This is a genomic window from Stenotrophomonas geniculata (genome assembly GCF_034508895.1).
Lineage (GTDB): Bacteria > Pseudomonadota > Gammaproteobacteria > Xanthomonadales > Xanthomonadaceae > Stenotrophomonas > Stenotrophomonas geniculata.
Genome location: NZ_CP140571.1, coordinates 57,672 through 169,527, shown reverse-complemented (window position 1 = coordinate 169,527; position 111,856 = coordinate 57,672). Strand labels below are relative to the sequence as shown.

102 protein-coding genes and 1 other RNA gene (2 of these 103 only partly in view) are annotated in these 111,856 nt (G+C 66.1%); 54 read left to right on the top strand and 49 right to left on the bottom strand.

The window, feature by feature from the left end; all coding sequences use genetic code 11:
- The 4 genes from RI032_RS00780 to RI032_RS00765 all read left to right on the top strand — a co-directional run.
- Positions 1–314 carry the 3' portion of an efflux RND transporter periplasmic adaptor subunit gene (locus tag RI032_RS00780; RefSeq protein ID WP_032128263.1) on the top strand. It extends 913 nt beyond the left edge of the window, so 314 of the gene's 1,227 nt are visible here — the last part of the coding sequence; the start codon falls outside the window, past its left edge; the stop codon is at positions 312–314.
- 112 nt (positions 315–426) lie between these two features.
- Complete coding sequence (locus RI032_RS00775) at positions 427–3,597, top strand: efflux RND transporter permease subunit (RefSeq protein ID WP_054171484.1); 3,171 nt, start codon at positions 427–429, stop codon at positions 3,595–3,597.
- A gap of 64 nt (positions 3,598–3,661) precedes the next feature.
- Positions 3,662–4,399, top strand: coding sequence for an SDR family oxidoreductase (locus tag RI032_RS00770; RefSeq protein WP_043399260.1), 738 nt, complete (start codon positions 3,662–3,664; stop codon positions 4,397–4,399).
- The gene (locus RI032_RS00765; protein WP_049411599.1) at positions 4,393–5,814 is read left to right on the top strand and encodes an efflux transporter outer membrane subunit; all 1,422 of its coding nucleotides are present in this window, start codon (positions 4,393–4,395) and stop codon (positions 5,812–5,814) included. Before RI032_RS00770 ends, RI032_RS00765 begins: the two co-directional genes overlap by 7 nt.
- Positions 5,815–5,855: 41 nt before the next feature.
- Here the strand turns inward: RI032_RS00765 and RI032_RS00760 are convergent, their stop codons facing one another.
- Positions 5,856–6,233, bottom strand: a complete 378-nt coding sequence (locus RI032_RS00760) for a VOC family protein (RefSeq protein ID WP_054171485.1) — start codon at positions 6,231–6,233, stop codon at positions 5,856–5,858.
- A gap of 139 nt (positions 6,234–6,372) precedes the next feature.
- On the opposite strand from RI032_RS00760, the gene RI032_RS00755 reads away from it, so the two are divergent.
- Positions 6,373–6,636, top strand: a complete 264-nt coding sequence (locus tag RI032_RS00755) for a hypothetical protein (RefSeq protein ID WP_322547707.1) — start codon at positions 6,373–6,375, stop codon at positions 6,634–6,636.
- A gap of 19 nt (positions 6,637–6,655) precedes the next feature.
- On the opposite strand, the gene RI032_RS00750 is transcribed toward RI032_RS00755, so the two are convergent.
- From RI032_RS00750 to RI032_RS00725, 6 genes are all read right to left on the bottom strand, one after another.
- Positions 6,656–7,510 (bottom strand): endonuclease/exonuclease/phosphatase family protein, encoded by an 855-nt coding sequence (locus RI032_RS00750; protein WP_049434920.1) that lies wholly within the window; start codon positions 7,508–7,510, stop codon positions 6,656–6,658.
- A gap of 138 nt (positions 7,511–7,648) precedes the next feature.
- The gene (locus RI032_RS00745) at positions 7,649–7,894 is read right to left on the bottom strand and encodes a hypothetical protein (protein ID WP_010484419.1); all 246 of its coding nucleotides are present in this window, start codon (positions 7,892–7,894) and stop codon (positions 7,649–7,651) included.
- A 26-nt stretch (positions 7,895–7,920) separates the two neighbouring features.
- On the bottom strand, positions 7,921–8,160 hold the full coding sequence (locus tag RI032_RS00740; protein WP_322547706.1) for a hypothetical protein: 240 nt from the start codon (positions 8,158–8,160) through the stop codon (positions 7,921–7,923).
- Between the two features lie 87 nt (positions 8,161–8,247).
- Positions 8,248–8,952 (bottom strand): PA1136 family autoinducer-binding transcriptional regulator, encoded by a 705-nt coding sequence (locus tag RI032_RS00735; RefSeq protein ID WP_010484423.1) that lies wholly within the window; start codon positions 8,950–8,952, stop codon positions 8,248–8,250.
- Between the two features lie 5 nt (positions 8,953–8,957).
- Complete coding sequence (gene hchA, locus RI032_RS00730; RefSeq protein WP_010484425.1) at positions 8,958–9,830, bottom strand: glyoxalase III HchA; 873 nt, start codon at positions 9,828–9,830, stop codon at positions 8,958–8,960.
- A 70-nt stretch (positions 9,831–9,900) separates the two neighbouring features.
- Positions 9,901–10,833: an AraC family transcriptional regulator gene (locus tag RI032_RS00725; protein WP_322547705.1), complete on the bottom strand. Its 933-nt coding sequence runs from the start codon at positions 10,831–10,833 to the stop codon at positions 9,901–9,903.
- A gap of 98 nt (positions 10,834–10,931) precedes the next feature.
- Here RI032_RS00725 and RI032_RS00720 point away from each other — a divergent pair, with 98 nt between their 5' ends.
- Positions 10,932–11,624: an alpha/beta hydrolase gene (locus RI032_RS00720; RefSeq protein ID WP_322547704.1), complete on the top strand. Its 693-nt coding sequence runs from the start codon at positions 10,932–10,934 to the stop codon at positions 11,622–11,624.
- A 75-nt stretch (positions 11,625–11,699) separates the two neighbouring features.
- Here RI032_RS00720 and RI032_RS00715 read toward each other — a convergent pair whose 3' ends face one another.
- Entirely contained in the window at positions 11,700–13,721 is a 2,022-nt protein-coding gene (locus tag RI032_RS00715) for an esterase/lipase family protein (protein WP_260364389.1), read from the bottom strand.
- Between the two features lie 153 nt (positions 13,722–13,874).
- Between RI032_RS00715 and RI032_RS00710 the strand changes: the two genes are divergently transcribed.
- Entirely contained in the window at positions 13,875–14,333 is a 459-nt protein-coding gene (locus RI032_RS00710; RefSeq protein WP_322547703.1) for a methyltransferase family protein, read from the top strand.
- A gap of 14 nt (positions 14,334–14,347) precedes the next feature.
- On the opposite strand, the gene RI032_RS00705 is transcribed toward RI032_RS00710, so the two are convergent.
- The 4 genes from RI032_RS00705 to RI032_RS00690 all read right to left on the bottom strand — a co-directional run bounded on the left by RI032_RS00705 (position 14,348) and on the right by RI032_RS00690 (position 18,537).
- Positions 14,348–14,833 carry a hypothetical protein gene (locus RI032_RS00705; protein WP_322547702.1) on the bottom strand — a complete coding sequence of 162 codons (486 nt, stop codon included), beginning with the start codon at positions 14,831–14,833 and terminating at the stop codon, positions 14,348–14,350.
- A 143-nt stretch (positions 14,834–14,976) separates the two neighbouring features.
- Positions 14,977–16,476: a S8 family serine peptidase gene (locus tag RI032_RS00700; RefSeq protein WP_228355232.1), complete on the bottom strand. Its 1,500-nt coding sequence runs from the start codon at positions 16,474–16,476 to the stop codon at positions 14,977–14,979.
- Between the two features lie 342 nt (positions 16,477–16,818).
- Positions 16,819–17,211: a transfer-messenger RNA gene (gene ssrA / locus RI032_RS00695) on the bottom strand.
- A 264-nt stretch (positions 17,212–17,475) separates the two neighbouring features.
- Positions 17,476–18,537: a substrate-binding domain-containing protein gene (locus tag RI032_RS00690; RefSeq protein WP_322547701.1), complete on the bottom strand. Its 1,062-nt coding sequence runs from the start codon at positions 18,535–18,537 to the stop codon at positions 17,476–17,478.
- A 319-nt stretch (positions 18,538–18,856) separates the two neighbouring features.
- On the opposite strand from RI032_RS00690, the gene RI032_RS00685 reads away from it, so the two are divergent.
- Positions 18,857–19,045 (top strand): hypothetical protein, encoded by a 189-nt coding sequence (locus tag RI032_RS00685; RefSeq protein WP_049454717.1) that lies wholly within the window; start codon positions 18,857–18,859, stop codon positions 19,043–19,045.
- A gap of 139 nt (positions 19,046–19,184) precedes the next feature.
- Here the strand turns inward: RI032_RS00685 and RI032_RS00680 are convergent, their stop codons facing one another.
- Positions 19,185–21,173: an XVIPCD domain-containing protein gene (locus RI032_RS00680; protein WP_134958172.1), complete on the bottom strand. Its 1,989-nt coding sequence runs from the start codon at positions 21,171–21,173 to the stop codon at positions 19,185–19,187.
- A gap of 161 nt (positions 21,174–21,334) precedes the next feature.
- Here RI032_RS00680 and RI032_RS00675 point away from each other — a divergent pair, with 161 nt between their 5' ends.
- Complete coding sequence (locus RI032_RS00675; RefSeq protein ID WP_322547700.1) at positions 21,335–21,766, top strand: GNAT family N-acetyltransferase; 432 nt, start codon at positions 21,335–21,337, stop codon at positions 21,764–21,766.
- Between the two features lie 141 nt (positions 21,767–21,907).
- Positions 21,908–22,480, top strand: coding sequence for a hypothetical protein (locus RI032_RS00670; RefSeq protein ID WP_010484444.1), 573 nt, complete (start codon positions 21,908–21,910; stop codon positions 22,478–22,480).
- A gap of 126 nt (positions 22,481–22,606) precedes the next feature.
- Here RI032_RS00670 and smpB read toward each other — a convergent pair whose 3' ends face one another.
- Positions 22,607–23,110, bottom strand: a complete 504-nt coding sequence (smpB, locus tag RI032_RS00665) for an SsrA-binding protein SmpB (protein WP_010484447.1) — start codon at positions 23,108–23,110, stop codon at positions 22,607–22,609.
- Between the two features lie 57 nt (positions 23,111–23,167).
- On the opposite strand from smpB, the gene RI032_RS00660 reads away from it, so the two are divergent.
- Together RI032_RS00660 and RI032_RS00655 are read left to right on the top strand one after the other, a co-directional pair.
- Positions 23,168–23,593: a type II toxin-antitoxin system RatA family toxin gene (locus RI032_RS00660; protein WP_010484449.1), complete on the top strand. Its 426-nt coding sequence runs from the start codon at positions 23,168–23,170 to the stop codon at positions 23,591–23,593.
- Positions 23,594–23,596: 3 nt separating this feature from the next.
- Entirely contained in the window at positions 23,597–23,854 is a 258-nt protein-coding gene (locus tag RI032_RS00655) for an RnfH family protein (RefSeq protein ID WP_010484451.1), read from the top strand.
- Positions 23,855–23,890: 36 nt separating this feature from the next.
- Here RI032_RS00655 and RI032_RS00650 read toward each other — a convergent pair whose 3' ends face one another.
- The gene (locus RI032_RS00650) at positions 23,891–24,283 is read right to left on the bottom strand and encodes an outer membrane protein assembly factor BamE (protein WP_010484453.1); all 393 of its coding nucleotides are present in this window, start codon (positions 24,281–24,283) and stop codon (positions 23,891–23,893) included.
- Between the two features lie 103 nt (positions 24,284–24,386).
- Between RI032_RS00650 and fur the strand changes: the two genes are divergently transcribed.
- On the top strand, positions 24,387–24,794 hold the full coding sequence (gene fur, locus RI032_RS00645; protein WP_005409235.1) for a ferric iron uptake transcriptional regulator: 408 nt from the start codon (positions 24,387–24,389) through the stop codon (positions 24,792–24,794).
- Positions 24,795–24,853: 59 nt separating this feature from the next.
- On the opposite strand, the gene RI032_RS00640 is transcribed toward fur, so the two are convergent.
- On the bottom strand, positions 24,854–26,098 hold the full coding sequence (locus tag RI032_RS00640; RefSeq protein WP_322547699.1) for an SGNH/GDSL hydrolase family protein: 1,245 nt from the start codon (positions 26,096–26,098) through the stop codon (positions 24,854–24,856).
- Between the two features lie 97 nt (positions 26,099–26,195).
- Here RI032_RS00640 and RI032_RS00635 point away from each other — a divergent pair, with 97 nt between their 5' ends.
- Positions 26,196–27,113 carry a LysR family transcriptional regulator gene (locus RI032_RS00635; protein WP_010484459.1) on the top strand — a complete coding sequence of 306 codons (918 nt, stop codon included), beginning with the start codon at positions 26,196–26,198 and terminating at the stop codon, positions 27,111–27,113.
- A 100-nt stretch (positions 27,114–27,213) separates the two neighbouring features.
- On the opposite strand, the gene recN is transcribed toward RI032_RS00635, so the two are convergent.
- Entirely contained in the window at positions 27,214–28,875 is a 1,662-nt protein-coding gene (recN, locus tag RI032_RS00630; RefSeq protein ID WP_322547698.1) for a DNA repair protein RecN, read from the bottom strand.
- Positions 28,876–28,990: 115 nt separating this feature from the next.
- On the opposite strand from recN, the gene hrcA reads away from it, so the two are divergent.
- The 4 genes from hrcA (at position 28,991) to dnaJ (ending at position 34,018) form a co-directional block, all read left to right on the top strand.
- Positions 28,991–30,055 carry a heat-inducible transcriptional repressor HrcA gene (gene hrcA, locus RI032_RS00625; RefSeq protein ID WP_010484463.1) on the top strand — a complete coding sequence of 355 codons (1,065 nt, stop codon included), beginning with the start codon at positions 28,991–28,993 and terminating at the stop codon, positions 30,053–30,055.
- A gap of 63 nt (positions 30,056–30,118) precedes the next feature.
- Complete coding sequence (grpE, locus tag RI032_RS00620) at positions 30,119–30,634, top strand: nucleotide exchange factor GrpE (protein WP_322547697.1); 516 nt, start codon at positions 30,119–30,121, stop codon at positions 30,632–30,634.
- A 182-nt stretch (positions 30,635–30,816) separates the two neighbouring features.
- Positions 30,817–32,742 (top strand): molecular chaperone DnaK, encoded by a 1,926-nt coding sequence (gene dnaK / locus RI032_RS00615; protein WP_010484469.1) that lies wholly within the window; start codon positions 30,817–30,819, stop codon positions 32,740–32,742.
- A 154-nt stretch (positions 32,743–32,896) separates the two neighbouring features.
- A complete protein-coding gene (gene dnaJ, locus RI032_RS00610) occupies positions 32,897–34,018 on the top strand; it encodes a molecular chaperone DnaJ (protein WP_312250762.1) in 1,122 nt (373 codons plus the stop codon).
- Between the two features lie 59 nt (positions 34,019–34,077).
- Here dnaJ and RI032_RS00605 read toward each other — a convergent pair whose 3' ends face one another.
- Positions 34,078–34,875 (bottom strand): AraC family transcriptional regulator, encoded by a 798-nt coding sequence (locus RI032_RS00605; RefSeq protein ID WP_043399327.1) that lies wholly within the window; start codon positions 34,873–34,875, stop codon positions 34,078–34,080.
- A gap of 72 nt (positions 34,876–34,947) precedes the next feature.
- Between RI032_RS00605 and RI032_RS00600 the strand changes: the two genes are divergently transcribed.
- The 3 genes from RI032_RS00600 (at position 34,948) to RI032_RS00590 (ending at position 38,759) form a co-directional block, all read left to right on the top strand.
- Complete coding sequence (locus RI032_RS00600) at positions 34,948–36,147, top strand: MFS transporter (RefSeq protein WP_057503775.1); 1,200 nt, start codon at positions 34,948–34,950, stop codon at positions 36,145–36,147.
- Positions 36,148–36,729: 582 nt separating this feature from the next.
- Entirely contained in the window at positions 36,730–37,638 is a 909-nt protein-coding gene (gene pdxY, locus RI032_RS00595; protein WP_312250943.1) for a pyridoxal kinase, read from the top strand.
- Positions 37,635–38,759: a prephenate dehydrogenase gene (locus tag RI032_RS00590; RefSeq protein WP_257472415.1), complete on the top strand. Its 1,125-nt coding sequence runs from the start codon at positions 37,635–37,637 to the stop codon at positions 38,757–38,759. The genes pdxY and RI032_RS00590 overlap by 4 nt, the downstream gene beginning before the upstream one ends.
- Positions 38,760–38,986: 227 nt before the next feature.
- On the opposite strand, the gene RI032_RS00585 is transcribed toward RI032_RS00590, so the two are convergent.
- From RI032_RS00585 to RI032_RS00565, 5 genes are all read right to left on the bottom strand, one after another.
- Entirely contained in the window at positions 38,987–39,181 is a 195-nt protein-coding gene (locus RI032_RS00585) for a hypothetical protein (RefSeq protein WP_005409247.1), read from the bottom strand.
- A 70-nt stretch (positions 39,182–39,251) separates the two neighbouring features.
- Positions 39,252–41,024, bottom strand: a complete 1,773-nt coding sequence (locus RI032_RS00580) for an ABC transporter transmembrane domain-containing protein (RefSeq protein WP_322547696.1) — start codon at positions 41,022–41,024, stop codon at positions 39,252–39,254.
- Complete coding sequence (locus tag RI032_RS00575; RefSeq protein ID WP_126561084.1) at positions 41,017–41,613, bottom strand: IMPACT family protein; 597 nt, start codon at positions 41,611–41,613, stop codon at positions 41,017–41,019. Before RI032_RS00575 ends, RI032_RS00580 begins: the two co-directional genes overlap by 8 nt.
- A gap of 40 nt (positions 41,614–41,653) precedes the next feature.
- A complete protein-coding gene (locus tag RI032_RS00570; protein ID WP_322547695.1) occupies positions 41,654–42,667 on the bottom strand; it encodes a hypothetical protein in 1,014 nt (337 codons plus the stop codon).
- Positions 42,664–43,182, bottom strand: coding sequence for an RNA polymerase sigma factor (locus tag RI032_RS00565; protein ID WP_229301621.1), 519 nt, complete (start codon positions 43,180–43,182; stop codon positions 42,664–42,666). The genes RI032_RS00570 and RI032_RS00565 overlap by 4 nt, the downstream gene beginning before the upstream one ends.
- 247 nt (positions 43,183–43,429) lie before the next feature.
- Between RI032_RS00565 and RI032_RS00560 the strand changes: the two genes are divergently transcribed.
- Positions 43,430–46,270: an EAL domain-containing protein gene (locus RI032_RS00560; RefSeq protein WP_019338811.1), complete on the top strand. Its 2,841-nt coding sequence runs from the start codon at positions 43,430–43,432 to the stop codon at positions 46,268–46,270.
- 19 nt (positions 46,271–46,289) lie between these two features.
- Here the strand turns inward: RI032_RS00560 and RI032_RS00555 are convergent, their stop codons facing one another.
- Entirely contained in the window at positions 46,290–46,883 is a 594-nt protein-coding gene (locus RI032_RS00555) for an LOG family protein (RefSeq protein WP_010484495.1), read from the bottom strand.
- A gap of 264 nt (positions 46,884–47,147) precedes the next feature.
- Positions 47,148–48,644 carry an aminotransferase class III-fold pyridoxal phosphate-dependent enzyme gene (locus RI032_RS00550; protein ID WP_322547694.1) on the bottom strand — a complete coding sequence of 499 codons (1,497 nt, stop codon included), beginning with the start codon at positions 48,642–48,644 and terminating at the stop codon, positions 47,148–47,150.
- A 210-nt stretch (positions 48,645–48,854) separates the two neighbouring features.
- Here RI032_RS00550 and queA point away from each other — a divergent pair, with 210 nt between their 5' ends.
- Complete coding sequence (queA, locus tag RI032_RS00545; RefSeq protein WP_010484499.1) at positions 48,855–49,922, top strand: tRNA preQ1(34) S-adenosylmethionine ribosyltransferase-isomerase QueA; 1,068 nt, start codon at positions 48,855–48,857, stop codon at positions 49,920–49,922.
- Between the two features lie 159 nt (positions 49,923–50,081).
- Here the strand turns inward: queA and RI032_RS00540 are convergent, their stop codons facing one another.
- Entirely contained in the window at positions 50,082–50,492 is a 411-nt protein-coding gene (locus tag RI032_RS00540; RefSeq protein WP_197632475.1) for a hypothetical protein, read from the bottom strand.
- 188 nt (positions 50,493–50,680) lie between these two features.
- Here RI032_RS00540 and tgt point away from each other — a divergent pair, with 188 nt between their 5' ends.
- The 5 genes from tgt to fabV all read left to right on the top strand — a co-directional run bounded on the left by tgt (position 50,681) and on the right by fabV (position 57,252).
- Positions 50,681–51,811: a tRNA guanosine(34) transglycosylase Tgt gene (tgt, locus tag RI032_RS00535; RefSeq protein ID WP_029379947.1), complete on the top strand. Its 1,131-nt coding sequence runs from the start codon at positions 50,681–50,683 to the stop codon at positions 51,809–51,811.
- Between the two features lie 134 nt (positions 51,812–51,945).
- Complete coding sequence (gene yajC, locus RI032_RS00530) at positions 51,946–52,290, top strand: preprotein translocase subunit YajC (protein ID WP_005409257.1); 345 nt, start codon at positions 51,946–51,948, stop codon at positions 52,288–52,290.
- A gap of 61 nt (positions 52,291–52,351) precedes the next feature.
- The gene (gene secD, locus RI032_RS00525) at positions 52,352–54,208 is read left to right on the top strand and encodes a protein translocase subunit SecD (RefSeq protein ID WP_010484504.1); all 1,857 of its coding nucleotides are present in this window, start codon (positions 52,352–52,354) and stop codon (positions 54,206–54,208) included.
- A gap of 16 nt (positions 54,209–54,224) precedes the next feature.
- Entirely contained in the window at positions 54,225–55,205 is a 981-nt protein-coding gene (gene secF / locus RI032_RS00520) for a protein translocase subunit SecF (RefSeq protein WP_010484505.1), read from the top strand.
- Positions 55,206–55,992: 787 nt separating this feature from the next.
- Positions 55,993–57,252: an enoyl-ACP reductase FabV gene (fabV, locus tag RI032_RS00515; protein WP_191863933.1), complete on the top strand. Its 1,260-nt coding sequence runs from the start codon at positions 55,993–55,995 to the stop codon at positions 57,250–57,252.
- Positions 57,253–57,365: 113 nt separating this feature from the next.
- Here the strand turns inward: fabV and RI032_RS00510 are convergent, their stop codons facing one another.
- The 3 genes from RI032_RS00510 to RI032_RS00500 all read right to left on the bottom strand — a co-directional run bounded on the left by RI032_RS00510 (position 57,366) and on the right by RI032_RS00500 (position 61,256).
- Positions 57,366–59,435 (bottom strand): EAL domain-containing response regulator, encoded by a 2,070-nt coding sequence (locus tag RI032_RS00510; protein ID WP_134958932.1) that lies wholly within the window; start codon positions 59,433–59,435, stop codon positions 57,366–57,368.
- 91 nt (positions 59,436–59,526) lie between these two features.
- Complete coding sequence (locus RI032_RS00505; RefSeq protein WP_010484512.1) at positions 59,527–60,711, bottom strand: BaiN/RdsA family NAD(P)/FAD-dependent oxidoreductase; 1,185 nt, start codon at positions 60,709–60,711, stop codon at positions 59,527–59,529.
- Positions 60,708–61,256: a YaeQ family protein gene (locus RI032_RS00500; RefSeq protein WP_100448367.1), complete on the bottom strand. Its 549-nt coding sequence runs from the start codon at positions 61,254–61,256 to the stop codon at positions 60,708–60,710. The genes RI032_RS00505 and RI032_RS00500 overlap by 4 nt, the downstream gene beginning before the upstream one ends.
- Positions 61,257–61,379: 123 nt before the next feature.
- Here RI032_RS00500 and RI032_RS00495 point away from each other — a divergent pair, with 123 nt between their 5' ends.
- Complete coding sequence (locus RI032_RS00495) at positions 61,380–62,258, top strand: pseudouridine synthase (protein WP_322547693.1); 879 nt, start codon at positions 61,380–61,382, stop codon at positions 62,256–62,258.
- 6 nt (positions 62,259–62,264) lie between these two features.
- On the opposite strand, the gene RI032_RS00490 is transcribed toward RI032_RS00495, so the two are convergent.
- The gene (locus RI032_RS00490) at positions 62,265–62,753 is read right to left on the bottom strand and encodes a YaiI/YqxD family protein (RefSeq protein WP_109813868.1); all 489 of its coding nucleotides are present in this window, start codon (positions 62,751–62,753) and stop codon (positions 62,265–62,267) included.
- Positions 62,754–63,055: 302 nt separating this feature from the next.
- Between RI032_RS00490 and RI032_RS00485 the strand changes: the two genes are divergently transcribed.
- The 4 genes from RI032_RS00485 to RI032_RS00470 all read left to right on the top strand — a co-directional run bounded on the left by RI032_RS00485 (position 63,056) and on the right by RI032_RS00470 (position 66,900).
- The gene (locus tag RI032_RS00485; RefSeq protein WP_004153307.1) at positions 63,056–63,265 is read left to right on the top strand and encodes a cold-shock protein; all 210 of its coding nucleotides are present in this window, start codon (positions 63,056–63,058) and stop codon (positions 63,263–63,265) included.
- Between the two features lie 185 nt (positions 63,266–63,450).
- A complete protein-coding gene (locus RI032_RS00480) occupies positions 63,451–64,140 on the top strand; it encodes a glutathione S-transferase family protein (protein ID WP_010484523.1) in 690 nt (229 codons plus the stop codon).
- A gap of 32 nt (positions 64,141–64,172) precedes the next feature.
- The gene (locus RI032_RS00475; protein ID WP_322547692.1) at positions 64,173–65,738 is read left to right on the top strand and encodes a protein adenylyltransferase SelO; all 1,566 of its coding nucleotides are present in this window, start codon (positions 64,173–64,175) and stop codon (positions 65,736–65,738) included.
- A gap of 625 nt (positions 65,739–66,363) precedes the next feature.
- Positions 66,364–66,900 (top strand): adenine phosphoribosyltransferase, encoded by a 537-nt coding sequence (locus tag RI032_RS00470; RefSeq protein ID WP_005413028.1) that lies wholly within the window; start codon positions 66,364–66,366, stop codon positions 66,898–66,900.
- Positions 66,901–67,040: 140 nt separating this feature from the next.
- Here the strand turns inward: RI032_RS00470 and dbpA are convergent, their stop codons facing one another.
- Positions 67,041–68,417: an ATP-dependent RNA helicase DbpA gene (gene dbpA, locus RI032_RS00465; RefSeq protein WP_010484543.1), complete on the bottom strand. Its 1,377-nt coding sequence runs from the start codon at positions 68,415–68,417 to the stop codon at positions 67,041–67,043.
- A gap of 85 nt (positions 68,418–68,502) precedes the next feature.
- Positions 68,503–69,582: a YeiH family protein gene (locus tag RI032_RS00460; RefSeq protein ID WP_322547691.1), complete on the bottom strand. Its 1,080-nt coding sequence runs from the start codon at positions 69,580–69,582 to the stop codon at positions 68,503–68,505.
- 102 nt (positions 69,583–69,684) lie between these two features.
- Here RI032_RS00460 and RI032_RS00455 point away from each other — a divergent pair, with 102 nt between their 5' ends.
- Together RI032_RS00455 and RI032_RS00450 are read left to right on the top strand one after the other, a co-directional pair.
- Complete coding sequence (locus RI032_RS00455) at positions 69,685–70,560, top strand: LysR family transcriptional regulator (RefSeq protein ID WP_257472776.1); 876 nt, start codon at positions 69,685–69,687, stop codon at positions 70,558–70,560.
- Positions 70,561–70,919: 359 nt separating this feature from the next.
- Positions 70,920–72,803, top strand: coding sequence for an ATP-binding cassette domain-containing protein (locus RI032_RS00450; RefSeq protein ID WP_322547690.1), 1,884 nt, complete (start codon positions 70,920–70,922; stop codon positions 72,801–72,803).
- Between the two features lie 144 nt (positions 72,804–72,947).
- On the opposite strand, the gene RI032_RS00445 is transcribed toward RI032_RS00450, so the two are convergent.
- Both RI032_RS00445 and RI032_RS00440 read right to left on the bottom strand, forming a co-directional pair.
- The gene (locus RI032_RS00445; RefSeq protein WP_322547689.1) at positions 72,948–73,409 is read right to left on the bottom strand and encodes a c-type cytochrome; all 462 of its coding nucleotides are present in this window, start codon (positions 73,407–73,409) and stop codon (positions 72,948–72,950) included.
- A 9-nt stretch (positions 73,410–73,418) separates the two neighbouring features.
- A complete protein-coding gene (locus RI032_RS00440; RefSeq protein ID WP_224329225.1) occupies positions 73,419–73,814 on the bottom strand; it encodes a c-type cytochrome in 396 nt (131 codons plus the stop codon).
- A gap of 206 nt (positions 73,815–74,020) precedes the next feature.
- Between RI032_RS00440 and RI032_RS00435 the strand changes: the two genes are divergently transcribed.
- Genes RI032_RS00435 through RI032_RS00425 form a run of 3 tightly spaced genes read left to right on the top strand, consistent with a single transcriptional unit; the run spans position 74,021 to position 81,767 of the window.
- Positions 74,021–75,172, top strand: a complete 1,152-nt coding sequence (locus tag RI032_RS00435; protein WP_322547688.1) for an efflux RND transporter periplasmic adaptor subunit — start codon at positions 74,021–74,023, stop codon at positions 75,170–75,172.
- Positions 75,169–78,690 carry an efflux RND transporter permease subunit gene (locus RI032_RS00430; RefSeq protein WP_010484554.1) on the top strand — a complete coding sequence of 1,174 codons (3,522 nt, stop codon included), beginning with the start codon at positions 75,169–75,171 and terminating at the stop codon, positions 78,688–78,690. Before RI032_RS00435 ends, RI032_RS00430 begins: the two co-directional genes overlap by 4 nt.
- Complete coding sequence (locus RI032_RS00425; protein ID WP_322547687.1) at positions 78,687–81,767, top strand: efflux RND transporter permease subunit; 3,081 nt, start codon at positions 78,687–78,689, stop codon at positions 81,765–81,767. The genes RI032_RS00430 and RI032_RS00425 overlap by 4 nt, the downstream gene beginning before the upstream one ends.
- Positions 81,768–81,967: 200 nt before the next feature.
- On the opposite strand, the gene RI032_RS00420 is transcribed toward RI032_RS00425, so the two are convergent.
- The 6 genes from RI032_RS00420 to ykgO all read right to left on the bottom strand — a co-directional run bounded on the left by RI032_RS00420 (position 81,968) and on the right by ykgO (position 86,468).
- Positions 81,968–83,188 (bottom strand): TraB/GumN family protein, encoded by a 1,221-nt coding sequence (locus tag RI032_RS00420; protein ID WP_425603817.1) that lies wholly within the window; start codon positions 83,186–83,188, stop codon positions 81,968–81,970.
- Positions 83,189–83,192: 4 nt separating this feature from the next.
- Complete coding sequence (locus RI032_RS00415; RefSeq protein ID WP_322547685.1) at positions 83,193–83,723, bottom strand: GNAT family N-acetyltransferase; 531 nt, start codon at positions 83,721–83,723, stop codon at positions 83,193–83,195.
- Between the two features lie 14 nt (positions 83,724–83,737).
- Positions 83,738–84,625, bottom strand: coding sequence for a carbon-nitrogen hydrolase (locus RI032_RS00410; protein ID WP_005409280.1), 888 nt, complete (start codon positions 84,623–84,625; stop codon positions 83,738–83,740).
- A gap of 165 nt (positions 84,626–84,790) precedes the next feature.
- Positions 84,791–85,828, bottom strand: a complete 1,038-nt coding sequence (locus RI032_RS00405) for an agmatine deiminase family protein (protein WP_019336280.1) — start codon at positions 85,826–85,828, stop codon at positions 84,791–84,793.
- A gap of 39 nt (positions 85,829–85,867) precedes the next feature.
- Positions 85,868–86,167: a hypothetical protein gene (locus tag RI032_RS00400; protein ID WP_425603865.1), complete on the bottom strand. Its 300-nt coding sequence runs from the start codon at positions 86,165–86,167 to the stop codon at positions 85,868–85,870.
- A gap of 175 nt (positions 86,168–86,342) precedes the next feature.
- Positions 86,343–86,468 (bottom strand): type B 50S ribosomal protein L36, encoded by a 126-nt coding sequence (ykgO, locus tag RI032_RS00395; RefSeq protein WP_005409283.1) that lies wholly within the window; start codon positions 86,466–86,468, stop codon positions 86,343–86,345.
- 197 nt (positions 86,469–86,665) lie between these two features.
- Between ykgO and cmk the strand changes: the two genes are divergently transcribed.
- The 8 genes from cmk to galU all read left to right on the top strand — a co-directional run bounded on the left by cmk (position 86,666) and on the right by galU (position 94,952).
- Positions 86,666–87,343 (top strand): (d)CMP kinase, encoded by a 678-nt coding sequence (gene cmk / locus RI032_RS00390; protein WP_010484566.1) that lies wholly within the window; start codon positions 86,666–86,668, stop codon positions 87,341–87,343.
- 198 nt (positions 87,344–87,541) lie between these two features.
- Positions 87,542–89,227: a 30S ribosomal protein S1 gene (gene rpsA, locus RI032_RS00385; protein ID WP_005416230.1), complete on the top strand. Its 1,686-nt coding sequence runs from the start codon at positions 87,542–87,544 to the stop codon at positions 89,225–89,227.
- Positions 89,228–89,314: 87 nt separating this feature from the next.
- Entirely contained in the window at positions 89,315–89,620 is a 306-nt protein-coding gene (locus RI032_RS00380; RefSeq protein WP_005409286.1) for an integration host factor subunit beta, read from the top strand.
- 77 nt (positions 89,621–89,697) lie between these two features.
- Positions 89,698–89,982 carry a LapA family protein gene (locus tag RI032_RS00375; RefSeq protein WP_010484569.1) on the top strand — a complete coding sequence of 95 codons (285 nt, stop codon included), beginning with the start codon at positions 89,698–89,700 and terminating at the stop codon, positions 89,980–89,982.
- Positions 89,983–89,988: 6 nt separating this feature from the next.
- Entirely contained in the window at positions 89,989–91,167 is a 1,179-nt protein-coding gene (gene lapB, locus RI032_RS00370; protein WP_005416232.1) for a lipopolysaccharide assembly protein LapB, read from the top strand.
- Positions 91,168–91,170: 3 nt separating this feature from the next.
- Positions 91,171–92,160, top strand: coding sequence for an MraY family glycosyltransferase (locus RI032_RS00365; protein ID WP_134958372.1), 990 nt, complete (start codon positions 91,171–91,173; stop codon positions 92,158–92,160).
- 3 nt (positions 92,161–92,163) lie between these two features.
- Positions 92,164–94,077: a polysaccharide biosynthesis protein gene (locus tag RI032_RS00360; protein ID WP_043397011.1), complete on the top strand. Its 1,914-nt coding sequence runs from the start codon at positions 92,164–92,166 to the stop codon at positions 94,075–94,077.
- Positions 94,074–94,952, top strand: a complete 879-nt coding sequence (galU, locus tag RI032_RS00355) for a UTP--glucose-1-phosphate uridylyltransferase GalU (RefSeq protein WP_057504262.1) — start codon at positions 94,074–94,076, stop codon at positions 94,950–94,952. The genes RI032_RS00360 and galU overlap by 4 nt, the downstream gene beginning before the upstream one ends.
- Positions 94,953–95,406: 454 nt before the next feature.
- On the opposite strand, the gene RI032_RS00350 is transcribed toward galU, so the two are convergent.
- The 5 genes from RI032_RS00350 to RI032_RS00335 form a co-directional block, all read right to left on the bottom strand.
- On the bottom strand, positions 95,407–96,240 hold the full coding sequence (locus RI032_RS00350) for an IS3 family transposase (protein ID WP_043397638.1): 834 nt from the start codon (positions 96,238–96,240) through the stop codon (positions 95,407–95,409).
- A complete protein-coding gene (locus RI032_RS20635; RefSeq protein ID WP_019338990.1) occupies positions 96,237–96,530 on the bottom strand; it encodes a transposase in 294 nt (97 codons plus the stop codon). Before RI032_RS20635 ends, RI032_RS00350 begins: the two co-directional genes overlap by 4 nt.
- Positions 96,531–96,666: 136 nt before the next feature.
- On the bottom strand, positions 96,667–97,875 hold the full coding sequence (locus RI032_RS00345) for an acetyl-CoA C-acyltransferase (protein ID WP_005409292.1): 1,209 nt from the start codon (positions 97,873–97,875) through the stop codon (positions 96,667–96,669).
- Between the two features lie 109 nt (positions 97,876–97,984).
- On the bottom strand, positions 97,985–100,357 hold the full coding sequence (locus RI032_RS00340; RefSeq protein WP_111174251.1) for a 3-hydroxyacyl-CoA dehydrogenase/enoyl-CoA hydratase family protein: 2,373 nt from the start codon (positions 100,355–100,357) through the stop codon (positions 97,985–97,987).
- A 39-nt stretch (positions 100,358–100,396) separates the two neighbouring features.
- Positions 100,397–101,050: a TetR/AcrR family transcriptional regulator gene (locus RI032_RS00335; RefSeq protein ID WP_322547684.1), complete on the bottom strand. Its 654-nt coding sequence runs from the start codon at positions 101,048–101,050 to the stop codon at positions 100,397–100,399.
- Positions 101,051–101,396: 346 nt separating this feature from the next.
- Between RI032_RS00335 and ndk the strand changes: the two genes are divergently transcribed.
- From ndk to der, 7 genes are all read left to right on the top strand, one after another.
- A complete protein-coding gene (ndk, locus tag RI032_RS00330; protein ID WP_008265389.1) occupies positions 101,397–101,822 on the top strand; it encodes a nucleoside-diphosphate kinase in 426 nt (141 codons plus the stop codon).
- 10 nt (positions 101,823–101,832) lie between these two features.
- Entirely contained in the window at positions 101,833–103,038 is a 1,206-nt protein-coding gene (gene rlmN, locus RI032_RS00325) for a dual-specificity RNA methyltransferase RlmN (RefSeq protein ID WP_005409296.1), read from the top strand.
- Positions 103,025–103,810, top strand: a complete 786-nt coding sequence (pilW, locus tag RI032_RS00320; protein ID WP_322547683.1) for a type IV pilus biogenesis/stability protein PilW — start codon at positions 103,025–103,027, stop codon at positions 103,808–103,810. Before rlmN ends, pilW begins: the two co-directional genes overlap by 14 nt.
- A gap of 18 nt (positions 103,811–103,828) precedes the next feature.
- On the top strand, positions 103,829–104,701 hold the full coding sequence (locus tag RI032_RS00315; protein ID WP_019338408.1) for a RodZ domain-containing protein: 873 nt from the start codon (positions 103,829–103,831) through the stop codon (positions 104,699–104,701).
- Positions 104,702–104,766: 65 nt separating this feature from the next.
- Positions 104,767–105,405, top strand: a complete 639-nt coding sequence (locus RI032_RS00310) for a YfgM family protein (protein WP_019338409.1) — start codon at positions 104,767–104,769, stop codon at positions 105,403–105,405.
- On the top strand, positions 105,405–106,613 hold the full coding sequence (gene bamB, locus RI032_RS00305; protein ID WP_010484593.1) for an outer membrane protein assembly factor BamB: 1,209 nt from the start codon (positions 105,405–105,407) through the stop codon (positions 106,611–106,613). Before RI032_RS00310 ends, bamB begins: the two co-directional genes overlap by 1 nt.
- Before the next feature lie 17 nt (positions 106,614–106,630).
- Positions 106,631–108,028 carry a ribosome biogenesis GTPase Der gene (gene der, locus RI032_RS00300; protein ID WP_010484595.1) on the top strand — a complete coding sequence of 466 codons (1,398 nt, stop codon included), beginning with the start codon at positions 106,631–106,633 and terminating at the stop codon, positions 108,026–108,028.
- Positions 108,029–108,106: 78 nt separating this feature from the next.
- On the opposite strand, the gene RI032_RS00295 is transcribed toward der, so the two are convergent.
- The 4 genes from RI032_RS00295 to RI032_RS00280 form a co-directional block, all read right to left on the bottom strand.
- Positions 108,107–109,069, bottom strand: a complete 963-nt coding sequence (locus RI032_RS00295; protein ID WP_019336818.1) for an IS110 family transposase — start codon at positions 109,067–109,069, stop codon at positions 108,107–108,109.
- Between the two features lie 291 nt (positions 109,070–109,360).
- Positions 109,361–110,122, bottom strand: a complete 762-nt coding sequence (locus RI032_RS00290; protein WP_322547682.1) for a lysine transporter LysE — start codon at positions 110,120–110,122, stop codon at positions 109,361–109,363.
- A gap of 94 nt (positions 110,123–110,216) precedes the next feature.
- Entirely contained in the window at positions 110,217–110,852 is a 636-nt protein-coding gene (locus tag RI032_RS00285) for a LysE family translocator (RefSeq protein ID WP_100448379.1), read from the bottom strand.
- A 74-nt stretch (positions 110,853–110,926) separates the two neighbouring features.
- Positions 110,927–111,742, bottom strand: coding sequence for an AraC family transcriptional regulator (locus tag RI032_RS00280; RefSeq protein ID WP_099559760.1), 816 nt, complete (start codon positions 111,740–111,742; stop codon positions 110,927–110,929).
- A gap of 89 nt (positions 111,743–111,831) precedes the next feature.
- On the opposite strand from RI032_RS00280, the gene moeB reads away from it, so the two are divergent.
- Positions 111,832–111,856, top strand: the beginning of a protein-coding gene (gene moeB / locus RI032_RS00275) for a molybdopterin-synthase adenylyltransferase MoeB (protein WP_322547681.1). 1,112 nt of this gene lie beyond the right edge of the window; the window shows 25 of its 1,137 coding nt (coding positions 1–25); it begins with the start codon at positions 111,832–111,834; its stop codon lies beyond the right edge, outside the window.

The window sequence follows — 111,856 nt, the reverse complement described above, 5'->3', positions numbered from 1 at the left end:
AGCTGCTCGGCAGCGGCCAGTTCCAGGCCCTGCTGATCGACGAGAAGGCTGTTCTGACCGACCAGGATCGCAAGTACGTGTACGTGGTCGACAAGGATGGCAAGGCCCAGCGCCGTGACATCCAGCTCGGCCGCACCGCCGATGGCCTGCGCATTGTCGAGCACGGCCTGGCCGCCGGCGACAAGGTGATCATCGACGGCGTGCAGAAGGTCTTCATGCCGGGCATGCCGGTGCAGGCCAAGGCGGTGGCGATGCAGCCGCAGGCCGCGCCGCCGGCACCGGGCCGCGATGCGACTGCCGCACTGAACCACTGATCCGCGTCCCCGCTTAGCTGCCGGCGCCAGCGGCAGCCGTTCCTGCCTTCGTCAAAGTGACGAGGGGCAGGCCGGCTGTTGCCCGCCGAACGCCTTTCCCAGGAATTCCTCCATGGACTTTTCCCGTTTCTTCATCGACAGGCCGATCTTCGCGGCGGTGCTGTCGATCGTGATCTTCGCCGCAGGCCTGATCACGATTCCGATCCTGCCGATCAGCGAGTACCCGGAAGTGGTGCCGCCGTCGGTGGTCGTGCGCACGGTGTATCCGGGCGCCAACCCCAAGGTCATTGCCGAGACCGTCGCCACGCCGCTTGAAGAGGCCATCAACGGCGTCGAAGGCATGATGTACCTGAAGTCGGTGGCCGGCTCGGACGGCGTGCTGCAGATGACCGTCACCTTCCGCCCGGGCACCGACCCGGACGCGGCGGCGGTGAAGGTGCAGAACCGCGTGGCGCAGGCGCAGGCGCGTCTGCCTGAAGACGTGCGCCGCCAGGGCGTGACCACGCAGAAGCAGTCGCCGACCTTCCTGATGGTGGTGCACCTGACCTCGCCGCAAGGCAAGTACGACACCCTGTACCTGCGCAACTACGCACGCCTGCACGTCAAGGATGCGCTGGCGCGTATTCCGGGCGTGGGTGACGCGCAGATCTTCGGTGGCGGCGACTACGCCATGCGCGCCTGGCTGGACCCGGACAAGGTGGCCTCGCGCGGCCTGACTGCCAGTGACGTGGTGCGCGCCATGCGCGAGCAGAACGTGCAGGTCTCGGCCGGCCAGCTCGGTGCCGAACCGCTGCCGAACAGCCAGTTCCTGACCCTGATCAATGCCCAGGGCCGCCTGAAGACCGAAAAGGAATTCGGCGACATCGTGCTCAAGAGCGGTGTGGACGGTGAGATCGTACGCCTGGCCGATGTGGCCCGCCTGGAACTGGGTGCCGGTGACTACACCCTGCGCTCGCAGCTGGATGGCAAGAACGCCGTCGGTATCGGTATCTTCCAGTCGCCGGGTGCGAATGCACTGGAGATCCGTGACCAGGTCATCTCGACGATGGACGAGATGCAGAAGGCCATGCCGGCCGATGTGAAGTACGAAGCGGTGTATGACACCACCATCTTCGTGCGCGACTCGATCAAGGCCGTGGTCTCCACGTTGCTGGAAGCCATCGCGCTGGTGGTGCTGGTGGTGATCCTGTTCCTGCAGACCTGGCGTGCCTCGATCATCCCGTTGATCGCGGTGCCGGTGTCGGTGGTCGGTACCTTCGCCGCGCTGTACCTGCTGGGCTTCTCGATCAACACGCTGAGCCTGTTCGGCCTGGTACTGGCGATCGGCATCGTGGTCGACGACGCGATCGTGGTGGTGGAAAACGTCGAACGCAACATCGAGGAAGGGCTGTCGCCCACCGCGGCGGCCCACCAGGCCATGCGCGAGGTCTCCGGCCCGATCGTGGCGATCGCGCTGGTGCTGTGTGCCGTGTTCGTGCCGATGGCCTTCCTGTCCGGTGTCACCGGCCAGTTCTACAAGCAGTTCGCGGTCACCATCGCCATTTCCACGGTGATCTCGGCGATCAACTCGCTGACCCTGTCGCCGGCCCTGGCCGCGCGCCTGCTGAAGGCCCACGGTGCCCCGAAGGACGGCCCGAGCCGTCTGATCGACCGCCTGTTCGGCTGGGTGTTCCGCCCGTTCAACCGCTTCTTCAAGTCCAGCTCGGAGAAGTACGAGCGTGGCGTGGCCCGCATCCTCGGCCGCCGCGGCGCGGTGTTCGTGGTCTACGCGATCCTGCTGGTCGGTACCGGCGTGATCTTCAAGCTGGTGCCGCCGGGCTTCATCCCGACCCAGGACAAGCTGTACCTGATCGCGGGTGTGAAGCTGCCGGAAGGCTCGTCGATCGCGCGTACCGATGAAATGCTGCGCAAGGTCGCCAAGATCGCCCAGGAAACCGATGGCGTCGCCCACACCATCTCGTTCCCGGGTCTGAACGCGCTGCAGTTCACCAATACGCCGAACACCGGTGTGGCGTTCATTCCGCTCAAACCGTTCGCCGAGCGCCATGGTCGTACCGCCGCGCAGATCAACGCCGAGATCAACCAGAAGATCGCTGGCCTGCAGGAGGGCTTTGCCTTCGCGATGATGCCGCCGCCGATTCTCGGCCTGGGCAACGGCAACGGCTACCAGATGTTCATCGAGGACCGTGGCAACCTGGGTTACGGCGCGCTGCAGAATGCCGTGCAGGCGATGCAGGGTACCGTTGCGCAGACGCCGGGCATGGCCTTCCCGATTTCCAGCTACCAGGCCAATGTGCCGCAGCTGGATGCCGAGGTCGACCGCGTCAAGGCCAAGGCACAGGGCGTGCAGCTCACCGAACTGTTCGACACCCTGCAGACCTACCTCGGCTCGGCCTACGTCAACGACTTCAACCAGTTCGGCCGTACCTGGCAGGTGATCGCCCAGGCCGACGGTCCGTACCGCGAGACGGTCGAGGACATCGGCAAGCTGCGCACCCGCAACGACCGCGGCGAGATGGTGCCGATCGGTTCGATGGTCACCATCAAGCAGACCTTCGGCCCGGACCCGGTGCTGCGCTTCAATGGCTATCCGGCGGCTGACCTGGCCGGTGAAGCCGACCCGCGCCTGCTGTCCTCCGCCGAGGCGATGAACAAGCTGACCGAGATCGCCGGCAAGGTGCTGCCGGTAGGCATGACCACCGAATGGACCGACCTGAGCTATCAGCAGGCGACCCAGGGCAAGGCGGCCTTCATTGTCTTCCCGGTGGCGATCATGCTGGCCTTCCTGGTGCTGGCTGCGCTGTACGAGAGCTGGTCGCTGCCGCTGGCGGTGATCCTGATCGTGCCGATGACCCTGCTGTCCGCGCTGTTCGGCGTGTGGTTGACCGGTGGTGACAACAACGTGTTCGTGCAGGTTGGCCTGGTGGTGCTGATGGGCCTGGCGTGCAAGAACGCGATCCTGATCGTCGAGTTCGCCAGAGAGCTGGAAATGGGCGGCAAGGGCATCGTTGAATCGGCACTGGAAGCCTGCCGCCTGCGTCTGCGCCCGATCGTGATGACCTCCATCGCCTTCATTGCCGGCACCGTGCCGCTGGTGCTGTCGCATGGTGCAGGTGCCGAGGTGCGCTCGGTGACTGGTATCACCGTGTTCGCCGGCATGCTGGGCGTGACCCTGTTCGGCCTGTTCCTGACCCCGGTGTTCTACGTGGCCCTGCGCAAGTTCGTCACCCGCAACGGTGGTGGCCAGCTGGTGCAGCACGGCGAGCCGACCATCCACCACTGACATGGAACCCCGTCGCCGCCGGTCACTGGCCGGCGGCGGCTTCCCCCTCACAAGGCAAGAATCCATGAACACCCATCAGAACAAGATCGCGCTGGTCACCGGCGCAACCCGCGGCATCGGCCTGGAAACCGTGCGCCAGCTGGCGCAGGCCGGCGTGCACACGCTGCTGGCCGGGCGCAAGCGCGAGACCGCCGTCGAACTGGCACTGAAGCTGCAGGCCGAGGGCCTGCCGGTGGAAGCCATCCAGCTGGACGTGACCGATGCAGCCAGCATCGCCGAAGCGGTCGAACAGGTACGCCAGCGCCATGGGCGCCTCGACATCCTGGTCAACAACGCCGGCATCATGATCGAAAACCCGGCGCAGGCGCCGTCGGAGCAGTCGCTGGATACCTGGAAGCGCACCTTCGACACCAACGTGTATGCACTGGTGGCGGTCACCCAGGCGTTCCTGCCGCTGGTCAAGCAGGCCAAGTCCGGGCGTATCGTCAACGTGTCGAGCATGCTCGGCTCGCAGACCCTGCACGCCGACCCGGCGTCGGGCATCTACGATTTCAAGGTGCCGGCCTACAACGCCTCCAAGGCAGCGGTGAACAGCTGGACCCTGAGCCTGGCCTACGAACTGCGCAACACCCCGATCAAGGTCAACACCGTGCATCCGGGTTACGTGAAGACCGACATGAACGGCGGCAACGGCGAAATCGAAATCAGCGAAGGCGCACGTTCCAGCGTGGAAATGGCGTTGATCGGTGAATCCGGCGCCAGCGGCAGCTTCACCTACCTGGGCGAGGTGCTGCCATGGTGATCCGCACGTTGGCGATGGCCGTCTCCAGCCTGGTGCTGGCAGGCTGTGTCAGCGTCGGCCCCAACTACAAGGCGCCGGTACAGGAGCCTGTGGTGCTGCAGGGTGCGCAGCAGCCGGTGTTCAGCACCACCTCGCCGGTGGCCAGCTGGTGGGCGCAGTTCGATGATCCGGTGCTGGAACAGCTGGTGCATGGCGCACTGTCGGACAACCTGGATCTTCGCGTGGCCGTGGCCCGCGTCAGCCAGGCCCGCGCGGTGTTCGTCGAAAGCCGTTTCGACCAGGCCCCGCACATCACCGCAGGCGGCAGCTACGACCGCCGCAAGCAACCCGATCCGCAGCTGGGTGGGCAGCGGGTGTTCAGTGAAAGCTACCAGCTCGGCTTCGACGCCGGCTGGGAGCTGGATCTGTTCGGCCGCAAGCGCCGTGCTGCAGAAGCCGCGCGCGCCGACCTCGACGCCGAGCAGGCCAACCTGGCCGATGCGCAGGTGCTGGTCGCCGCCGAAGTGGCGCGCAACTACTTCGAGCTGCGCGGTACGCAGAAGCGCATCGCCGTGGCCCAGCACACGCTGGTCAACCTGCGCGATACGCAGAAGCTGACCGAGGCGCGCTGGGAGCTGGGCGCCGGCAGTGAGCTGGACGTGCAGAGCAGCCGTGCACGGCTGAAGGCGATCGAGGCCGACATTCCGCTTCTGGAAGTGGCCGAGACGCAGTCGCGTAACCGGCTGGCGGTGCTGCTGGGCCAGCGCCCGGAAACGCTGACCGCCATGCTGGCACCACATGACGTGCCGGCATTCGCCAAGGCACTGCCGCTGGGCGATACCCGCGAGCTGCTGCGCCAACGCGCCGACGTGCGCGTGGCCGAGCGTCGCCTGGCCGCTGCTACCGCACGCGTGGGCGTGGCTACTGCGGACCTGTTCCCGCGGCTGTCGCTGTCCGGTTTCGTCGGCTTCCTCGGCGGCGATGCAAGTGGCCTGGTCAATGGCAACAACAAGGCCTGGTCGCTGACCCCGTCGCTGAGCTGGGCAGCATTCGACTTCGGCACCGTGCGTGCACGCCTGCGTGCCAGCAAGGCTGAAGCCGAGGGTGTGGCTGCGCAGTATGAGCAGGCCGTGCTATTGGCACTGGAAGACACCGAGAACGCGCTGACCCGCTATTCCAAGCAGCAGGCGCGGCTGGCGATCGTGGTCGAGCAGGCGCAGGCGGCACGCCGCGCTGAGTCGCTGGCGCAGATCCGCTACCGCGAGGGCTCGGAGGACTTCCTGACCCTGCTGGATGCGCAGCGCACGCAGCTGGCGGCCGATGATGCGTTGGCGGCCGCCGAGTCCGAGGTCAACGTCAGCGTGGTGGGCGTGTACAAGGCGCTGGGGGGGTGGGGTCAATCACCGCAGCCGCCGAGTGTGGCGCAGGTGCAGTAACCGCAGGGGACGGAAGCAGTGGCTTCCGTCCCTTTCTTTTTTCAGGGCCAGTGATTGGCAGGCACCTCGCGCTCGCGCATGCGCACGATGCAGAAGCGATGGCCGGTCGGTGCTTCCATTACCCACCAGCGTTTGACGAAGCCGATCCGGCGCGCGCCGAGTTTTTCCAGTCGATCTGCCTCGGCATCGATGTCGTCGCTCTCGATGTCCAGGTGCACCCGCGATGGGTGAGCGACCCGCTGTACTTCCACGTTCAGGCCTGCGGGCGCGCCCTGCAGGTCGGCGTACTCGGCGCCATCTTCGGCATACGATGGCTGCGCCTGCAGGCCGAGTGCGGCCGCCCAGAAGCGTGCGCCTTCGTCAGCGGGCGTGTCCTGGCAGTCGATGATGAATCCGGCCAGACGGCTCTGGTGCGCCATGACGTCCTCCGCAGATTGGGAATGGAGGAAGGGTAGCGCGTCGCGTGCTGTGGACGTTGTCACAGTCATGACGTTTCTGACTCTGCCAGAACCGGGGCCTGCGGTGTAACTAGTGGGGCAGAGTCCAGGAGGGAAGGCGATGAGCGATGACAAACGCGATACCCAGCGCATGCTGTTTGGTGATCCGGGACCGCCTGGCGCAGGGCTGTCGATGGCGGTCGTAGTGCTGATGGTATTGGCGACGATGGCCGCTGCCATCGGTTTCCTGCGGCTGCCCGATCCGATGCTGGGGCTCGGGCTGATCGGCGTTGCCGTGTTCCTTGCCGTCGGCGCCCGCATCTGCCAGGCGCGCAACCAGCACCAGGCGTTGTACCGGCTGTTGTCGCGGCAGCCGCCGCCGTAGCCACGGCTGCCGCAGAGAATCAGTGCTTCGGCCAGTCCAGCTCGACCACCAACGGGAAGTGGTCCGACGGCAGCACGCCATCGATGCGACGATCATCGGTAAGGAAGCTGCGCGCATGGAAGCCGCGCACCAGCACCCAGTCCAGCTGCACGGTGGCCTTGCCGGTGAAGTCGTGGAAGGTCAGGCGCGGACCCTGCGGAGCCTTCACCTGGGTACGGGTGTCCTGCAGGAGGCGGGTGAACGCCTTGTAGGTGTCACCGCCTGGCTCGCTGTTGAAGTCACCGGTTAACACCACCGGCAGGTCGGCGGGCAGGGCTTCCAGGCGCTTGCTGATCAGCTCGGCACCCTTCACCCGGCGAGGTTCGTCCTCGTTGCGGTAGGGCAGGTGGGTATTCATGAAGTAGAAGCGACGGCCGTCGTCCAGGCGCCGGAACAGGGCCCAGGTGACCATGCGCGGGTACAGGTTGCCCCAGGTGATGCTGCCGGGAACATCGGGCGTATCGGACAACCAGAAGTTGCCGGATTCCTCGATGGCCAGCACTTTGCTGTCGTAGAACACGCCCATGTGTTCATCGCCGCTGCCACCGCGGCGGCCTTCACCGAACCAGCGGTAGCCGGGCAGGTGCCCTGACAGGTAGTCGGCCTGTTCCTTCACCAGCTCCTGCGTGCCGATCACCGCCGGATGCGCGTCGAGGATCACCTTGACCATGGCATCGCGACGGTCGGGCCAGCGCTTGCCCGGTTCGGTATCGGCCGGAGTGCGGACATTGAACGACATTACTTTCAGCGGCGCCGGTGCAGCAGCCCAGGCGACGGCAGGCAGAGCAAGCGCCAGCAGCGCAGACAGCGCAGGGCGACGGAAACGCGACAACATCGTGGAATCCCTCCATTCCATGAAAACGGTTTCACGAAGCATGCCACGGAAGGCGAGGGCAGCGGTATGCCGGGATGGGCGGCTGGGAGATGCCGGGCGGGCGGTGAAGGCGCCGCCCGGCGCATCGCGCGGGCGCGATCAGGGGTCGTAGATCATCCCGTTTTCGTCGCGGTTGTAATGGCCGGTGACTTCGCGGGTGCCGTCGTCGTAGATCACGTACGACGTGCAGCGCTGGTGGAATACGTTGCCAGCGATGCGGAAGGGCACGCATTCCTCCTGGACCTCGACGACTTCGGCCGCCATCGTGGTGCCGACCGGAGCCAGTGCGGCCACGGCCAGCACGGCGGCAAACGCACATGCCGGAAAACCTTGATGCAGTCTCATCCTTACGTTCCTTGTCGATGGGGGGCTTACATCAGATAGGGATTGCCGTACTCGTCGATCCAGTACTCGCTGAGGAAGATCTCACCGTCCACGTCGGGCATGGTCACGATGCAATGCTGGTGGAAGCGATAACGCTCCACTTCAAACGGTTCGCAGCGGGTTATGCTGCCGGGCGGGGTCGGCACCCCCGCGCTCGCCGTGCCGGACGACAACATTCCAGCGAACGTCACAATCAGTGCCGCCATCGAAGCCAGTTGCAGTTTCATAAGCATCATCCTTGCTTTCTGCAATCGCGCACATGCGCATGGCGTGTGTAACACGCGAACCAGGCCGCCGGAAGTGTCTCGCCCGGATCAGTCCTCGATCTCGCCGCGCCGACTGGCAGCGCGTACCGCCTGCGCGGTGGTTGCCACTCCCAGACGCTGGCGCGCGCGACGCAGGTGATTTTCCACTGTACGAGCGGAAAGCCCCAGCGTGGCCGCGATCTCCGCCTGGCGACGGCCGGCGGCGACCCAGCGCAGCACCTCGCGTTCGCGCGTGCTCAACGTCCGTCCGGAAAGTTCGCTGGGTGTCTCTGCAAGCCGGCGTGCGGCACGGAATGCTGCAGCTGCAGCAGCATCCAGCAGCAGCCGCGCGCTGGCCGATGCATCGATCGCTGTCCCGGCAAAACTGATCGCGCCTTCCAGGCCGGTGGTGCCGAACACCGGCACCTGCAGGCCGTGCAGGCCTTCACCACGAGGCTGCTTCACCACCTGATAGCGTTCGCCGCGAACGCCCTGGCGCTTGCTCCAGAAGAACGGCGCGTCACTGTCCAGCACGTGGCGATTGACCGGACAGGCGTGCAGGTAGCGCGCGAGGTCGGTACTGCTGCCGTCGCCGAACCAGTCGCCCTCGATCCAGTACACGCGCTGGGTACCGCGCTCCAACCCCGTGCCGGTGGCGAACACCAGCACGCGATCGTAGCCGAGTGGTGCAGAGATGCTGCGCAGTACCGCGCCCACCGAACTCAGTGAGCGAGCGCGTTCCAGTTCCAGCAACGCCTGCACCAGATCGCCCATCCCGATCAGCGCCCGGCCAGTGCGTCGAGCAGCGTGCGCGCGGCCAGCTTGCCCAGCGCATTGCCGGCCAGCGGGCTGTCACCGGTCAGCAGCAGGCGGTCCTGCAGCACGCTGCCATCGATGCCGTCATTGACGATCTGCACGCCCTGCTGCGCCAGGCGTTCACCGAAGAACCACGGCAGCTGCCCGGGCATGTAGCCGATCTCCGGCGTCTGCCGGTCCATCGCATCGGGGAAGGCACAGATGCGGTAGCCGCGGAACAACGAACCACCGTCGGCCTCGTCGACGCCTGCGGCCAGCAACGCGGCCGGGCCGTGGCAGAGGGTGATGATGTGGCGTTGCTCGGCCATCGCCCAGTGCAGGGCTGCCTTTACCGCGCGACTCTGCGGCAGTCCGATAAGGGCGCCATGGCCACCGGGAATGAACACGGCTGCATAATCCGATGCGGCATCGAGGCCTGCCACCACCTCAGCCAACGGCAGTGGCTGGCGGAAGCGGGCTTCGTAGCGGTCGTACAGTCCGCCGATCTCCTTGTCCTCGCGCGGGAACGCCCACCACTCGAACTTTGCGGCGTTGCCGGACAGCGTGGCCACATCGATGTCGAAGCCGGCCTTGTCCAGGTGGTACATCGGCAGCAGGGTTTCCACCGGATGGTTGCCGGTGGAGAACAGGTGGCCGTTGGCAGTAGGCAGATAGCGTTCGTCCGCAGCGATCATCAGCACCTTCCAGCGGCCATCACGGCGCGCGTCGGGATAGTCGGCACCGGACAGGTCGCTCTTCGCCGACGTGAACTGTGACAGCGAGTACGGAGACGGGAAGAAGGCGTCGCGCTCGGCCGGGTCGGGGCTGGGATGGCGGCTGGGCTCTTGCGTGTTCATGCGGACCTCCAGTGGGGTAGTGGAGCCAGCATAGAAGGGCTGATGCGTACGTGCGATGAGGGTTTTCCCCTCATTCGCGCGACGCTGCCATCTGTTGGCGCCAGGCATTCGGGCTCATGCCGAAAGCACGGCGGAACGCACGGCTGAATGCTGGTTCGGAGAGATACCCGACGTCTCCGGCGATCTGCGAAACCCGCCGGTTTCCGCTGCGCAGCAGCTCCGCGGCCAGCTGCAATCGCGATCCAGCGAGATAACGCATCGGTGACATGCCGGTGGCCAGGCTGAACCGCTGCGCGAAGTTCGAGCGGGACTGATTCAGGCTTGCCGCCAGAGACTCGACCGTCCATGCCTGTGCGGGGTGTGCCTGCATCAACGCCAGTGCCCGCCCGATCAATGGGTCCGCCAGTGCGTGCAGACGCTGGCAGTTGTGAGGGCTGGAGGTTCCCAGCCAGTAGCGCAGCGTCCAGACAAACAACAGGTCGAGCAGGCGTGACAGCATCAGCCCACTACCCAGCGTGGGCCGGGCCGCTTCAACCTGGATTGCGCCCAGGGTTACCGCCACCCAATCGGCTGAGCTGGCGGGAAATCCGTTCGGCATCCGGTCAACCCCGGGAACATGCAGCCAGCCGGGCAGGGCATCAAGCAGCAGCTGGCTGCCTCGGCCATCAAATCCAAAGGACGCCGTGGTCAGATGGGCAGGTTGCGAGGCGTCGCCGGCGCAGTCGATGCGATGTGTCCGGCCATGCGGCATCAACAGCAGCTCGCCGGTCTGCAGGGGCACCACCGCGGCATCCGCATGCAGGCGTGCCGTGCCCTGTTCGATGAAATGGAAGCAGCCGCGCCCCTCGGCAATGATGCGGGCCCCACCGGGCTGCACGACGTGGCGGGTGATGTCGCCGCCGTGCATGCGCGAGGACTGGAAGATCGCAAACAAGGCGTCGGAGCCGGCCTGAAGCGATTCGGTGGTGTGGAGCCTTGGCATGGTTTTCAGGAGTCCGTGCATCGCCGCTGGCAGGGGCGATCCGTAGTCTGGTCGGGTGGCTTCAGGCAGCGCTGATGGCTGTCGGGCAACGATCCCATCCAAGTGAGGAGTTCTGCAAGATGAGCAAGCCAAGCATCATTCTGGTTCATGGTTTCTGGGGCGGCGCCGCGCATTGGGCCAAGGTGATCCTGGAGCTCGATCGCCGGGGCTTCCACGATCTGCATGCCGTGGAACTGCCGTTGACGTCGCTGGCCGACGACGCAGAGCGGACCCGGCGCATGATCCGCCAGGTTGCGGGGCCGGTGCTGCTGGTCGGCCATTCGTATGGTGGCGCGGTGATCTCCGAAGCCGGAAACGAACCCAACGTGACCGGCCTGGTCTTCATCGCCGCGTTCGCGCCGGATGCGGGTGAGAGCCCTGGCGGCATCACCCAGCAACAGCTGCCGCAGGCGGCGGCCAATCTGGCGCCGGACAGCGACGGCTACCTGTGGCTGCAGCCCGGCAAATTCCACGAGAGTTTCTGCCAGGACCTGCAGGCCGACGAGGCGCGGGTGATGGCGGTCACCCAGAAGGCGCCGCTGGCGAGCACGTTCGGTGATGCCGTCAGTGTTCCGGCGTGGCGGCATAAGCCGAGCTGGTACCAGGTCTCCAGCGCTGACCACATGATTCACCCTGATAACCAGCGGCGCATGGCGGCGCGCATGCAGCCACGTGCCAGCATCACGCTGGATGCCAGTCATGCATCGCTGGCATCGCAGCCGGTAGCGGTGGCCGGACTGATCACCGAAGCTGCGTCCGACGGACAAGGCTGAGTTTCCCGGTCTTGCCGCGGTGGTGGTGTCCCGGCCGGCCAGAGCACCGCTGCCGTGATGCTGCCACGCCCAGCGTTACTTGTACTGCCGGTCGTGTTCCTGCATGTCTTCATGCAGGATCCGCCGCAGTTCGACGATGGCCGGCGTGGCTTCCTGCACGCTGTGCCCGGACACGATCACCTTCTCCGAATCCGCGTGCGGCAGGTGCGAGCTCCAGTAGGGCACCAGCCCGTCGTCGGTCTTTTCCAGCGGACCATCGGCCTTGGCCCGCGCGATGATCGAGTGGTAGTGCACCTTCGGCGACATCGGCAGGTCCGCCACGGCGCGGACGAAGGGATCGTCCTTGTCCAGATTCTGGATGCTGTTCATCTGGTAGCCGTGCTTGCCGTCGTTGCGATCGATCTGGCCGTCGTTGGCGATGGTGGCGACGTCTTCCAGCACGGTCAGCGGCAACCGCACCAGGCGACCGATCCAGCGGCCCAGGCGGGTGCCCGCCACATCGGTGCCGCGGTGTGGCGTGGCGATGAATACCACGCGCGATACTTCCGGCTCCGGCAGGAAGGTCAGTACCGGTGCGCCCTTGGTACGCAGCAGTTCACGCTGTGCCGGCGTCATCTGCGCAGTCTCCAGCAGGGTGTCGACCAGATGATCGCCGGAAGAGGAGATCATCAGCCGCGCGATCACGCCACCCATGCTGTGCCCGACCAGCACCATGTCATGCGAAGCCTGCGCCTTGCCGCTGGGGTCGAAATGCTTGAACACCTCATCCAGTGTGTGGCGCATCGAATCGTGGCTCATCGCGATGGGCATGTTGGTGGGGTAGTAGAACTGCCAGACCTGGAAATCCTGGCGGATCTCGTCGTCGCGCATCAGCTCGTTGGCGACGTTGACCCAGGCTTCCGGACTGCTGGCCAGGCCATGGATCATCAGCAGCACGCGGCGGTTCGGATCGTAGGGCTGCATCATGTACAGATGCGGCGTGTCGATGCCGCCTTTGCCACCGAACAGCGAACGCAGTGATTGGTGGCTGAAGTTGGAGCGCGCCAGCCACAATGCGTAGCCTGCGGTGAAGTTCGCGGCCAATGGCACCTGCTGCCCATGCAGGGTGACTTCCGTGACCTGGTAGGGATCGTGGATCTCCAGTTCCGGCTCGTCGTCGTGCAGCACTTCCCACAGGTTCTTTCCGGAGAAGCGCAGCAGTACCGTCATCGATGGCGACGGCATCTCGCTCCAGCTCTGCGTGACCGGTGTGGCGGCCTGCGCGGCGGGTGTTGTGGCCGGCGGCGTGGTGGCCGTGGCGGCGGCCGGATCCTCCATCACGGCCACCAGTTCGGCACCGAAGCCATCGCGGCGATGCACGCTGCGCAGCGTGCCCGTGAACGACAGCGAGGCCGCCGGCACCAGTTCGGTGGGGGTGCGCGTATCCAGCGGCGATGCCTCACCTGAAGGTGCCAGCACGAAGGTCCAGCGGCCCAGCTGGAAATGGCTGGCCTGGCTGTGCACGCGCCCGGTGGCATAGGCGTTGTACAACTGCACCGAGGCTTCCTGCACGGCCAGGTTGTAGTAGTCGCGCACCTGGGTCTGGCGGTCCTCGAAACCGCGCTGGTTGGCCGTTCGCTCGGTGAAGAACAGGTAGGCGTAGGCCTGCCGCGCGACCTGCATCCACGCGTCCAGGCGCGGCTGGAAGTCGGCATCCAGCTCGGTGATCGCGCTCTTGGCACGGCCGGACGTGGAGTACTCACGCTTGGGCGCGGGCAGGGTCATCGCATGCTGCAGCCACAGCTCGGCCAGGCTTGAGCGCTTGTCCTCCTCGCGCACCACGATGCTGCCTTCCATGGCCTCGATGCAGGGCAGGCCGGGCTTGGCGCAGACGCCTTCGTCGAGACCGGCCACGCGCAGGGTTTCCATGGTGGCCGAACTGAGCTTGCCGGTGGTCAGGATGTCGCCGCGCTTCAGGGCGATGTACTGGCCGGGGGTGACCGAGGCCACCTGCACCGACGGCCCGAACTGGCGCAACGTGGCGCAGCCGCCAAGGGTGAGCAGCACGGTGATGATGAGGGTCGTGCGGCCGATGAAGCCCAAGCCCGTGGTTGCCATACGATCCTCCTGCGCGGTGGCGCCACTCTAGCGGTCGGCATGTCAAAGCGGAAGATACCGGGCGGTCGGTTTGGAGTGCGGAAGTGCCGCCAACCGGGCGATTCAGGCATTTCCGTGTGACACTGGGGTGAACAGGATGAATGCAGGGCTGCGATGCGCTGGCTTGAGACTGTTCCTCCGCCTCTTGCGATGCTGTTGTGCGCCGCCATCGGTTATATGGGCAGCCGATGGCAGCCGGGCGGGGCGTTGCAGCTACCGATGCCTGAGTTGTTTGCGGGTCTGGTGATGGTCTTCGGCGTGGTCTTGAACCTGCTGCCGAAGCTGGCCTTTCGTCGCGTGGGCACCACGGTCAATCCCCTGCGGCCGGCGGCGTCGAGCGTGCTGGTCACGCACGGAGTGTACCGCTACACACGCAACCCGATGTATCTGGGGCAGGCCACTGTCTTGGCAGGTGCCATGCTGTACCTGCAGAACCTGGCCGCACTGCTGGCTGTGCCGCTGTTCGTGCTGTACATCAACCGGTGGCAGATCGTGCCGGAAGAGCGGGCACTGTCGGCCCGCTTTCCTGAGGCATACGCAGCCTTCCGCCAGCGAGTACGACGCTGGCTGTAGCGCGGGTCAGGCCGTTACGGCGCGATCTGGCACTTCACGGCGGCGGAATAACCTTCGTAATCGTCACCGGCAATCACGTGCAGGGTGTGGCGCTTGTCGATGCGCTTCACGTACGAGGGCTCTTCGGTGTTGGCGTATTCGTTGACCGTGGTCACCGACCAGGTCTTGGCGAGGCGCTTCGGATCGACACCGTTCAAGTAGACGAAGACGCTCTTCTCGCCCTCGGCGACAGTCACATCGGCATGGGTGACGGTACCGCCGAACAGGGCGACTGGCGTGGTTTCCGGCTCGAACGTGCCGCCAGGCTTCCTGGCCAGGCCGGCTGCCTGCAGGGCATCGATGGCCTCGACTTCGCTGAAGTTCGAACCTGCCTTGCAGGCCAGCAGGGCCTCCAGCGTTGCGGTGCCGGCGGGGGCGATGGCAGGCGGGGCTGCGTGGGTAGCCGAGCTCGCGGCCAGAGCGGTCATGACCACGGCGAACGCGGTGTTTCTGGTTCTCATTGCAGGTCCTTCTGTACGTGACGGAGCAGCGCGCCCGGCACCGGGCGCGGAACCGGATTATGGGCCTGCGGATGTTGCCTGCGTGTACAGATCGGATGCGCGACGAAGGCGCAGCGACCTTGCCGGGCCGCTGCGCCATGCCATCAGTTGCTGGCCGCCTTCACCGCTTCTGCGGCGTCGACAATGCCTGGCCCGCAACCCCCCGGGCAGTTTGCTGCCGCGATCGGGCGCGCAGTGCGACGCAGGATGTCCTTGACCTGGTCGGTGGTCTTGGGCACCGGCGCCACCGCCTGCATCAGCGCGACGATGCCGGCGACGTGCGGCGCCGCCATCGAGGTGCCGGACATGAAGTCGAAGGCGTTGTTGCCCACGGTGGACAGGATGCCCTGTGCCGGATGCTGGCGGGTCGGTGCGCAGTTGGTCTGGTTCGGCGGCGTGGCCAGCGGCAGGAACTCGCCGACGGACGCGCGGCAGGACCAGGTTTCACCACCGGGTGCGGTGATGTGGATGCCTGCGCCGTAGTTGGAGTAGAACGCACGACGACCGCCCTGATCGTTGGCGGCAACCGCAATCACGCCCTTGCAGTTCGCCGGAGCAAACTCGGACACATCCAGATTGCTGTTGCCGGCGGCGACCACCACGATCGTGCCCTGCGCGGTGATGTCGTCGATTGCATCCTGCTCGGCCGGCGAGCAGGCCCGGCGGCCGCCGAGGCTGAGATTGATGACTTCAGCCGGGTTGGCATTGGCCGGGACGTTGGGCACGTTGATACCCGCACTCCAGAGCATGCCGTCGATGATGTCGGCGGAACCGCCATTGCCCTGGTTGCCGAGTACGCGCACCGGCACGACCTTCGCGTTGTAGGCCACGCCGGCGACGCCGATCTGGTTGTTGGTCACCGCTGCGACCGTCCCAGCGACGTGGGTGCCGTGAGCGATGCCCGAGGCATCGAAGGCATCGGCGTCGCGTCCGTCACCATCGTCGGAGCCACCACAGCCGGGATTGAGTCCGCCGATGATGCACTGCCAATCACTGAACGGGCGGGTGGACGAGATCATGTCGTAACCCGGCAACAGGTTCGCCTGCAGGTCGTTGTTGTTCAGATACCCCGAATCGACCACAGCCACCACCACACCCTGGCCGGTGGAGCGGTCCCACGCGGCCGGCAGGCGCGCACCACTGGTCGGATTGCTGTAGTGCCACTGCTCGCCGTAGCGCGGATCGTTCGGTGTGGCGAACGCGCTCATCATGTAGTTCGGCTGCACATACTCGACGTCCGGATCGTCGGCGATGCGCTGCATCAGGATCTGCGCTTCCGGAAGATCCAGTGCCTTGTCCGTGGTGACAACGTCGGCGCCACCGCCCATGCGGCGCTGGTGGGTCACGGCTGGGGCCGGCGCAGCGCCGATCGAGCGCTTGCTGCGTTGCTGGATGCCGAGGCGCTTCTTCAGCGCATCCTGTGCGGTGGTAGCCGAAACGCGCTTGCTGCTGCCGTCCCGGTACTTGACGATGAAACTGCTGTACTGCTCGTTGCTGGCCATGCCTCGCGTCCATACCCGTTCGGTGGGTTGGGCGAAGGCGGGGGCGCTGACCAGAACCAGGGTGATGGCGCTGGCAAGGGAAACCCGAAGCGACGTACGCATGGATACAGTTCCTTTGTGAAAGATGTGTCGAACAGGCCGTGCCCCTCGGGCGCGGCTTCATGTGAAGGGTGCGGGTGCTCCGTGGTCTCCTCTTGATGGCGACCAGGGACGAACGGCTTCGCGGACACATCCCCCCCAATGGGAGGCTGGGAAAATTCTGAAGTGATTTAGTGATGTCGAAGGTGAGAGAAGATGCGTGGTGTCGACATTGCTTGACGGCCTCGAATCGCGACTGCGCCTGGGCGGTGAACTCCGCGGCGAGGCGAGGCGGGCAATAAAAAAGCCCGGAAACCCACGTTGGTGGAATTTCCGGGCTTCTCCGGTCCTTGACGAACCGTTCGTTGGTGGAGGTGGGCGGAATTGAACCGCCGTCCGAAGGCACTCCATCCCCAGCACTACATGCTTAGCTCACCGTTGAATCTCATCCCCGAGCAGCACGGTGTGCAAAGCGCACCCGGGAACCAGCCTGTTGTGTTCTAGTGCCGGACTGACAGGCAGCCGCCCAGCGCGATTCCATGATAATGACTCTACGCTGCGAGCATGGACACAAGCAGTTTCGAGGCTCCGCCTAAGTCGGCAGAAGGTCACGCACCGCAGTTTTTAGGCTGCGAGAGCGACCGGAGCGTAGTTGTCGTCGTTGGCAACTAGAGTTTTGCAGCTGGATTTACGAGGAAAGCTACCCCCTCGGCATGCGCCAGGCGACTTCACAACCCCCGTCGAAACCAATGCACCCCCGGTTTCTTCAAGTGCTGCAAGGCTTTGGGGCCAATGCCGTCATAAACGCTGACACTGACCCTGCCCAACGAAACGGATCTTACGGCAATCTTCCTGAACAGTCACGCGCGGTCAGGGCCGACGCTGAAATCGTTCAGCCGCCGCTGCTGTCCAGAGGCGGGCAGCGGGGCAGGGGCCGGCATGACAGCCGGCCCCTGTTTTCCAACGTCGTGATGTCGCATCCCTGCTAGGGGCGCCCCATTCCATTGCAGGCGTCCGGGTTGTTCAGTCCGGTCGAACTACTTGCAAGAGCGAATCGTGTCTGGATCGCCTCACGCCAACTCCTATCCAGTGGGTAGAACCAGTGCGCCCGTAATGACGCGTCATTAGGCCCTTGATCCTGGCTGGAATCACCTGCGCTTCCGTAGTGATTGAAAAGGAATGAACGAATGGCGCTTGCAACACGCTTGTGGGCGGACTAACGGCACCGATCGTTGCGGGGATGCTCACATATTTGGGCGAGAACCCAATCACGCGGGCCACTTTCGTGGCATCGTCCGGGTTGACCATCAAGTCTGGGCCAGTGTATCCAATGCGGCCATTACCAGAATTGACGGTATCAAGCAGCGAGGTGTCTCCCGTTGCCACGGCAGGGAGAAAGTTTGAGGGCGCCATGTTGTTTGAGAACAAGCCGGCGAAGCTCGTCTGGATCGAGAAGCCCGGCGCCGATCCACTCCAGTTGCTTTGCTGTTTGAGACTAGTCCCGAACAAATCAACCGACTTGCATGCCGCAGACAGAAAACGCGTGAGAACTTCAGTGCTACCGCTGCTCTCCGAGCGGTAAACCACAGTGATCGGGCAACTCTGACCCGACGACAAACCCGATGATAGTTGAGACCAGTCCGCTATCTTGCTTGAGAAGACACCACAGATATCGTTGATGGACAGGTCAAGCTTCGCGCCGGGCTTGTTGAAGGGGATCACGACTGGTACGAGCGCCGTGGGAATCTGGATGAGCGCTCCATATTTTTGGTTGGTTGTGGGTACGTTGTAGGCGTTGGTGTAGTCGGACAACTCGGTCGCCGTAAGAACGGAATCGCCTGCCGCAAAATGTACTGTGCCGATGTTCCCGAAGAGACTGGGATCATTGCTTAGAAACGCTTTCTTCTCTTTGCCGGAGCCCGTTACGGCGTAGCTGAAGCTGTTTGGAAGAATGCTGTCTGCTGATCCCTTGTAGAGGTTTGCCGGCACCGAGGCGCCGCCGCCTTGCACTGGGGACTGGGCGTAAGCCAAGTGGAACGGACTGGACAACGAGATAACGAGCAAAGCGGTCCTGATCGATTTCACGTTTACCTCTTGGCGGGCTGCTTTTGCAGAGGGGCGTCAAGGGAGGTTGCACAACGGTTGCTCGAACCCTCCAAGCCCCCCTATCCCTGAAGGACGATTCGATGTTCGATTGAATCAATGACATGCCGCTTAGAAATCCTGTGGAAGATCAAACGGTCATCCTTCTGTGAAGCCATCACGCTGAGAACCGGCGGCCATTGGAGGAGAAGGGCCAGTCCATGGATGGTGGTGCTGCTTTTCTTTTCCCTGCAACAGGCTTGGAGGCGGGTCCAAGGCATGCAGAGGGCGGCACTCTCGCCGCCAGACGCTGGAGAAGGACATGGAAGATGAGCGCCATAAGGCTCAGGTGGTCTCGATGGAGGCCTTCAAGGCAGCCCGGATGGGAAAGATCCCACCGGAGCTGTTGGATATGTATGACGAGCTGACGCGCGATCAGGATGCGTTGGCGCAGATCTCGATCATTCTAGTGGCGGCGCTGCGGAGACGATTGGGCCTGCCGGACCTGTAAGGTCCAAGGGGCCGCCGCGGCGGCCCCTTCAGGAACTGGCGCCGCTGGAAGCGGCATGATTCAGCTATGGCCAGGCATACGCCAGTGGCAGTTCATCGGCGACGCTGGACAGCACAAGCCCTGCTGACCCGGAGACAGGTCATAGTCCTCGCGCCGCCATCAGTCGCGTCTCATGCTCGTGCTCTTGAGTACGCAGATCGCTCTGTGCACGCGATTCAGAGGCCACCTCCAATCTGGAGAAACTGTCCTCGATCGGTGTATTCAACGCCGTCTGATAGTCGAAACCCGCCCGTAGATGCGCCGGGGAGTCGAGTGCCCCCTGCACGACAAAAGCTTGGCCACGATTTCCGACCACAAGGTGATCCACCTGACTCAACCCAGCCCGCTGGGCTGCGATGGTTCCGGCCATCGCCAAACGCTCAACTGCCTGATCCGGCAATCCGCCCTGGGTGCATGCCAGTCTTTCTGCCGCTTGGAAATTCTGCTTGTAGATGGCATTTGCCTCGTGGTCCGAATGGCGCGGATCGAGGGTGGCGGTGCGGCCAGCCGGTGAAAGGGGGGCCGGAGCCTGCTGCTGCGATTGAATCGGCGCATTGAGCAGCGTGCCGTCTGAGCGCGTGAGTTGCGCATTGATCGGGTGGACAGGCCCACGCGGGTCACCGTCCTGCGCCACACGCTGTAGATGCTTGCCGAACTGATCGGCATTACCCTGCAGGCTACGGGCTATCCCGATTGCGAACTCAAGACCATCGCGCTGCGGCTGGTCGCCATAGCCAGCGCGAGCGATACCTGCCAATGGATCGAGATGTCCGAGGGGGCGCTCGACCATCTTCTGGGTTCGCTGCATGAATTCCTGCATCTGCGCTTCGCTGAAGCTGACCGAGACTTTTTCACCGGGACGGATCTGTCCCGGGCCCTCGGTCGATCCAGTTAAAGCCAGGTTCAACCCGGTGGCGATGTTGCGCTCCTCAACGGCTTCGTTTCGGCCACCAACCACCTTGTCCATAAAGCCGGGGGTCGGCACATCCGTGTCGACAAGGAACTGATACCTGCGCGCATCCACGTCCTCGCGGAGCGTTTCTCCGTCACGGATGAAGGCGCGCACAATCGTCAGCTTCACGTTGTCGTCATAGCTCAATTGCTGGGTGACTGTGACCTTGCCGTCGGGAGCCGTGCTCTGGATCGCCGTGCCAGTATTGCGGCGCCCCGCGATATCGGCACTCACCAGGTCATTGACCAGTCCCACTTGCAGCCGCTGCTGGGAGCTGTAGTCCAACCGCTCCAGCTGAGCCACGTTGCTCACGCCCGGCGTCTGATCGGCCACCTGGCCTGTTGCGAGCATTCGGATGTAGGCCGCACGCGCATCCGGGTCGCGCAGGTCAAAGTCGGCGGTCTGCAGTTTGGACTGTCCAAGCGCATCCTGGCGACCGGCCATCACGCGCGCAATGCCTAGATCGACGCCCACGCCCTGCAGGGATTCGATCGCCTTGTTGGGCCCCGTAACGACCCGGACATGGTGTTCGTCCAAACGGCTGATCGCGACACCGACCCCCTCCGCTTCAGTGAGCTGGTTCACCGTTGCGATGTGGCGGAACGCAACTTTCAACTCACTCTGCTGGAATTGCTGGCTATCCAGCAACACCCGGCCACCAATCGGCAGCGTGGTCGGGTTGAAGGGGTTCACTCTGGCAGCTTGCTCAGCCGTTGCAGGAGTGGATTTTCCGGTTTCAGATGCGGTGGTGTCAGGCAGGGAGACGCGATAGCGCACACGGGCACCCACCTGCGATCCGGCTTCAAGCTCGATACCAGCCAGACGCTCTTTGCCTTTGACTTCGGCGCGTGCGCCAACTGCAACCGACGCCTCAAGGCTGAACTGGGTGATGCGTTCGCGCTCGATACGGTTCTCGCCTGCCGTACCCGTTACCTCTGTCACCTTCTTCAACGTGGCGCCTGCAAGAGCCACCTCTGCCTGAGTCTTCTCGATACTACGTCCGGCAACCTTTACAGCGCCGTCTGCGGTCCGGGTAATCGAAGCGCGGTCACCCGGCAGTTTTGCACTGTGCTCAGTGCTAGAGCCGGAGTAGGTGGGGTCAATCGAATCGTCAGGATTGGAGGCCGTCGCAGCCATGCGAACTTCCTATGAAGAGGCGAGCCAGCCCAGAGTATAGACACCCTTCGGTTGATGGGGGGGCGGGACGGTTGGCCGTGGCCGTTCTGCCTGACCCCAGCAGCAAAATATTGGGGTTGATAGCATCCAGACTCTCGATCTGCAGCCAATGGAAGGACGCCATGTCGCTTGAAGTCGCCGTAACCGATGATCCCAGCGACGAGGCGCTGGACCTAATTGGCAGTGGCCTGGACCAGTTCAATCTGAACGCAGCGGGTTACGCCGATCGGCGCACACTCGCGGTGCTGGTCACCGATCCGGCCAGTGGCGAGGTGGTGGGGGGGCTTACCGGGCGAACTTCACTGGGCCTGTGGTTCGTGGATCTGTTCCATCTGCCAGCGGCCTATCGCGGCAACGGGCTGGGATCGCGCGTGCTGAAGGCTGCAGAGGATGAAGCACGGCGTCGTGGTTGCCGTTCCGGCGTGCTGTACACCCTCAGCTTCCAGGCGCCCGACTTCTATGTGAAGCATGGATGGGTCGTGTTCGGCCGGGTGCCATGCGATCCGGTCGGCACATTCAGGGTGTTCCTCAGCAAGGATCTGTCGGCGGGGTGAGTGCTGCGGGCGAGTCGCGCGTCCTGTCAATCCGCAACTTGTTGTAGAGCGTCTGTCATAGCGGATTGCTAACTTCGTGGGCACGAATTTGCGACACACTGGCGACGACCATCCAGGCCAGGACAGACACGGAGACGGTGGGTGACCGATGCAAGCCAACAACGCAGCCTGCGGCAGCTGATCGGACCGGTCGGTGCCGATTACCAGCGACGCGCGTTGCCGCCGGGCTGGGTATGGGCGGTGCTGGCGGTGCTGCTGGCGGCCACCTGGGTGACCGAGTTGCCGGCCACGGCCGCTGCGGCACTGGTCGCCAGCGCGGTGGTGGTGCACTGGTCGCAGCGTGGTCGCATCCATTGGCTGGGGTGGCGCCTGCCGGGCCTGGCGGTGCTGGCGGCCTTGTTGTGGGGGCCGGAAGTGCTGTCGCAGTGGTTCGAGCACGGGTTGGCCGTGGTGCTGATGTCGCTGGCCAGCCTGAGCATTGGTGTGCACGTGTGGCAGTCGCGACAGATGGCCCGCCGGCTGCAGGGTGCGGCCGACGCGCTGGACGATGCGCAGCTGCTGGCGTTGCTGCCGGCTGATGCCGCACAGCTGGCCCAGCAGTGGCGCTCGGGCGATGATCGTTACGCGCCGGAGCTGGCAGTGGTGATGCATCTGGCGGTGATGCACGCGGCACTGGCGCCGCGGGTGCGCAGGCAGGGCATGCTGGCGGGGTGACCAGCGTCTTGTAGAGCTGAGCCTGCGCTCGGCTGCTCTTCTTGCCGAAGCCGAGCGTGGCTCGGCTTTACAGACAGCCAAAGCAGTCGAGCATGGCTTGACTCTACAGGGTGATGCGCAACCGCCTTATGCGTCGCGGTTGCCGCGACGCATGACACGCTGCTTCTCGATCGCCCAGTCGCGGTCCTTGGCGGCATCGCGCTTGTCGTGGGTCTGCTTGCCCTTGGCCAGCGCGACTTCGAGCTTGATCTTGTTCTTGCTCCAGTACATCGCGGTGGGCACGATCGTGTAGCCATCGCGCTCGACCTTGCCAACCAGCTTGTCGATCTCGCTCCGGTGCAGCAGCAGCTTGCGATCGCGCCGGTCGTTGGCCACGACATGGGTCGAGGCCTGGATCAACGGCGTGATCTGCGCGCCGATCAGGAAGATCTCACCATCCTTCACGTAGGCGTAGGCGTCGACGATGTTGCCGCGGCCAGCACGGATCGATTTCACCTCCCAGCCCTGCAGGGCCAGGCCGGCTTCGAAGCGGTCTTCGATGTGGTACTCGTGGCGGGCACGCTTGTTCAACGCGATGGTTTTGTTGGCCGTCGCGCTCTTTGCTTTATCCTTGCCGCTGTTCTTGCTCATTTCCGTATTGTCTCCGATTCGGGCCCGCCCGGTCGATTGCCGAAACGTCCTGTATTCATGCCTACTATCCGCCGCAGCGCCCTGGTCGAACATTCGGCCGCGCGCATGTTCGACCTGGTCAATGATGTCCAGGCCTATCCGCGCCGTTTCCGCTGGTGTTCGGCTGCCCAGATCCTGGAGCAGGGCGAGGACCGACTGGTAGCGCGCCTGGACCTGGGCCTGGGCTCGTTCAGCACCTGGTTCCAGACTGAAAACACCCTGCAGCGCCCGCACAGCATCGACATGCAGCTGCGCGATGGCCCGTTCAAGCAGCTGCATGGCCGCTGGGAGTTCCATGCGCTGGCCGAAGATGCCTGCAAAGTCACCCTGACCCTGGACTTCGAGCCCAGTTCGCGCCTGCTGGGGCCGGCGCTGGCGTTGGGCTTCCAGAGCCTGGCCGACCGCATGGTCAACGACTTCATCCGCGTTGCCGACGAGGCCTGAGCAATGATCGAGGTCGAGGTGGTGCTGGCCTGGCCGCAGCGGGTGCTCTCGCGCCGGTTGCAGCTGGACGAGGGCGCGACCGTGGCCGAGGCCATTGCCGCTGCTGCGCTGGAAGGCAGTGCAGGCTGCCCGGCGGCGGCCGTGCATGGGGTACTGGCGCGCCCGCAGCAGGTACTGCTGGATGGCGACCGCATCGAGCTGCTACGCCCGTTGCAGGCCGACCCCAAGGACAACCGCCGGCGTCGCGCGCTCGGCGGTTGATTCCTGCCGCCCGTCCGTGCGGACGGGCAGGGGGCGTCAGCGACCCTTCTTCTTCTTGTCCTTCGGCAGATTGCGGCCGAACTGGCGCACGGTCTGCTGGGCCAGGGCCTTGTCGTTACCCGGGAAGTAATCGCCTTCCCAGCGGGTCACGTTGTCATTGTCGAAGAACACGGTGAAGTTCTTCACCTCGGTGCGGCCCAGGCGGTTCACGCGCTGGCTGGAGGTGTAGTCCCAGCGCTGGGCGTGGAACGGGTCCGGAATGGACGGGGTGCCCAGCAGCGCAGTGACCTGCTGCTTGCTCTGCCCGACCTGCAGCTTGGCCACGGCATCTTCCCGGATCAGGTTGCCCTGATAGATGGGTTGCTTGTAGATGATGCCGCACCCGGTGGTGGACAGGGCGACGGCGGCGACCAACAGGAGATTGCGCATCGGGACTGGCGGTTGGGGAAATCAAACCGATGATACACTCCCGGCGTGCCACCGCGACCCAATCCGAGGCAGCTGGCGCTAAATCGCCAATGAACGGAGACCTATGGAAACCCACGACCTGCGAAAAGTCGGCCTGAAGGTGACCCATCCACGGATGCGGATCCTGGCGCTGCTTGAACAGCGCAATGCCCAGCACCACATGACCGCCGAAGATATCTACCGCCAGCTGCTTGAGCATGGCGACGAGATCGGCCTGGCGACGGTCTACCGGGTGTTGACCCAGTTCGAGGCCGCCGGTCTCGTGCTCAAGCACAATTTCGAAGGCGGCCAGGCCGTCTACGAGCTGGACCGTGGCGGCCACCATGACCACATGGTCGACGTGGACAGCGGCAAGATCATCGAGTTCGAGAGCCACGAGATCGAGGAGCTGCAGCGCAAGATCGCTGCCGACCACGGCTACGAGCTGGAAGAGCACTCGCTGGTGCTGTACGTGCGCAAAAAGCGCAAGTAAGCCGTTCCGGCCAGCCGTAGTGCGACGAAACCCCGGGCTTGCCCGGGGTTTTTCGTTGCTTACGGTAGATCCACGCCATGCGTGGATGGCCCCATGAGCACCTCAAGATCGACCGCCTCGGCCATGGCCCGGTTACCCGCATCGCCCGGATGCAGGTGGTCACCGGAGTCGTAGGCGGCCGCCATCTGTGACGGATCGGCCGGGTCCCGCAGCGCGGCGTCCAGGTCGATCACCGCGTCAAAAGGGCTGTCCGTGCGCAGCCACGCATTGAGCTGCCGGCGCAGGACATCCTTGTCCGGGTGGTAGTAGTCATCCAGCGGCGTGCCGGGCAGGGCGCCGGCGAACGGTGTCAGGGTGGCGCCTACGATCCGGATACCTCGGCCTCGGGCCTGCTCGGCCAGCGCGCGATACCCCGCCTGTAGTTCCGCCAGCGCGGGCCGGGCCTGGTTGCGGGCGAACGCGGTGCCAGGCCAGCTGATGTCGTTGATGCCGATCAGCACGATCACACTGGCCACGCCGGGCTGATCCAGTGCATCGCGCTGCAAGCGGGCCAGAACCGACTCACCCATGCCGTCGCGCAGCAGCCGCCCCCCGGATATACCGGCGTTGACCACGGCGATGCCCCGCGGTGCCAGACGCGCGGCCAGGTGGTCGGTCCAGCGCTGGTCCTGGTCGAGGCTGGCGGTGGCGCCGTCGGTGATCGAGTCGCCGATCACCACCACGCTACGTGCGCGGGCGGCGGCCTCGACCTCGATGCCGGCCAGGAACAGGCGGGCAGTGGTGCTGCTGGCCGCGCTCAGAGCCTGGGCCCTGCTCTGGTCGCCGGGCGCAGTCCAACTGGTCTGGCGGCCTTCCCAATGGAACGTCTGCACCGGCGTCGGCCCCGGCACGAAGACACTGACCTGCAGTGCCTGCCGGTCATCCGTGACCAGTGGCAGCGGGTCGCTCAGCCGTTCCTGCCCGGGGGAGATCAGCACCCCGGGCTGGCCGTCGAAACTGAGCGGCTGCGGTGTGTCCCCCGCCCGGGCAGCCACGCTCGCTGCCCCGATCCGCAGCGGCTGGGTGCCGTAAGCATTGCTCAGCCGCACCCGCAGCCGAGGCCCGCCCAGGCTGATGCGCGCGGTCTGGCGGAAGGTCTGGTCATGCAACGTGGCCGGGACCAGGGTCGGGAACAGAAAATCCGCGCCCCAGACCGGTTGCGGGCTGGCCTGCCAGCTGGCAACCCAGTGCGGGGCGGATGCGGCACTGGCGACGCCGGACAGGGCGAGCAGGGTGGTGGCGGTAAGGTGGCTCAGGCGGTTCATCGGGCGGTCCCGGATGGAGGGAACACCATGGTGATTCCGTGGTTATCTGTGAACTAGACTGCGCATGGATAATCATCTGTGAACTGGATTCATTGCCATGGCGCGACCAGACATCAACCGATCCGGCGAGCTGGAAGTGTTCGTGCGGGTGATCGAGACCGGTGGCTTCTCCGCCGCCGCCCGCACCCTGGACATGACGCCCTCGGCGGTGAGCAAGCTGGTGGCCCGGCTGGAACAGCGGCTGGGCACGCGCCTGCTGCAACGCTCCACCCGCCAGCTACAGCTGACCCCGGAAGGCTGCGCGTTCTATGAACGTGGCCTGCGCGTGCTGGCCGACCTGGAGGAGGCCGAACGCTGCGCCAGCGCACATGCCGAGCCGCGCGGACGGCTGCGGGTCAATTCCAACGTGCCGTTTGGCCAGCACTTCCTGTTGCCGCTGCTGCCGGCGTTCCTGGAGCGCAACCCGCAGGTGGGCGTGGACCTGACCCTCAACGACGAGGTGATCGACCTGCTGGAGCAGCGCACCGATGTGGCGGTGCGGGCCGGGCCGCTGAAGAGCTCCAGCCTGGTGGCGCGGCGGCTGGGCGCGACGCGGATGATGATCGTGGCCGCGCCGGCCTACGCGCAGCGGCATGGGCTGCCGCGCGACGCTGAGGAGCTGCAGTCGCACAATCGGCTGGACATCGGCCATGCCCGGGCGATGCAGGGCTGGCCATTGCTGCAGGACGGACGCGAGCGGATGGTGCTGCCCAGTGGCAATGCCCGCGCCAGCAACGGTGATGCACTGCGGCAGCTGGTGCTGGGTGGTCTGGGCATGGCACGGCTGGCAGCGTTCCAGGTGCAGGCCGACATCGCTGCCGGACGCCTGCTGCCGGTGCTGGAGGAAGCCAATCCCGGTGACCTGGAAGAGGTGCACGCGGTGTTCCTGGGGCAGGGCGGCTACCTGCCGCTGCGGGTGCGCGCGTTCCTGGATTACTTGGTGGAAACGGTGGACCTGGCACGGCCCTTGGGGTGAGAGCGCCGGCGGACAGAACCCGAGCATGGGCTCGGCTCTACATGTCGGTTTCGTTCGGGACGTTCCTGTAGAGCCGAGCCCATGCTCGGCCCGGTCGGCGTTACACCTGCAGCAGCTTGCGCGCAGCGGCGCGCGCTTCCTTGCTCACTTCCACGCCGCCGAGCATGCGCGCCAGCTCTTCCTCGCGTGCCTTGCTGTCCAGTTTTTCCACTGCGCTCTGGGTCATGCCTTCCACTGGCGCCTTGCTGACCCGGTAATGCGCGTGGCCCTTGGAGGCGACCTGTGGCAGGTGGGTCACGCACAGCACCTGGCGCTTCTCGCCGAGGGCGCGCAGCTTCTGGCCGACAATGTCGGCCACGGCGCCGCCGATGCCGGAGTCGACCTCGTCGAACACCATGGTCGGCACCGCATCCAGGTCTAGCGCGGCCACTTCGATGGCCAGCGAAATGCGCGACAGTTCACCGCCTGAGGCCACCTTGCGCAGTGCGCGCGGCGGCTGGCCGGCATTGGCCGCGACCAGGAACTCCACGCGCTCGGCACCCTGCGGATCGGGCTTGCCGGCATCCTGCGGCTCCAGCTCGATCAGGAACTGGCCACCGCCCATGCCGAGCTCGGCGATGATGCCGGTGGTGGTGGCCGACAGTTCGGCAGCAGCGCTGCGACGGCTGGCGGTCAGCACTTCAGCCTGCACACGCCAGGCGGCGGCGGCCTTGTCGATCTCGCCGGCCAGGCGCTGCAGGCGTTCGTCGGCGCCGCGCAGCTGCTCCACTTCGGCGTGCATGCGCTCGCGCTGCGCGCCCAGCTCGTCCATCGGCACGCGGTGCTTGCGGGCCAGGTCGTGCAGGCGGCCGAGACGGCGCTCGTTCTCTTCGAACTGCTCCGGGTCGGCATCGAGGTCATCGTGCACCCGGTCCAGCAGCGACAGGGCTTCGTGCAGCTGGATCGAGGCGTTCTCGATCAGGCCGTCCACCTCGCCCAAGCGCGGGTCGTGTTCGACCAGGCGCGACAGCTCGTGGCGCACCTGCTGCAGCAGGTCCAGCGCGGAGCTGCCGTCATCGCCGTTGATCTGGTTGCTGGCGGCCTGGCAGGCGCTCAGCAGGGCGCTGGCGTGGGCCTGGCGGCGATGGCTGGCACCGAGCGCCACGATCGACTCCGGCTCCAGGTCTTCGCGGTCCAGTTCGCGCAGCTGATGTTCCAGGAAGCCGATCCGGTCACTCACGTCGCCCTGTTGCGACAGCGCCAGCGATTCATCGACCAGTGCCTGCCATGCGGCCGCGGCGCGGCGCACCTGGCGGCGCTCGTTCTCGTTGCCGGCATAGGCATCCAGCAGGGCCAGCTGCGACGGGCGCGCCAGCAGGGCCTGCTGTTCGTGCTGGCCGTGGATCTCCACCAGCAACGAGGCCAGGTCGCCCAGCTGGGCCAAGGTCACCGGGCGGCCATTGATCCACGCCCGCGAACCGCCGTCTGCACGGATCACGCGGCGCAGCTGGCATTGTTCTTCGTCGTCCAGCTCGTTGTCGGCCAGCCACTGGCGCGCGGCCTGCAGCTGGTCCAGCGTGAACTCGGCCGAAAGCTCGGCGCGCGCGGCGCCGTGGCGGACCACGCCGCTGTCGGCGCGCAGGCCGGACAGGAAGCCCAGCGCGTCGACCATCAGCGACTTGCCGGCGCCGGTCTCGCCTGAAACCACGGTCATGCCTGGCCCGAACTCCAGTTCGGTGGCGCGGACGACGGCAAAATCCTTGATCGAAAGATGTCTGAGCATGGGTAAGGGGGTATCAGCAGCCGCGCAACGCTAGCACGTGGGCGAGGGAGGTCCAATGACTTGCCAAGGTGATGCACCGCCATTATCTAGTGTCCGTGTCTCACAGGTTGATTCCATGCACGGTTCTCCCGACCAGCTTGCCCCGCGTGCGCGCCATCTGCTGCGCACGCTGATCGCGCGTTACATCCAGGACGGTGAGCCGGTCGGCTCGCAGACGTTGGCGCGCGTGGCCGGCCTGGAGGTCAGCCCGGCCACCATCCGCAACATCCTCGGCGACCTGGAGGACCTGGGGCTGCTGGCCTCGCCGCACACCTCGGCCGGGCGCGTCCCGACCGCACACGGCTACCGTGTGTTCGTCGACAGCCTGCTGCAGATGCAGCCGCCGGGCGAGGGCGAGCTGGCCCGGTTGCGTCAGGAACTGGCTGGCGGCGGCAGCACCCAGGCCCTGCTCGGCAGCGCCTCGGAGCTGCTGTCGGCCATGAGCCACTTCGTCGGCGTGGTCAGCGCGCCGCGGCGCGAGCAGTTCGCCTTCCGCCAGATCGATTTCGTGGCGCTGGACGGGCGCCGCGTACTGGCGATCCTGGTGTTCGCCGACAACGAGGTGCAGAACCGGGTCATCGAGACCCGGCAGGAGTTCGCGCCAGGCCAGCTGGAGCAGGTCGCCAACTACCTCAATGCCCATTTCGCCGGCCTGCCGATGGCCGAGATCCGCACCCGCCTGCTGCTGGAACTGCGCGACGCCCGCTCCGAGCTGGAACAGCTGCTGGCGCACAGCATCGAGCTGGCCGAGCAGGCCCTGCAGCCAGCGGCCGACGACATGCTGGTGGCCGGCCAGACCCGCCTGATGGGGGTGCAGGACCTGTCCGACCTGGAGCGCCTGCGTGAACTGTTCGAGCTGTTCTCCAGCAAGCGCGAGATCCTGCAGCTGCTGGAGCGGACCATCCAGGCGCCGGGCGTGCGCATCTTCATCGGCGAGGAGACCGGGATGATGCCGCTGCAGGGCGTCTCGCTGGTCACCGCCCCGTACACCGCCAACGGCCAGGTGCTGGGCGTGCTGGGCGTGATCGGCCCCAAGCGGATGGCCTACGACCGCATGATCCCGCTGGTGCAGGCCACCGCCGATGTGCTCGGCGCGGCCTTTTCACCCGCCGGGCGCACTCCCGGAACATCCGACGCTTGAAACGCAGCATCCCGCCCACACTAGGGTGGGTGGAGGCGGAGAGTGACCGCCAGGGACCCAGACATGAACCACGAACAGCCAGATATCGAATCCCAGCAGAGTGCCGCTGATGCGGCTGCCGCCGCCGGCGTCAACGACGAAGTGGAGCGCCTGCGCGCCGAAGTCGAGCAGATCAAGGCCGATGCGCTGCGTGAGCGCGCCGACCTGGAGAACCAGCGCAAGCGCGTGGCCCGTGACATCGAGCAGGCCCGCAAGTTCGCCAACGAGAAGCTGCTCGGCGAGCTGCTGCCGGTGTTCGACAGCCTGGATGCCGGCCTGAAGGCCGCCGGCGACGACCCGCACCCGCTGCGCGAAGGCCTGGAGCTGACCTACAAGCAGCTGCTGAAGGTTGCCGCCGACAACGGTCTGGTCCTGCTGGACCCGACTGGCCAGCCGTTCAACCCGGAACACCACCAGGCCATCAGCCAGGTGCCGGCCCCGGGCGCGGCCCCCGGCAGCGTGGTGACCGTGTTCCAGAAGGGCTACCTGCTCAACGAGCGCCTGCTGCGGCCGGCGCTGGTGGTGGTGGCCGCCGAGTGATTGACTGGGCCGGGTGATGCCCGGCCCCGATCGTGCCAGGCCATGCCTGGCAAGGTTTTCCAGGCGCTGAACACAGCGTTCGGGAGATGGCTTGAATGTTCCACGAGCCTCCCCCACATCGTATTCATCCACCGGCCGAACGGCCGGACTGACCCCAACAAGCATCCTCAGGAGTCTCCCCCATGGGCAAGATCATTGGTATCGACCTCGGCACCACCAACTCGTGCGTGGCGATCATGGACGGCGGCAAGGCCCGCGTCATCGAGAATTCGGAAGGCGATCGCACCACCCCGTCGATCGTCGCCTACACCAAGGACGGCGAAGTCCTGGTCGGCGCCTCGGCCAAGCGCCAGGCCGTGACCAACCCGAAGAACACCTTCTACGCGGTGAAGCGCCTGATCGGCCGCAAGTTCACCGACGCCGAAGTGCAGAAGGACATCGCGCACGTCCCCTACAGCATCCTCGCCCATGACAATGGCGATGCCTGGGTGGCCACCAGCGACGGCAAGAAGATGGCGCCGCAGGAAATCTCGGCCAAGGTGCTGGAAAAGATGAAGAAGACCGCCGAGGACTTCCTCGGTGAGAAGGTCACCGAAGCGGTCATCACCGTGCCGGCCTACTTCAACGACAGCCAGCGCCAGGCGACCAAGGACGCCGGCCGCATCGCCGGCCTGGACGTCAAGCGCATCATCAACGAGCCGACCGCGGCCGCGCTGGCCTATGGCCTGGACAAGGGCGACAACAAGGATCGCAAGATCGTGGTGTACGACCTGGGCGGTGGCACCTTCGACGTCTCGGTGATCGAGATCGCCAACGTCGACGGCGAAAAGCAGTTCGAAGTGCTGGCCACCAACGGCGACACCTTCCTGGGCGGCGAAGACTTCGACAACCGCGTCATCGAGTATCTGGTTGAAGAGTTCAACAAGGACCAGGGCATCGACCTGCGCAAGGATCCGCTGGCCCTGCAGCGCCTGAAGGACGCTGCCGAGCGCGCCAAGATCGAGCTGTCCAGCGCCCAGCAGACCGAAGTGAACCTGCCGTACGTCACCGCTGACGCGTCGGGTCCGAAGCACCTGAACATCAAGCTGACCCGCGCCAAGCTGGAAGCGCTGGTGGATGACCTGATCAAGAAGTCGATCGAGCCGTGCCGCGTCGCCCTGAACGATGCCGGCCTGCGTTCGAGCGACATCAGCGAAGTGATCCTGGTCGGCGGCCAGACCCGCATGCCGAAGGTGCAGCAGGCGGTGACCGAGTTCTTCGGCAAGGAACCGCGCAAGGACGTCAACCCCGACGAGGCCGTGGCACTGGGTGCGGCGATCCAGGGCGGCGTGCTGGGTGGCGACGTCAAGGACGTGCTGCTGCTGGACGTGACCCCGCTGTCGCTGGGCATCGAAACCATGGGTGGCGTGTTCACCAAGATCATCGAGAAGAACACCACCATCCCGACCAAGGCCTCGCAGGTGTTCTCCACCGCCGAGGACAACCAGTCGGCCGTGACCGTGCACGTGCTGCAGGGTGAGCGCGAACAGGCCCGCTTCAACAAGTCGCTGGCCAAGTTCGACCTGTCCGGCATCGAGCCGGCGCCGCGTGGCCTGCCGCAGGTGGAAGTGTCCTTCGACATCGACGCCAACGGCATCCTGCACGTGTCGGCCAAGGACAAGAAGACCAACAAGGAACAGAAGGTCGAGATCAAGGCCGGTTCGGGTCTGTCCGAGGAAGAGATCGCACGCATGGTCGCCGACGCGGAAGCCAACCGCGAAGAAGACAAGAAGTTCCAGGAACTGGTGCAGGCCCGCAACCAGGCCGACGCCCTGATCCACGGCACCCGCAGCGCGATCACCGAGCACGGCAGCAAGGTCGGTGGCGAAGTGATCGGCAAGGTCGAGGCGGCCCTGGCCGATCTGGAAACCGCGATGAAGGGTGACGACAAGGCACAGATCGAAGCCAAGTCGAAGGCGCTGGAAGAAGCTGGCCAGTCGCTGTTCGCTGCCGCTTCGGCCGACCAGGGCGGTGCTGCCCCGGGTGCCGACGCCGGCAACGCAGGCAAGGCGCAGGATGACGTGGTCGACGCCGAGTTCACCGAAGTCAAGGACGACAAGAAGTCCTGATCCGGACCGACACGGGACGCTGGCCATCAGCGTCCCGTTGTCGCATCAGGGTCCTGACCGCCCACCGGCGTGTCGGGGCGCCCGACGCAAGAGCGGACCTGGTTCCGCTCTTCCGCTTTGACGAATCCCGACTTTCCGGAACCCGATTCACGATATGAGCAAGCGCGATTACTACGAAGTGCTGGGCGTTGCCCGCACCGCCACCGACGACGAGCTGAAGAAGGCTTACCGCCGCTGCGCGATGAAGTTCCACCCGGACCGCAATCCGGGCGATACGGCGGCCGAAGCCTCCTTCAAGGAGTGCAAGGAAGCCTACGAAGTACTGTCCGACAGCAACAAGCGCCGCATGTATGACAGCCACGGCCACGCCGCGTTCGAGCACGGCATGGGCGGCGGTGGTCCGGGCGGCCCGGACATGAACGATATCTTCGGCGATATCTTCGGCAACATCTTTGGTGGCGGCGGTGGTCCGCGTCAGGCCCGTCGCGGCGCCGACATCGGCTACGTGATGGAGCTGGACCTGGAAGAAGCCGTGCGCGGCGTCGAGCGCCGCATCGAGATTCCGACCCTGGCCGAGTGCGGCGACTGCGATGGCAGTGGCTCCGAAGACGGCAAGGTCGAGACCTGCAACGTCTGCCATGGCCGTGGCCAGGTGCGCATCCAGCGCGGCATCTTCGCCATGCAGCAGGCCTGCCACAACTGCGGCGGCCGTGGCCAGATCATCGCCAAGCCCTGCAAGACCTGCCATGGCAACGGCCGTGTCGAGGAAGACAAGGTGCTGTCGGTGAAGGTGCCGGCCGGCGTCGACACCGGCGATCGCATCCGCCTGCAGGGCGAGGGCGAAGCCGGTCCGGCCGGTACGCCGCCGGGTGATCTGTACGTGGAAGTGCGCGTGCGCGAGCATGCGATCTTCCAGCGCGATGGCGACGACCTGCACTGCGAAGTGCCGATCCGCATCTCGCAGGCCGCACTGGGCGACACCGTGCGCGTGGCCACGCTGGGCGGCGAGGCGGAGATCCGCATCCCGGCCGAGACCCAGACCGGCAAGCTGTTCCGCCTGCGTGGCAAGGGCGTACGTTCGGTGCGCAGCCGCAGCGAGGGCGACCTGTACTGCCGTGTGGTGGTGGAGACCCCGGTCAACCTCACCAACGAGCAGCGCAAGCTGCTGGAGCAGTTCGAAGCCACCTTCGTCGGTGAGGAAGCGCGCAAGCATTCGCCGAAGTCGGCCACCTTCATCGATGGCGTGAAGGGCTTCTGGGACCGCATGACGTCCTGAGTTCTCAACGCAAGCGTTGAACGCTAGCGCCGGGCCATGCCCGGCGTTTTCGTATGCGGTCAGCGGAAAAACGCCGCGGGTGTCTGCCCCAGCTGCCGCTTGAACATGCTGGTGAACGCGCTCGGGCTGTCGTAACCCATCGCCAGCGCGACATCGATGACCTTGTCACCGACCGCCAGCCGTTCCAGTGCGGCCAGCAGCCGCGCCTGTTGTCGCCACTGCCCGAAGGTCATGCCCAGTTCGCTGGCGAAATGGCGCTGGATGGTTTTCACGTCCACCTGCAGCGCCTGCGCCCAATCCTGCAACGTGGCGTCGTCGCCGGGATGCTTCTGGATGTGCTGGCAGATCCGCTGCAGGCGCGGGTCGGTGGGGGAGGGCAGGTGCAGCGGCAGCACGTCCATGCGGTGCAACTCGTCCAGCAGCAGGCGCACCAGGCGGCCGTCGCGGCTGTCGTCCACATGCGCGGTCTCGATCAGGCTGGCGGCCAGCAGCAGCTCGCGCAGCAGCGGTGCTACCTGTACTGCGAACGCCTCGTCCGGCAGCTGCGGCGCGAAGTCCGGCTCCACGTACAGGCTGCGCATGTGTACTTCGGCGATGCAGTCCACCGCATGGGCCATGCCGGCCGGGACCCAGATCGCGCGGGTCGAGGGCACCACCCAGCGGCCGCCGTCCGCACGCACCACCATCAATCCGGACATGGCGAACACCAGCTGGTGACGGCGGTGCCGGTGGGGCGCGATGTGGGTGCCGGGCTTGTAGTGGCGGGCGCGGCAGGTCACTGGGCGGTGCACCGGAACCTCGTTCCACGGCGCAGTCTCGCGGACCGGGCAGGGGGTGTCCTTTTTGCGATATGCCATGACCCGAACGCGGCAGAAGGGAGGGGGAGGTCACCGTAGCATGCGTGGCTCGCCCCCAACCTGACTGTGTCCATGTCAACCCTGGCTTCTCCTGCAACGACCTCACGCCCGGTGGCCCCCGGCGTGCTGGCCGCCATTTCCACCTCGCATGTCGTCAACGACATGATGCAGTCGCTGATCCTGGCCATCTATCCGGTGATCAAGGGCGGCTTCAACCTGAGCTTCACCCAGATCGGCCTGATCACGCTGACCTACCAGCTCACCGCCTCGATCTTCCAGCCCTTGATCGGCATGGCCACCGACCGCCGCCCGGCGCCGTACTCGCTGCCGATCGGCATGGCCTCGACCCTGTGCGGCATGCTGCTGCTGGGCTTCGCACCGAACTACGCGGTGGTGCTGATGGCGGCGGCGATGGTCGGCATTGGTTCGGCCATCTTCCATCCGGAAGCCTCGCGCATCGCGCGGCTGGCCTCGGGCGGTCGCCATGGTTTTGCACAGTCGGTGTTCCAGGTCGGCGGCAACTTCGGTACCGCGCTGGGCCCGCTGATTGCCGCGGCGGTGATCGTGCCGTACGGCCAGCATGCCGCATCGTGGTTTGCCGGCGCCGCCCTGATCGGCATCGCGTTGCTGACCTATGTGGGCCGCTGGTATGCGCTGCACCTGGGCACACCGCGTCCGGCCAGTACCGCGTCGATGGCCCCGCGGCATCCGTCGCGCACCGTGGCCAAGGTGCTGGCGATCCTGCTGGTGCTGATCTTCAGCAAATACTTCTACATGGCCAGCATCGGCAGCTACTTCACCTTCTACCTGATCCACCACTTCGGCATTCCGGTGGCACAGGCGCAGCTGCATCTGTTCGCGTTCCTGGTGGCATCCGCCGCCGGTGGCTTCCTCGGCGGCCCGCTGGGTGATCGCATCGGCCGCAAGCCGATCATCTGGACCTCGATCTTCGGCGTGGCCCCGTTCGCGTTGATGCTGCCGCATGCGGATCTGTTCTGGACCACGGTACTGGCCGTGCTGATCGGTTTCGTGTTGTCGTCAGCGTTCTCGGCGATCGTGGTGTATGCGCAGGAGATGATGCCGCACCGCATCGGCATGGTGTCCGGCCTGTTCTTCGGCTTCGCGTTTGGCATGGGCGGACTGGGTGCTGCCGTGCTCGGCCTGCTGGCGGACAAGACCAGCATTGAGTACGTCTACCAGCTGACCGCGTTCCTGCCGCTACTCGGCATCGTGGCGGCGTGGCTGCCGCCGTCGCGGCCTGCTGCTCACTGAGAGGTTTTGGTTTGCAGGGCTTGCAGCCCTGCACCCGCCGAAGCAACGTCAACGTCAACAGCAGAAGCTGGCTATCCGTGGGTTGGCGGGGTGGGTCCGGTTGAGGGGGACGCTGCAAGTACGTCCATGTAAGCTCGGTCGCCGCATCCATGCGGCTCACGCCCCCTCAACCGGACCCACCCCGCCTTCGACAGTTGGCCGTGATCTGTTGGAGCAGCACTCTGCTCTGGTGGGTGTCGACCTTGGTCGACACATCTGTCAGATATCGAATGAATTCATCCACGCATGGCATGGATCTACCGTGTCGACCAAGGTCGACACCCACCAACAGCCGCAGTTACCAACAGCCGCATGAACCTGTCGAAGGCGGGGCGGTGTGGGTGGGCAGGACCGTTGGCGCCATGGATGGCGCCATCGAGCCCCCATGGATGGGTTTACGGCGTGTCCTGACCACCCACACCGCCCCGCCAACTCACGGAATGCCGCTCTGGCTTTTGCCGTTGCCGTTGCCGTTGCCGTTGCATAGAGCAGGTGCAGGGCTGCAAGCCCTGCCGAAAACCCCCTTGGGCGTAGAATGCGGCCATGAGCGAATCCCTTGATAACCACCTGGTCCACGGCCGCCGCCAGCGGCCCGACGGCCCGTCGCCGATCGATGTCATCTCGGTCCAGTCGCAACTTGTCTACGGCCATGCCGGCAACAGTGCCGCCGTACCGCCGATGCGCGCGCTCGGCGTGCGCGTAGCCGAAATTCCGACCGTGCTGCTCAGCAACGCGCCGTTCTACGACACCACCCGCGGTCGCGTGCTGCCCGCCGACTGGTTCGCCGATCTGTTGCAGGGCACCCACGAGCGTGGCCTGCCGCAGCGGGCGAGGATGCTCGTCTCCGGCTACTTTGGCAGCACGGCCAATGGTGCCGCCTTCGCCGATTGGCTGGACGACATCCTGCCGGCCTGCCCGCAGCTGCGTTACTGCCTGGATCCGGTGATTGGTGATACTCACACCGGCCCCTACGTGGAACCGGGCCTGGAAGCGATCTTCGCCGAGCGGTTGTTGCCGCATGCCTGGCTGGTGACCCCGAACGCCTTTGAACTGAATCGCCTGACCGGCATGCCGGCGCTCGCCGAGGCCGATGCCATCACCGCCGCACGCACGCTGCTGGATCGTGGCCCGCACTGGGTGATCGCGCACAGCGTAGGCGGCACCCCGGGTGAACTGGTGACCCTGGCCGTTGGCCGCGAGGAGACCTGGCGCTGGACCTCGCCGCTGCTGCCGGTGGACGTGGCCGGTACCGGCGATGTGCTGATGTCGCTGGTGGTGTCGTTCCTGCTGCGCGGCGAATCGATGCAGCAGGCGATCTCGCGTGCGATTGCCGGCACCCACGCGGCGCTGGAGGCGACCCTGGACAACGGCTTCGAAGAGTTCGACGTGATTGCTGCAGCGCCTGCCGCGCTGGCCGAAGGGTCGCGCTTCCGCGCCGAACGCGTGGCATGAGCGGCCTGCTCGAACGTACGCCGCGCACGGTCGGCATCATTGGCAGTGCCGGCGCCTACGGGCGCTGGCTGACCCGCTTCTTCCAGCAGCACATGCAGCTGAAGGTGATCGGCCACGATCCGGCCGATCCGGACTCGCATACGCCGGAAGAGCTGCTGGCGCAGGCCGACGTGCTGGTGTTCTCGGCGCCGATCCGGCACACGCCCGCGTTGATCGCCGAGTACGTGCGGCAGTCCGCAGGGCGTGAACGCGACCGACTGTGGCTGGACGTGACCTCGGTGAAGGAAGCGCCGGTCCAGGCGATGTTGGCCTCTCAAGCCGAAGTGGTCGGCCTGCACCCGATGACCGCTCCGCCCAAGGCGCCGACCCTGAAGGGCCGGGTGATGGTGGTCTGCGAAGCGCGGCTGCAGCACTGGCAGCCGTGGGCCGATACGCTGTGCACGGCGTTGCAGGCTGAGTGCGTGCGCGCCACGCCGCAGCACCACGACCAGATGATGGCGCTGGTACAGGCGATGGTGCATGCCACTCACCTGGCCCAGGCCGGCGTGCTGCGCCAGTACCAGCCGCAGCTGGGCGATCTGGCCGCGATGATGCCGTATCGGTCGGCATCGTTCGAGCTGGATACGGCGATCATCTCGCGCATCCTGTCGCTCAACCCGGCGATCTACGAAGACATCCAGTTCGGCAACCCGTACGTAGCGCCGATGCTGGGGCGGCTGGTCGGCCAGCTGCAGTCCCTGCAGGCGCAGGTCGGGCAGGGTGACGACGGTGCACGTGCTGCATTCCGGGAGCAGCTGCTGTCGGCCAATCGCACTGCCTTCGGCGAGCAGGCGCTGGCGGACGGCAATTACACATTCGAACGCGTGGGCTATCTGCTGGCTGACCTGACCGAGCGCAATGCGTTGTCAGTGCACCTGCCGGAAGACCGGCCGGGGTCGTTGCGTGAACTGCTGAACGTGTTCGAGCAGCACCGCATCAGCCTGGCGTCGATCCATTCTTCGCGAACGCCTGGCGGCGAAGTGCATTTCCGTATCGGATTCGTGGCCGGCAGCGATCCGGCGGCGATCACCCGGGCGGCGGCCGAGGTGGACGCCAGCGGCATCGGACGGGTGCTGGGCTGAATTCATCCACAGGCGATGTGGATGGTTTCTGAGCAAAGGTGTGGATAACCTCGCGCAGCCCTTGGCAGCCAAGGCTGTCAAGATGCTTGGTGAAAAATTGACCATGCTTTTTTGTAGCGTCGAGCCATGCTCGACCGCCTTTGGCAAAAAGCATGTCGACCAAGGTCGACACCCACCAGAGCGGGGCGGAATGAAATCCGGTAGCGCCGGGCCATGCCCGGCGAACCTCAGATCGTCAACCTCAACTCGCCGCCACTGGTGGTGAACTCGCGGCCATCGCGCACCAGCGGCCGCCCATCATCCAGCTCGTAGCGCGGCGTGGCTTCGGAATGGTGCCCGCTGCCATTCGCCTCGGGCTTGAACTCGATGATGATGTGACTTTCGCCGTTGCTGTCGACGGCGGGGAACTGACGGAACGACATCGTGCACCTCCTTCAGCGGATGCTGCAGTTGCGCGGCCAGCTTGGCCGCGCCGATGTTAGCCGGACGTCATCAATCGATGAACTGCAGGCGTGCCAGTTCAGCGTACAGTCCGTCTTCGGCCAGCAGCTGTGCGTGCGTGCCCTCGGCGACGATGCGGCCCTGGTCCATCACCACGATGCGGTCGGCCTTGAGCACGGTGGCCAGGCGGTGGGCGATGACCAGCGTGGTGCGACCCGCCATCAACCGTTCCAATGCCTGCTGCACGCTGTGTTCGCTCTGTGCATCCAGCGCGCTGGTGGCTTCATCCAGCAGCAGGATCGGCGCATCCTTCAGCAGCGCACGGGCAATCGCCACACGCTGCTGCTGCCCACCGGACAGGCGGGCACCGCGCTCACCCAGCTCGCTGTCATAGCCCTGCGGCAACGCGCGCAGGAAACCGTCGGCCTCGGCCGCTCGTGCGGCATCCTCGACCTCGGCGTCGCTGGCCTGCAGGCGGCCATAGCGGATGTTGTCGCGGGCACTGGCAGCGAACAGCGTAGGCTGCTGTGGCACCAGCGCCAGCTGCGCACGCAGCTCGGCCGGGTCGACCTGGCGCACGTCGATGCCGTCCACGTCGATGCGGCCGCTGGCCGGGTCATGGAAGCGCAGCAGCATCGAAAGCACCGTGCTCTTGCCCGCACCTGACGGACCCACCAGCGCTACGGTCTCGCCGGGGCGCACATGCAGGTTGAAGTGGTCCAGTGCGGCCTGGTCCGGTCGCTGCGGGTAGTGGAACACCACGTCGTCGAACTGGATTTCGCCACGCAGCGGCTGCGGCAGTGCGTGCGGCTGTGCCGGTGCGCGGATCTCGATGTCTTCCTGCAGCAGTTCGCCGATGCGGCCCATGCCGCCGGCCGCGCGCTGCAGCTCGTTCCATACTTCGGCCAGGGCGCCCACCGAGCCGCCGCCGATCAAGGCATACAGCACGAACTGACCCAGCGTGCCGGCGCTGAGGCGGCCGTCGATGACGTCGTGCGCGCCCAGCCACAGCACACCGACGATGGCGCCGAACACCAGCAGGATGGCGCTGGCGGTGACCAGCGACTGTGCACCGATGCGGCGGCGGGCGGCGCCGATGGCGTCACCGAGCGCCTTGTCGAAGCGACCGCGTTCGTATGGTTCGCGTGCATGTGCCTGCACCGTGCGCACCGCGCCCAGCGTCTCGCTGGCCAGGCTGTTGGCATCGGCGATGCGGTCCTGGCTGTTGCGTGCGACGGTGCGCAGCTTGCGTGCGCCGATGATGATCGGCAGCACCGCCAGCGGAATGCCGAGCAGCGACCATGCGGCCAGCCGCGGGCTGGTGACGAACAGCATCGCCAGGCTGCCGATGACAGTGACCGTGCTGCGCAATGCTACGGACATGGTCGAGCCGACCACGCTGCGCAGCAGTTCGGTGTCCGCGGTCAGGCGCGAGACCAGTTCGCCGCTGCGGCTGCGGTCGTGGAAGCCGGCGCCCAGCTGGATCAGGTGGGCATACAGCTGGCTGCGCAGGTCGGCCACGACTTTTTCGCCGAGCAGCGACACGAAGTAGAAACGCGCGGCCGTGCCCAACGCCATCACGACCGCCACCAGCATCAGCAGGGCGAAGGCGCGGTTGATCTGGCCGCCACTGCTGAAACCATGATCGATCATCTGCTTCACCGCCGGCGGCAGGCTCAGCGTGGCGGCCGAAGACACCGCCAGGGCCAGCAGCCAGGCGGTGAACAGCCCGCTATGGCGGCGCACGAATGGCCACAGCGTGCGCAGGCTGCCGAGGCGCCGCAGCGGCGGGGTCGAAGCGGGGGCGTCGTCCTTGTCAGTCATCCTGGTCGTCGTCTTCTATGCGAATACGGTCACGGGTGGCGTCGCGCAGGCGGATTTTCAATGCGTCGACCTGATCGGCAGGCAATTCGATCCGCAGGCACACGCCATGGGCATCGAACTGTTCATCGCGCTTTTCGGCACCGAAGGCGGGCAGGGTGGCGTGCAGGGTACCCAGATCCTCGAAGCCGGCCAGCAGCTGCAGCCGGGCCATCACTAGCAGCGGCAGGCGCGGCGCGGTACGCAGGCACTCGGCGGCGGCGCCACCGTAGGCGCGTACAAGGCCACCGGCGCCGAGCTTGATACCGCCGAACCAGCGGGTCACCACCACCATCACCCGGTCGAAACCCTGGCCGTCGATCGCCGCCAGGATCGGACGTCCAGCCGTGCCGGCCGGCTCGCCATCGTCGCTGGAGCGATAGTCCTGCCCGTGCCGGTAGGCCCAGCAGTTGTGGGTGGCATCGGCCACCGCGACCTGCTGCAGGAACGCCATGGCCGCTGCGGCGCCTTCGATCGGCGCGGCATGGGCGATGAAACGGCTGTGTTTGACTTCCAGCGTGTGGCTGACCGGCTGGGCGAGAGTATCGAGCATTCCCGCCATTCTACGGGGTTGCCAGGTATTCCCGTCCGCTTCAGTCGTCCAGCAGTGGGCGCAGGTCGCGTGGCAGGCGCGCTTCCGGGTACTGCTGCATGTAACGCTCCAGGCTGGCACGGGCCAGATCGCGCTGGCCGTCGTCGCGTCGTGTACGGATTTTCTGCAGCCACTGCCGACGCGGCAGTCGTGCGTCGGCGTCCACCTCGGCCTGCACGGCGTCCGCGCTCAGGCCCGCATCGGTGCTGCGGCGCATGATGCCTGGTGCGGAACGGCTGGGAGCCTCACGCTTCATCGAGGTGATTTCTACCCGGTCCAGCGCCTGCGCCCGCTCGACTTCGGCGGCATTCGCTGCCGGTGCTGCGGCCGTGCGTGCTTTCAGCGCCCCGGACGCTACCGGCGCGAATGCCGGTGCCGGTGCCGGTGCCGGTGCCGAGTAGGCGGCGGGTGCCGGTGGCGCAGGCGGCGCTGCTGCCGGCGCTGCGGCCGGAGCGGGCGGAAGGGCCGCAAAGGAGGTATCGGCGGCGGCATCTGCAGCCATCGATCGTGCAGCCTGGGCCGGCGCTTCAGCGGACTCGGCCGGCGCAGGCTTGCGCGTGCGCGCGATGACCGGTGCCGGGGCAGCGGCAACAGGGCCTGCCTCGGGCGCTGCGGGCGCTGCGGCCGGTTCCGCAGCCGCCACCGCGCTGTCGGCCGCACTGCTGTCAGCGGCCTGATCGGCAGCCGCAACGTCTTCTGCAGCAGCCGGTGCCGCAGCAACAGCGGCCTCACCGGCCGGAACCGGCGGCGGTTCCGGACGCAGCTGCCAGGCGATGCCAATGGCGAACACCATCGAGGCGGCGATGCCGAACACCGCCGGCCAACGCGGGCGTGTGCGCTGCGTGGGCGGCGCCTCGGGAGAGGCGACCGCATCGGCAGCCGGAGCGTCCACGGCAGCGCGGGCCGCGGCCAGGATGGCGGCGTCCAGTGCGGCGGGCGGTGCCTGATCGGCGCGACGGCCGAGCAGGCGGGACAGCTCGCGTTCTTCCGGCGTCAGCGGTTCGTCTCGGTTCATGCGTTCAATCCCGCACGCAGCTTGTCCATCGCATAGCGCAGCCGCGATTTCACGGTTTCCCGGCCTACGCCGGTGATCTGGCCGATCTCCTCCAGGCTCAGTTCCTGATCCAGCCGCAGCTGCAGCACTTCGCGCTGCTCCGGCGGCAGTTGTTCCATCGCCAGCTGGATGCGGCGACGTTGTTCGAATTCGGAAAGCTCACCTTCCGGGGTCTGCCCATCCTCGATCGCGGCCAGGCGCAGATCGGCGTCGGCCGGCGCGGCGGGGCGATGACGGGCGGCACGCCAATGGTCATTCAGGCGGTTGTGCGCAATGCGGAACAACCAGGTGCTGAACGCCGCCTCGGGCTGCCAGCCGGCGCGGGCGCTGATCACCCGCTGCCAGACGTCCTGGAAGATCTCCTCGGCCAGCGCGTTGTCGCGCAGTTGCCGCAGCAGGAAGCCGAACAGGCGCTTGCGATGGCGCGCATACAGGCTTTCGAATGCGCGCAGGTCGCCACCGGCCCAGGCCAGCATCAAGGCTTCATCGGTTGGCAGTGCGCTGGCTTCCACGGCGTACAGGGTAAGGCCTGCAGGCGATGGCGCATAGCCGGTGGCGGGGGCGGGCAGGGCGAGGGTCATGGCTCGGAAGGGGCTACGGACAGCAGGAAAAACGTACGGGCGCACGATTCGGGGTTTACGGGCTTCCATTGCCCCCCGGGTGGCGCGCTATGCTCGGCGGCTCAGGGGAGGCGACGCACCGACGGCGCCAAGAGATTGTCATTTGTCCACGCATGCTGAACCGGCGGAAGAGCCACCACACGAGGCCGTGCTGAGCACGGCGCTGGTGCGCGCGTTGCATGCGCTTTTGCCGGAAACGGCCGTGGTCCGCGTCGGCTGGGACGACCCGCAGCTCGGTCGTGGCCAGGGGGGCTGGCCGACAGCGGCTGCCGGAGGTGATGCGGCGGCACCCGGCGCGGGCGATGGCCAGCACGGCTGGGAACATGATGGTGCGCGCCTGCTGTTGTCGGTCGAAGGCGCAGTGCCTTCGCCGGCATGGTGGGGCGTTGCCCGGCAGGCGATGGAGCTGGCGCTGCAGCGCGGCCGCCAGGCCGGCCAGATCAAGGCACTGGAAGAGGCCGAGCGGTTGCAGCAGGCCCTGTTCCAGATTGCAGACCTGGCCGGTGCCGACCTTGAAATGCCCGAGATGCTGCGCCACGTGCATGGTGTGCTGGGCACGCTGATGTATGCCGAGAACTGCTACATCGTCGAATACGACGATGTGCGCGACCAGATCCGGTTCCTGTACTTCGCCGATCAGGTCGATGACTTCGTCGCCGACCCCACGCAGAGCCATGACGCCAGCGAGATGCCGCGCAGCCTGACCGTGGCGCTGCTGCGCCATGGCAAACCGCTCAGTGGTCCCTCGCGCAAACTGCTGGCGCAGGTGATGGAACAGGAGCACGACCCGCAGCGTGGGCCGGAAAGCCTGGACTGGCTGGGCGTGCCGATGCTGCGCGATGGCCGTGTATGCGGTGCCATCGTGGTTCAGAGCTATGAACAGGCGGCCCGCTATGGCGAGGCCGAGCGCGCATTGCTGGGTTTCGTTGCGCAGCATGTGCAGACCGCGATGGACCGGCGCCAGGCGCAGGTGCGGCTGGAGCAGCAGGTAGAGCGGCGTACCCAGGAACTGCAGCGCGCCAACCACAGCCTGCAGGACGAAGTAACCGAGCGGCGTCGCGCCGAACAGCTGCAGACCGCGCTCTACAACATTGCCGAGATGGCGATGTCGGCCGACAGCCTGGCCCAGTTCTACGGACAGGTGCATGGCGTGGTTGGGCGCCTGCTCGACGCACGCAATTTCTACATCGCCCTGGTCAACCCGGCCGGCAACGGCCTGGATTTCGTGTATTCGGTGGACGAGCACAATGCCAGTCGCGCGCCACGGCCCTTCAGCCGGGGCCTGACCGAATACGTGGTGCGCAACCGGCGCCCGCTGCTGGCCTCGCGCGCGCAGATCGATGCACTGCTGGCCAGTGGCGAGGTGCGTGAATCCGGTGCGCGTTCGCACTGCTGGCTGGGCGTACCACTGCTGCGCGACGACGAAGTGGTCGGCGCGATCGTGGTGCAGAGCTACAGCGAGAACAGCATTTTCAGCGTGCATGACCAGCGCCTGCTGACCTTCGTTGCGCAGAACATCGGTACCGGCCTGGCCCGTCAGCGCGACCAGCAACGGCTGCGCTCGGCGCATGCCGAACTGGAAAAGCGCGTGGAAGAACGTACCCGCGAGCTGGCCGAGGTCAACGAGAAGTTGCTCGGGCAGATTGGTGAACGCCTGCGGGCCGAGCAACGCCTGACCCACCAGGCCATGCACGATGCGCTGACCGGCCTGCCCAACCGCCTGCATTTGCTTGATCGCCTGCAGGATTCGCTGGCGCTGGCCAAGCGTGATGGTGGGCCGGTGTTCGCTGTGCTGTTCCTCGACCTGGACCGCTTCAAGCTGGTCAACGACAGTATCGGCCACGCTGCTGGTGACCGCATGCTGGTGGAAGTGGCCAAGCGCATCGTATCGATGGCTGGCGCCGAGGACGTCGTGGCGCGGCTGGGCGGTGATGAATTCGCGGTGCTGCTGCAATGCCCGCAGGGCCTGGCACAGGCGCTGGACTTTGGCCAGCGCCTGCTGCTGGCACTGCAGGAATCGATGTGGATCGCCGGGCGCGAACTGTTCCCGTCCGGCAGCCTGGGCATCGCCCTGTGGAACCCGCGCTACCGCACCGGCGAAGAGCTGCTGCGCGACGCCGACGCGGCCATGTACCGGGCCAAGGCGCAGGGTCATGACCGCTGCGCGATCTTCGACGAAGACATGCGCGAGCAGGCCATGCGCAGCCTCGACCTGGAGGCCGACCTGCGTCGTGCGATCAACAACCGCGATTTCGTGCCGTTCTACCAGCCGATCGTGCGCCTGTCCGATGGCGAGGTGGTGGGCCACGAGGCGCTGCTGCGCTGGCAGCATGAGCGCCGCGGCCTGCTGCTGCCGGGCGCGTTCCTGGAGCTGGGTGAAGAGAGCGGCCTGATCGAACAGGTCGACTGGCTGATCTACGAGCAGGTCATCGCGGGGTTGGCGCAGGGGGGCGAAGGCTACGTCTCGGTGAACGTCTCACCCCGGCATTTCCGCTCCGCCGAATTCAGTGACCGCCTGTTCGGCCTGCTCGACAGCTGCGGTGCCGATCCGCGCCGGCTGCGCCTGGAGATCACCGAGGTGGCGCTGCTGGACGATGGCCCGCACACGCTGCGCATCCTGCAGGGGCTGCGCGAGCGCGGCATCCAGGTGCAGCTGGACGATTTCGGTACCGGCTTCTCCGCGCTGTCCTACCTGCACCGTTTCCCGATCAGTACGCTGAAGATCGACCAGAGCTTCATCGCCGGCCTGCATGGACCGGAAGTGCAGAGCACGCGCGCGCTGGTCGAAGGCGTACTGTCGCTGGCGCGCACGCTGGGCATCGAGACCATCGGTGAAGGCATCGAGACCGAGGCGCAGCGGCAGACCCTGCGCGAACTGGGCTGCGATTACGGCCAAGGCTATCTGCTGGGGCGGCCCGCCCCGTGGTCGCACGCGGCGACCTGAGCCACCGCGTGCGGCTGCATCAACGCAGGGCGGCGCGACGCTTCTCGTCGATCCACTTCGAGGCCTGGGCCGGCTGGTAGTTCTTCATCCACTCCAGCATCGCTTCGATGTCCGAGCCGTACCACAGGTCCTGGCGCTGGTCCGGGTGCAGGAAGCGCTCTTCCACCATGCGATCGATCATGCCGATCAGCGGGGCGTAGAAGCCTTCCACATCGAGGAACGCGCACGGCTTGTTGCCGATGCCCAGCTGGCGCCAGGTCAGCATCTCGAAGATCTCTTCCATGGTGCCGAAGCCGCCGGGCAGGGTGACGAAGCCATCGGCGAGGTCGAACATGCGCGACTTGCGCTCATGCATCGAACCGACGATCTCCAGTTCGGTCAGGCCGCGGTGGGCCACTTCCCAGTCGGCCAGCTGACGCGGGATCACGCCGGTCACTTCGCCGCCAGCGGCAAGCACGGCATTGGCCACGGTTCCCATCAGGCCGACGTTGCCGCCGCCATACACCAGGCGCAGGCCGTCGCGGGCGATGCGGTCGCCCAGTGCAATGGCGCGTTCGGTATAGGCCGGCTTGCTGCCAGCGTTGGAACCACAGTACACACAGATCGATTTCATGGATCTTCCTGTCTCTTGGCCGGAAACGAAAACGCCCCGTCGCCGACCGCAGGGCGGTCAGGGACGGGGTGCCCAAGGATTATGAGGCCTTGAGAGGCCTTCTGTAGAGCCGAGCCGCGCTCGGCTGCTCTTCATTCAGATCGCGGCAAAGGCGCCAGCCGAGCATGGGCTATGCCGGTCGTCCTGACCGGCACCCTTCGGGCCGTCGCCAGCGACGTTGGCAGCGGCTCCTGCCGCTGCCTTCGGCTCTACCGAAGCGGGGGTTTACGCCGCCGCCGCCTGCTCGCGGCGCGGGCCTTCACGCAGGGCGCGGCCGACCATGCCCACCAGCAGGTCCAGCTCTTCGCTGTCCATGCCGAAGTGCGGGGTGAAGCGCAGCGAGTTCTCGCCACCGTGGATCACGTTGATGCCGTGCTGGCGCAGCCATTCCTCGGTGGAATTGGCGCCGTAGCACTTGAACTGCGGGGCCAGCTCGCAGGAGAACAGCAGGCCGGTGCCCTGCACCTTGGTGATCAGCCCGCCCAGCTCGTTCTTCAGCTGTTCCAGCTTACGCACGGCCTCGGCACCGCGTTCGGCAATGTTGGCACGCACCTGCGGGGTCAGCTGGGCCAGGGTGGCGCAGGCCACGTCCAGCGCACGCGGGTTGCTGGTCATGGTGTTGCCATAGATGCCCTTGCGGTACAGCTGCGCGGCATGCTCGGTTACCGCCAGCACGGACAGCGGGTACTGCGCGGCGTTGAGCGCCTTGGAATAGGTCTCCATGTCCGGCGGGTCCAGGCCTTCGAAGCCCGGGTAGTCCACCACCGAGAGCACGCCATGCGCGCGCAGGCCGGCCTGGATCGAGTCGAGCAGCAGCAGGCTGCCATGGGCACGGGTCAGTTCACGGGCCACGGCATAGAACGACGGCGGCACCGAGCGGCCGGGGTCGCCTTCGCCCATCACCGGCTCCAGGAACACCGCTTCGATGAACCACTGGTTGCGTGCGGCATCCTCGAACACCTTGCGCAGGCCGGCCTCGTCGTACGGCGCCACGGTGATCACCGAGTCCTCGCCGCGATAGCTGGCCAGGTGCTGCATGTAGCTCCTGCGGCTGGAATCGGAATACAGCGCCGGGCGGTCGGTACGGCCGTGGAAGCTGCCCTTGACCACCACGCGCTTGATCGCGGCGCCGGCGTGGCGCGCGCCGGGGTCGGTCTGCAGCTTGGCGTTGACGTCGGCGATGCGGGCGGCCAGGCCGACGGCCTCGGAACCGGAATTCAGGCACATGAAACGGGCGAACGGGCAGCCGCCACGGCGGTGGCCGATCTCGGCGCGCAGGGCGGTGATGAAGCGCTGCTGCGACAGGCTGGGGGTCATGATGTTGGCCATCACCTGCGGGCGGGCCATCGCCTCCAGCACGGCATCCGGGGTGTGCCCGAAGCCGAGCATGCCGTAGCCGCCGGCGTCGTACAGCACGGCGCCCTTCAGGGTGACCACCCACGGGCCGCGCGCGGCCAGTGCCACGTACGGGGTCACCGCGTCATCGGCATAGAAATTGACGAAACCGTCCTGCATCGCGTCGATCTGCGCCTGTTCGTCCTGCGCCAGCAGCGGCCCCAGGTCGGCCTGCACGCGCGCGAATTCCTCGGCGGCGGCATCCACCGCAGCGATCAGCTGCGGGTGGTTGGCGGACAGGGTGGTCAGGGTGGCATCGTCCAGACCGGAGGTGAGGCGGGTGCCGGGCTGGTTGCGCAGGGGGGCGAGGCGTTCGATGAAGCTCATTGCAGATCTCCTGAAACAATGGGTCGCACGGGTCTTCAAAAGCAAAACGCGCGTCATCACGCGCGCTTGGGGCAGGCTCGTGCAGCGGACTTCCGGCTCGATGCTAGCACTTGTTTTTTTGCGCGATAACCCCGCAGAAACCTGCTGCATAGCAGCATTTTGCGCGACGTTCGCCGCGAAGCGCGCCGGCTCGCAGACGCTGGACGTACAATGCGCGCCATTGTCGACCTGTTGCCGCCCACTGCCTTGAAGAAGTCCGATTTCCACTACGACCTGCCGGCCGAACTGATCGCGCAGGCACCCTTGGCCGAACGTTCCGCCAGCCGCCTGCTGCTGGTCCCGCCGGCGCCTGATGGCTTCACCGATCTGCAGGTGCGTGATCTGCCATCCCTGCTGCAGCCGGGCGATCTGCTGGTGTTCAACGACACCCGGGTGATCCCGGCGCGCCTGTTCGGGCAGAAGGCCAGCGGTGGCCGCGTGGAGATCCTGATCGAACGCCTGCTCGGCGGCCAGCAGGCCCGTGCCCAGGTCGGCGCCAGCAAGTCGCCGAAGGCCGGCAGCCGCATCGCGCTGGATGCCGGTGGCGAAGCCGAGGTGCTGGGCCGCGATGGCGAGTTCTACGTCCTGCAGTTCCATGTGCCGGAATCGCTGGAACAGTGGCTGCTGCATGCCGGCCGGCTGCCGCTGCCGCCGTACATCCAGCGCGAGCCGGGCGTGGACGACCGCGAGCGCTACCAGACCGTGTTCGCGCGCGAAGTGGGCGCGGTGGCGGCGCCGACCGCCGGCCTGCATTTCGACGAACCGCTGCTGGCCGCGCTGAAGGACAAGGGCGTGGACTTCGGCCATGTCACCCTGCACGTCGGCGCGGGCACCTTCCAGCCGGTGCGCGCCGATGACCTGAAGGATCACGTGATGCACCGCGAGTGGCTGAACGTCGGCGCTGAGCTGGTGCAGCAGGTACGGCGCACGCGCGCGGCCGGCGGCCGGGTGATCGGCGTCGGCACCACCGTGGTACGCGCGCTGGAAAGCGCGATGCGCGATGGCGAGCTGCTGCCGTTCGCCGGTGAAACGCAGATCTTCATCACCCCGGGCTACCGCATCCGCAGCGTCGACGCGATGGTGACCAACTTCCACCTGCCGGAAAGCACGCTGCTGATGATGATCTCCGCGTTCGCCGGCAAGGAAAGGGTGTTCGAGGCGTACCAGCACGCGATCGAGCAGCGCTACCGCTTCTTCAGCTACGGCGACGCCATGCTGCTGTTCCCGCAGGCGGGGTAGGGCGCTGACCTCTGCCTGCTTGTGGTGGGTGCGCACCGTTGGTGCGCACTTGCAGGTGCCTGGAGACCAGGAAAGCCACGCATGGCGTGGCTCTACTACCCAGGTAGATCCACGCCATGCGTGGATAATTCCTTCCGCAAGTCGGTTCCGCCGGGCTGCTCAGCCCAAATCCACCTCGCATTCGCTGAGCGGAACAGACTGGCCGTCGGAGATGATCAGGTGGTCATCTTCAATACGGGCCAGGCGAAGACCCAGGGTCCTTGCCCCGGCTTCAACCGCCTTCCGCCATCCATCCAGATCGCCGTGGAAGGAAAGGGCTCGGAAGCACTGGCCGTTGGGCAGGGTTATCCGGCAGCTGTCCGATACGATGCCACCGCTGCTTGCGGTGAGCTCGCCAGCAGAGTCCTGCAGCGCATCGAATTGTCTTGCCGCGCGGGTCGTTTTGTCAGCTTCAAAGTAGACAACTTCCACTCCGGCCACGGGATTGATACCCGGGGCGATTCGATCGGCTCGTTGCTCGATCTTTCCCCCAAGAATTGTCTCTAGTACCTCGCGGCCATCTTTATTCATTTTCGGGGCTGATTTTCTGGCGGAACAACATATGCCGCCCATCTTGGAGTGGCGACAGGCCAAGGCCAAGGCCAGAGACGACAGCCCAGCAGTCGCGTCGCCAGGTCCTCGGCTCCATTCAGGCCTGAATGGGCGGCCGACCCGGTTTTGGGAGACAATAGGCGACTATTTGCCTGAACGACCGCTCCATGTCCCGATTGCAGTTCCAGCTCCAGACCCGCGACGGCCGTGCCCGCCGTGGTCGCCTGACCTTCCCGCGTGGCACGGTGGAAACGCCGGCCTTCATGCCGGTGGGGACCTATGGCTCGGTCAAGGGCATCCTGCCGGACCAGGTGCGCGCGCTGGGCGCCGAGATCATCCTCGGCAACACCTTCCACCTGTACCTGCGCCCGGGCCTGGACATCATCGCCGACCACGGCGGCCTGCACGGCTTCTGCCGCTGGGATGGCCCGATCCTGACCGACTCCGGCGGCTTCCAGGTGTTCTCGCTGGCCCACCGTCGCAAGATCACCGAGCAGGGCGTGACCTTTGCCTCGCCCACCGACGGCGCTCGCGTGTTCCTGGGCCCGGAGGAGAGCATGAAGATCCAGAAGGTGCTCGATTCGGACGTGGTGATGATCTTCGACGAGTGCACCCCGTACCCGGCCACCGAAGACGTCGCCCGCCGTTCCATGGAACTGAGCCTGCGCTGGGCGCAGCGCAGCCGCAACGCGCATGACGAGCTGGGCAACGACGCGGCCCTGTTCGGCATCGTCCAGGGTGGCGTGCACACCGACCTGCGCAGCCGCTCGGCCGAGGCCCTGCAGGCGATCGGCTTCGACGGTTACGCCATCGGCGGCCTCGCCGTGGGCGAGCCGGAGCACGAGCGCAATGCCATGCTCGACCACCTGGACCCGGAGCTGCCGGGTGACCGCCCGCGCTACCTGATGGGCGTGGGGCGGCCGGAAGACCTGGTCGAGGGTGTCGCACGTGGCGTGGACATGTTCGATTGCGTGATGCCCACCCGCAACGCGCGCAACGGCCACTATTTCACCTCGTTCGGCACCGTCCGCATCCGCAACTCGCAGTACGCGCGCGACATGGATCCGATCGAGCCCGGCTGCGGCTGCGTGGCCTGCACCGGTGGCTACACCCGTTCCTACCTGCGCCACCTGGACCGCTGCAACGAGATGCTGGCGCCGATGCTGGGTACCCTGCACAACCTGTTCTATTACGAAAAGCTGATGGCCGACATCCGTGCGGCCATCGAAGCGGGAACCTTCCTGGCCTTCCGTGAGTCTTTCTACGCGGCACGCGGGGCGGTCGCGCCGCCCCTGTAAACCGAGTACCCCCTGCCAAACGGCCCAAGGACGAACGCCCGGGGCCGTGGCATACTTCAAGGCTGACCCAGATCCGCGGTCGACACCCCGTGCCCGTGAAAGGGCCGGAGCGCCGCCCAACCAAAGGACCAACGATGAACCTGCTTGCTTTCCTGATTCCCGCCGCCCACGCCCAGGCCGCCGGCGGCCAACCGCAGGGCATGGGCCTGACCACGCTGCTGTTCCCGGTCATCCTGATCGCCATCATGTACTTCCTGATGATCCGCCCGCAGATGAAGCGGCAGAAGGAGCACAAGGCCATGCTGGAGAAGATCAAGCGTGGCGATGAAGTGCTGACCAATGGCGGCATCGCCGGCATCGTCACCGACATCGGCGACAACTTCATCACCATCGAAGTGGCTGACAACGTGCGCATCCGCGTGCAGAAGGGCGCTGTCGGCAACGTGCTGCCGGCCGGTACCCTGAAGTCGGCCCAGTAAGCCACTCCCTTTCCGATGCACAACCGCGGCGCCGGGGATGGCGCCGCGCGGGACCCAAGCAATGCTCGAATTTCCACGCTGGAAGTACGTCGTCATCCTGATCGTACTGGCGCTCAGCGCGCTGTACGCGCTGCCCAACATCTACCAGAAGGACCCGGCCGTCCAGATCACCGCCAACCGTGGCGGACAGGTCGACGACGCGCTGCGCGACCGTGTGCTGGCCGACCTGAAAAAGGCCGGTGTGGACGCCCTCGGTGCCGAGAAGGAAGGGGAGAGCCTGATCGTCCGCCTGCCGGACCTGAAGGCGCAGTCCGCTGCCAGCGACGCCCTGCGTGACACCGTCGGCGAGAAGTACACCGTGGCCCTGAACCTGGCCTCGACCGTGCCGGACTGGCTGGCCAACCTCGGCGGTCGCCCGATGGTGCTGGGCCTGGACCTGCAGGGCGGCGTGCACTTCGTGCTGCAGGTCGACCAGAAGGCCGCGCTCGACAAGCGCCTGGATGCCTACACCGAAGACGTGCGCAGCACCCTGCGCGACGCCCGCATTCCGTACCAGTCGGTGGAACGTCGTGCTGACAACAGTATCGTGGCCAACCTGAGCCCGTCCGCCGGCGACGACGCCGCGCAGCGTGCCCGCACCGCCCTGGTCAAGGCGCAGCCGACCCTCGGCTACGACGTCAGTGGCAATCGCATCACGGTGACCGTGCCGGAAACCGAGATCACCCAGATCGCCAACGGCGCCATCGAGCAGAACATCAACACCCTGCGCAACCGCGTGAACCAGCTGGGCGTGGCCGAGCCGATCATCCAGCGCCAGGGTGCCGACCGCGTGGTCGTGCAGCTGCCGGGCGTGCAGGACACGGCCGAAGCCAAGCGCATGATCGGCGCCACCGCTACCCTCGAGTACCGCGCGGTGGTTGACGGCAATGCACAGGACGCCATCAACTCCGGCCGCATTCCGCCGGAAGCGAAGGTCTACCAGCGTCGTGATGGCGGTGGTCCGGTCCTGCTGAACAAGCGCGTGATCGTCACCGGTGACCAGATGGTCGGCGCGCAGGCGGTGACCGATTCGAACAGCGGTTCTCCGGCGGTCAGCGTGACGCTGAACAATGTCGGCGGCCAGCGCATGTTCGACTTCACCAGCGCCAACGTGAACAAGCCGATGGCGGTGGTCTACACCGAGCGCGTACCGACCGTGACCGTTGTCGACGGCCAGGAAGTGCGTGGCTTCAAGGTCAACGAGGAAGTGATCTCGGTGGCCAACATCAACGGCGTGTTCGGAAAGAACTTCCAGACCACCGGCCTTCAGAAGAAGGAAGCCGAGGACCTGGCCAAGCTGCTGAAGTCCGGCTCGCTGGCCGCGCCGATGGACTTCGTCGAAGAGCGCGTGGTCGGCCCGAGCCTGGGTGCCGAGAACGTCAAGAACGGTATGCGCGCGGTGGTGTTCGCATTCCTGTTCACCCTGGTGTTCTTCAGCGTCTACTACCGTATGTTCGGCGTGATCACCTCGATCGCGATGCTGTTCAACCTGCTGATCGTGGTGGCGGTGATGTCGCTGTTCGGCGCGACCATGACCCTGCCGGGCTTTGCCGGTCTGGCGTTGTCGGTCGGCCTGTCAGTGGACGCCAACGTGCTGATCAACGAGCGTATCCGTGAAGAGCTGCGTGCCGGCGTGCCGGGCAAAACCGCGATCGTGACCGGTTACGAGCGTGCTTCGGGCACCATCCTCGACGCCAACCTGACCGGCCTGATCGTCGGTGTGGCGCTGTTTGCATTCGGTACCGGTCCGCTGAAGGGCTTCGCGCTGACCATGATCATCGGTATTTTCGCCTCCATGTTCACCGCGATCACCGTGTCGCGTGCGCTGGCGACGCTGATCTACGGCCGTCGCAAGAAGCTCCAGAACGTGGCCATCTGACGGGACGACACGCACAATGAAACTGTTTCCGCTGCACATCCTCCCGAACGACACCAAGATCGACTTCATGCGCTGGCGCCATGTCGCCATGGCAGTCACCATCGTGGTGTTCCTGGCGTCGATCAGCATCATCGCGTTCAAGGGCTTCAACTACGCGCTGGACTTCACCGGCGGCACCCTGATCGAAGCCCGCTTCGACAAGGCGGTGGACGTCGAGCAGGTCCGCACCAAGCTCGAGCAGAATGGCTTCGACGGCGCCCAGGTACAGAGCGTCGGTGGCAACACCGACCTGCTGATCCGCCTGGCGCCACACGGCGAGCATGCTCCGGGCACGGGTGCTGCCGCCACCGAAGACAAGGCTACCGCTGCCGCTGTAGTGAAGGCACTGTCCACGGCTGATAATCAGGCAACCGTACTGCGCAACGAGTTCGTCGGCCCGCAGATCGGCAAGGACCTGGCGATGAATGGCCTGTACGCCACCATCTTCATGCTGGCCGGCTTCCTGATCTACATCGCCGTGCGCTTCGAATGGAAGTTCGCGGTCACCGCCAGCATCGTGGCCATGTTCGACCTGATCGTGACGGTGGCTTACGTGTCCCTGCTGGGCCGTGAGTTCGACCTGACCGTGCTGGCCGGCCTGCTGTCGGTGATGGGCTTTGCGATCAACGACATCATCGTGGTCTTCGACCGCGTCCGCGAGAACTTCCGCAGCCTGCGCGTGGACTCGATGGAAGTGCTGAACCGTTCGATCAACCAGACGCTGTCGCGTACGGTGATCACCGCAGTGATGTTCTTCCTGTCGGCACTGGCCCTGTACATGTACGGCGGCAGCTCGATGGAAGGCCTGGCCGAGACGCACATGATCGGTGCGGTGATCGTGGTGCTGTCCTCGATCCTGGTGGCGGTGCCGATGCTGACGATCGGTTTCCTGCGCGTGAGCAAGCAGGACCTGCTGCCGAAGGCGAAGGACGTCGAGGCCCTGGCCCGTCGCCCGTAAGCGTTCGCGCTGCACGCAATGCACAGAGAACCCCGCGCAAGCGGGGTTTTTTGTTGGCAGGGCTTGCAGCCCTGCACCTGCAGAGGCAACAGCAACAGCAACAGCGGGCATTCCGTGGATTGGTGGGGCGGTGTCGGAGTGCGGGGGCGCCGCAAGTACGTCCCTGTAGGCTTGGCAGCCGCATCCATGCGGCTGACACCCCGCACTCCGACACCGCCCCACCTTCGACAGATTCCTGCGGCTGTCGGTAGGTGTCGACCTTGGTCGACACACCTGTCAGATATCGAATGAGTCATCCACGCATGGCGTGGATCTACCGTGTCGACCAAGGTCGACACCCACCAGAGCAGAATGCCGTCCTGACAGATTGCAGAAATCTGTCGAAGGCGGGGTGGGTCCGGTTGAGGGGGCGTGAGCCGCATGGATGCGGCGACCGAGCTTACATGGGTGAGGGCGCTTTGCTTGCGAAGCATTGCTTCGCAAGCGCCCGAACGCACAGCCGCCAGCGGCTGGGCCGGGCCCCGGAGGGGGACTTGCAGCGTCCCCCTCAACCGGGCCCACCCCGCCCACCCCCAGGAACCCAGCTTTTGACGTTGCTCTGGCTCTGGCCGTTGCTCAGGCCTCTGCGGGTGCAGGGTGCAACCCTGCAAAAGAAACACCACCCTACGGCAGCGTCGGTTGTGCATTCGGCCCCCGCGCACTACGATCCTGCGGTTCGTGCGCGCATGCGCGCACCCATATTCCTGCTGAGCGCCCCGCGCGCCGCATCTGCCAACCCGAGGTATCCATGGTCATCAAACCGCGCGTCCGCGGCTTCATCTGCGTCACCACCCACCCGACCGGCTGCGACGCCGCGGTCAAGCAGCAGATCGACTACATCCGCGCGCGCCCGCCGATCCAGAACGGCCCCAAGCGCGTGCTGGTGATCGGCGCCTCCACCGGCTACGGCCTCGCTGCGCGCATCACCGCTGCCTTCGGCAGTGGCGCCGCGACCCTGGGCATCTTCTTCGAACGCCCGGGCAGCGAGACCAAGCCGGGCACGGCCGGCTGGTACAACTCGGCCGCGTTCCACAAGTACGCCGACGAAGCCGGCCTGTACGCCAAGAGCATCAACGGCGATGCCTTCTCCGATGAAGTGAAGGCGAAGACCATCGAAATGATCAAGGCCGATCTCGGCCAGGTCGATCAGGTCGTCTACAGCCTGGCTGCGCCGCGCCGCAAGCACCCGAAGACCGGTGAAATCATCAGCTCTACGCTGAAGCCGATCGGCGAGCCGATCACGCTGCGTGGCCTGGATACCGACAAGGAAGTGCTGACCGAGACCCATCTGCAGCCGGCCACCCCGGAAGAAGTCGCCGGTACCGTCGCGGTGATGGGCGGTGAGGACTGGCAGATGTGGATCGACGCGCTGGCCGATGCCGGCGTGCTGGCCAACGGCTGCACCACCACCGCCTTCACCTATGTGGGCGAAGAGATCACCCAGGCGATTTACTGGAACGGCTCGATCGGTGCCGCCAAGAAGGACCTGGACAGCAAGGTGCTGGGCCTGCGCGAGAAGTTGGCCAAGATTGGTGGTGATGCACGCGTATCGGTGCTGAAGGCGGTGGTGACCCAGGCCAGCTCGGCGATTCCGACCATGCCGCTGTACCTGTCGCTGCTGTTCAAGGTGATGAAGGAAAAGGGCACCCACGAAGGCTGCATCGAGCAGTTGGATGTGCTGTACGACATCCTCTACGGCGGCAAGGCCGACGGCGTGGCGATCGATCGCCTGCGCCACGACCTGGTCGATGGCGAGGGCCATACCGTTGCGCTGGTCGATGAGGAAGGCCGCCTGCGTGCCGACTACAAGGAAATGGCGGCAGACGTGCAGGGCAAGGTGGTTGCGCTGTGGCCGCAGGTGACCAACGAGAACCTGTACGAGATCAGCGATCTGGCCGGTTACAAGGCCGACTTCCTGCGCCTGTTCGGCTTTGGCGTGGAGGGCGTCGACTACGAGGCCGACGTCAACCCGGACGTGAAGATCGACAATCTGGTCGACATGACCTGATCCATGAAAAGGCCGGCGAAAGCCGGCCTTCTCTTTGTGTAGAGCCGAGCCATGCTCGGCTGCTCTTCGCTTGAGTCTCGCAGCCGAGCATGGCTCGGGTCTACAGGTAGGGATCACCCAAACTCGAAGCCCATCTCCGGCAACGCCGGGCCGACGAAGTCGCCCTGCACGTAATCCACGCCGGCACTGAACAGCAGCGTCATCGAGTTGGCATCGCTGACGAACTCGGCGATGGTGCGGATGCCGGCTTCCTGCGCACGCGCAGTGATCTGGCTGATGCGGTCGATGTTTTCCCGGGTGGCGGCCAGATCGCTGGTGAAACCGCGGTCCAGCTTGAGGAACTGCGGCTGGAAGTGGGCCAGCAGCTGGAACGAATCCAGCCCCGATCCAAACTGCTCCAGGCCGATGCGGCAGCCCAGCGGCGCCACTTCGGCAAGGAACTGCTGCGCACTGCGCAGATGGGTGAACACCTTTGCTTCCGGCGCATGCAGCCACAGCCGTTCGCCGGGCACGCCCTGTGCCTGCAGTTCCCGACGCAGGGTGGCGATCATCTGCGGGTCGTCGAACGACTCTGGCGTCACCTTCACCAGCATCTGCGTGGCATGGCCTTCGCGTGCACGTTGGCCCAGCACAGCGATCGCCCGTGACACCACCCAGCGGTTGATGTCGGCCAGCAGGCCGTGTTCCTCCGCGATGCCCAGGAACGCAGTCGGGCTCAGCAGTTCACCATTGTGCTCAAGGCGCAGGTAGGCCTCATACAGCTCCAGCGACTCCCCCTGCAGGTTCAGCACCGGCTGGTAGTGCAGCTGGAAGCCATCACCGGCCAGTGCTTCACGGATTCGGGTGACCCAGCGCAGCACGCGTTCTTCCTCCACGCGGTCGGCAGCGGCCGGGTCGAAGATGCGGCAGGTGTTGCCCAGTTCGGCGGCGGCCTGCGTGCATTCGCTGGCGCGTGCCAGCACCTGGCCGATGCTGGCGATCTTCTCGCCCACCTGCACGCCACCGATGCTGACCGTTACCGTGGCCGAACGCGCGCCGATGCTGAAGACGTGTGCGGCGTAGGCTTCGCGGATGCGCTCGGCCAGTGCCACGGTCTGCGCGTAGGGCCCGGCCTGCAGCACGGCGAAATTGTGTTCGCCGAAGCGGGCCAGCTGCGCGTCCTCGCCAACCACCTCGGCCAGCAGGGAGGCGAGGGCGCCGATCAGGATGTCGGCTGAGGCCAGGCCGATATCCGGCAGCAGGCGCGCGTAGTGGTCCGGCTCGATCAGCAGCAGGCCGAACTGGCCTTCGCTGCGCCCGGCCTGGGCCACCGCGCTTTCCAGCTGCAGCATGAAGGTCGGTCGGTTGAGCAGGCCGGTGACCTGGTCGCGCTGGCGCAGGTCCTCGACCTCGCGCGCCAGTTCCGGGTCGAATTCCATGCGGCGGCGGAGTACCACCTGCAGGCAGGATTCGCCCTCGTAGGTGGCGGGGGTGAATTCCATCGTTGCCGGGAACGCGCTGCCATCCTCGTGGCGCGCGTCAAGCTGGTACTGCGGCGGCGGCGCCTCGCCACGGCTGAGGCCCTTCAGCAGCTGCTTGAAGCCTTCCACATGCTGGGCGGCGACCATGTCCAGCAGCGAGATGCCTTCGATATCGTCGAAATGCTCGTAGCCGAACATCTCCAGATAGGCGTCGTTGGCGCGGATGTGCATGCCTTCATGCACGTAGGCGATGGGGTCGCGCGAGGAAGCGATCAGGGCATCGCAGCGGCGCTCGGTCTCGCGCATCTGCGCCTCGATGCGGCGCAGGCCACGACGCGCCTGCAGGTCCACCCACTGATCACGGACCACGGCGAGCAGGTGCTCGGAACGCTGGCGCAGGGCGAGGGCACGGATGCCGTGGCTGCTGGCTTGTACCAGCTCGTCCTCGTCGATGCGTTCGGCCAGCAGCACCAGCGGAATGTCCTTGCCGCTGGCAGCAATATGCTGGGCCACCAGTGGCAGTGGGATGCCCTGCGAGGGCGAAGCCAGCACCAGGTCGATGGCCTGGCTGGCCAGCACCTGGGACAGCTCGGCAGCATCCTGCGGGCGCCACGGACGCACCGCGATGCCGCTGTTGCGCAGGGTGCTGACGATGGCCTCGGCGTTCTCGCCGCTGTCATCGACGATCAGCAGGCGGATGGTGATGTCGTTCGCGTTCTGCATGCACTGCTCCCCAATCTGCAAATCTAGATACACGATGCGCGCCGAACCGTCCATGCGCGCACCCCTTGCACGCATCGAACGGCGATGTGGTTCACACCACGCCACCGGCCGCGTGGCCGCTGGCCCAGGCCCACTGGAAGTTGTAGCCGCCCAGCCAGCCGGTCACATCCAGCACCTCGCCGACGAAATGCAGGCCGGGTACGCGCTTGGATTCCATCGTCGAAGACGAGACCTCGGCGGTGTCCACGCCGCCGAGCGTGACCTCAGCGGTACGGTAGCCCTCGGTGCCACTGGCCACCAGCGGGAACGCGCCCAGCAGCTGCGCGGCCTGGCGCAGCACCGGCTCGTCCAACTGGCGCACGGGCCGGTCGGGCAGCCAGTGTTCGCACAGCCGCTGTGCCAGCCGCTTCGGCAGTACTTCGCCCAGCACCGTGCGCAGTTCGGCGGCGGGTCGTTCGCGCTTCATCTGGCGCAACCACTCGCCGGCATCCTGGCCGGGCAGCAGGTCCAGCTCCAGCGCATCGCCGGGTTGCCAGAACGAGGAGATCTGCAGGATCGCCGGGCCACTCACGCCGCGATGGGTCAGCAGCATGAAGTTCTGGAAGCTCTTTCCGTTGCAGCGCGCCTCGATCGGCAGGGCGACACCACTCAGATCGGCCAGCCGTTCCTGGTGCTTGCCGCTGAGCGTCAGCGGTACCAGCCCTGCGCGGGTCGGCAGCACTTGGTGGCCGAACTGTCGGGCCACTTCATAACCAAAGCCGGTGGCACCCATGCTGGGAATGGACAGGCCGCCGGTGGCAACCACCAGCGAGGCGCAATGGAACAGGCCATGGGTGGTATGCACGCGGAAGCCATCGCTGCCGTGCTCGATGCGCTGCACGCTGCACTCGGTGCGCACCTGCACGCCGGCCGCCTGGCATTCGTCCACCAGCATCTTCACGATCTGCTTGGACGAGACATCGCAGAACAGCTGGCCCAGCTCTTTTTCGTGATACGCGATACCGTGCTTGTGCACCAGCTCGATGAAGTGCCAGGGCGTGTAGCGCGCCAGCGCCGACTTGCAGAAGTGCGGGTTGGCCGACAGGAAGTTGGCCGGGGTGGTGCCGGTGTTGGTGAAGTTGCAACGGCCACCGCCGGACATCAGGATCTTCTTGCCGACCTTGTTGGCATGGTCGATCACCTGCACCTGGCGGCCGCGCTGGCCAGCCGTGATTGCGGTCATCAGCCCGGCCGCGCCGGCGCCGATGACCACCACATCGCAACGGATGGTGCTCATGCCTTGGCGCGCTTGCGCCAGTTCGGGATTACGTCGAGCTGGATCTGGTCGTTGAGCAGCTGCACTTCGCCGTCCTGGATCAGCACGCTCCAGCGCATGGCGCGCTGGATCTGCTGGCCCCACAGTTCGACGAAGGCACCATCGAGGTCGACCACCGACAGGTTGTCGAAGCGCCCCAGGCCCTTGCTCTGCTTGCTCCACCAGATGTCCGAAGCGTTGCCGCCGTAGTTCACCACCTGCACCTGGCGGCTGCGGTTGCTGGCCTTGCGGATGCGCGATTCGTCTGGATGGCCCAGGTCGATCCATTGCAGGATGTCGCCGGTGTAGTCGTGCTCCCACAGGTCCGGCTCGTCATCGGTACTCAGGCCGCGGCCGAATTCCAGGCGGTCGCCGGCGTTCAGCGCGAAGGCGAGCAGGCGCACCATCAGGCGATCGTCGGTCTCGGACGGGTGCTGGGCCAGGGTCAGGTTGTGGGTCACGTAGTAGCCGCGATCCATGTCGCTGATCTGCAGTTCGGCCTTGCGGATGGTGGCGGTGAGAGCCATGGGGGGTCCGTGGACTAAAGACGACAATGATAGAGGTTTGCTCCAGGGGTGTCCGTGGCCGGGCTGTCTGTGGCGCGTCAACGTGGCACCCTTTCACTCTTTCCTGCCGCAGGAGTGCCACCGATGACCCTGCCCAGCCGCCTGCAGCTGCCGCCCGGACACTGGCGCAGCCTGCTCGATGGCCTGTGTGCACGTTTCCCTCGCATCGACCGTGCGCAGTGGCAGGACCGCTTCGCCCGAGGCCGTGTGCAGGATGCGCAGGGCAGGGCACTGGCGCCGGACATGCCCTGGCAGGTGGGGTTGGAAATCCAGTACTTCCGCGAGGTGGCCGACGAACCGGTGGTTCCCTTCGCCGAGACCATCCTGCATCTGGATGCGCACCTGCTGGTGGCGGACAAGCCGCACTTCCTGCCGGTGACGCCGGCCGGTGGCTATGTGCGCGAAACCCTGCTGGCGCGCCTGGTCGCACGCACCGGCAACACCGAACTGGCGCCGTTGCACCGCTTGGACCGGCTGACCGCCGGCCTGGTGCTGTTCTCGACCCAGGCAGCCACGCGTGATGCCTATCAACGGCTGTTCCGCGAACGGCGCATCGAGAAGACCTATGAGGCGCTGGCACCGGCGCTGCCCGGGCTGGCGTTTCCGTTGCAGCGGGACAGCCGCCTGGTGCCGGGGGAGCCATTCTTCCGCATGGCCGAAGTGCCGGGCGAGCCCAATGCGCGCAGCCGGATCGAGCTGATCGAGGCCGAAGGGCCGGTCTGGCGCTACCGGCTGCTGCCGGAAACCGGCCGCAAGCACCAGCTGCGCGTGCACATGGCGGCGCTGGGCGCGCCGATCGAGGGCGATGACCTGTATCCGCTGCTGAGGCCGCGCCCGGATGAAACGGTCGAGTCGCCCCTGCAGCTGCTGGCGCAGGGGCTGGCCTTCGATGACCCATTGAGCGGGGAGCCCCGGCGGTTCAGCAGCCGGCGCCGCCTGTGCCTGCCCGGCCAGGGCGGGTAGGGCCGTTCAGCGAACCGGGCGTCGGGCCAACCAGCGGTCCAGCTCGGCAGCGAACAGCTGCCGGTCGCGCGGGCCCAGCGGCGGCGGGCCGCCGGTCTGCACCCCGGCGCCGCGCAGCTCTTCCATGAAATTGCGCATCGACAGCCGCTCGGCCATGTTGTTCGGGGTGTACAGCTGGCCGCGCGGGTTCAGCGCCACGGCCTTCTTCTCCAGCACCAGGGCGGCCAACGGGATGTCCTGGGTGACCACCAGGTCTCCGGCGGCGACCCGCTCGACGATGGCGCTGTCGGCCACGTCCAGGCCCTGCGGCACCTGGATCGAGCGCAGCCAGCGCGATGGCGGGGTGCGGATCCACTGGTTGGCGACCAGGATCAGCTCGATCCCAACGCGTTCAGCGGCACGGAACAGGATGTCGCGAATGACGGTGGGGCAGGCATCCGCGTCCACCCAGATGCGGGGCAGGGCGGGTTCAGCTTGGGTTTCAGCTTCAGTCATTTACCCAGTGTAGGGTAGGAAAAACCTGAATGGGGACTCGGAGTTAGGCTTGATCGGCTGCCAAGCCTTGTCACGCCTAGCGGGCAGGGTTTGCCCATGAACGTCCGGGCTATCGCTTTTTGCAGAAAACACGCGTATCGTTCGACCCACTGTGTTTGCTAGGGTCACCGTGAATCGTGGCCTGGTGCAGTTGATCTCACGATCCGCTCATCGATCCGCTTTACCAACGCCTGCAACTCAGTCTCGGCCCCGATACCCGGTGGCTGCGATTTTTTTCAACATGTGTTTCAGGAGTTAGTCAAATGTCTGATCGTCAGACCGGCACCGTCAAGTGGTTCAACGACGCCAAGGGCTTCGGCTTCATCACCCCGGAAAGCGGCCCGGACCTGTTCGTGCACTTCCGTGCCATCCAGGGCACCGGCTTCAAGACCCTGCAGGAAGGCCAGAAGGTTACCTTCATCGCCGTCCAGGGCCAGAAGGGTATGCAGGCTGACCAGGTGCAGGCGGTCTAATCCGTCTGCTACCGTTTGGTAGCCAGAACGCCGGAAGCGAAAGCTTCCGGCGTTTTTTGTTGCCTGCTGTTCTGTAGCGTCGAGCCATGCTCGACTGCTTTCCAAAGGCAGTCGAGCATGGCTCGACACTACATAGGGCATGCACTGCTCGCGGTACGATGCGGGCCTCCCCAAGGATCATCCCCATGCGCATCGTCCATCACCTGGAAAACTCCCGTTCCCTGCGTGTGCTGTGGATGCTGGAGGAGCTGGGGCTGGACTACGAACTGCGCCGCTATCCGCGCGATCCGAAGACGCTGCTGGCGCCGCCGGAGCTGCGCAACGTGCACCCGCTGGGCAAGTCGCCGGTACTGCAGGATGGCGAGCTGGTACTGGCCGAGTCCGGTGCCATCCTCGACTACCTCGCGGATCGCTATGACACCCAACGCCAGCTGTCGCCGTCACCGATGCCGGCCGATGGCGCCGAGCGCATCGCCTACCGCTATTGGTTGCACTACGCCGAAGGCTCGGCGATGCCGCCGCTGCTGCTGACCCTGGTGATGGGCCGCATCCGCAACGCGCCGATGCCGTTCTTTGCCCGTCCGATCGCGCGCAGTATCGCCGACAAGGCCGAACGTGGCTTCATCGGCCCACAGCGGCGCCTGCACCTGGACTGGATGGAGCGCCGCCTGGCCGAAAGCCCGTGGTTTGCCGGTGAACGCTTCAGCGCGGCCGACATCCAGATGAGCTTCCCGATTCAGGCTGCGGCCGCGCGCGGCGGTGGTCTCGACGACAAGCCGGCACTGCGTGGCTTCCTCAAGCGTATCGGTGAGCGACCCGCCTACCAGCGTGCCGAGGCCCACGGCGGCCACCTGCAGGCGCTCAGCGGCAATTGAGGAGGGCGGCCGTCGCCCCCATCTTCAGCACCATGGATACCGACAGCCCCCGTTTCGACAACCGCCTGCTGCAGACCCTGCCGGGCGATCCCGAATCCGGCCCGCGCCGGCGCAAAGTGCTGGGTGCGGCCTGGTCGCCGGTGATGCCGACCCCGGTGACGGCGCCCACGTTGCTGGCCTGGTCGCCGGATGTTGCCGCGATGCTTGGTTTCGATACCGCTGAAGTCGAAAGCGAAAGCTTCGCGCAGGTGTTTGGCGGAAACGCGCTGTACGCCGGCATGCAGCCTTGGGCGGCCAACTACGGCGGCCATCAGTTTGGTCACTGGGCCGGCCAGCTCGGCGACGGTCGCGCGATCTCGCTGGGTGAACTGGTCGCGCCCGATGGCCTTCATTGGGAGCTGCAGCTGAAGGGGGCGGGGCCCACGCCGTACTCGCGCGGCGCCGATGGTCGCGCGGTACTGCGCTCGTCGATCCGCGAGTTCCTGTGCAGTGAAGCGATGCACCACCTTGGCGTGCCGACCACGCGTGCGCTGTCGCTGGTTGGTACCGGCGACGACGTGGTGCGCGACATGTTCTACGACGGCCATCCGCGTGCAGAGCCCGGCGCCATCGTATGCCGCGTGTCGCCGTCGTTCCTGCGCTTTGGTTCCTTCGAGCTTCCGGCATCGCGCGGGGAAACCGCACTGCTGCAGCAGCTAGTGGGTGCCTGCATCGCCCGCGACTTCCCCGAACTGCAAGGGCAGGGTGAGGCGCTGTATGGCGACTGGTTCGCGCAGATCGCGGTGCGCACCGCCGAGATGATCGCGCACTGGATGCGCGTCGGCTTCGTGCATGGCGTGATGAACACCGACAACCTGTCCGTTCTTGGTCTTACGCTCGACTACGGTCCCTATGGCTGGGTCGAGGATTTCGATCCGGACTGGACGCCGAACACCACCGATGCCCAAGGCCGGCGCTATCGTTTCGGCACCCAGCCGCAGGTGGCGTACTGGAACCTGAGCCGATTGGCACAGGCATTGTCACCGTTGTTTGCCGATGTCGAACCGTTGCAGGCTGGATTGGCTGCATACCAGTCCACCTTCGTGGCCTGCACGCGCCGCGATGCCGCAGCCAAACTCGGCCTGGCTGCGGCCGACGATGAAGACCTGCAGCTCTACCTGCGCTGGCAGCAGTTGATGCAGGACGGGGGAATGGACATGACCCTGGCCTGGCGTGCGCTGATGCGTATCGATCCGGCGGCACCGGATGTGGCGCTGCTGGATGCGGTGTACTACGACGAGGCGCGCCAGCAGGCGGTGCAGGCGCCGTTGCAGCAGTGGCTGCAGGACTATGCGGTGCGGTTGCAGGCCGATCCGCTGTCGGCCAGCGAACGCCTGGCGAAGATGACAGCGGCCAACCCGCTGTACGTGCTGCGCAACTGGCTGGCCCAGGAAGCCATCGATCGTGCGGAGCAGGGCGACCTCGGCGGTGTTCATGCGTTGCAGGACGTACTGCGCAATCCATACACCGAGCGTGCCGGTCTGGAACACTTCGCCAGCAAGCGCCCGGCGTGGGCCGACAATCGCGCCGGCTGCTCGATGCTGTCCTGCAGTTCCTGAGGGTGGGTTTCGGCAGGGCTGCGCCCTGCACCTGCAGAGGCAAGGGCCGAATCCAAAGCCAGAGCCAAAGCCAGAGCCAAAGCGGCTCTGGATTGTCGATGGTCTGGCGGGGCGGTGTGGGGCTGCAGGACACGCCGTAAACCCATCCTTGGGGGCTCGATGGCGGCATCCATGGCGCCAACGGTCCTGCAGCCCCACACGGCCCCACCTCCGACAGATTCCCGCCGCTGTGGGTAGGTGTCGACTTTGGTCGACACGGTCGATCCACGCCATGAGTGGATGCTTTTCGTTCAATTCTCGAAATATTCGATTTCGATGAAGATTCATCCACGCATGGCGTGGATCTACGACAGGTCGCAGGAACCTGTCGAAGGCGGGGGGGGGCCGGTGGCGGGAGTGTCCGCGGCATGGATGCCGCGGCCAAGCCCCCATGGACGGGTTTACGGCGTCTCCCGCCACCGGACCCACCCCGCCATCCCACAGGAAACCCGCTGTTGCTGTTGCTCTTGCCGTTGCCTTGGCTTGAAGCCTCTGCAGGTGCCGGGCGCAGCCCGGCCGAACACCCCAACAGGCAGCCGGCGCCCGGAACAGGTACCCTATGCCGCCATCAGACAACCAACGTGACATGACCGACGCCCTCGTCGCTCCGCAGTGGGCCTCCCGCCTGCGCGACATCGCCGACTTCCCCAAGCCCGGCATCCTCTTCAAGGACATCATGCCGCTGCTCGCCCATGGCGAGGACTTCCGCGGTGCCATCACCGCGATGGCCGACCGTTGGCGCGACCAGAAGCTGGACGCGGTGATCGGCATCGAATCGCGTGGTTTCATCCTCGGTGCCGCCATGGCGCTGGAACTGGGCGTGGGCTTCGTGCCGGTGCGCAAGCCGGGCAAGCTGCCGGGTCAGGTGCTGCGCGAGGAATACACGCTGGAATACCGCAGCGACTGCATCGAAGTGCACGCCGATGCGCTGCCGGCCGGTGCCCGCGTGGCGATCATCGACGACGTGCTGGCCACGGGCGGCACGCTGGTCGCCGCGTTGTCGCTGGTGCGCCGCCTGGGTGTGGACGTGGTCGGTGCCGGCGTGCTGGTCGAGCTCGATGGCCTCGGCGGTCGTGCGCGCTGGGAATCGGATTTGCCGCTGCACACCGAACTGGTGTTCTGATCAGGCAGGTATCTGCGAACCGGTAGTTGCCAACCTTGGTTGGCAGCACCTTTCGCGACTGACGCCACGGAATGGGCCAACCAAGGTTGGCCACTACCAGGTCAGATCGTTGCCAACCGTGGTTGGCAACGCTGCTTCAATCACATCATCCGCACGCGGAAGCGACGGCCCTTGATCTTGCCGGCTTCCAGCCTGGCCACGGCCTTGTTGGCCTGCTCTCGGGCGATCGCCACGTAGGAGCGGGTCGGGAAGATCGCGATCTTCCCGATGAACTTGGCTGACAGGCCGGCATCACCGGTCAGCGCGCCAAGGATGTCGCCCGGGCGCAGCTTGTCGGTCTTGCCACCATCAATGCGCAGGGTGCGCATCGCGGCCTGCGGCAATTCGGCCGGGCGCGAGGTCGCCAGCGGCGTCTTCTGCCAGTCCAACGGCTGCCCCATCTGCGCTTCGATGGCTTCGGCGCGGGTCTTCTCACGGCCGGCCACCAGGCTGATCGCCAGGCCGCTGGCACCGGCACGGCCGGTACGGCCCACGCGATGCTGGTAGCTCTCCACGTCGGTCGGCAGCTCGTAGTTGATCACCGCCGCCAGCTCTTCCACGTCCAGGCCACGTGCGGCCACGTCGCTGGCCACCAGCACGTTGCAGCTGCGGTTGGCCAGCAGCAACAGCACTTCCTCGCGGTCGCGCTGCTCCATGTCGCCATGCAGGGCGAGCGCGGAGAAGCCGAACTGCTGCAGGGAATTCGCAACCTCGTCCACGTCCTTGCGGGTGTTGCAGAACACTACCGCCGATTCCGGCGTGTACTTCAGCAGCAGGCCCGCCAGCGCCTTCTGGCGGTGCGCCGGTTCCACCTCGCAGAACAGGTGGCGGATGGCCGGCGCCTGATCGGCGCCTTCCACGGTCACTTCCACCGCGTCGCGCAGCAAGTCACGCGCCATGGCGCGGATGCTGTCGGGGAAGGTGGCGGAGAACAGCAGGCTCTGGCGGTCCTTGTGGGTGCGGCCGGCGATCTCGCGGATCGGCTCCTCGAAGCCCATGTCGAGCATGCGGTCGGCTTCGTCCAGCACCAGCGTGCGCACCGCGCCCAGATTCAGCGCGCGCTTGCGTGCCAGCTCCTGCACGCGGCCGGGCGTACCGACCACCACGTGCGGGTCATGGCCTTCCAGCGACGCCAGCTGCGGGCCCAGCGGCACGCCGCCCACCAGCAGCAACAGCTTCAGATTCGGAATGCCGGTGGCCAGCTTGCGGATCTGCTTGCCGACCTGGTCGGCCAGTTCGCGGGTCGGGCACAGCACCAGCGCCTGCACGCGGATCAGGCTGGGGTCGATGGCCTGCAGCAGGCCGAGGCCGAAGGCGGCGGTCTTACCGCTGCCGGTCGGCGCCTGTGCGATCACATCGCGGCCATCCAGGATGGCCGGCAGGCTCTGCGCCTGCACGGGGGTGAGGGTGGTGTAGCCGAGGGCATCCAGGCCGGGCTGCAGGGCCGGGCTCAGCGGCAGGGTCGAGAAGTCAGTCATGGCGCATTGTACCCGTCTGCGCGGCCGCTCCCTGCCACAGGGCCTTAATCCACGTGGGCGCCGACCTTGGTCGGCACGCTCTTGATCAGCCCAGCACCGCCCACACGCCCTGATGAATCGCCAGGCCCCCGAACAGCAGCCAGGCGAACAGGATCAGCGCCAGCAGCAGCGGCTTCAGGCCTGCCTGGCGCAGCGCCGAGACGTGGGTGGTCAGGCCCAGCGCGGCCATCGCCATCGCCAGCAGCACGGTATCCAGCTGCACCAGCCCGGCCTGCAGGCCAGACGGCAGCAGATGCAGCGAGTTGAAACCGGCCACCGCCACGAAACCGAAGGCGAACCACGGCACCACGATGCGCGCCTTGCTGCCGTCGGCGCTGGCCTTGCCGCCACGCGCCAGCCACAGCGACAGCGCAACCAGGAACGGCGCCAGCAGCATCACCCGCACCATCTTGGTGATCACCGCCGTATCAGCCGCCGCTTCATTGACCGCACGGCCTGCCGCCACCACCTGTGCCACTTCATGCACCGTCGCACCGGTGAAAAGGCCGTACTGCCGCGCATCCATCGCCAGCCAGCCGTGCGACTGCGCCAGGGCATACAGCGCCGGGTACAGGAACATCGCCAGCGTGCCGAACACCACCACCGTCGACACGGCCACCGTGACCTGTGCCGCGCGGCCACGCACCACGGGTTCGGCGGCCATCACCGCTGCCGCGCCGCAGATCGCGCTGCCAGCACCGATCAGCATCGCTGCCTCGCGCTCCATCTTGAACACGCGCACACCCAGCCAGCAGGCCAGGCCGAAGGTGCTGGCGACCACCAGCACGTCCATCAGCACGCCGCTGACGCCGACGTGGCCGATGTCCTGGAAGGTCAGGCGCAGGCCGTACAGCACGATGCCGGCGCGCAGCAGCCAGTGCTTGGAAAAGCCGACACCGGCCGCGCTGCTCGGCGCCAGCCGCGGGTAGAGGGTGTTGCCGATCACGATGCCGGCGACGATGGCCACGGTCAGCGCACTCAGGCCGTGTGCCTGCAGCCACGGCAGCTCGGCCAGGTACAGCGACGCCGCTGCGATCAGGCCGACCAGCAGCAGGCCGGGCAGGCGCGGCTGCCAGCGTTGGCGCAGGGCGGGCAGGGACCAGAGGGAGAGGGCGGGGGCGTTCATGGCACGGGCAGCGCTGGAGAGATGGGGCAAGCGTGCGCCTGAGATGATTACCTGTAAAACGAATAATATGGGTGAAACCTACCCATAAAGAAGGTAAGTGCCATGCGCCTGACCTTGCGCCAGCTGCAGGTCTTCGTCGCCATCGCCGATCACGGCAGCACCACCGCCGCTGGCCAGGCCATCGCGCTTTCGCAATCGGCCAGCAGCGCCGCCCTGCAGGAGTTGGAAGCCCACTTCGGCACCCCGCTGTTCGACCGCATCGGCCGCCGCCTGGCGCTGAACGGGCACGGCCGCGCACTGCTGGAGCCGGCGCGTACCTTGCTGGTCAACGCCGCCGATCTGGAGCGGCAGCTGGCCGCCGGCGGCGACCCGTCGCAGGGCGCGCCGCTGCGGCTGGTGCTGGCGGCCAGTACCACCATCGGCAATTACCTGCTGCCGCCACGCATCGCCGAACTGCTGCGCCAGGCGCCACAGGCCGAGGTCGATCTGCGCATCGACAACAGTGCCGGCGTTGTCGCCGCCGTGCAGCGCCTGGACGTTGACGCCGGCCTGATCGAAGGCCCGTGTCACGAGCGCGGCCTGCAGGTGACCGCCTGGCAGCAGGATCCGCTGGTGATCGTCGCCGCCGCCGATGCCCCCGCGCGCTGGTCGCTGGATGAACTGAGCCGCGCACGCTGGCTGCTGCGCGAGCCCGGCTCGGGCACCCGCGAGGCGGTGGAGCAGGCGTTGTTGCCGCATCTGCGTGGCTTCGCCCAGACCCTGCAGCTGGGCAATACCGAAGCGATCAAGCAGGCCGCCATCGCCGGCCTCGGCCTGGCCTGCCTCTCGCGCCATGCGCTGGAAGAGCCGCTGGCGCTGGGCCGCCTGCGCGTGCTCGAGACCCCGCTGCCCGCCCTGCAGCGCACGCTGTGGCTGGTACGCCATCCGGGCAAGCAGTGGCTGCCGGGATTGCAGGCGTTGTTGGGGGACGTGGAGTAAGCCATCAGACCCCTAGTCGATTCCATCCATCGACAGTCCCTGCAGCGCTCATCCACGCATGGCGTGGATCTACCGTGTCGACCAAGGTCGACACCCACCAGAGCAGAATGCCGTTCCGACAGATCGCGGGAAACTGTCAGAGGCGGGGGGGTGTGGGTCTGCAGGACCGTTGGCGCCATGGATGGCGCCATCGAGCCCCCATGGATGGGTTTACGGCGTGTCCTGCAGACCCACACCGCCCCGCCATCCCACAGGAAACCAGCTTTGGCTGTTGCCGTTGAGATTGCCGGCCAGCGGCCGGCACTACCGCGGGTGCCGGGTGCAACCCGGCCGACGCCCCCAACCCGTACAATATCCGGATGCCTCTGATTACTCTGCAGAACGTCGACTTCAGCGTCGGCGGCCCGTTGTTGCTGGAAAAGGCCGAACTGTCGATCGAGCCGGGCGAACGCATCGCCCTGATCGGCCGCAACGGCGCCGGCAAATCCACCCTGCTCAAGCTGCTGTCCGGCGACCACAAGCCCGATGACGGCGAAGTCCGCGTGCAGCAGGGCGTGCGCGTCACCCGCCTGGAGCAGGAAGTGCCACACGGCGCCGCCGGCTCGGTGTTCGACGTCGTCGCCGATGGCCTCGGCGAACTGGGCCAGTGGCTGGCCGAATTCCACCACCTCAGCCATGCCGAGGTGTTCGATGGCGAAGCCCTCGGCAATGTGCAGGCCAAGATCGACGCCGCCAACGGCTGGGGCCTGGACCAGCGTGTCAGCGAAACCCTGACCAAGCTCGACCTCGACGGCGAGGCCGAGTTTGGCCGCCTGTCCGGCGGCATGAAGCGCCGCGTGCTGCTGGCCCGCGCGCTGGTGTCCAGCCCGGATGTGCTGCTGCTGGACGAACCGACCAACCACCTCGACATCGAAGCCATCGACTGGCTCGAAGCGTTCCTGAAGGGCTGGAGTGGCAGCGTGGTGTTCGTCACCCATGACCGCCGCTTCCTGCGTGCGCTGGCCACCCGCATCGTCGAGATCGACCGCGGCCAGGTCACCAGCTGGCCGGGCGACTGGGCCAACTACGAGCGCCGTCGCGAGGAACGCCTCAACGCGCAGGCGCAGGAAAACGCACGCTTCGACAAGCTGCTGGCGCAGGAAGAAGTGTGGATCCGCCAGGGCATCAAGGCCCGTCGTACCCGCGACGAAGGCCGCGTGCGCCGCCTGAAGGCGATGCGCACCGAGCGTTCGCAGCGCCGCGATCTCAGTGGCAACGTCAAGATGGAAGCCGCGCAGGGCGTCAGCTCCGGCAAGAAGGTCATCGACGTCAAGGACATTTCGTTCGCCTTCGGCGAGCGCACCATGGTCCGCGATTTCACCACGACCATCCTGCGTGGCGACCGCATCGGCCTGATCGGCCCCAACGGCAGTGGCAAGACCACGCTGCTGAAGCTGCTGCTGGGTGAACTGCAGCCGGCCAAGGGCGAAGTCAACGCCGGCACCAACCTGCAGATCGCTTATTTCGACCAGTACCGCGCGGTGCTGCGCGAAGACTGGAGCGCGATCGAGAACGTGGCCGAAGGCCGCGATTTCCTCGAGTTCAACGGCAAGCGCAAGCACGTGCATGCCTACCTGCAGGACTTCATGTTCACCCCGGAACGTGCGCGCGCACCGATCACCCGCCTGTCCGGTGGCGAGCGCAACCGCCTGCTGCTGGCCAAGCTTTTCGCGCAGCCGTCCAACCTGCTGGTGATGGACGAACCGACCAACGACCTCGACGTGGAAACCCTGGAGCTGCTGGAAGAGCTGCTGGGCGACTACACCGGCACGCTGCTGCTGGTCAGCCACGACCGTGACTTCATCGACAACGTGGTGACCTCCACGCTGGTGATGGAAGGCGATGGCGTGATCGGGGAGTACGTGGGCGGTTACAGCGACTGGCAGCGCTATGCGGCCAGCATCGCAGCGCCTGCCGCGGCCCCTGTGGCCAAGCCGGCGGTCGCCGCACCGGCCACCCCGACGGCCGCAGCTCCGGCCGCACCGAAGCGCAAGCTGGCCTACAAGGAAGCGCGCGAACTGGAGCAGCTGCCGAAGACCATCGAGAAGCTGGAAGGCGATGTCGAAGGGCTGACCTCGGCGATGAACGATCCGTCGTTCTACACCCGCAGCAGCGCCGAAGTGACCGCGCACACCCAGCAGCTGGCCAAGGTGCAGGCCGAGCTGGATGCCGCGTACGCGCGCTGGGAAGAGCTGGAAGGCTGAGTTTGCCGGGTTCGTGCGGACCAACGGTCCGCACCTACCGACGCCGATGCCTGGTAGATCCACGCCATGCGTGGATGGCGGCATCAGTGCGGACCAAGGTCCGCACCCACCAAAGCGGATTCCGCACCCACCGGGGGCCAGCGGTCATTTGACCCCGTGCAGGTCCCGCAGCTGGCTTGGCCGGCTGCCGAAGTACGCCGCCAGATCGGCGATGTCCTGATCGCTCAGGTCCTTCGCCTGCGGCGTCATCAACATGTGCTGGCGGTCACCGGCACGGTAGGCCTGCAGGGCGTGCGCCAGATAGTCGCCGTACTGCCCACCCAGCTTCGGATAGGTCGGGTCGATCGGCGCATTGCCGTCAGCCCCGTGGCAGTCGATGCAGCTCTGGTTGGTGGCCTTGCCCTTCACCTTGGCGCGGGCTTCACCGGCGGCCTCGCGGCCTGCGGGCAGGCCGGCCGAAGAAGAAGAGCCGTGTTCGCCGCTGGCATGGCCCGGGTCGGCGGCGGATTTCTCGCTGTTTTCCACCTGCGACTGCGAACAGGCTGCCAGCAGCAGGGCAACGGACAGGGCGATGGCGAGACGCATCGGATGCGCGGCTTTCGACATGGGCGGGCCTTACTTGACGGTGGACAGGTAAACAGAGAGATCGGCGATCTCCTGTTCGCTGAAACTCATCGACTGCGCCTGCATCGTCGGATGCCGGCGCTTGCCCTGGCGGTATTCGGTCAGGGCCTGGGCCAGGTACTGCTGGGTCTGGCCGCCGATCTTCGGCACCCGGTAGCTGGGGTAGGCGTTCTTGTAGCCGGTGATCCCGTGGCAGCCCTGACAGGTGTAGGCCAGGACACGGCCATTGTCGAAGTTGCCGGTGGGGGCGGCGGGCGCCGGGGCAGCGGCGGGAGCCGGGGCCGGGGCCGGGGCCGGTGTGGCAGGAGCAGGAGCGGGCTGTGCGGCGGCCCCAAGGGGCAGGAGGACGGCCAGAGCGAGACAAGCGGCGAGCGGCTGCGGGCGCATGGTGTCGTTTCCGGGGATTCGGGTCTGGTCGTTCCGGCGTGGGGTACGGAACGACCCGAGTATAGCCCCAGGTTTCATCTAGCTGAAATGGGGGGCGGGCCGACCAGTGGCGTGAAGGCACCATGACCTTTGGGATATGGTGTTGCCGTGAAGTGGTGCATTACTTTGCTACCACACCTGTCCACGCATCCTCCAGGGACCTGACGATGTCGCACCCAACCTTCCTGTCCGGCCGTCGCAGCGGAATCTGCGCTGCCGCACTGCTGATCTCCACCTCCCTGGCGCTGGGCGGTTGCGCCGCAGGGCCCAATTCCGAAGCCAAGGCCGCCGAGACCAAGGAGGAGAAGAAGGTCGACGCGGTCCCGGTCGAAGTGGCCGTGGCCAGCCACCGTGCCGTCGCGGCCAGCTACACCGGTACCGCCGCGTTGGAACCACGCGCCGAATCGCAGGTGGTCGCCAAGACCTCCGGCGTGGCGCTGGCGGTGCTCGTCGAGGAAGGCCAGCGGGTGACCGCTGGCCAGCCGCTGGTGCGCCTGGACCCGGACCGCGCACGCCTGGCCGTGGCACAGAGCGAAGCGCAGATGCGCAAGCTGGAAAACGACTATCAGCGTGCACAGAAGCTGGTCGTCCAGCAGCTGGTCAGTGCGGCCAGCGTTGACCAGCTGCGCTACGACCTGGAAAACGTCCGTGCGCAGTACCGCCTGGCCACGCTGGAGCTGTCCTACACCACGGTGGTGGCGCCGATCTCCGGCGTGATCGCCTCGCGCTCGATCAAGACCGGCAACTTCGTGCAGATCAACACGCCGATCTTCCGCATCGTCGACAACTCGCGGCTGGAAGCCACGCTCAATGTGCCCGAGCGCGAGCTGGCCACGCTGCGCGCCGGCCAGCCGGTGACACTGGCTGCCGATGCACTGCCGGGGCAGAGCTTCACCGGCACCGTCGATCGCATCGCGCCGGTGGTGGATTCGGGCAGCGGCACGTTTCGCGTGGTCAGCGCCTTCGATGGCGCCGCGCATGCGCTGCAGCCCGGCATGTTCGGCCGCATCCGCATCGATTACGACCAGCGTGCCGATGCGCTGGTGGTGCCGCGCCTGGCGCTGCTCGACGACGGTGAGCCGGCGGTGTTCCGGGTGCGCGAAGGCAAGGTCGCACGCGTTCCGGTCAAGCTGGGTTACGCCGAGGGCCCGTGGGTGGAGATCCGTGATGGCCTGGCGGCCGGTGATCAGGTGGTCACCGCCGGCAAGGTCGCGCTGCGCGACGGCACCGCAGTGCAGGTGATCGCTGATCCGAAGGCAAAGGCGAAGACGGTCGCAGCGGCCGCCAAGCCGGCAGACAAGGCCGGGAGCAAGCAATGACCGCCCCGGGCCACGACCACGGTGCCTCGCCGGCGAGCGACGGCGCCGCCGCCGGCATGCGCGGCGGCCTGGTGGAATTCGCCACCCGCCGCCGCGTGACCATCGCCATGTGCACGGTCACCCTGCTGCTGTTCGGGCTGATCGCGCTGGGCAACCTCAAGGTCAACCTGCTGCCCGACCTGAGCTACCCGACGCTGACCGTGCGCACCGAGTACACCGGTGCGGCGCCGACCGAAATCGAAACCCTGATCACCCAGCCGGTCGAAGAAGCGGTGGGCGTGGTCAAGAACCTGCGCAAGCTGAAGTCGGTCTCGCGCACCGGCCAGAGCGACGTGGTGCTGGAGTTCGCCTGGGGCACCAACATGGACCAGGCCAGCCTGGAGGTGCGCGACAAGATGGAAGCGCTGAACCTGCCACTGGAGGCCAAGGCCCCGGTGCTGCTGCGCTTCAATCCGTCCACCGAGCCGATCATGCGCCTGGTGCTGTCGAACAAGGTGGCACCGGCCAGCGATGCCGATGCGATCCGCGAGCTGACCGGCCTGCGCCGCTATGCCGATGAAGACCTGAAGAAGAAGCTGGAGCCGGTCACCGGCGTCGCAGCGGTCAAGGTCGGCGGTGGCCTGGAAGACGAGATCCAGGTCGACATCGACCAGCAGAAGCTGGCGCAGCTGAACCTGCCGATCGACACCGTCATCAAGCGCCTGAAGGACGAGAACATCAACATCTCCGGCGGTCGCCTGGAGGAGGGTTCGCAGCGCTTCCTGGTGCGCACCGTCAACCAGTTCGCCGACCTGGAGGAAATCCGCAACCTGCTGGTGACCACCCAGGCCGCCAATGGCAGCGCGGCCGACTCGGCACTGCAGCAGATGTTCAACATCGCCGCATCGACCGGTTCGGCGGCCGCGATCGCGGCGGCGTCGGCGGCGCAGAGCGCGTCCTCCGGCGGTGGTTCCAGCGTGGTCGCCAACGGTGTGCCGGTGCGCCTGAAGGATGTGGCCACCGTGCGCCAGGGCTACAAGGAACGCGAAGCGGTGATCCGCCTGGGTGGCAAGGAATCGGTTGAACTGGCCATCTACAAGGAAGGCGATGCCAACACCGTGTCCACCGCCGAAGCGCTGCGCAAGCGCCTGGAGCAGATCAAGGGCACGTTCCCCTCCGATGTCGAGATGACCACCATCGAGGACCAGTCGCGCTTCATCGAGCACGCCATCGCCGACGTCAAGAAGGATGCGGTGATCGGCGGGCTGCTGGCCATCCTGATCATCTTCCTGTTCCTGCGTGATGGCTGGAGCACGTTCGTGATCAGCCTGTCGCTGCCGGTCTCGATCATCGCCACGTTCTTCTTCATGGGCCAGCTCGGCCTGAGCCTGAACGTGATGTCGCTGGGCGGTCTGGCACTGGCCACCGGCCTGGTGGTGGACGACTCGATCGTGGTGCTGGAGAGCATCGCCAAGGCCCGCGAGCGTGGCCTGGGCATCCTGCAGGCGGCCATCGTCGGTACCCGCGAAGTGAGCATGGCGGTGGTCGCCTCGACCCTGACCACCATCGCGGTGTTCCTGCCGCTGGTGTTCGTCGACGGCATCGCCGGCCAGCTGTTCCGCGACCAGGCACTGACCGTGGCGATCGCCATTGCGATCTCGCTGCTGGTGTCGATGACGCTGATCCCGATGCTGAGCTCGCTGAAGGGACGGCCGCCGCTGGCGTTCCCGGAAGAGGCGCCGAACGAGCCGTGGCAGCCGCAGAACCGTTGGCAGAAGCCGGTGGCGCTGGGTCGCCGTGGTGCCGTGGCGACCGCGCGCTGGAGCTTCTATGCGCTGGCCTGGCTGGTCGTGCGGGCGTGGCGCGGCGTGGTGGCGGTGGTTGGCCCGGTGATGCGCAAGGCCAGCGATCTGGCGATGAAGCCCTATGCCGGTGCCGAGCGCGGCTACCTGCGACTGCTGCCGAGCGCGCTGGCGCATCCGGGCAAGGTGCTGGGCGTGGCCACGATCATCTTCGTGGCGACCATGGCGCTGGTGCCGATGCTCGGTGCCGACCTGATTCCGCAGCTGGCACAGGACCGCTTCGAAATGACGGTGAAGCTGCCGGCCGGCACGCCGCTGAAGCAGACCGATGCGCTGGTGCGCGAGCTGCAGCTGGCGCATGGCAAGGGTGAAGGCGTGGCCTCGCTGTATGGTGTCAGTGGCAGCGGCACCCGCCTGGATGCCAGCCCGACCGAAAGCGGCGAGAACATCGGCAAGCTGACCGTGGTGATGGAAGGCGGCGGCAACGCGCGCACCGAGGCGGAGATCACCGAGCGCCTGCGTGACACCATGGGCCAGCATCCGGGTGCCCAGGTCGACTTCGCGCGGCCGGCGTTGTTCAGTTTCTCCACGCCGCTGGAAATCGAGCTGCGCGGGCAGGACATGGCGACGCTCGAAGTGGCCGGCCAGCGCCTGGCGGCGATGCTGCGCGGCAACGCGCACTACGCCGACGTGAAGTCGACGGTGGAGGAGGGCTTCCCGGAAATCCAGATCCGCTTCGACCAGGAACGCGCGGGTGCGCTGGGCCTGACCACCCGCCAGATCGCCGATGTGGTGGTGAAGAAGGTGCGCGGTGACGTGGCCACCCGTTACAGCTTCCGCGACCGCAAGATCGACGTGCTGGTGCGTGCACAGGAAGGTGATCGTGCCAGCGTGGAAAGCATCCGCCGCCTGATCGTCAATCCCGGCAGTACCCGTCCGGTGACGCTGGACGCGGTGGCCGACGTGGTTGCCACCACCGGCCCCAGCGAGATCCATCGTGCCGACCAGACCCGCGTTGCGGTGGTCTCGGCCAACCTGCGCGACATCGATCTGGGTGCGGCCATGCGTGAAGTGCAGCAGATGGTCGCCGAGCAACCGTTGGGCGCGGGTGTCGGCCTGCACATCGGCGGCCAGGGTGAAGAGCTGGCGCAGGCGGCGAAGTCGCTGATCTTCGCCTTCGGCCTGGCGATCTTCCTGGTCTACCTGGTGATGGCGTCGCAGTTCGAGTCGCTGCTGCATCCGTTCGTGATCCTGTTCACCATCCCGCTGGCGCTGGTCGGCGCGATCCTGGCACTGATGCTGACCGGCAAGCCCATCTCGGTGGTGGTGTTCATCGGCCTGATCCTGCTGGTGGGCCTGGTCACCAAGAACGCGATCATCCTGATCGACAAGGTCAACCAGCTGCGCGAGGCCGGCGTGGCCAAGCATGAGGCCCTGGTGGAAGGTGCACGTTCGCGCCTGCGGCCGATCATCATGACCACGCTGTGCACGCTGTTCGGCTTCCTGCCGCTGGCGGTGGCGATGGGCGAGGGTGCTGAAGTGCGTGCGCCGATGGCAATCACCGTGATCGGTGGCCTGCTGGTGTCGACCCTGCTCACCCTGCTGGTGATCCCGGTGGTGTACGACCTGATGGATCGCCGCGGTGATGCCTACTACCGCGAGCGTGGCCGCAAGCACGCCGGTGAGATCGAGCCGGGTGCAGCAGGCAGCGCGGCGGGTGTGGAGGAGCCGGCATGAGTGTTGCCGAGTTCTCCATCCGCCGTCCGGTCACCACCATCATGTGTTTCGTGTCACTGGTGGTGATCGGCCTGATCGCCTCGTTCCGGCTGCCGCTGGAAGCGCTGCCGGACATCTCCGCGCCGTTCCTGTTCGTGCAGATCCCGTACACCGGTTCAACCCCGGAGGAAGTGGAGCGGACCATCATCCGCCCGGTGGAGGAATCGCTGGCGACGATGACCGGCATCAAGCGCATGCGCTCGTCGGCCACCTCCGAGGCGGCGCTGATCTTCATCGAGTTCAGCGACTGGGACCGCGACATCGCCATCGCCGCCTCCGATGCACGCGAACGCATCGATGCGATCCGCAGCGACCTGCCCGATGACCTGCAGCGCTACAACGTGTTCAAGTGGTCCAGCAGTGACCAGCCGGTGCTGAAGGTGCGGCTGGCCAGCACCACCGACCTGACCACTGCCTATGACATGCTCGACCGCGAGTTCAAGCGGCGCATCGAGCGCATCCCCGGCGTGGCCCGCGTCGACATCACCGGCGCGCCGCCGAACGAGGTGGAGATCGCCATCGATCCGAACCGCCTCAACGCGCACGGTCTGAGCATCAATGAGCTGAGCGAGCGCCTGCGCACGCTGAACTTCTCGATCTCCGCCGGGCAGATCGATGACAACGGCCAGCGCGTGCGCGTGCAGCCGGTGGGCGAGATCACCGACCTGCAGGAAATGCGCGACCTGGTGATCAACGCCAAGGGCCTGCGCCTGGGCGACATCGCCGACGTGCGCCTGAAACCGGCGCGGATGAACTACGGGCGTCGCCTGGACGGCAACCCGGCGGTCGGCCTGGACATCTTCAAGGAACGCAGCGCCAACCTGGTGGAAGTCTCGCGCGCGGCGCTGGCCGAGGTCGAATCGATCCGCGCGGAGCCGTCGATGCGCGACGTGCAGATCAAGGTGATCGACAACCAGGGCAAGGCGGTGACCTCCTCGCTGCTGGAACTGGCCGAGGCCGGTGCGGTCGGCCTGATCCTGTCGGTGACGGTGCTGTTCTTCTTCCTGCGCCATTGGCCGTCCACGCTGATGGTCACCCTGGCCATCCCGATCTGCTTCACCATCACCCTGGGCTTCATGTACTTCGTCGGGGTGACGCTGAACATCCTGACCATGATGGGCCTGCTGCTGGCCGTCGGCATGCTGGTCGACAACGCCGTGGTGGTGGTGGAGAGCATCTACCAGGAGCGCGAGCGCCTGCCCGGGCAGCCGCGGCTGGCCTCGATCATCGGCACCCGCAACGTGGCCATCGCGCTCAGCGCCGGCACGCTGTGCCACTGCATCGTGTTCGTGCCGAACCTGTTCGGCGAGACCAACAACATCAGCATCTTCATGGCGCAGATCGCGATCACCATCTCGGTCTCGCTGCTGGCCTCGTGGCTGGTCGCGGTCAGCCTGATCCCGATGCTGTCCGCGCGCATGGCCACGCCCAAGCTGGTGCACTCGCAGACCGGCATGATCGCGCGCCTGCAGCGCCGCTACGCCAGGCTGCTGGACTGGTCGCTGCACCATCGTGGCTGGAGCCTGCTCGGCATTCTGCTGGTGGTGCTGGTCAGCCTGGTGCCGATGAAGCTGACCAAGATCGACATGTTCGGTGGTGACGGCGGCAAGGACATCTTCATCGGCTACATGTGGAAGGGCGCCTACACCTACCGGCAGATGTCCGAGGAAGTGGCGCGGGTGGAGAACTGGATCGATGCCAACCGTGAACGCCTGCACGTCAAGCAGGTCTATTCCTGGTACAGCGAGCAGGAAGGCAGCTCCACCGTGGTCACCCTGGACGAGAAGTACGCCAAGGACATCAAGGCGCTGCAGGAAGAACTGCGCAAGGGCCTGCCGAAGTCAGCCCGCACCGACTACTTCGTCGGCAACCAGGGCGGCGATGGGGGGGGCGGCGGCAACCAGGGCGTGCAGGTGCAGCTGGTCGGCGACTCCAGTTCGATGCTGCAGGAGATCGGCCTGGAAGTGGTGCCGCTGCTGGCCCAGCGTGCCGAGCTGCGCGATGTGCGCATCGACAATGGTGAGAAGGGCGGCGAGCTGAAGGTGCGCGTCGACCGCGAGCGCGCCGCCGCATTCGGCTTCAATGCCGAGCAGGTGGCCAGCTTCGTCGGCCTGGCCCTGCGCGGTGCGCCGATGCGCGAGTTCCGCCGCGGCGACAATGAAGTGCCGGTGTGGGTGCGCTTCGCTGGCGCCGAGCAGAGCAGCCCGGAAGACCTGGCCGGTTTCAGCGTGCGCACCGGCGACGGCCGCAGCGTGCCGCTGCTGAGCCTGGTCACCGTTGACGTCGGCTCGTCGGCCACCCAGATCGGCCGCACCAACCGCCAGACCACGCTGACCATCAAGGCCAACCTGGCAGAGAAGGTCACCGCGCCGGATGGCCGCAAGGCGATGGAGTCGGTGCTCAAGCCGATGAACTTCCCGGCCGGCTATGGCTTCACCTTCGACGGCGGCGACTACGGCAACGATGACGAAGCCATGCAGCAGATGGTGTTCAACCTGCTGATCGCGCTGGTGATGATCTACGTGGTGATGGCAGCGGTGTTCGAGTCGCTGCTGTTCCCGGCGGCGATCATGAGCGGCGTGCTGTTCTCGATCTTCGGCGTGTTCTGGCTGTTCTGGATCACCGGCACCTCGTTCGGGATCATGTCCTTCATCGGCATCCTTGTGCTGATGGGGGTGGTGGTGAACAACGGCATCGTGATGATCGAACACATCAACAACCTGCGGCGCGGCGGCATGGGCCGAACGCAGGCACTGGTTGAAGGCTCCCGCGAGCGCCTGCGCCCGATCATGATGACCATGGGCACGGCGATCCTGGCGATGGTGCCGATCTCGCTGACCAATACGCAGATGTTCGGCAACGGCCCGGAGTACGCGCCGATGGCGCGCGCGATTGCCGGGGGCCTGGCGTTCTCGACCGTGGTCAGCCTGCTGTTCCTGCCGACCATCTACGCGGTGCTCGATGACCTGCGCAGTGCCGTGACGCGGCTGATCCGCCGTGCGCGCGGCCTGGAGGTCGTGGCGGGTACCCCGGTGTAGTGGTCGAGCTTGCTCGACCGTAATGCGCGCCAACGTGTTGTGGTGTGGGGGAGGCCGGTCGTAGTGGGGCGGCCTCCCCCTTTTTTTCTGCTCGCCGCGTCTGTTTGTCTCTGTAGAGCCGAGCCCATGCTCGGCTGCTGTTCGCCGCGTCGCCCGAGCGTGGGCTCGGGCGCTACAGATTCTGTGGCCGGTTGAGGGGTTTACCCCGCCACCTTGCCCCACACCTTGAACGTGGTCAGCCACAGGCCGAGCATGCTGCCGATGTTGGTCAGCATGAAGGTCAGCACCACGCGGGTGACGCGATTGCGATACCAGCCCTTCAGGCTCTGCGCATCGTCGCGCAGCTTGAGGAAGTCCTCATACGCCGGCTTGCGCAGGCGCGCTTCCACCAAGGCCGAGAATGCGCCGGTCGGGATGCTCAGGCGGAACGGCTTGAACGGGGCCACCGCGATTGCAGTGAGGATGCTCAGCGGGTGGCCACCGGCCAGCAGGCAGCCCAGGCCCGCCAGGCCGCCGGTATACATCGCCCAGGTCGCCAGCAGCTCGGTACCCACGCCGAGGCCGCCGCGATAGAAGCCCACGCCGATGCCGATCGCCACGATCGCCAGGATGCCCAGCGTGAACCAAGGGATGTTGCGCTTCTTCGGTACCGCTTCCAGCTCGGCACGCAGCGGCGCCGGTGCTTCGGTGTCGGTTTCCAGGTAGCGCGCCAGGCCTGCAAGGTGACCCGCACCGACAACCGCCAGCACTTCACGCTGCTGCGGGTTGTGCTCCTCGCGCAGGCGCGTGGCCATGTAGCGGTCGCGCTCGCCGATGATGGTCTCGTACAGCGCTGGGCTCTCGCTGGCGAACTCACCGAAGCTCGATTCCAGCATGTCGCCCTGCTTGAGCTTCTCGATCTCGTTCTCGCCCACTTCCTCGGACGAGAACAGGCCGGCGCCGAGGCCGGCGACCAGCTTCAGCTTGCCGAAGAAACCCAGCCGCTGCGAGGCGCGGCGGAAGGTCAGGCCGACCTCGCGGTCGATCAGGTGCACCGGCAGGTCGCGTTCGCGGGCCAGTTCCACCGCGCGCTTCAGTTCGGCGCCCGGCTCGATGTCCAGCTGTTCGGCCAAGCGGCGCTGGTAGGCGGACAGCGCCAGGTTGGCCGCGAACAGGGCGACGCGGCCCTTGCGGATCACCTCGACCAGGTCGAGCTTGGCCAGCGTGTCCGGATCACTCAGTGCCTGCAGGCGCTGCGGGTCCAGTTCAACGGCAACGGCATCGAAGCGGCCGCTGTCGATGGCTTTTTCCACCGCCTCGACGCTGGCGCGCGAAACGTGGGCAGTGCCCAGCAGGGTGTAGCGCACGCCGTCGCGTTCGACGACGCATACCGGCTGGCCGGCGAACAGGTCGTCGCCGGTTTCGGGAAGGGTTTCGGTCATGGGTTCATTCATTGGAAGGTGCGGTGTCGGCGCCATCGCCGAGCGCGCGCTGCATCTGCACGGTATCCAGCCAGCGGCCGTGCTTGCGGCCAAGGCCACGGAACACGCCGACCAGCTCGAAGCCGAAGCGTTCGTGCAGCTTGATTGAAGCGGTATTGGTCGGTTCGCCGATCACCGCCACCATCTGCCGGTAGCCACGCGCCACGCAGGCATCGATCAACGCCTGCAGCAGGCCGGTGCCGACGCCCTTGCCCTGGAAGCCGGCATCGACGTAGACCGAGTTTTCCACGGTCCACTGGTAGGCGACGCGGGTGCGGTAGGTGTTGGCATAGGCATAGCCGGCCACCTGGCCGTCGATCTCGGCGACCAGGTAGGGGAAGCCGCGTTCGATGATGTCGCGCATGCGGCGCAGCATCTCGGTCGCGTCCGGGATGTCGTACTCGTAGGTGTTGACGAAGTCGGTCACTTCCACCGCATAGATTGCGGTGATCGCGGCGATGTCGGCCGGGCCGGCATCACGGATGAGGACGGCCATGCGCGGGCTCCGGCTCAGTCGATGTAGCGCTTGAGCAGGTCACCGTACGCATCGATGCGACGGTCGCGCAGGAACGGCCAGATGCGGCGCACGTGCTCGCTGCGCTGCAGGTCAACGTCGCACAGCAGCACGGTGGCGTCGGTGCCGGCTTCGGCCAGGAACTCACCCTGCGGGCCGAGCACGTGGCTGTTGCCCCAGAACTGGATGCCCGACGCGCCCAGCGGCGAAGCCTCGTGGCCGACGCGGTTGCAGCTCAGCACCGGCAGGCCGTTGGCCACGGCGTGGCCGCGGTGGCTCAGCACCCAGGCGTCGCGCTGGCGGGTCTTCTCGTCCTGCACGTCGTCCGGGTCCCAGCCGATCGCGGTCGGGTAGAGCAGCAGTTCGGCACCGGCCAGCGCCATCAGGCGTGCCGCTTCCGGGTACCACTGGTCCCAGCACACCAGCACGCCAAGGCGGCCCACCGAGGTGTCGATCGGCTTGAAGCCGATGTCGCCCGGGGTGAAGTAGAACTTCTCGTAGAAGCCCGGGTCGTCCGGGATATGCATCTTGCGGTACTTGCCCAGCAACGTGCCGTCTTTCTCGAAGACGACGGCGGTGTTGTGGTACAGGCCGGCAGCGCGGCGCTCGAACAGCGAGCCCACCAGCACCACGCCATGCTTCTTCGCCAGCGCGCCCAGGCGCTCGGTGCTCGGGCCCGGAATCGGCTCGGCCAGGTCGAACTCGTCCACCGACTCGTGCTGGCAGAAGTACGGCCCGTTATGCAGTTCCTGCAGCAGCACCAGCTTGGCACCCTGCGCAGCCGCCTCGGCCACGCGTGCTTCGATCACCGCCAGGTTGGCGGCGGCATCACCGTGGTTGCGCTCCTGGATCAGGGCGACGGTAAGGGGGCTGCGCGAGTTCATGCGGGGCGTTCCTGCGGGGGAAAACCAGCATGTTAGCGCGGATGGGCGGCGACGGCGTGTCGCGCGCTGAATGGGTGCACGCAATCGGTAGCGCCGGGCCATGCCCGGCGGATTTTCCAGATGCGGCAGCGTTCGCCGGGCATGGCCCGGCGCTACCGGTTCGGCTTACGCCTTCAACAGCCCTGCCGGCAGCTGCATGGTGATGCAGTGCAGGCTGCCGTTCTGCCAGATCAGCGAGCGGCAGGGCACCTGCACGATCTCGCGGCCCGGGTGCGCCTGCGCCAGCACGTCGCGGGCCAGGTCGTCGGCCGGATCACCGTAGGCCGGCATCAGCACCGCACCATTGACGATCAGGTAATTGGCGTACGACGCAGCCAGGCGGCGGCCTTCGTCGATCACTGGCTGTGCCCACGGCAGCGGGAACAGGCGATACGGCTGGCCGTCCCTGGTGCGCAGCGCGGCCAGTTCGTTGCCCATCGCCTGCAGCTCGGCGTAGTGCGAGTCGCTCGCGTCGTCGCAGGCCTGGTAGACGATGCTGTCAGCCGAGGCGAAGCGGGCGAGGGTGTCGATGTGCGCGTCGGTGTCGTCGCCTTCCAGGTAGCCGTGGTCCAGCCACAGCACGCGGTCCTGCTGCAGCCAGTCGGCCAGGTCGGCGCTCAGGCTGGCGCGGTCGCGGTCCGGGTGGCGCTCGTGCAGGCACTTCCAGGTGGTCAGCAGGGTGCCTTCGCCGTCGGTCTCGATGCCGCCGCCTTCCAGCGCGAACGGGATGCTGCGCACCGGCGCGTCGTTGAACACACCGGCCTGGTCGAGCACGCCCACCAGCTGGTCATCCAGGGTGGCGTCGAACTTGCCGCCCCAGCCGGTGAAGCGGAAATCCAGCAGCTGGAAGCCGCCGTCGGCGCGGCGCAGGGTGATCGGGCCGGAGTCGCGCAGCCAGGTATCGTCGTAGGCCGCCGTGGTGAAGTGGACCTTGTCCATGTCGATGCGGTTGGAGCGCAGCCGCATCTCGGCATAGGTCTCCACATCGTCGTCGGCCACGCAGATCAGCACCGGCTGGAAGCGGGTGATGGCCGCGACCAGGGCGATGTAGGTCTCTTCCACCTGGCCCAGGCGGTCGGCCCAGTCGGTGTCGGCGGTGGGCCAGGCAATCAGGACGCCGCTCTGGGCTTCCCATTCGGCAGGAAAACGAAGGGTCTGGTTCATGGTCTCGCTACACAGGCCCGCCCACGGCGGGTAAAGGGATCAACGGATCGGCGGTTTCGGGCCGATTTCGTTCGGGTCCGCCTGGTTGGCCACCACGTCGATCACCTTCTGCTTCTCGAAGTAGACGGTGAACTGCGGGTACACCCAGCGGTTGATGGTCGGCCACTGCCGCTTCTGTCCGCCACGTGGCTGCAGCTGCTCGCTGGGCGCGCCGAACTGCGCCTGCACCTGCTGCATGCTCTGGCCGCGCACGGGCATGGCACCGGCCGGCTTCTCGCGGGCACGGTCGACAAGCAGGGTATCGGCCAGTGCCGGTGTGGCGGCGGCCAGGGTGGCCATCACGGCCAGGGCGGACAGGTAACGCTTCATCTCGATCTACTCCCCAGTGGTCAAGAAAGGCGATTACAGCAAAAACGGCAGGAAAAAGCCGCAAAAACAAAAAACCGCCCGAAGGCGGTTTCTTGCATCGGGTCGGCCCCGCGTAGGGCCAGCCGCAGCCGGAAGGCTGTGAGGCTTAGCGCTGACGCGCCTTGAAACGCGGGTTCGACTTGCAGATGACGAAGATCTTGCCACGACGACGCACGACCTTGCAGTCACGGTGACGGGCCTTCGCCGACTTCAGGGAGGACAGGACTTTCATGGCATACCTCGGCGTAAACAGTAGTTGTTCGGGTGGAGCGTGGCCGCGATATGCGAAAGACAATCGGCAGTTGACGCTCGTTCAAGCCCGCCATTCTACCGGGCTTTTCCTCGTGGTTTCAAGTGGTTGCACAAAAGATCCCGCTGGGGGTGTCTGGCAGGGGCTAGAATGACCCCTTCACACGCTCTGGGAACCCCATGAATCCACTCGCTCCCGTCCTGACCATCGACGGCCCTTCCGGGGCCGGCAAGGGTACCATCAGCCGCATCATCGCGCGCCGGATGGGCTGGCATTACCTGGATTCGGGCGCGCTGTACCGGGCAGTGGGCGTGGCCGCGAGCTGGGCCGACATTGATACGTCCGATGCCTCGGCACTGGTGCGCTGCACCTTCGACACCCATGTTCAGTTTGTTGAACAGGGCGAGTCGATGCGGGTCATGGTCAACGGCACCGATGCCACCGACGAGCTGCGCCTGGAGACCACTGGCGCCCTGGCCTCGGCCATTGCCGCCATTCCGGAGGTCCGCGCGGCCCTGAAGGAGCGCCAGCGCGCATTCAGGGAGCTGCCCGGCCTGGTTGCCGATGGCCGCGACATGGGTACGGTGATCTTCAAGGACGCCCCCTATAAGGTCTTCCTGACCGCCAGTGCCGAGGAGCGCGCCGAGCGCCGGCATAAGCAGTTGAAAGACAAGGGGGTTTCTGTTAACTTTGATGACCTCCTGCGCGAGATCATGGCCCGCGACGCCCGTGATGCTCAGCGTACCGTGGCGCCCCTGAAGCCGGCAGACGATGCTGTCCTCATCGACACCACAGGCATCGGCATCGCAGATGTCGTTGCCAGAGTGATGGATCTGCTTCCGGTTCCGGCTGCCTGATCCGTTCGCGCGGGAGCACTGCCAGCAGCATCGGCGGTGGTCGCGCATAACAGTGCTGTACCAGCTCCGTCGCGCAATGATGCGTGGCGGTTTTCCTACTACACACGACCTGCGTTTCCGGGGTCGACCAACAGGCGGGCGGTCGCCATTCCCCTGAAGGGGACGCCACCGACCCATGTGTCCAACAGAGTAAATCTAATGACCGAATCATTTGCCGAACTGTTTGAAGCCAGCCAGGCCAACCTGGCCAAGCTGAAGCCGGGCGCCATCGTCAGCGGTACCGTTGTTGAAGTCCGCGGCGATGTCGTGGTGATCAACGCTGGCCTGAAGTCCGAAGGCATCGTGCCGATCGAACAGTTCCGTAACGACGCTGGCGAAATCGACGTCGCCGAAGGCGACATCGTCAAGGTCGCCCTCGACTCGATCGAGAACGGCTTCGGCGAAACCGTCCTGTCGCGCGAGAAGGCCAAGCGCGCGATGGTGTGGGACGAGCTGGAAGAAGCGTTGGAAAAGAACGAAACCATCACCGGCCGCATCAGCGGCAAGGTCAAGGGTGGTTTCACCGTGGACATCAAGGATGTCCGCGCCTTCCTGCCGGGTTCCCTGGTCGATGTGCGCCCGGTGCGCGATCCGGCCTACCTGGAAGGCAAGGAGCTCGAGTTCAAGCTCATCAAGCTGGACCGCAAGCGTAACAACGTCGTGGTCTCGCGCCGCGCTGTCGTCGAAAGCGAGCACTCGGAAGAGCGCGAGCAGCTGATGGACAAGCTGCAGGAAGGCGCGATCCTGAAGGGTGTCGTCAAGAACCTGACCGATTACGGCGCGTTCGTGGACCTGGGCGGTATCGACGGCCTGCTGCACATCACCGACATGGCGTGGAAGCGCGTGCGTCACCCGTCGGAAGTCGTGAACGTCGGCGACGAGCTGGACGTCCGCGTGCTGAAGTTCGACCGCGAGCGCAACCGCGTTTCGCTGGGCCTGAAGCAGCTGGGCGAGGATCCGTGGGACAACATCGGCCGTCGTTACCCGGCCAACAGCCGCGTCTTCGGCAAGGTCTCCAACGTCACCGATTACGGTGCGTTCGTTGAGATCGAGCCGGGCGTCGAAGGCCTGGTGCACGTCTCCGAGATGGATTGGACCAACAAGAACGTCAACCCGTCCAAGGTTGTCCAGGTGGGTGATGAAGTCGAAGTGATGGTGCTGGACGTCGATGAAGAGCGTCGCCGTATCTCGCTGGGCATGAAGCAGGTTGCCGCCAATCCGTGGGAAACCTTCGCTGCCACCCACAAGAAGGGTGACAAGGTGTCGGGCCAGATCAAGTCGATCACCGACTTCGGCATCTTCATCGGCCTGGACGGCGGCATCGACGGCCTGGTCCACCTGTCCGACATCAGCTGGAACACCACCGGCGAAGACGTCGTTCGCAACTTCAAGAAGGGCGATACCCTGGACGCCGTCGTCCTGGCTGTCGATCCGGAGCGCGAGCGCATCTCCCTGGGCGTGAAGCAGCTGGAGCAGGATCCGTTCGGCCAGTACATGGCTGCCAATCCGAAGGGCTCCAAGGTCGAAGGCGTGGTGAAGGAAGTCGACGCCAAGGGCGCGATCATCGAGCTGGCTGACGGCATCGAAGGTTACGTCTCGGCCCGCGACATCGCCAACGAGCGCGTTGACGACGCCACCCAGCACCTGAAGGTCGGCGACAAGGTCGAAGCCAAGTTCGTGGGCATGGACCGCAAGGGCCGTACCCTGCAGCTGTCGATCAAGGCCAAGGACGACGCTGAAATGCGCGAAGTGCTGGAGGAATACCAGTCCTCTTCGGCTTCCAGCGGCACCACCCAGCTGGGCGCGCTGCTGCGTGCACAGCTGAACGGCAACAAGTCCGAGTAATCGGCCTTACGCTGTTCGTTGTTTCCTGGACGGCCCGGGCATTGCCCGGGCCGTTTCAGGCTGGGATACCCCTGATGTGAGCCGGTAATGACCAAATCCGAACTGATCGAAATCCTTGCGCGCCGCCAGGCGCACCTGAAGGCCGATGATGTCGATCTGGCGGTGAAGTCGTTGCTGGAAATGATGGGCGGATCGCTGTCCGCCGGGGATCGCATCGAAATCCGTGGTTTTGGCAGCTTCTCGCTGCACTATCGTCCGCCGCGCCTGGGTCGCAACCCGAAGACCGGCGAATCGGTTGCCCTGCCGGGCAAGCACGTTCCCCATTTCAAGCCGGGCAAGGAACTGCGCGAGCGGGTCAGCAGTGTGCTGCCGCTGGACGCCGATCCGGCCTGAGCCTCCCGTCGCGCCACCGCGTGCGAATCCAGCCGCGAGTCGGATAAGCTACGGACTCCTGCCACTGGAGCTGTCGCATGAAGGTTTTTCGTCTGCTGGTCCTGCTGGCGGTACTGATCCTTGGATTGATCATCGGTGCGGTCAACATGACCGCGATGTCGATCAACCTGCTGTTTACCCAACTGCACACCTCGGTGGGCGTGGCCCTGATCGCCGCGCTGCTGGTGGGTGTCATCGTCGGCGCTGGCCTGGTGCTGGTGAGCGTGGTCATTCCGCTCTACAGCCAGTTGCGCCGCGCCAACAAGTCCGCTGTCGCCACGCCGGCACCGGTTGCTTCCCCCCAATCTTTTGATGGACGCTGATCGAAGATGGATTTCGTCACCGAGTGGTTCTGGTTCTTCCTGTTCGTTCCGCTGGCCGCACTGGCCGGGTGGGTGATCGGACGGCGTGGTGGTCAACGCCACGGTGACAGCCAGGTCAGCCGCCTGTCGAGCACCTATTTCCGTGGCCTGAACTACCTGCTCAACGAGCAGCCGGACAAGGCCATCGAGCTGTTCCTGCACATCGCCGAGCTGGACAAGGAAACCTTCGAGACCCAGGTCGCGCTGGGCCATCTGTTCCGCCGCCGTGGTGAAGTCGACCGCGCCATCCGCCTGCACCAGGGGCTGGTCAATCGCCATGACCTGAGTGATGCGCAGCGCGTGCAGGCGCTGCTGGCGCTGGGCGAGGATTACATGAAGTCCGGCCTGCTGGACCGCGCCGAAACCGTGTTCACCGAACTGGCCCAGCTGGACCAGCGTGCCCCGCAGGCACTCAAGCACCTGATCGGCATCTACCAGGCCGAGCGCGACTGGGAAAAGGCGATCGACAACGCCACCCGTTTCGAGGATGTCACCGGCGAGCCGATGGGCAAGCTGATCGGCCAGTTCGAATGCGAACTGGCCGAACGCTTCCGCGGTGCCGGCAAGCTGGAAGAGGCGAGGGCAGCGATTGCCCGGGCCTACCAGGCCGATGCGATGTCGGTCCGTGCCGGCATCATTGAAGGCCGCCTGGAAACCGATGCCGGCAATCCGGAAGCGGCCGTGCGCGCCTTCGAGCGCGCGGCGCGCAACGATCCGGAGTACCTGCCGGAGCTGCTGCCGGCGCTGATGCAGAACTACCGCAAGGTGGGCGATCTGGCCGGCGCGCGCGCCTTCCTGTCGGAGATGACCGAGCATTACCGTGGCATTGCCCCGGTGCTGGCGCTGACCCGTCTGATGGAAGAGCAGGAGGGCGTGGCCCCGGCCCGTGCCTACCTGGGCCGCCAGCTCAAGGATCGCCCGTCGGTGCGTGGCGAGTCCGCGCTGATCGACCTGACACTGGCTGAAGGTGCCGATTCCACGGCGACCCTGCACGACCTCAAGCACATCACCGACCAGTTGCTGGTGCGCAATCCGGCCTATCGCTGCACCCGTTGTGGTTTCGGTGCGCGCACCCACCACTGGCAGTGCCCGAGCTGCAAGGAGTGGGGTACGGTCAAGCCGCTGCTGAACTACGCGGTGCTCTGATCCATGCCGTGGCTCGTGATGGGCGCGCTGCTGGGTCTGGCCCTGCTGAGTGCGGCACTGACCTGGGCAGCGCGGGGCTACGCGCTGCGCCGGCAACTGTTTGACCAGCCGGGCGAACGCCGCAGTCATAGCGTGGCGACCCCGCGTGGCGGCGGCATCGCCATCGTCATCAGCCTGCTGGTGACCGCCGGTGTTGCCGTGTGGGCCTGGCCCGAAGCGCGTCCGAGCCTGCTGGTCGCCAGCCTTGGCCTGGCGCTGGTGGCGGGTATCGGCTGGTGGGACGACCACCGGCCACTTCCGGCCATGCGCCGCCTGATGGTGCACTTCATCGCCGCCGCGCTGCTGGCCGCGCTGGTCAAGGTCCATGGCGGCAGCTGGCTGCTGGCCGTACTGGTCCTGCTGTTCACCGCTTCGCTGATCAACATCTGGAATTTCATGGATGGGATCAACGGCATCGCCGCCAGCCAGGCCATCGTGGTCGCGCTGGGACTGGCGCCGCTGCTGCCTTGGCCGTACTCGCTGGCGGCGGTCGCGTTGGGCCTGGCCTGCCTTGGCTTCCTGCCGTTCAACTTCCCGCGGGCCCGGATCTTCATGGGCGATGTCGGAAGTGGCGCGCTGGGCTACGCGGTGGCGGCAGTGCTGGCACTGGCCAGCGTAAAGACCGACATCCACTGGATGCTGCTGCTGGTGTCGGCATCGCCCTTCCTTGTGGACGCGGGCTTCACACTGCTGGCGCGCATCATTTCCGGACAACGCTGGATGGAACCCCATACCCAGCACGTTTACCAGCGCGCGGTGCAGGCAGGAGCCAGTCACGCCCAGGTAACAGGGATGTACTTTGCTTTGGGCCTGTTCAGTATTACAGTGCTTAATGTCTGCTCCAATTTGCAGCCGAGGTGGGAGGCTGCCGTGGCGATCGCGTGGTTCACCGCGCTGAGCGTCCTCTGGCTCCTCCTGCGCAATGGATTGCGCCACCCAAAAGGAAATACCTGACTTATGGCTTCACCCTGGCGGGACAGAATCCTCGGCCTGATGCCGCGTTCGGCCATCGTCTGCCATGACCTGTTCATGGTCTGGGCGTGCTGGCAGCTGCTCCACGCGGGGCGGTACTCGATCCTGGCCAACGCCCCCGAGCTCCCACTCTGGAACGTCGACACCACGCTGGTGCTGCTGCTGCAGGGCATGGTGTTCTGGCGCGTCGGCCTCTATCGCGGCCTGTGGCGGTTCGCCAGCGTCAGCGACCTGCTGAACATCTTCAAGGCCAGCTTCATCGGCATGGTCGCCATCGTGCTGGTGCTGATGTGGAAGCGCTTCGACGGCGTGCCGATGTCGGTGCTGGTGATCTATCCGTTCGCGCTGTCGGCGCTGCTGGGCGCGCCGCGCCTGCTGTACCGGGCCTGGAAGGACTATCAGGCGCTGCAGTCGGACTCGTCCGCGCGTCGCGTGCTGATCCTGGGTGCCGGCCAGGCCGCCGAGACCCTGGTCCGCGACCTGCGCCGTTCGGGCAATTTCGAGCCGGTCGGCCTGCTGGACGACGCGCCGCACCTGCGCGGTGCCAAGCTGCAGGGCCTGCCGATCCTCGGCACCCTGGACGATGCGCCGACAGTGGTCCGCGAGACCGCGGCCAAGCTGTTGGTGATCGCCATTCCGTCGCTGGACGCTGCGGGCATGCAGCGCATCGTCGCCATCTGCGAAAGCACCGGCGTGCCGTTCCGCACCGTGCCCAAGCTCAGCGATATCCTGCAGGGCCAGTCGCTGCCGGGGCAGTTGAAGGAAGTGGCGATCGAGGACCTGCTCGGCCGCAAGCCGATCATGCCGGACTGGAACCTGATCCGTGGCTGGTTGGGCGGGCGTACGGTGATGGTCACCGGCGCCGGTGGTTCGATCGGCTCCGAGCTGTGCCGCCAGTGCGCGCGTCACGGCGCCGGCCGCATCATCCTGCTCGAGATCAGCGAACTGCTGCTGCTGACCATCGAGGGCGAGCTGCGGCGCAGCTTCCCGGATGTCGAGGTCGAAGCGGTGCTGGGCGACTGCGGTGACCCGGCGGTGATCCGCCACGCCCTGTCGCTGCACCCCGTCGACACCGCCTTCCATGCCGCCGCCTACAAGCATGTGCCGGTGCTGGAGCGGCAGCTGCGCGAAGCGGTGCGCAACAACATCCTGGCCACCGAGAACGTGGCCCGCGCCTGCCTGGAGGCACGCGTGGAGCATTTCGTGTTCATCTCCACCGACAAGGCGGTCGACCCGGTCAATGCGCTGGGCGCCAGCAAGCGCTATGCGGAGATGATCTGCCAGAGCTTGGACCAGAAGTCCACGCATACCCGTTTCGTCACGGTGCGCTTCGGCAACGTGCTGGCCTCGGCAGGCAGCGTGGTGCCGTTGTTCCGCGAACAGATCCTGCGTGGCGGGCCGGTGACCGTCACCGATCCGGAGGTCAGTCGCTACTTCATGACCATCCCGGAGGCCTGCCAGCTGATCCTGCAGGCGGCCGCTTCGGCGTCGCACGGTGCGATCTATACGCTCGACATGGGCGAGCCGGTGCCGATCCGCGTGCTGGCCGAGCAGATGATCCGCCTGGCCGGCAAGCAGCCGTACAAGGACATTCCGATCATCTACACCGGGCTGCGTCCGGGCGAGAAGCTGCACGAGACGCTGTTCTATTCGGACGAGGACTACCGTTCCACCGCGCACCCGAAGATTCTCGAGGCCGGTGTACGCACGTTCTCGCGTGATCTGGTGTTGGGCAATGTTCCACGCCTGCGCGATGCCGTGGCTGGTTACGACACCACCAGCATCCAGGAAATCCTGTTCGCGACGATGCCGGAGTTTTCTCCTATCGAACAGGATGCTTACATTTCATCCGCTAAAGTCGTGCCTTTTCCGGCACGTGAGGCCAACAGGCACCAATGAGCAAGCGAATTCGCAAGGCAGTTTTTCCAGTGGCAGGGCTCGGGACGCGCTTTTTGCCGGCAACCAAGACGGTTCCGAAGGAAATGTTGCCGATCATTGATCGTCCGCTGATCCAGTACGCGGTCGATGAGGCGATCGAAGCGGGCTGTGACACGCTGGTGTTCATTACCAACCGCTACAAGCACGCGGTCGCCGACTACTTCGACAAGGCCTACGAGCTGGAGCAGAAGCTCGAGCGCGCCGGCAAACAGGAACAGCTGGAGATGATCCGCCACGTGCTGCCCAATGGCGTGCGTGCGATCTTCGTGACCCAGGCCGAGGCCCTGGGCCTGGGCCATGCGGTGCTGTGCGCCAAGGCCGTGATCGGCGACGAGCCGTTCGCGGTGCTGCTGCCGGATGACCTGATCTGGAACCGCGGCGACGGCGCACTGAAGCAGATGGCCGACCTCAACGAGGTCAGTGGTGCAAGCGTGATCGCCGTTGAAGACGTGCCGCACGACAAGACTGCCAGCTACGGCATCGTGGCCACTGACGCGTTCGACGGCCGCAAGGGCCGCATTTCGCAGATCGTGGAGAAGCCGAAGCCGGAGGACGCGCCGAGCGACCTGGCGGTGGTCGGCCGTTATGTACTGAGCCCGAAGATCTTCGAGCTGCTGGAGCAGACCGGCAGCGGTGCCGGTGGCGAGATCCAGCTGACCGACGCGATCGCGCAGCTGCTGAAGAGCGAAGAGGTTGATGCCTATCGTTTCGAGGGCACCCGCTTCGACTGCGGCACGCATCTGGGGCTGGTGGAGGCGACGATCCGTTTCGCGTTGGATAACCCGAAGCTGGCCGGGCCGGCGCGGGAGAAACTGACGGCGATGTTGGCGGAATAAGGTTTATCAAGCGCTCCGTGCGGCGCCTTGATTGATACGTGATGGGCGGGACGGGTGGGCCGTTGCAGGACACGCCGTAAACCCGTCCATGGGGGCTCGGTCGCCGCATCCATGCGGCGAACGGTCCTGCAAAGGCCCACCCGCCCCGCCTGTCAGGTTTCCTGCTGGCGCGGACGGGAAGGGCGGAATCAAGGGCAAGAGCAAAAGCAAAAAGGCAGCCGATGGCTGCCTTTTTTGTTTCCGCGAGCGTCGAGTCGGGGTCGGATCCCTTTGCGCAGCAAAGGGCTCTGACCCCGGCCTTTGACCCTGCCTTTGCTCACCCCTCCGCCGCGGGGAGGCTGGAAGGGCCGGGTTGGCAGGGCTGCCCGGGACCGTTGGCGCCATGGATGGCGCCATCGAGCCCCCATGGAAGGGTTGTGGTGGTCAAGTATTTTTGGACACTCCCAAAGGGAGTTCAGGCCACCTGCTCTTCACAAAGCGCAGGTGGCACAAGGCCGTTGGCACTGTGCGGCCGACGGTGGTTGTACCAGTCCACGAATTGCTCGATGTCTGCTGCAGCCTCCTGTCGAGTGGGGTATTTTGAGTAAAGCCATTCCCCTTTGAGGGTGGCGAAAACCCGTTCCACCACCGCGTTGTCCCAGCAGTTGCCCTTCCTGCTCATGCTTTGGGTGATGCCGTTGTCACGCAGAATTTCGGCCATGGCATGGCTGGTGTACTGCCGACCTTGATCCGAGTGGAAAAGTAGTCGCCCGTTGGGACGACGCTGTTTCAGAGCCCCACGCAGGGCTCTGACGGCCAGCCAGGCATCCCCTTCGTGAGAGTGGGCCCAGCCCACGATCCGTCGGGCAAACAGATCCACCACGATGGCCAGATAGAGCCAGCCTTGCTGGGTCGGGATGTAGGTGATATCCCCTGCCCAGACTTGGTCGGGTGCCTCCGGGTTGAATTGGCGTTCCAACACGTTGGGCGCGGTCAGTGCCTGCGGCCCCAGACTGTGGTACTTGTGCCGCCGGTGCTGCCGCGCCCTGACGCCGGCCCGGCGCATCAGCGTCCGGGCGCGGTAGCGACCCACTGGCAGGCCGCGATTGGTCAGCTCCCTGGCCATCTTGCGAGAGCCACAGCTCCCCCGGTGGGACTGATGAATGCGACGAACCAGATCAACCTGGGCCAGCAGTTCCCGGTCAATCCGGGGCTCCCGGTGCAGCCAGGCGTAGTAGCTGCTACGGGGATAGTCCATCAACTGACACACCAACCGGATCGGAGCGACCTTCCCCAATTCCTGGATCACCTGTTCCGGTGATCGCTGTCCCGAATGAAGAAGGCGATGGATTTTTTTAGTAGGTCGCGCTCCTCCTTGAGCCTGCGATTCTGGGCCTCCAGCTCGGCGATTCTGACCTGGGCATCTACGGGCGGTGCCTCGGCCTGCGGGTCATGTTTTCGACGCCATTGCTCGATCCAGCGCCTCAGCGCCGTCGGGCCGACATCCATCAGCTGGCAGACGTCCCTGACTGTCTGCCCCTCCACAACCACAAGGCGAACCGCCTCGTCCCTCATGCCCTGAGTGATCTGCTTTGCCATGGGTCTACCTCGATGCTTGAAATTGATCCTATCGAGTGTCCAAGTTGATTAGACCACCACAGGTTCACGGCGTGTCCCGGGCAGCCCTGCCAACCCGGCCCACGCCATGAAGCCCAACGAGGCAACGCTTTGAACCTTACAGCGCCTCGAAAATACCCGCCGCACCCATGCCGGTGCCGATGCACATCGTCACCATGCCGTACTTCTGCTGGCGACGACGCAGGCCGTGCAGCAGGGTCGCGGTACGGATCGCGCCGGTTGCACCCAGCGGGTGGCCCAGGGCGATCGCGCCGCCCAGCGGGTTGACCTTGCTCGGGTCCAGGCCGCAATCGCGGATCACCGCCAGCGACTGCGCGGCGAACGCTTCGTTCAGTTCAATCCAGTCCAGCTGGTCCTGGGTCAGGCCCGCCTGCTTCAGTGCCTTCGGGATCGCGGCGATCGGGCCGATGCCCATCACTTCCGGGCGCACGCCGGCCACCGAGAAACTGACAAAACGGGCCAGCGGGGTCAGGCCGTAATCCTTGATCGCCTGCTCAGAGGCCAGCAGCACGGCACCGGCGCCATCGCTCATCTGCGAGGAGTTGCCGGCGGTGACGGTGCCGCCGAACTGGCCGTTGCGGAACACCGGGCGCAGCTTGGCCAGGCCTTCGGCGGAGGAGTCCGGGCGCGGGCCTTCGTCGGTGTCGGCGATCTTGTTGCGGGTGATGATGCGCTGGCCATCGGCCAGGTCCGGCAGGTGCGAGACGATCTCGTACGGGCTGATCTCGTCCTTGAACTCGCCGTTCTGGATCGCCGCCATGGCCTTCTGGTGCGAGGCGAGGGCGAAGGCGTCCTGGTCTTCGCGCGAGACCTTCCACTCTTCGGCCACCTTCTCGGCGGTGATGCCCATGCCGTAGGCGATGGCCACGTGGTCGTTGTCGAACACGCTCGGTGCCATGGCGATCTTGTTGCCCATCATCGGCACCATCGACATCGACTCGGTGCCACCGGCCAGCATCAGGTCGGCGTTGCCCAGGCGGATCGCGTCGGCAGCCTGCGCCACGGCCTGCAGGCCGGAGGAGCAGAAGCGGTTCACGGTCTGTGCGGCGATGGTGTTCGGCAGGCCGGCCAGCAGCACGCCGATGCGGGCGACGTTCATGCCCTGCTCGGCTTCCGGCATCGCGCAGCCGATGATCGCGTCATCGATGCGGTTGACGTCCACGCCCGGGGCCTGCGCGACGACGCTGCGCAGCACGTGCGCAAGCATGTCGTCGGGGCGGGTGTTGCGGAACATGCCCTTGGGCGCCTTGCCGACCGGAGTACGGGTGGCGGCGACGATGTAGGCGTCCTGGATTTGCTTGGTCATTGCAGTGATCTCTCGAAGTTTTTTGCCGGTGTGCCCACCAGGGTGGGCACCTACCAGAGGCGGAGGAGTGCCCACCAAGGTGGGCACCCACCAAAAGCAGGGATGGCGATCAGTTACGCAGCGGCTTGCCGGTCTTCAGCATGTGCGCGATGCGGGCCTGGGTCTTTTCCTGCTGGGCCAGTTCGACGAAGTGCTTGCGCTCCAGGGTCAGCAGCCACTCTTCGTCCACCAGGGTGCCGCGGTCGACCTTGCCGCCGCACAGCACGGTGGCGATGCGCTCGGCGATCTCGTAGTCGTACGGGCTGATGAAGCGGCCTTCCAGCATGTTGACCAGCATCATCTTGAAGGTGGCGATACCCACGTCACCGGCCACCTGGATGCGGCGTGCCGGCAGCGGCGGACGGTAGCCCGCTTCGGCCAGGGCGCGCGCTTCGGCCTTGGCGATGTGCAGCGCTTCGTAGCTGTTGAATACCACCTTGTCGGTGCTGCGCAGCAGGCCCAGTTCCTTGGCGTTGACCGCGGAGTTGGACACCTTGGCCATCGCCACGGTCTCGAAGGTCTTCTTCAGTTCGGCGAACACGTCACCGCCCGGGCCTGCGGCCTGCGAGGCGCGCACGGCCAGTTCCTTCAGGCCACCACCGGCCGGCAGCAGGCCGACGCCGGCCTCGACCAGGCCGATGTAGCTTTCCAGGAAGGCCACGGTCTTGGCGCTGTGCATCTGGAACTCGCAGCCACCACCCAGCGCCAGGCCACGCACGGCGGCAACCACCGGCACCAGCGAGTACTTGATGCGCTGGCTGGTGCGCTGGAAGTTGGCAACCATTTCTTCGAACTGGTCGACCTTGCCGGCCTGCAGCAGGCCCAGTGCACCGGCCAGATCGGCACCGGCAGAGAAGGGCTCCTTCTGCTGCCAGATCACCAGGCCCTGGAAGTCCTTCTCGGCGCGGCTGACGCATTCCTGCAGGCCGTCCAGCACCTGGTCGGACACGGTGTTCATCTTGGTCTTGAAGCTGACCACGGCAATGCCATCACCGTCGTGCCACATGCGCAGGCCGTCGTTCTCGAACACGGTCTCGCCCGGCGCGAACTTCTCGCCCAGCAGCGGATCGGGGAAGCGCTGGCGCTGGTACACCGGCAGCGACGAGCGCGGCAGCTTGGCATTGCGCGACGGGCTGTAGCTGCCTTCGGCGGCATGCACGCCGTCGCGGCCATCGAACACCCAGTCCGGCAGCGGGGCGTTGCTCATGCTCTTGCCGGCCACGATGTCATCGGCGATCCACTGTGCGACCTGCTTCCAGCCGGCGGCCTGCCAGGTTTCGAACGGGCCCAGCGACCAGCCGTAGCCCCAGCGGATGGCCAGGTCCACGTCGCGCGCGGTCTCGGCGATGTCGGCCAGGTGGTAGGCGCTGTAGTGGAACAGGTCGCGGAAGGTCGCCCACAGGAACTGCGCCTGCGGGTGCTGGCTTTCGCGCAGCTTGGCGAACTTCTCGGCCGGGTTCCTGATCTTCAGGATCTCGACCACTTCCGGCGCGGCAGCGCGATCGGCCGGGCGGTAGTCCTGCTTCTCCAGGTCCAGCACCACGATGTCCTTGCCGACCTTGCGGAAGATGCCGGCGCCGGTCTTCTGGCCCAGCGCGCCCTTGGAAATCAGCGCGTCCAGCCACTTCGGCGACTTGAAGAACTCATGCCACGGATCGTTCGGCAGGGTGTCGCCCATGGTCTTGATGACGTGCGCCATGGTGTCCAGGCCGACCACGTCGGAGGTGCGATAGGTCGCCGACTTCGGGCGACCGACCAGCGGGCCGGTCAGGCCGTCCACTTCATCGAAGCCCAGGCCGAACTGCTGGGTGTGGTGGATGGTGGACAGGATCGAGAACACGCCGATGCGGTTGCCGATGAAGTTCGGGGTGTCCTTGGCGTACACCACGCCCTTGCCCAGGGTGGTGACCAGGAAGGCTTCCAGGCCTTCCAGCACGGCGGCGTCGGTGGTGGTGGCCGGGATCAGCTCGGCCAGGTGCATGTAGCGCGGCGGGTTGAAGAAGTGCACGCCGCAGAAGCGGTGACGCAGCTGCTCGGGCAGCACGTCGGCCAGCTTGTTGATGCCCAGGCCCGAGGTGTTGGAGGCCAGCACCGCGTGGTCGGCCACGAACGGCGCGATCTTCTTGTACAGGTCCTGCTTCCAGTCCATGCGCTCGGCAATGGCCTCGATGATCAGGTCGCAGTCCTTCAGCTGCTCCAGGCCCGACTCATAGTTGGCCGGGGTGATGGCTTCGGCCAGCGACTTGCTGGCCAGCGGCGCCGGGCTCAGCTTGCCCAGGTTGGCGATCGCCTTCAGCACGATGCCGTCGGCCGGACCTTCCTTGGCAGGCAGGTCGAACAGCACGGTGTCGACGCCAGCGTTGGTGAGGTGGGCGGCGATCTGGGCACCCATGACGCCGGCACCCAGCACGGCGGCGCGGCGGACTAGCAGGGAATTGGACATGGTGTAGGGCCTTTGTTGGTCAGCAGTTACTGGGTGGAATCAAGGGGAAGCGGGCAGGGCGCTGGCGCGTGCGGCGGCGCGGAACCCGGCTTCGGCGAAATGGATCAGTTCGTGGGCGGCATGGGCACGATGCGCCGCTTCGGTGACACCGGCGGGACGCTTGATCAGCCCGAAGTCGGCCATGGCATAGGTGAGCGAGCCGGCCAGGAAGTCCAGGCGCCAGTACAGCTCTTCCTTGCTCAGGCCGGGCACGCACTCGCCGATGGCCTTGCCGAACGCACGCAGCACGTGGCCGTAGTGGTCAGACAGGAACTTGCGCAGGTTGTCGTTCTTCTCGGCATAGGCGCGGGCGATCACGCGCACGAAGGCGCCGCCGTTCTGGCGGTCCTGGGCCAGCGCCAGCGCCGGTTCGACGAAGGCGGCCAGCACCGGGCGCAGTTCACCGGGGTGTTCGCTGCGGGCCCGCTCCAGCTGCGACAGGCGGGCACCGGTCATCTCGTCCATGCGGCGGCGGAAGACCTCGTTGACCAGGTTTTCCTTGGAACCGAAGTGGTAGTTGACCGCGGCGATGTTGACGTCGGCCTGGCTGGTCACCTGCCGCAGCGAGGTGCCGGCGAAGCCGTGCTGGGCGAACAGCTCCTCGGCCGCGCCGAGGATCCGGTCCTTGGTCGAGAAGTGGGCGGGCTTGGCCATCGATGGGCGGACCTTAATCAAACGATTGTTTGATACTAGAACCAGACGGTACCGTATGGCATTTTGCGGTGCAGCAAAATCGGCCGGCTCGGTCAGATTTCACTCAGGTGGGTGAATGGGTGGACCTGAACCTGTAGAGCCGAGCCCGCGCTCGGCTGCTCTTCGGCCCAAAGGCCAGCCGAGCATGGGCTCGGCGCTACAACAGGGCCACATGGCCCTCTACCACCCGGCCACGTTATCTTTTACAATTCGCCTACGTTTATCAGGCTAAGCCCGCGTCCCGACGCGGGTTTTTTTCATGTTACCCTTCGGGCCATCAGCGGCCCGATTCCATTGGAGACATCCCATGGCGCTGGAGCGCACCCTTTCGATCATCAAGCCGGACGCCGTTGCCAAGAACGTCATCGGCGAAATCTACGCCCGCTTCGAGAAGGCCGGCCTGAAGGTCGTGGCCGCCAAGTACAAGCAGCTGTCGCGCCGTGAAGCCGAAGGCTTCTATGCCGTGCACCGCGAGCGTCCGTTCTTCAACGCGCTGGTCGAGTTCATGATCTCCGGCCCGGTGATGATCCAGGCCCTGGAAGGCGAGAACGCCGTCCTGGCCCACCGCGACCTGCTGGGCGCCACCAACCCGAAGGAAGCCGCTGCGGGCACCATCCGCGCCGACTTCGCCGAATCCATCGATGCCAACGCCGCCCACGGCTCGGACTCGGTCGAGAATGCCGCGATTGAAATCGCGTACTTCTTCGCCGCCACCGAAGTCGTCTCGCGCTGAGAGTAATGCCGTGAACGAGGTCGTACAGTCCCCCGCCATCCAGCCGCTGCCGAAGTCGGCACCCACGGCTGGCAAGCAGAACCTGCTCGACCTCGATCGCGCGGGCTTGGAGAAGTTCTTCGTCGAGGTTCTCGGCGAAAAGAAGTTCCGTGCCCATCAGGTGATGAAGTGGATCCACCATCGCTACGTCACCGATTTCGATGAAATGACCGACCTCGGCAAGGTCCTGCGCGCCAAGCTGCAGGCCCATGCCGAGGTGCTGGTTCCGAACATCGTGTTCGACAAGCCCTCCGCCGACGGCACCCACAAGTGGCTGCTGGCGATGGGCGTGGATGGCAAGAACGCCATCGAGACCGTGTACATCCCGGACAAGACCCGCGGCACGCTGTGCGTGTCTTCGCAGGTCGGTTGCGGCCTGAACTGCACGTTCTGCTCCACCGCCACCCAGGGCTTCAACCGCAACCTGACCACCGCCGAGATCATCGGCCAGGTGTGGGTTGCCGCGCGCCACCTGGGCAACGTGCCGCACCAGATGCGCCGCCTCACCAACGTGGTGATGATGGGCATGGGCGAGCCACTGATGAATTTCGACAACGTCGTGCGCGCCATGAGCGTGATGCGCGACGACCTGGGCTACGGCCTGGCCAACAAGCGCGTGACCCTGTCGACCTCCGGCCTGGTCCCGCAGATCGACCGCCTGTCTGCCGAAAGCGACGTGTCGCTGGCGGTGTCGCTGCATGCGCCGAACGATGCGCTGCGCGAGACCCTGGTGCCGCTCAACAAGAAGTACCCGATCGCCGAGCTGATGGCCTCGTGCGCACGCTACCTGCGCGCCAACAAGCGCCGCGAATCGGTCACCTTCGAATACACCCTGATGAAGGGCATCAACGACAAGCCCGAGCATGCCCGCGAGCTGGCCCGCCTGATGCGCCAGTTCGACAACGCGGTGCAGGCCAAGGATTCGGGCAAGGTCAACCTGATTCCGTTCAACCCGTTCCCGGGTACCCGCTACGAGCGCTCGGAAGAGGCGCATATCCGCGCCTTCCAGAAGATCCTGCTCGACAGCAACGTGCTGACCATGGTCCGCCGCACCCGTGGCGACGACATCGACGCTGCCTGTGGCCAGCTCAAGGGCCAGGTGATGGACCGCACCCGCCGCCAGGCGGAGTTCAACAAGACGCTGCAGGCGGGGAAGGGGAGCGATGCCGCGGCCTGACCGCCTCTGGCTGGTTCTGCTCGCAGGCGTGCTGGCCGTTGCGGTCGGTGGCTGCAAATCCCAACCCAAGGCCAGGCTGGGCCCCAGCGAAGCGCCGGTCTACTCGGTCCGCGATCCGGACAACGTGCGGCGTCAGGTGCGCCTGCAGGACCTGCTGGCACTGGCCGCCCGCGACATGCAGGTCGGCAACCTCGATGCGGCCGAACGCAAGGCGCGCGAGGCGCTGAAGCTGGCACCCGAATCGCCTGATGCGCTGGTGCTGATGGCCGGCATCGACGAGCGCCGTGGCCGTACCCAGCAGGCCGGTGAGAGCTTCCGCAGGGCTGCCGAACAGGCGCCGCAGCGCGGGGACGTCCTCAACAATTACGGCGCGTGGCTGTGCCAGCAGGGCCGCCCGGCCGAGTCGCTGGTCTGGTTCGATCGTGCGCTGCAGGCGCCGGGCTACGCCACGCCGGCCGAGGCCCAGGCCAATGCCGGGGGCTGTGCCCTGGACGCTGGCCAGCTTGAACGTGCCGAGCGCGACCTGCGCGCGGCGCTGTCGACGCTGCCGGGAAATCCGGTCGCGCTGGAGGCGATGGCCCAGCTCAGCTTCCGCCAGGGCCGCTACATGGAGGCCCGGGCCTTCGCCGAACGTAGGATTGCGGCTGCACCCGCAACGCGTTCCGTGTTACAACTTGCGTCTCAAATCGAAGCGCGGCTGGGTGATCGGGCGGCATCTGATCGCTATATTCAGCGGATTCGACAGGAATTTCCGCAGGAAGCGGGCTCCTAACTCCAGGGTTGATGCATTGTGATTGATGACCAGACTGTGAGCGCTCTCGAGACTGCGGCCGGCTGCGGCAGCCGCCTGCGCCAGGCCCGCGAGGCGGCCGGACTGACCCTCGAAGATGTCGGCTCGCGCCTGCGCATGCCGGTCCAGGTGGTCAGGTCGCTGGAAGAAGAACAATGGCAGAAGCTTGGCGCGCCGGTGTTCGTGCGCGGCCAGCTGCGCAGCTACGCGCGGCTTCTGGATGTGGACGTGGGAGAGCTGCTGGAGCAGGCCCAGGTCGGCCCGGTGGTTCCGCCCACCCTGGTCAGCCATACCCATACCCCGCGTGCGCGCCGCATTGCCGAGAATCTCGGCCGTCGCGTGCTGTATGTCGGCATCACCGCGGTGCTGGCGGTGCCGGTGTGGTTCGCCACCCGTGGCCATTTCGATGGCAGTGCCACCCCGTCGCCGAATACCGCCTCGCTGGACGCCATCCCGGCCGCCGTGCCGGTAACCCCGTCCGCTGCGGGTGTCGAGCCCTCGGCGCCGGCTGAAGTGGCGAGCGCCCCGGCCAGCAAGCCGGCCGCCACCCCGTACGTGGCCTCGCTGGCCCCGGTGCCGCGTTCAGCCCCGGCGCCAGCGGCTGCCGCCAACACGCTGGACATGCAGTTCAGCGGCGACAGCTGGGTCGATATCGGCGGCCCGGACGGCGCTACCGTCGAGAAGGCGCTGATCAAGTCCGGCGAAAGCCGCAGCTTCACGCCGGGCCAGGTGACCCGGGTGACCCTGGGCAACGCCTCGGCGGTCCAGGTTCAGCAGAACGGCGCTATCGTCGATCTGACCCCCTACCAGCGAGCCAACGTGGCACGCTTTCAGGTATCCTCTGAAGGCTCCGTAGTCCCGGTTTCGCACTGAGGCGCGGTTTCACCACCTTCGATTAATCCCAATGGTCCCTCCCGATGGGCGGGGCGAGAGTACGCATGGCGATCGACGATCTGCTCGACGAGCACGAACAAAGTGAACGCGTCCGCAGCTGGCTGCGGAAGAATGGCGCCAGCATCCTCGGTGGCGTAGTCATCGCCATCGGTGCCATTGCCGGCTGGCAGTGGTACCAGAAGGATCAGGGCGGCAAGCTGGCCTCGGCCAATGTCGAGTACCAGAAGGCGCTCGTTGGCCTGCAGCAGAACAAGCTCGACGACGCCGCCAAGGCGGTCAAGGCGCTCGAAGCCGGCCCGTCCAGCATCTACGGCGACCTCGCGGCGCTGCAGCTGGCCAAGGCCCAGGTCGACGCCGGCAAGAACGAAGAAGCCCTGGCCACCCTGCGCGGCGTGAAGGTCGAAGGTGACCTGCAGCGCGTGGTCGATCAGCGTGTGGCCCGCCTGCTGGTGGCCACCGGCAAGAGTGACGAGGCGATCAAGCTGCTGGGCAGCGCCACCGACAGCAGCAGCCTGGAAATCCATGGCGACGCGCTGATGGCGCAGGGCAAGCGCGATGACGCCCGGAGCCAGTACGAAAAAGCGCTGAAGTCGCTGGACGTGGCAGCGCCGCAGCGGCGCCTGCTGGAAACCAAGGTTATGGACGCCGGCGGCACCGTTGCCGCCCCTGCGGAGTCGGTTTGATGAGTCAGAAGGTCATGATCACCCGCGTCGCCACCGTGCTCCTGATGGGCATGGCCCTGAGCGGCTGCAGCACCGTGAAGGGCTGGTTCGCCGGCAAGGACGCGGCCGCGAAGAAGGCACAGGAACCGGCTGAGCTGGTCAAGTTCGAGCCGACCCTGAAGGTCAACAAGGCCTGGTCGGTCAACCTCGGCAAGGGCGAGCGCCGCATCGGCGTGCGCCAGGGCCCGGCGGTGGCCAACGGCCACGTTTTCGCTGCGGCGCTCACCGGTGGCGTGCACGCCATCGACCTGCAGACCGGCAAGAAGGTCTGGACCTGGGAGCCGAAGAAGGAAAAGAAGAAGGCCAAGCTGCGCCTGTCCGGCGGCCCGGGGGTCGGTGAGAACCTGGTCGTGATCGGCACGCTGGATGGCCAGGTCATCGCCCTGGACATCAACGACGGCAGCGAGAAGTGGCGCGCCCGTGTTCCGGGTGAAGTCATCGCCGCGCCGGCCATCGCCCAGGGCGCGGTCTACGTGCGCAGCAATGACGGCCGCATTACCGCGTTCGATGCCGGCAACGGCACCCAGAAGTGGTTCAACCCGAGCGAGCTGCCGGCACTGACCGTGCGTGGCAACGCGCCGGTGGTGACCGGCCCGGGCGTGCTGTTCATCGGCAAGGACGAGGGCGCGGTTGCCGCCCTGGCCCAGCAGGATGGCCGCACCCTGTGGGAACAGAACGTGGGCAACGGTGAAGGCCGTACCGAGCTGGAGCGCATGGCCGATGTCGACGGCGCGCCGGTGCTGGATGGCAACACCCTGTTCGTGAGCAGCTTCAAGAACCAGACGATGGCCATCGAAGGCCCGACCGGTCGCCCGCTGTGGGCGCGCGACCATGGCGGTGCCGGTGGTGTGGCGGTCTCGTCTGGCAATGTGTTCGTCACCGACAACAAGGGCGGCGTGTTCGGCCTGGACAAGGCCAGCGGCGCAGCGATGTGGTCGCAGACCGCACTGGCCCGTCGCTCGCTGACCGGTCCGGCACTGCACGGCGACTACGTCGTGGTCGGCGACTACAAGGGATACGTGCACTGGTTGCAGACCTCCGATGGTGCGATGGCGGCACGGGCGAAAAGTGGCGGCGACGCGCTGCTGGCCCAGCCGGTCGTCGTAGACGGGGTGCTGCTGGTGCAGAACGTTGATGGCAAGCTGACCGCCTTCCGGTTGGCAAATTAAAAATTGGAGTAATCGCGATGCTGCCTTTGGTCGCCCTGGTTGGACGGCCGAATGTCGGCAAGTCGACTATTTTCAATGCGCTTACGCGCACCCGTGACGCGCTGGTCCATGACCAGCCCGGCGTCACCCGCGACCGCAACTACGGCGTCTGCCGCCTCGACGAGGACAACCATTTCCTCGTCGTGGATACCGGCGGTATCGCGGAAGAGGAAGAGGGTCTGGCAGGGGCTACCACCCGCCAGGCCCGCGCCGCTGCGGCGGAAGCCGACCTGATCCTGTTCGTGGTTGACGCCCGTGAGGGTACGTCGGCGATGGACGACGAGATCCTGGCCTGGCTGCGCAAGCTGTCGCGCCCGACGCTGCTTCTGATCAACAAGATCGACGGCACCGACGAGGACACCGTGCGTTCGGAGTTCGCCCGTTACGGCTTCGGCGAGATGCTGACCGTGTCGGCTGCGCACCGCCAGGGACTGGACGACCTGCTGGACGAAGTGGTCCAGCGCCTGCCGGAAGAAGGCAGCGGCGAAGAGCTGGACAACGATCCGAACCGCATCCGCATCGCCTTCGTCGGCCGCCCGAACGTGGGCAAGTCGACGCTGGTCAACCGCATTCTCGGCGAGGAGCGCATGATCGCCTCCGACGTGCCGGGCACCACCCGCGACTCGATCGCGGTGGACCTGGAGCGTGACGGCCGCGAATACCGCCTGATCGATACCGCCGGCCTGCGCCGTCGTTCGCGCGTGGACGAGGTCGTCGAGAAGTTCTCGGTGGTCAAGACCATGCAGTCGATCGAGCAGTGCCAGGTGGCCGTGCTGATGCTCGACGCCACCGAAGGTGTGACCGACCAGGACGCCACCGTGCTCGGTGCCGTGCTCGACGCCGGCCGCGCGCTGGTGATCGCCATCAACAAGTGGGACGGCCTGACCGAGTACCAGCGCGAGCAGGCGGAAACCATGCTGTCGCTGAAGCTGGGCTTCGTGCCGTGGGCTGAATCGGTCCGCATCTCGGCCAAGCATGGCTCGGGCCTGCGTGAGCTGTTCCGTGCGGTGCACCGTGCTCACGAATCGGCGAACAAGACCTTCACCACCAGCGAAGTGAACAAGGCGCTGGAAGTGGCTTACGAGACCAATCCGCCGCCGACCATCCGCGGCCACGTCTCCAAGCTGCGCTACGTGCACCCGGCCGGCTCCAATCCGCCGACATTCATCGTGCACGGCACGCGCCTGAAGGAGCTGCAGGAATCCTACAAGCGCTACCTGGAGAACTTCTTCCGCAAGCGTTTCAAGCTGATCGGCACGCCGGTGAGCTTCATCTTCCGCGAGGGTACCAACCCGTACGAGGGCAAGAAGAACGTCCTCACCGAGCGGCAGGTCAAGGCCAAGCGGCGCTTGATGAAGCACGTCAAGGGCAAGTGATTCACGGGGAGGCGGCCGCAGGGCCGCCTTTTTCGTTGCGGCGAACCGGTCTGTAGAGCCGAGATCCTATGTTCGCGGTCAAGCCTGCTGGAAGCAGGCTTGACCCACTTTCAGCATGGCGGGGTCAAAGTCCCGACCGCTTTTAAAGACCCCCCAAGCGATCCTGGCCAGCTTTCTGGCCAGGATGTTAAAGCTGGCGGTACTGCTGTGACCACGTTCGCGGATGGCCGTATAAAGGGCTTTACCGCCTTTGGATCGGGTCAGGCCCATGGCCGCCATGTAGAGGATCTGGCGCAGGCTGGCGTTGCCACGCTTGGACAGGCGCCGTCTGCCGATCCGCGCACCGGATTCGTTGGGTCGCGGATCCAGACCGCTGCAGGCAATCCAAGCGTCTGAGCTGGTCAAGGGCCAGCGCGTGATGTGATGGGTGATAAAGGCCGCAACCGTCGGTCCGATCCCCGGGATGGTCATGATCCGCCGATACAGGTCGCGCTGTTCGCCGCTGCGGCACAGTTGCTGAATCTGTTGGTCGAGCATGGCAATGGCCTCTTTCAGACCACCGAAGATGCGCCCAAAGATGGCCGACTCCGACGCTCCCGCGCCTAGCGAGAGATTCAACTTCGCCTTGCTCCGGACCAGGCTGTCGCGTTGCTGGAGTAGCACATGCAGCTGCTCCTGCGCAGGTGAACGGGCGACATGCTCATGCAGATTGTCGGCCTCCTTAGCGATGTAACGCGCGATAACCTGCGCGTCACCTGAGTCGGTTTTGCCGCGGCAGGCCACGCCCTTGGCGTAATGTTTGATGTCGCGCGGATTGAGCACAAAGACGGCGTGACCGGCCTTCTGGGCAGCCTGAACCACAAGCTCGTGGTAGCGATTGGTTGCCTCCACTCCAATGCGAGATCTGGCCGGCAGGGCGGACACCCACTTAGTGATGGCCGACGCTGAATTGGTGATGCGGGCGCTGCCCTTGGTGCCGTGATGGGCCACCACAAGGGTCTTTGAATCGGCATCGATGCCGAAGGCCAAACGATCTGACATCTGCGCAACTCCCAGCTATTGTTGAGGGGCTGGGGTGGTACCGCACCACGTTGGCTTGCCTACATCGGCGGTCCTCAAAGGCCGCTAGATCCCTTATCGACGTTAAGGTGCGGGATGGGGATCGCTCGGCTCGTCTGTCGGCTGGTACCCGCAGATATCATGTTGACGGTCCCTCCACCCTGGCTCCTACATACCTCGTAGGAGCCGGGAGGAACATACAAGCCCATGCTCGGCTGCTTTTCGCGGATTGACGAGGCGCGCTGCGTGCGTCAGCCGAGCATGGGCTCGGCTCTACAGATCTCGATCTGGGCGACCGCCGCGACGTGCGCGGCAATGTGGCAAGGCGCATGGGATGCTGCGGGGTGCGGCCATCATCGATTCCGGCAGCCGCGCCTGCCCCGTGATGCTTGCCCAGACCAGGGTGGTACCCAATGCTCCTGCCAGGTACGCCACCGACACCGCCCCGGTCACCAGGCCTGCGGCATGCTCCAGCCACGGAAGGAGTCGGCAATACCTCCGTGCCCAGCGCAGATGGCTGCCGAGCCATGCCATCAGCAGGCCGAGCGACAGCGCGACGCCGCTCAGGCCGGCCACGTAAGCGGCCTTGGTGCCAGTGTCGGCAACGAGGCCGGTAAGCAGGGCAGCCACCGCGAACTGCAGCATCCAGTTGCTGGTGCTGGCGAGCGCCAACAGGCATCCAGCCTCCGCGTGCGGCCAACGGGAGCGGGCCCTCAGGCCCCAGGGCATCTGCAGGGAAAGCGGAGAGAGGGTGGTCAGCCCGGCATCGCGCAGGCACATGCCCGCCAGGCGCAACAGCAGGAGGCAGCCCGTGCACTGCATCGCCAGCGTCCACAGGCCGCGGTTTCCCAGCATGGCCGCTGCAACGAAAGCCGTGGCGCAGATGACGCCCGTACCGATGGCGAAACCGAACGACGCGGCCATGGCGGCGTGCCCGCCCGCGCCCATTGCGGTGCGCAGGATCTTCGCGTGATTGGAAGCAGGCAGGAGCATGGCGAAGCCGTACAGCACCGCGACGATGAAGAACTGCTGCACGTAAACCTGCCACCGACCTACAGAAAGTGCCGAGTGTGGGCTGGTGCGGACGCGCCGTATTGAACGCTATTGCGACAGGCGCGAATCGCCGGTATCAGCCCACCCACAGCGACACGACGATCCATAGCGCCAGCGCAATCATCAGGAGCCCTGCGGCGCGCTCCAGCCAGGGCAGGGCGCGTGCGAATCGGCCCAGCACCCACGGGTGGCCGACCAGCGCGGCTACCAGCAGATCCCATAGCAGGACGATGCCGAACATCCACGCGCCATAGAAGAACTTCGTTGCGGTGCTGGCCTGCGGACCGTTGAGCATTGCCGCCAACGTTGCGTAGAACAGCGCATTCTTCGGGTTCAGCAGCGCAGACAGGGCGCCCAGCCCTGCCGCCTTCCACCATCCGTGGGCACCGTCCGCTCGCGATCCGGCGGCAGCGTCAGATGCCTGCAGCGTCGTCGAACCCGCATGGCGCAGGAACAGCGTGCCGAGGTACAGCAGGAACCCGCAGCCCGCCAACTGCACCGCAATGAACCCTGCGCTACCTGCGCGCAGCATGGCCATTCCGGTGAAGGCGGCCACGATGAAGACGCCATTTCCGAGGGCGATGCCTGCGCAGGCGCCACTGGCGGTGCGCCAGCCAGAGGTGATCGCAGTGCGCGCAACAAGGAAGAAGTCGGGGCCGGGTGAGAGCAGGGCGAGAAAATGTACGGTGGCGATGACCAGGAACTGTTCCATCGGGTCCGGCGGCGGCTGGCGGGGGCGCCAGTGTGGGGATGCGCCGCGCGATGGTATTGAACGTTATTGCAGGCTCAGCGCCGGTACTGGCCCGGGGTCGCACCGGCGTGGGCCTTGAAGACCCGCTGGAAATGGCTCTGGTCGGCGAACCCCAATGCATGGGCGACCACGGCCAGTGCCTGCCCTTCGCACAGCCGCCGCCGGGCCTCCTGGATGCGCTGGTCGATCTGCCAGGCGTGCGGGGTCAGGCCCGTGGCACGCCGGAAGGCGCGGATCAGCTGGTAGCGGCTCATGCCTGCCAGCGATGCCAGCTCCTGCAGGGCCGGGGTGTGTTCGAGCCGCTGGCGCAGAACGTCCATCACCGGCTGCAGCCGCTGCTGTAATGCGGCATCTTCAGGCGGGCCAGCCACGGCTACACCATCGTGTTCATCCAGATCGCCGACGAACGCGATCAGGGCCGCTTCCTTGACGCTGACCGGATCGTCGGAGAACAGCGTCTGGTTGAGCTGGCAGTACTGCTGGTAGCGCGCGCGATGGTTGGAAATCCGGATCGGTTCCTGCTGCCAGTCGGGTTCGGGCAGGTCGTCATACTCAGCGCGGACCTCGGCCATCCAGCGCGCGTCCAGATGCAGCATCTGGTAGCTCCAGACCTGGCCGGGCAGGGGGTTGCAGGCATGCACGCGGCCTGCAGGTACGCCGACCAGGCTGCCAGGCTGCAGCAGGCGCGGTCCTTCCACAGCACCGGTGAACAGGCTGCTGCCGGCGTCCACGGCGCCGATCGAGAAGGTGTCATGGCTGTGCGGGCGATGGCAGGCGCGGCTGTCGCACGCCCGTCGGCTTTCGACGAAGGGCATGCGCGGGTCACGCCAGAATTCGGTGGCAGAGCGCATGCAGCGGTTCCGGGATGCAGGGGGCAACGCCCGCATGGTGCCATGTTCGGGGCAAGGCGCGGCGAAGGTGTCTGCGCGATAATGCGGCCATGAGCATCCAAGAGCTTTCCCCCG

What these genes read in the sequence shown, in the direction of transcription:
- RI032_RS00335 (WP_322547684.1), bottom strand. Translation starts at nt 101,050, where the DNA reads ATGGCCAAGCCCGCCCACTTCTCGACCAAGGACCGGATCCTCGGCGCG.
- RI032_RS00590 (WP_257472415.1), top strand. Translation starts at nt 37,635, where the DNA reads ATGAGCGGCCTGCTCGAACGTACGCCGCGCACGGTCGGCATCATTGGC.
- tgt (WP_029379947.1), top strand. Translation starts at nt 50,681, where the DNA reads ATGTCCCGATTGCAGTTCCAGCTCCAGACCCGCGACGGCCGTGCCCGC.
- RI032_RS00280 (WP_099559760.1), bottom strand. Translation starts at nt 111,742, where the DNA reads ATGCGCTCTGCCACCGAATTCTGGCGTGACCCGCGCATGCCCTTCGTC.
- RI032_RS00430 (WP_010484554.1), top strand. Translation starts at nt 75,169, where the DNA reads ATGACCGCCCCGGGCCACGACCACGGTGCCTCGCCGGCGAGCGACGGC.
- RI032_RS00680 (WP_134958172.1), bottom strand. Translation starts at nt 21,173, where the DNA reads ATGGCTGCGACGGCCTCCAATCCTGACGATTCGATTGACCCCACCTAC.
- RI032_RS00640 (WP_322547699.1), bottom strand. Translation starts at nt 26,098, where the DNA reads ATGAACCGCCTGAGCCACCTTACCGCCACCACCCTGCTCGCCCTGTCC.
- ndk (WP_008265389.1), top strand. Translation starts at nt 101,397, where the DNA reads ATGGCGCTGGAGCGCACCCTTTCGATCATCAAGCCGGACGCCGTTGCC.
- fabV (WP_191863933.1), top strand. Translation starts at nt 55,993, where the DNA reads ATGGTCATCAAACCGCGCGTCCGCGGCTTCATCTGCGTCACCACCCAC.
- RI032_RS00505 (WP_010484512.1), bottom strand. Translation starts at nt 60,711, where the DNA reads ATGAGCACCATCCGTTGCGATGTGGTGGTCATCGGCGCCGGCGCGGCC.
- secD (WP_010484504.1), top strand. Translation starts at nt 52,352, where the DNA reads ATGCTCGAATTTCCACGCTGGAAGTACGTCGTCATCCTGATCGTACTG.
- RI032_RS00470 (WP_005413028.1), top strand. Translation starts at nt 66,364, where the DNA reads ATGACCGACGCCCTCGTCGCTCCGCAGTGGGCCTCCCGCCTGCGCGAC.
- RI032_RS00405 (WP_019336280.1), bottom strand. Translation starts at nt 85,828, where the DNA reads ATGAACCAGACCCTTCGTTTTCCTGCCGAATGGGAAGCCCAGAGCGGC.
- rpsA (WP_005416230.1), top strand. Translation starts at nt 87,542, where the DNA reads ATGACCGAATCATTTGCCGAACTGTTTGAAGCCAGCCAGGCCAACCTG.
- RI032_RS20635 (WP_019338990.1), bottom strand. Translation starts at nt 96,530, where the DNA reads ATGGCAAAGCAGATCACTCAGGGCATGAGGGACGAGGCGGTTCGCCTT.
- RI032_RS00400 (WP_425603865.1), bottom strand. Translation starts at nt 86,167, where the DNA reads ATGGCCACCCTGGCCGCCGCCACACCGGCACTGGCCGATACCCTGCTT.
- lapB (WP_005416232.1), top strand. Translation starts at nt 89,989, where the DNA reads ATGGATTTCGTCACCGAGTGGTTCTGGTTCTTCCTGTTCGTTCCGCTG.
- dnaK (WP_010484469.1), top strand. Translation starts at nt 30,817, where the DNA reads ATGGGCAAGATCATTGGTATCGACCTCGGCACCACCAACTCGTGCGTG.
- yajC (WP_005409257.1), top strand. Translation starts at nt 51,946, where the DNA reads ATGAACCTGCTTGCTTTCCTGATTCCCGCCGCCCACGCCCAGGCCGCC.
- cmk (WP_010484566.1), top strand. Translation starts at nt 86,666, where the DNA reads ATGAATCCACTCGCTCCCGTCCTGACCATCGACGGCCCTTCCGGGGCC.
- RI032_RS00435 (WP_322547688.1), top strand. Translation starts at nt 74,021, where the DNA reads ATGTCGCACCCAACCTTCCTGTCCGGCCGTCGCAGCGGAATCTGCGCT.
- RI032_RS00720 (WP_322547704.1), top strand. Translation starts at nt 10,932, where the DNA reads ATGAGCAAGCCAAGCATCATTCTGGTTCATGGTTTCTGGGGCGGCGCC.
- RI032_RS00475 (WP_322547692.1), top strand. Translation starts at nt 64,173, where the DNA reads ATGGATACCGACAGCCCCCGTTTCGACAACCGCCTGCTGCAGACCCTG.
- RI032_RS00510 (WP_134958932.1), bottom strand. Translation starts at nt 59,435, where the DNA reads ATGCAGAACGCGAACGACATCACCATCCGCCTGCTGATCGTCGATGAC.
- RI032_RS00540 (WP_197632475.1), bottom strand. Translation starts at nt 50,492, where the DNA reads ATGAATAAAGATGGCCGCGAGGTACTAGAGACAATTCTTGGGGGAAAG.
- galU (WP_057504262.1), top strand. Translation starts at nt 94,074, where the DNA reads ATGAGCAAGCGAATTCGCAAGGCAGTTTTTCCAGTGGCAGGGCTCGGG.
- RI032_RS00600 (WP_057503775.1), top strand. Translation starts at nt 34,948, where the DNA reads ATGTCAACCCTGGCTTCTCCTGCAACGACCTCACGCCCGGTGGCCCCC.
- RI032_RS00755 (WP_322547707.1), top strand. Translation starts at nt 6,373, where the DNA reads ATGAGCGATGACAAACGCGATACCCAGCGCATGCTGTTTGGTGATCCG.
- RI032_RS00750 (WP_049434920.1), bottom strand. Translation starts at nt 7,510, where the DNA reads ATGTTGTCGCGTTTCCGTCGCCCTGCGCTGTCTGCGCTGCTGGCGCTT.
- RI032_RS00685 (WP_049454717.1), top strand. Translation starts at nt 18,857, where the DNA reads ATGGAAGATGAGCGCCATAAGGCTCAGGTGGTCTCGATGGAGGCCTTC.
- RI032_RS00715 (WP_260364389.1), bottom strand. Translation starts at nt 13,721, where the DNA reads ATGGCAACCACGGGCTTGGGCTTCATCGGCCGCACGACCCTCATCATC.
- dnaJ (WP_312250762.1), top strand. Translation starts at nt 32,897, where the DNA reads ATGAGCAAGCGCGATTACTACGAAGTGCTGGGCGTTGCCCGCACCGCC.
- RI032_RS00705 (WP_322547702.1), bottom strand. Translation starts at nt 14,833, where the DNA reads ATGAGAACCAGAAACACCGCGTTCGCCGTGGTCATGACCGCTCTGGCC.
- RI032_RS00420 (WP_425603817.1), bottom strand. Translation starts at nt 83,188, where the DNA reads ATGACCGAAACCCTTCCCGAAACCGGCGACGACCTGTTCGCCGGCCAG.
- RI032_RS00660 (WP_010484449.1), top strand. Translation starts at nt 23,168, where the DNA reads ATGCCTACTATCCGCCGCAGCGCCCTGGTCGAACATTCGGCCGCGCGC.
- RI032_RS00445 (WP_322547689.1), bottom strand. Translation starts at nt 73,409, where the DNA reads ATGTCGAAAGCCGCGCATCCGATGCGTCTCGCCATCGCCCTGTCCGTT.
- grpE (WP_322547697.1), top strand. Translation starts at nt 30,119, where the DNA reads ATGAACCACGAACAGCCAGATATCGAATCCCAGCAGAGTGCCGCTGAT.
- hchA (WP_010484425.1), bottom strand. Translation starts at nt 9,830, where the DNA reads ATGAACACGCAAGAGCCCAGCCGCCATCCCAGCCCCGACCCGGCCGAG.
- RI032_RS00760 (WP_054171485.1), bottom strand. Translation starts at nt 6,233, where the DNA reads ATGGCGCACCAGAGCCGTCTGGCCGGATTCATCATCGACTGCCAGGAC.
- pdxY (WP_312250943.1), top strand. Translation starts at nt 36,730, where the DNA reads ATGAGCGAATCCCTTGATAACCACCTGGTCCACGGCCGCCGCCAGCGG.
- RI032_RS00480 (WP_010484523.1), top strand. Translation starts at nt 63,451, where the DNA reads ATGCGCATCGTCCATCACCTGGAAAACTCCCGTTCCCTGCGTGTGCTG.
- RI032_RS00375 (WP_010484569.1), top strand. Translation starts at nt 89,698, where the DNA reads ATGAAGGTTTTTCGTCTGCTGGTCCTGCTGGCGGTACTGATCCTTGGA.
- ykgO (WP_005409283.1), bottom strand. Translation starts at nt 86,468, where the DNA reads ATGAAAGTCCTGTCCTCCCTGAAGTCGGCGAAGGCCCGTCACCGTGAC.
- RI032_RS00415 (WP_322547685.1), bottom strand. Translation starts at nt 83,723, where the DNA reads ATGGCCGTCCTCATCCGTGATGCCGGCCCGGCCGACATCGCCGCGATC.
- queA (WP_010484499.1), top strand. Translation starts at nt 48,855, where the DNA reads ATGCGCGCCATTGTCGACCTGTTGCCGCCCACTGCCTTGAAGAAGTCC.
- RI032_RS00455 (WP_257472776.1), top strand. Translation starts at nt 69,685, where the DNA reads ATGCGCCTGACCTTGCGCCAGCTGCAGGTCTTCGTCGCCATCGCCGAT.
- smpB (WP_010484447.1), bottom strand. Translation starts at nt 23,110, where the DNA reads ATGAGCAAGAACAGCGGCAAGGATAAAGCAAAGAGCGCGACGGCCAAC.
- RI032_RS00725 (WP_322547705.1), bottom strand. Translation starts at nt 10,833, where the DNA reads ATGCACGGACTCCTGAAAACCATGCCAAGGCTCCACACCACCGAATCG.
- RI032_RS00450 (WP_322547690.1), top strand. Translation starts at nt 70,920, where the DNA reads ATGCCTCTGATTACTCTGCAGAACGTCGACTTCAGCGTCGGCGGCCCG.
- RI032_RS00740 (WP_322547706.1), bottom strand. Translation starts at nt 8,160, where the DNA reads ATGAAACTGCAACTGGCTTCGATGGCGGCACTGATTGTGACGTTCGCT.
- RI032_RS00550 (WP_322547694.1), bottom strand. Translation starts at nt 48,644, where the DNA reads ATGAGCTTCATCGAACGCCTCGCCCCCCTGCGCAACCAGCCCGGCACC.
- RI032_RS00565 (WP_229301621.1), bottom strand. Translation starts at nt 43,182, where the DNA reads ATGCTGGCCTGGGCCGGTGGCGACCTGCGCGCATTCGAAAGCCTGTAT.
- RI032_RS00675 (WP_322547700.1), top strand. Translation starts at nt 21,335, where the DNA reads ATGTCGCTTGAAGTCGCCGTAACCGATGATCCCAGCGACGAGGCGCTG.
- hrcA (WP_010484463.1), top strand. Translation starts at nt 28,991, where the DNA reads ATGCACGGTTCTCCCGACCAGCTTGCCCCGCGTGCGCGCCATCTGCTG.
- RI032_RS00425 (WP_322547687.1), top strand. Translation starts at nt 78,687, where the DNA reads ATGAGTGTTGCCGAGTTCTCCATCCGCCGTCCGGTCACCACCATCATG.
- RI032_RS00310 (WP_019338409.1), top strand. Translation starts at nt 104,767, where the DNA reads ATGGCGATCGACGATCTGCTCGACGAGCACGAACAAAGTGAACGCGTC.
- RI032_RS00710 (WP_322547703.1), top strand. Translation starts at nt 13,875, where the DNA reads ATGCGCTGGCTTGAGACTGTTCCTCCGCCTCTTGCGATGCTGTTGTGC.
- RI032_RS00340 (WP_111174251.1), bottom strand. Translation starts at nt 100,357, where the DNA reads ATGTCCAATTCCCTGCTAGTCCGCCGCGCCGCCGTGCTGGGTGCCGGC.
- RI032_RS00775 (WP_054171484.1), top strand. Translation starts at nt 427, where the DNA reads ATGGACTTTTCCCGTTTCTTCATCGACAGGCCGATCTTCGCGGCGGTG.
- RI032_RS00490 (WP_109813868.1), bottom strand. Translation starts at nt 62,753, where the DNA reads ATGACTGAAGCTGAAACCCAAGCTGAACCCGCCCTGCCCCGCATCTGG.
- RI032_RS00770 (WP_043399260.1), top strand. Translation starts at nt 3,662, where the DNA reads ATGAACACCCATCAGAACAAGATCGCGCTGGTCACCGGCGCAACCCGC.
- der (WP_010484595.1), top strand. Translation starts at nt 106,631, where the DNA reads ATGCTGCCTTTGGTCGCCCTGGTTGGACGGCCGAATGTCGGCAAGTCG.
- RI032_RS00380 (WP_005409286.1), top strand. Translation starts at nt 89,315, where the DNA reads ATGACCAAATCCGAACTGATCGAAATCCTTGCGCGCCGCCAGGCGCAC.
- pilW (WP_322547683.1), top strand. Translation starts at nt 103,025, where the DNA reads ATGCCGCGGCCTGACCGCCTCTGGCTGGTTCTGCTCGCAGGCGTGCTG.
- secF (WP_010484505.1), top strand. Translation starts at nt 54,225, where the DNA reads ATGAAACTGTTTCCGCTGCACATCCTCCCGAACGACACCAAGATCGAC.
- RI032_RS00485 (WP_004153307.1), top strand. Translation starts at nt 63,056, where the DNA reads ATGTCTGATCGTCAGACCGGCACCGTCAAGTGGTTCAACGACGCCAAG.
- RI032_RS00360 (WP_043397011.1), top strand. Translation starts at nt 92,164, where the DNA reads ATGGCTTCACCCTGGCGGGACAGAATCCTCGGCCTGATGCCGCGTTCG.
- fur (WP_005409235.1), top strand. Translation starts at nt 24,387, where the DNA reads ATGGAAACCCACGACCTGCGAAAAGTCGGCCTGAAGGTGACCCATCCA.
- RI032_RS00500 (WP_100448367.1), bottom strand. Translation starts at nt 61,256, where the DNA reads ATGGCTCTCACCGCCACCATCCGCAAGGCCGAACTGCAGATCAGCGAC.
- RI032_RS00570 (WP_322547695.1), bottom strand. Translation starts at nt 42,667, where the DNA reads ATGAACCGAGACGAACCGCTGACGCCGGAAGAACGCGAGCTGTCCCGC.
- RI032_RS00650 (WP_010484453.1), bottom strand. Translation starts at nt 24,283, where the DNA reads ATGCGCAATCTCCTGTTGGTCGCCGCCGTCGCCCTGTCCACCACCGGG.
- RI032_RS00745 (WP_010484419.1), bottom strand. Translation starts at nt 7,894, where the DNA reads ATGAGACTGCATCAAGGTTTTCCGGCATGTGCGTTTGCCGCCGTGCTG.
- RI032_RS00555 (WP_010484495.1), bottom strand. Translation starts at nt 46,883, where the DNA reads ATGAAATCGATCTGTGTGTACTGTGGTTCCAACGCTGGCAGCAAGCCG.
- RI032_RS00365 (WP_134958372.1), top strand. Translation starts at nt 91,171, where the DNA reads ATGCCGTGGCTCGTGATGGGCGCGCTGCTGGGTCTGGCCCTGCTGAGT.
- RI032_RS00495 (WP_322547693.1), top strand. Translation starts at nt 61,380, where the DNA reads ATGACCCTGCCCAGCCGCCTGCAGCTGCCGCCCGGACACTGGCGCAGC.
- bamB (WP_010484593.1), top strand. Translation starts at nt 105,405, where the DNA reads ATGAGTCAGAAGGTCATGATCACCCGCGTCGCCACCGTGCTCCTGATG.
- RI032_RS00605 (WP_043399327.1), bottom strand. Translation starts at nt 34,875, where the DNA reads ATGGCATATCGCAAAAAGGACACCCCCTGCCCGGTCCGCGAGACTGCG.
- RI032_RS00735 (WP_010484423.1), bottom strand. Translation starts at nt 8,952, where the DNA reads ATGGGCGATCTGGTGCAGGCGTTGCTGGAACTGGAACGCGCTCGCTCA.
- RI032_RS00410 (WP_005409280.1), bottom strand. Translation starts at nt 84,625, where the DNA reads ATGAACTCGCGCAGCCCCCTTACCGTCGCCCTGATCCAGGAGCGCAAC.
- RI032_RS00700 (WP_228355232.1), bottom strand. Translation starts at nt 16,476, where the DNA reads ATGCGTACGTCGCTTCGGGTTTCCCTTGCCAGCGCCATCACCCTGGTT.
- recN (WP_322547698.1), bottom strand. Translation starts at nt 28,875, where the DNA reads ATGCTCAGACATCTTTCGATCAAGGATTTTGCCGTCGTCCGCGCCACC.
- RI032_RS00575 (WP_126561084.1), bottom strand. Translation starts at nt 41,613, where the DNA reads ATGCTCGATACTCTCGCCCAGCCGGTCAGCCACACGCTGGAAGTCAAA.
- RI032_RS00460 (WP_322547691.1), bottom strand. Translation starts at nt 69,582, where the DNA reads ATGAACGCCCCCGCCCTCTCCCTCTGGTCCCTGCCCGCCCTGCGCCAA.
- dbpA (WP_010484543.1), bottom strand. Translation starts at nt 68,417, where the DNA reads ATGACTGACTTCTCGACCCTGCCGCTGAGCCCGGCCCTGCAGCCCGGC.
- RI032_RS00765 (WP_049411599.1), top strand. Translation starts at nt 4,393, where the DNA reads ATGGTGATCCGCACGTTGGCGATGGCCGTCTCCAGCCTGGTGCTGGCA.
- RI032_RS00345 (WP_005409292.1), bottom strand. Translation starts at nt 97,875, where the DNA reads ATGACCAAGCAAATCCAGGACGCCTACATCGTCGCCGCCACCCGTACT.
- RI032_RS00440 (WP_224329225.1), bottom strand. Translation starts at nt 73,814, where the DNA reads ATGCGCCCGCAGCCGCTCGCCGCTTGTCTCGCTCTGGCCGTCCTCCTG.
- RI032_RS00295 (WP_019336818.1), bottom strand. Translation starts at nt 109,069, where the DNA reads ATGTCAGATCGTTTGGCCTTCGGCATCGATGCCGATTCAAAGACCCTT.
- RI032_RS00580 (WP_322547696.1), bottom strand. Translation starts at nt 41,024, where the DNA reads ATGACTGACAAGGACGACGCCCCCGCTTCGACCCCGCCGCTGCGGCGC.
- RI032_RS00585 (WP_005409247.1), bottom strand. Translation starts at nt 39,181, where the DNA reads ATGTCGTTCCGTCAGTTCCCCGCCGTCGACAGCAACGGCGAAAGTCAC.
- RI032_RS00285 (WP_100448379.1), bottom strand. Translation starts at nt 110,852, where the DNA reads ATGGAACAGTTCCTGGTCATCGCCACCGTACATTTTCTCGCCCTGCTC.
- RI032_RS00635 (WP_010484459.1), top strand. Translation starts at nt 26,196, where the DNA reads ATGGCGCGACCAGACATCAACCGATCCGGCGAGCTGGAAGTGTTCGTG.
- RI032_RS00655 (WP_010484451.1), top strand. Translation starts at nt 23,597, where the DNA reads ATGATCGAGGTCGAGGTGGTGCTGGCCTGGCCGCAGCGGGTGCTCTCG.